This window comes from Parageobacillus galactosidasius (assembly GCF_002217735.1).
In the GTDB taxonomy this organism is placed as follows: domain Bacteria; phylum Bacillota; class Bacilli; order Bacillales; family Anoxybacillaceae; genus Parageobacillus_B; species Parageobacillus_B toebii.
In genome coordinates this window covers 576,275-691,617 of the sequence record NZ_NDYL01000002.1, presented here as the reverse complement: position 1 = coordinate 691,617, position 115,343 = coordinate 576,275, and the positions used below count along the sequence as shown (strand labels likewise).

109 protein-coding genes, 10 pseudogenes and 1 CRISPR repeat array (1 of these 120 cut by a window edge) are annotated in these 115,343 nt (G+C 43.8%); of the genes and pseudogenes, 84 read left to right on the top strand and 35 right to left on the bottom strand.

Going from position 1 to position 115,343, the window contains the following annotated elements; all coding sequences use genetic code 11:
- The first annotated feature begins 285 nt into the window (after positions 1-285).
- Entirely contained in the window at positions 286-1,635 is a 1,350-nt protein-coding gene (locus B9L23_RS12885; RefSeq protein WP_089097813.1) for an arsenic transporter, read from the top strand.
- A 122-nt stretch (positions 1,636-1,757) separates the two neighbouring features.
- On the opposite strand, the gene B9L23_RS12880 is transcribed toward B9L23_RS12885, so the two are convergent.
- The 3 genes and pseudogenes from B9L23_RS12880 to B9L23_RS12870 form a co-directional block, all read right to left on the bottom strand.
- The gene (locus B9L23_RS12880) at positions 1,758-2,423 is read right to left on the bottom strand and encodes a DUF2642 domain-containing protein (RefSeq protein WP_089097812.1); all 666 of its coding nucleotides are present in this window, start codon (positions 2,421-2,423) and stop codon (positions 1,758-1,760) included.
- A gap of 307 nt (positions 2,424-2,730) precedes the next feature.
- Entirely contained in the window at positions 2,731-4,023 is a 1,293-nt protein-coding gene (locus B9L23_RS12875; RefSeq protein WP_089097811.1) for a hypothetical protein, read from the bottom strand.
- A 120-nt stretch (positions 4,024-4,143) separates the two neighbouring features.
- A pseudogene (locus tag B9L23_RS12870) lies at positions 4,144-5,231 on the bottom strand (CotH kinase family protein).
- A 217-nt stretch (positions 5,232-5,448) separates the two neighbouring features.
- On the opposite strand from B9L23_RS12870, the gene B9L23_RS12865 reads away from it, so the two are divergent.
- The 4 genes from B9L23_RS12865 (at position 5,449) to B9L23_RS12850 (ending at position 8,831) form a co-directional block, all read left to right on the top strand.
- A complete protein-coding gene (locus B9L23_RS12865) occupies positions 5,449-5,736 on the top strand; it encodes a CotG/ExsB N-terminal domain-containing protein (protein ID WP_089097810.1) in 288 nt (95 codons plus the stop codon).
- A 281-nt stretch (positions 5,737-6,017) separates the two neighbouring features.
- Positions 6,018-7,190 carry an 8-amino-7-oxononanoate synthase gene (gene bioF / locus B9L23_RS12860; RefSeq protein WP_089097809.1) on the top strand — a complete coding sequence of 391 codons (1,173 nt, stop codon included), beginning with the start codon at positions 6,018-6,020 and terminating at the stop codon, positions 7,188-7,190.
- Between the two features lie 298 nt (positions 7,191-7,488).
- Positions 7,489-8,412 (top strand): glutaminase A, encoded by a 924-nt coding sequence (gene glsA / locus B9L23_RS12855; RefSeq protein WP_089097808.1) that lies wholly within the window; start codon positions 7,489-7,491, stop codon positions 8,410-8,412.
- A gap of 20 nt (positions 8,413-8,432) precedes the next feature.
- A complete protein-coding gene (locus B9L23_RS12850) occupies positions 8,433-8,831 on the top strand; it encodes a hypothetical protein (RefSeq protein ID WP_015864196.1) in 399 nt (132 codons plus the stop codon).
- A gap of 270 nt (positions 8,832-9,101) precedes the next feature.
- Here the strand turns inward: B9L23_RS12850 and B9L23_RS12845 are convergent, their stop codons facing one another.
- A complete protein-coding gene (locus B9L23_RS12845) occupies positions 9,102-9,434 on the bottom strand; it encodes a hypothetical protein (protein WP_089097807.1) in 333 nt (110 codons plus the stop codon).
- A gap of 381 nt (positions 9,435-9,815) precedes the next feature.
- Here B9L23_RS12845 and B9L23_RS20115 point away from each other — a divergent pair.
- Positions 9,816-9,968 (top strand): annotated as a pseudogene (locus B9L23_RS20115) (RNA-guided endonuclease TnpB family protein); the annotation flags it as partial.
- A gap of 166 nt (positions 9,969-10,134) precedes the next feature.
- Here B9L23_RS20115 and B9L23_RS12840 read toward each other — a convergent pair.
- From B9L23_RS12840 to B9L23_RS21845, 3 genes and pseudogenes are all read right to left on the bottom strand, one after another.
- Positions 10,135-10,467 (bottom strand): annotated as a pseudogene (locus B9L23_RS12840) (CBO0543 family protein); the annotation flags it as partial.
- Between the two features lie 146 nt (positions 10,468-10,613).
- Positions 10,614-11,033: a hypothetical protein gene (locus B9L23_RS12835; protein WP_081189394.1), complete on the bottom strand. Its 420-nt coding sequence runs from the start codon at positions 11,031-11,033 to the stop codon at positions 10,614-10,616.
- Positions 11,034-11,268: 235 nt separating this feature from the next.
- The gene (locus tag B9L23_RS21845) at positions 11,269-11,469 is read right to left on the bottom strand and encodes a YoqH family protein (protein ID WP_483874398.1); all 201 of its coding nucleotides are present in this window, start codon (positions 11,467-11,469) and stop codon (positions 11,269-11,271) included.
- 105 nt (positions 11,470-11,574) lie between these two features.
- Here B9L23_RS21845 and B9L23_RS12830 point away from each other — a divergent pair, with 105 nt between their 5' ends.
- On the top strand, positions 11,575-11,901 hold the full coding sequence (locus B9L23_RS12830; protein WP_015864194.1) for a nucleoside triphosphate pyrophosphohydrolase: 327 nt from the start codon (positions 11,575-11,577) through the stop codon (positions 11,899-11,901).
- Entirely contained in the window at positions 11,894-14,347 is a 2,454-nt protein-coding gene (locus B9L23_RS12825; protein ID WP_089097806.1) for a DEAD/DEAH box helicase family protein, read from the top strand. The genes B9L23_RS12830 and B9L23_RS12825 overlap by 8 nt, the downstream gene beginning before the upstream one ends.
- 213 nt (positions 14,348-14,560) lie before the next feature.
- Here B9L23_RS12825 and B9L23_RS12820 read toward each other — a convergent pair whose 3' ends face one another.
- On the bottom strand, positions 14,561-15,880 hold the full coding sequence (locus B9L23_RS12820; RefSeq protein ID WP_089097805.1) for a M20/M25/M40 family metallo-hydrolase: 1,320 nt from the start codon (positions 15,878-15,880) through the stop codon (positions 14,561-14,563).
- A gap of 87 nt (positions 15,881-15,967) precedes the next feature.
- Between B9L23_RS12820 and B9L23_RS12815 the strand changes: the two genes are divergently transcribed.
- The 4 genes from B9L23_RS12815 to B9L23_RS12795 all read left to right on the top strand — a co-directional run bounded on the left by B9L23_RS12815 (position 15,968) and on the right by B9L23_RS12795 (position 20,276).
- A complete protein-coding gene (locus B9L23_RS12815) occupies positions 15,968-17,335 on the top strand; it encodes a DUF4275 family protein (RefSeq protein ID WP_245842413.1) in 1,368 nt (455 codons plus the stop codon).
- A gap of 215 nt (positions 17,336-17,550) precedes the next feature.
- On the top strand, positions 17,551-18,405 hold the full coding sequence (locus B9L23_RS12805; protein ID WP_089097804.1) for a Cof-type HAD-IIB family hydrolase: 855 nt from the start codon (positions 17,551-17,553) through the stop codon (positions 18,403-18,405).
- A gap of 485 nt (positions 18,406-18,890) precedes the next feature.
- Positions 18,891-19,670 (top strand): type I 3-dehydroquinate dehydratase, encoded by a 780-nt coding sequence (aroD, locus tag B9L23_RS12800; protein WP_089097803.1) that lies wholly within the window; start codon positions 18,891-18,893, stop codon positions 19,668-19,670.
- Between the two features lie 57 nt (positions 19,671-19,727).
- Positions 19,728-20,276 carry a shikimate kinase gene (locus B9L23_RS12795; RefSeq protein ID WP_089098328.1) on the top strand — a complete coding sequence of 183 codons (549 nt, stop codon included), beginning with the start codon at positions 19,728-19,730 and terminating at the stop codon, positions 20,274-20,276.
- A 148-nt stretch (positions 20,277-20,424) separates the two neighbouring features.
- Here B9L23_RS12795 and B9L23_RS12790 read toward each other — a convergent pair whose 3' ends face one another.
- Positions 20,425-20,805, bottom strand: a complete 381-nt coding sequence (locus tag B9L23_RS12790; RefSeq protein ID WP_089097802.1) for a transcriptional regulator — start codon at positions 20,803-20,805, stop codon at positions 20,425-20,427.
- Between the two features lie 467 nt (positions 20,806-21,272).
- On the opposite strand from B9L23_RS12790, the gene B9L23_RS12785 reads away from it, so the two are divergent.
- Complete coding sequence (locus B9L23_RS12785) at positions 21,273-21,695, top strand: GtrA family protein (protein ID WP_089097801.1); 423 nt, start codon at positions 21,273-21,275, stop codon at positions 21,693-21,695.
- 420 nt (positions 21,696-22,115) lie between these two features.
- Entirely contained in the window at positions 22,116-22,400 is a 285-nt protein-coding gene (locus B9L23_RS12780) for a DUF3784 domain-containing protein (RefSeq protein ID WP_089097800.1), read from the top strand.
- Between the two features lie 36 nt (positions 22,401-22,436).
- Here the strand turns inward: B9L23_RS12780 and B9L23_RS12775 are convergent, their stop codons facing one another.
- From B9L23_RS12775 to B9L23_RS12765, 3 genes are all read right to left on the bottom strand, one after another.
- Entirely contained in the window at positions 22,437-23,678 is a 1,242-nt protein-coding gene (locus B9L23_RS12775) for a glutamate-5-semialdehyde dehydrogenase (RefSeq protein ID WP_089097799.1), read from the bottom strand.
- Positions 23,675-24,799 (bottom strand): glutamate 5-kinase, encoded by a 1,125-nt coding sequence (gene proB / locus B9L23_RS12770; protein WP_062756253.1) that lies wholly within the window; start codon positions 24,797-24,799, stop codon positions 23,675-23,677. The genes B9L23_RS12775 and proB overlap by 4 nt, the downstream gene beginning before the upstream one ends.
- 330 nt (positions 24,800-25,129) lie before the next feature.
- The gene (locus tag B9L23_RS12765) at positions 25,130-25,684 is read right to left on the bottom strand and encodes a VanZ family protein (RefSeq protein ID WP_081189384.1); all 555 of its coding nucleotides are present in this window, start codon (positions 25,682-25,684) and stop codon (positions 25,130-25,132) included.
- 453 nt (positions 25,685-26,137) lie between these two features.
- On the opposite strand from B9L23_RS12765, the gene ilvD reads away from it, so the two are divergent.
- The 3 genes from ilvD to B9L23_RS12750 all read left to right on the top strand — a co-directional run bounded on the left by ilvD (position 26,138) and on the right by B9L23_RS12750 (position 30,708).
- Positions 26,138-27,814, top strand: a complete 1,677-nt coding sequence (gene ilvD / locus B9L23_RS12760; RefSeq protein ID WP_062756255.1) for a dihydroxy-acid dehydratase — start codon at positions 26,138-26,140, stop codon at positions 27,812-27,814.
- A gap of 126 nt (positions 27,815-27,940) precedes the next feature.
- Positions 27,941-29,134: a methionine gamma-lyase gene (gene megL / locus B9L23_RS12755; protein WP_089097798.1), complete on the top strand. Its 1,194-nt coding sequence runs from the start codon at positions 27,941-27,943 to the stop codon at positions 29,132-29,134.
- A gap of 368 nt (positions 29,135-29,502) precedes the next feature.
- Positions 29,503-30,708, top strand: coding sequence for a thiolase family protein (locus B9L23_RS12750; RefSeq protein WP_089097797.1), 1,206 nt, complete (start codon positions 29,503-29,505; stop codon positions 30,706-30,708).
- Between the two features lie 232 nt (positions 30,709-30,940).
- Here the strand turns inward: B9L23_RS12750 and B9L23_RS12745 are convergent, their stop codons facing one another.
- Positions 30,941-31,249 carry a hypothetical protein gene (locus B9L23_RS12745; RefSeq protein WP_245842412.1) on the bottom strand — a complete coding sequence of 103 codons (309 nt, stop codon included), beginning with the start codon at positions 31,247-31,249 and terminating at the stop codon, positions 30,941-30,943.
- Positions 31,250-31,435: 186 nt separating this feature from the next.
- Here B9L23_RS12745 and cas6 point away from each other — a divergent pair, with 186 nt between their 5' ends.
- From cas6 to B9L23_RS12685, 11 genes and pseudogenes are all read left to right on the top strand, one after another.
- Complete coding sequence (cas6, locus tag B9L23_RS12740) at positions 31,436-32,164, top strand: CRISPR-associated endoribonuclease Cas6 (protein WP_089097796.1); 729 nt, start codon at positions 31,436-31,438, stop codon at positions 32,162-32,164.
- The gene (locus B9L23_RS12735) at positions 32,161-33,966 is read left to right on the top strand and encodes a type I-B CRISPR-associated protein Cas8b1/Cst1 (protein ID WP_089097795.1); all 1,806 of its coding nucleotides are present in this window, start codon (positions 32,161-32,163) and stop codon (positions 33,964-33,966) included. The genes cas6 and B9L23_RS12735 overlap by 4 nt, the downstream gene beginning before the upstream one ends.
- Positions 33,963-34,850, top strand: a complete 888-nt coding sequence (gene cas7i, locus B9L23_RS12730) for a type I-B CRISPR-associated protein Cas7/Cst2/DevR (protein WP_089097794.1) — start codon at positions 33,963-33,965, stop codon at positions 34,848-34,850. Before B9L23_RS12735 ends, cas7i begins: the two co-directional genes overlap by 4 nt.
- A 2-nt stretch (positions 34,851-34,852) precedes the next feature.
- Complete coding sequence (cas5b, locus tag B9L23_RS12725) at positions 34,853-35,554, top strand: type I-B CRISPR-associated protein Cas5b (RefSeq protein ID WP_015864169.1); 702 nt, start codon at positions 34,853-34,855, stop codon at positions 35,552-35,554.
- A gap of 12 nt (positions 35,555-35,566) precedes the next feature.
- Positions 35,567-37,747, top strand: coding sequence for a CRISPR-associated helicase/endonuclease Cas3 (locus tag B9L23_RS12720; RefSeq protein WP_089097793.1), 2,181 nt, complete (start codon positions 35,567-35,569; stop codon positions 37,745-37,747).
- A gap of 13 nt (positions 37,748-37,760) precedes the next feature.
- The gene (gene cas4 / locus B9L23_RS12715) at positions 37,761-38,258 is read left to right on the top strand and encodes a CRISPR-associated protein Cas4 (RefSeq protein ID WP_089097792.1); all 498 of its coding nucleotides are present in this window, start codon (positions 37,761-37,763) and stop codon (positions 38,256-38,258) included.
- A complete protein-coding gene (gene cas1b / locus B9L23_RS12710; protein ID WP_089097791.1) occupies positions 38,258-39,241 on the top strand; it encodes a type I-B CRISPR-associated endonuclease Cas1b in 984 nt (327 codons plus the stop codon). Before cas4 ends, cas1b begins: the two co-directional genes overlap by 1 nt.
- Before the next feature lie 2 nt (positions 39,242-39,243).
- Positions 39,244-39,507 carry a CRISPR-associated endonuclease Cas2 gene (gene cas2 / locus B9L23_RS12705; RefSeq protein WP_089097790.1) on the top strand — a complete coding sequence of 88 codons (264 nt, stop codon included), beginning with the start codon at positions 39,244-39,246 and terminating at the stop codon, positions 39,505-39,507.
- 219 nt (positions 39,508-39,726) lie between these two features.
- Positions 39,727-41,052: direct repeats of the CRISPR family, unit length 29 nt; unit sequence GTTTTATCTGAACGTAGTGGGATATAAAG.
- 164 nt (positions 41,053-41,216) lie between these two features.
- Positions 41,217-41,330, top strand: a pseudogene (locus tag B9L23_RS21790) (DUF6431 domain-containing protein); the annotation flags it as partial.
- 695 nt (positions 41,331-42,025) lie between these two features.
- Entirely contained in the window at positions 42,026-43,297 is a 1,272-nt protein-coding gene (locus tag B9L23_RS12695; RefSeq protein WP_089097789.1) for an MDR family MFS transporter, read from the top strand.
- A 225-nt stretch (positions 43,298-43,522) separates the two neighbouring features.
- A complete protein-coding gene (locus B9L23_RS12685; RefSeq protein ID WP_089097788.1) occupies positions 43,523-44,287 on the top strand; it encodes a TcaA second domain-containing protein in 765 nt (254 codons plus the stop codon).
- Positions 44,288-44,322: 35 nt separating this feature from the next.
- Here B9L23_RS12685 and B9L23_RS12680 read toward each other — a convergent pair whose 3' ends face one another.
- Together B9L23_RS12680 and B9L23_RS21425 are read right to left on the bottom strand one after the other, a co-directional pair.
- Entirely contained in the window at positions 44,323-44,985 is a 663-nt protein-coding gene (locus B9L23_RS12680; protein WP_015864161.1) for an SIMPL domain-containing protein, read from the bottom strand.
- Positions 44,986-45,004: 19 nt separating this feature from the next.
- Entirely contained in the window at positions 45,005-45,139 is a 135-nt protein-coding gene (locus tag B9L23_RS21425; RefSeq protein ID WP_015864160.1) for a hypothetical protein, read from the bottom strand.
- Positions 45,140-45,361: 222 nt separating this feature from the next.
- On the opposite strand from B9L23_RS21425, the gene B9L23_RS12675 reads away from it, so the two are divergent.
- Both B9L23_RS12675 and B9L23_RS12670 read left to right on the top strand, forming a co-directional pair.
- Positions 45,362-45,994, top strand: a complete 633-nt coding sequence (locus B9L23_RS12675; RefSeq protein ID WP_015864159.1) for a 5-bromo-4-chloroindolyl phosphate hydrolysis family protein — start codon at positions 45,362-45,364, stop codon at positions 45,992-45,994.
- A 16-nt stretch (positions 45,995-46,010) separates the two neighbouring features.
- Entirely contained in the window at positions 46,011-47,201 is a 1,191-nt protein-coding gene (locus B9L23_RS12670) for a toxic anion resistance protein (RefSeq protein WP_089097787.1), read from the top strand.
- A gap of 29 nt (positions 47,202-47,230) precedes the next feature.
- Here B9L23_RS12670 and B9L23_RS12665 read toward each other — a convergent pair whose 3' ends face one another.
- Together B9L23_RS12665 and B9L23_RS21420 are read right to left on the bottom strand one after the other, a co-directional pair.
- Positions 47,231-47,692 carry a YndM family protein gene (locus B9L23_RS12665; protein WP_081188905.1) on the bottom strand — a complete coding sequence of 154 codons (462 nt, stop codon included), beginning with the start codon at positions 47,690-47,692 and terminating at the stop codon, positions 47,231-47,233.
- Between the two features lie 27 nt (positions 47,693-47,719).
- Positions 47,720-47,848, bottom strand: coding sequence for a hypothetical protein (locus B9L23_RS21420; RefSeq protein ID WP_255265206.1), 129 nt, complete (start codon positions 47,846-47,848; stop codon positions 47,720-47,722).
- A gap of 149 nt (positions 47,849-47,997) precedes the next feature.
- Here B9L23_RS21420 and B9L23_RS12660 point away from each other — a divergent pair, with 149 nt between their 5' ends.
- The 3 genes from B9L23_RS12660 (at position 47,998) to B9L23_RS12650 (ending at position 49,620) form a co-directional block, all read left to right on the top strand.
- Entirely contained in the window at positions 47,998-48,195 is a 198-nt protein-coding gene (locus B9L23_RS12660; RefSeq protein WP_081188904.1) for a YozQ family protein, read from the top strand.
- Between the two features lie 93 nt (positions 48,196-48,288).
- The gene (locus B9L23_RS12655) at positions 48,289-49,119 is read left to right on the top strand and encodes a DMT family transporter (protein WP_089097786.1); all 831 of its coding nucleotides are present in this window, start codon (positions 48,289-48,291) and stop codon (positions 49,117-49,119) included.
- 93 nt (positions 49,120-49,212) lie between these two features.
- The gene (locus B9L23_RS12650) at positions 49,213-49,620 is read left to right on the top strand and encodes a VWA-like domain-containing protein (protein WP_062755294.1); all 408 of its coding nucleotides are present in this window, start codon (positions 49,213-49,215) and stop codon (positions 49,618-49,620) included.
- 65 nt (positions 49,621-49,685) lie between these two features.
- On the opposite strand, the gene B9L23_RS12645 is transcribed toward B9L23_RS12650, so the two are convergent.
- Both B9L23_RS12645 and B9L23_RS12640 read right to left on the bottom strand, forming a co-directional pair.
- On the bottom strand, positions 49,686-50,180 hold the full coding sequence (locus tag B9L23_RS12645) for a PCYCGC domain-containing protein (protein WP_089098326.1): 495 nt from the start codon (positions 50,178-50,180) through the stop codon (positions 49,686-49,688).
- Between the two features lie 147 nt (positions 50,181-50,327).
- Positions 50,328-51,302, bottom strand: coding sequence for an ABC transporter substrate-binding protein (locus B9L23_RS12640; protein ID WP_089097785.1), 975 nt, complete (start codon positions 51,300-51,302; stop codon positions 50,328-50,330).
- Between the two features lie 182 nt (positions 51,303-51,484).
- Between B9L23_RS12640 and B9L23_RS12635 the strand changes: the two genes are divergently transcribed.
- The 11 genes from B9L23_RS12635 (at position 51,485) to B9L23_RS20760 (ending at position 60,298) form a co-directional block, all read left to right on the top strand.
- On the top strand, positions 51,485-52,486 hold the full coding sequence (locus B9L23_RS12635; RefSeq protein WP_062755181.1) for a FecCD family ABC transporter permease: 1,002 nt from the start codon (positions 51,485-51,487) through the stop codon (positions 52,484-52,486).
- The gene (locus B9L23_RS12630; protein ID WP_089097784.1) at positions 52,483-53,529 is read left to right on the top strand and encodes a FecCD family ABC transporter permease; all 1,047 of its coding nucleotides are present in this window, start codon (positions 52,483-52,485) and stop codon (positions 53,527-53,529) included. The genes B9L23_RS12635 and B9L23_RS12630 overlap by 4 nt, the downstream gene beginning before the upstream one ends.
- A gap of 18 nt (positions 53,530-53,547) precedes the next feature.
- Positions 53,548-54,363: an ABC transporter ATP-binding protein gene (locus B9L23_RS12625; protein WP_089097783.1), complete on the top strand. Its 816-nt coding sequence runs from the start codon at positions 53,548-53,550 to the stop codon at positions 54,361-54,363.
- Positions 54,360-55,106 (top strand): IucA/IucC family C-terminal-domain containing protein, encoded by a 747-nt coding sequence (locus B9L23_RS12620; protein ID WP_015864148.1) that lies wholly within the window; start codon positions 54,360-54,362, stop codon positions 55,104-55,106. Before B9L23_RS12625 ends, B9L23_RS12620 begins: the two co-directional genes overlap by 4 nt.
- A gap of 152 nt (positions 55,107-55,258) precedes the next feature.
- On the top strand, positions 55,259-57,289 hold the full coding sequence (locus B9L23_RS12615; RefSeq protein WP_089097782.1) for an EAL domain-containing protein: 2,031 nt from the start codon (positions 55,259-55,261) through the stop codon (positions 57,287-57,289).
- Positions 57,290-57,382: 93 nt separating this feature from the next.
- A complete protein-coding gene (gene cdaS, locus B9L23_RS12610) occupies positions 57,383-57,994 on the top strand; it encodes a sporulation-specific diadenylate cyclase CdaS (RefSeq protein ID WP_089097781.1) in 612 nt (203 codons plus the stop codon).
- A gap of 14 nt (positions 57,995-58,008) precedes the next feature.
- The gene (locus tag B9L23_RS12605; protein ID WP_089097780.1) at positions 58,009-58,314 is read left to right on the top strand and encodes a DUF5634 family protein; all 306 of its coding nucleotides are present in this window, start codon (positions 58,009-58,011) and stop codon (positions 58,312-58,314) included.
- A gap of 120 nt (positions 58,315-58,434) precedes the next feature.
- Complete coding sequence (locus B9L23_RS12600; protein WP_089097779.1) at positions 58,435-58,890, top strand: GNAT family N-acetyltransferase; 456 nt, start codon at positions 58,435-58,437, stop codon at positions 58,888-58,890.
- Position 58,891: 1 nt separating this feature from the next.
- Positions 58,892-59,014: a hypothetical protein gene (locus tag B9L23_RS20105; RefSeq protein WP_375781771.1), complete on the top strand. Its 123-nt coding sequence runs from the start codon at positions 58,892-58,894 to the stop codon at positions 59,012-59,014.
- A 179-nt stretch (positions 59,015-59,193) separates the two neighbouring features.
- Positions 59,194-59,817 (top strand): histidine phosphatase family protein, encoded by a 624-nt coding sequence (locus B9L23_RS12595; protein ID WP_089097778.1) that lies wholly within the window; start codon positions 59,194-59,196, stop codon positions 59,815-59,817.
- A 169-nt stretch (positions 59,818-59,986) separates the two neighbouring features.
- Positions 59,987-60,298, top strand: a complete 312-nt coding sequence (locus B9L23_RS20760) for a hypothetical protein (protein WP_211278814.1) — start codon at positions 59,987-59,989, stop codon at positions 60,296-60,298.
- Between the two features lie 162 nt (positions 60,299-60,460).
- Here B9L23_RS20760 and B9L23_RS12585 read toward each other — a convergent pair whose 3' ends face one another.
- From B9L23_RS12585 to B9L23_RS12575, 3 genes are read right to left on the bottom strand one after another with little or no spacing between them, the layout of a single operon-like run.
- Positions 60,461-61,816 (bottom strand): ferrous iron transporter B, encoded by a 1,356-nt coding sequence (locus tag B9L23_RS12585; RefSeq protein ID WP_169712588.1) that lies wholly within the window; start codon positions 61,814-61,816, stop codon positions 60,461-60,463.
- 7 nt (positions 61,817-61,823) lie between these two features.
- Positions 61,824-62,558 carry a FeoB small GTPase domain-containing protein gene (locus tag B9L23_RS12580; protein ID WP_062677948.1) on the bottom strand — a complete coding sequence of 245 codons (735 nt, stop codon included), beginning with the start codon at positions 62,556-62,558 and terminating at the stop codon, positions 61,824-61,826.
- On the bottom strand, positions 62,545-62,805 hold the full coding sequence (locus B9L23_RS12575; protein WP_062677947.1) for a FeoA family protein: 261 nt from the start codon (positions 62,803-62,805) through the stop codon (positions 62,545-62,547). The genes B9L23_RS12580 and B9L23_RS12575 overlap by 14 nt, the downstream gene beginning before the upstream one ends.
- A 268-nt stretch (positions 62,806-63,073) precedes the next feature.
- Here B9L23_RS12575 and B9L23_RS12570 point away from each other — a divergent pair, with 268 nt between their 5' ends.
- From B9L23_RS12570 to B9L23_RS12525, 10 genes are all read left to right on the top strand, one after another.
- Positions 63,074-65,074, top strand: coding sequence for an acetoacetate--CoA ligase (locus tag B9L23_RS12570; RefSeq protein WP_089098325.1), 2,001 nt, complete (start codon positions 63,074-63,076; stop codon positions 65,072-65,074).
- A gap of 189 nt (positions 65,075-65,263) precedes the next feature.
- Complete coding sequence (locus tag B9L23_RS12565) at positions 65,264-66,235, top strand: iron-hydroxamate ABC transporter substrate-binding protein (protein ID WP_089097776.1); 972 nt, start codon at positions 65,264-65,266, stop codon at positions 66,233-66,235.
- A 27-nt stretch (positions 66,236-66,262) separates the two neighbouring features.
- Positions 66,263-67,291, top strand: coding sequence for a FecCD family ABC transporter permease (locus tag B9L23_RS12560; RefSeq protein ID WP_041269689.1), 1,029 nt, complete (start codon positions 66,263-66,265; stop codon positions 67,289-67,291).
- Entirely contained in the window at positions 67,288-68,283 is a 996-nt protein-coding gene (locus tag B9L23_RS12555) for a FecCD family ABC transporter permease (protein WP_081188895.1), read from the top strand. Before B9L23_RS12560 ends, B9L23_RS12555 begins: the two co-directional genes overlap by 4 nt.
- Positions 68,284-68,395: 112 nt before the next feature.
- Positions 68,396-69,370 (top strand): ABC transporter ATP-binding protein, encoded by a 975-nt coding sequence (locus B9L23_RS12550; RefSeq protein ID WP_089097775.1) that lies wholly within the window; start codon positions 68,396-68,398, stop codon positions 69,368-69,370.
- Positions 69,367-70,140 carry an ABC transporter permease gene (locus B9L23_RS12545; protein ID WP_089097774.1) on the top strand — a complete coding sequence of 258 codons (774 nt, stop codon included), beginning with the start codon at positions 69,367-69,369 and terminating at the stop codon, positions 70,138-70,140. The genes B9L23_RS12550 and B9L23_RS12545 overlap by 4 nt, the downstream gene beginning before the upstream one ends.
- A 2-nt stretch (positions 70,141-70,142) precedes the next feature.
- Positions 70,143-70,931, top strand: coding sequence for an ABC transporter permease (locus B9L23_RS12540; RefSeq protein WP_015864129.1), 789 nt, complete (start codon positions 70,143-70,145; stop codon positions 70,929-70,931).
- Between the two features lie 370 nt (positions 70,932-71,301).
- Positions 71,302-73,137: a monovalent cation:proton antiporter family protein gene (locus B9L23_RS12535; protein WP_062755252.1), complete on the top strand. Its 1,836-nt coding sequence runs from the start codon at positions 71,302-71,304 to the stop codon at positions 73,135-73,137.
- 282 nt (positions 73,138-73,419) lie between these two features.
- On the top strand, positions 73,420-73,830 hold the full coding sequence (locus B9L23_RS12530; protein WP_089097773.1) for an NUDIX hydrolase: 411 nt from the start codon (positions 73,420-73,422) through the stop codon (positions 73,828-73,830).
- 194 nt (positions 73,831-74,024) lie between these two features.
- Positions 74,025-74,393 carry a Na-translocating system protein MpsC family protein gene (locus B9L23_RS12525; protein ID WP_015864126.1) on the top strand — a complete coding sequence of 123 codons (369 nt, stop codon included), beginning with the start codon at positions 74,025-74,027 and terminating at the stop codon, positions 74,391-74,393.
- 62 nt (positions 74,394-74,455) lie between these two features.
- On the opposite strand, the gene B9L23_RS12520 is transcribed toward B9L23_RS12525, so the two are convergent.
- Positions 74,456-74,869, bottom strand: coding sequence for a hypothetical protein (locus B9L23_RS12520; RefSeq protein ID WP_089097772.1), 414 nt, complete (start codon positions 74,867-74,869; stop codon positions 74,456-74,458).
- Positions 74,870-75,010: 141 nt separating this feature from the next.
- Between B9L23_RS12520 and B9L23_RS12515 the strand changes: the two genes are divergently transcribed.
- Positions 75,011-75,685 (top strand): SOS response-associated peptidase, encoded by a 675-nt coding sequence (locus tag B9L23_RS12515; RefSeq protein ID WP_089097771.1) that lies wholly within the window; start codon positions 75,011-75,013, stop codon positions 75,683-75,685.
- Complete coding sequence (locus B9L23_RS12510) at positions 75,682-76,077, top strand: thiol-disulfide oxidoreductase DCC family protein (RefSeq protein WP_089097770.1); 396 nt, start codon at positions 75,682-75,684, stop codon at positions 76,075-76,077. Before B9L23_RS12515 ends, B9L23_RS12510 begins: the two co-directional genes overlap by 4 nt.
- Positions 76,078-76,897: 820 nt before the next feature.
- Here B9L23_RS12510 and B9L23_RS12505 read toward each other — a convergent pair.
- Positions 76,898-78,079 carry an MFS transporter gene (locus B9L23_RS12505; RefSeq protein ID WP_089097769.1) on the bottom strand — a complete coding sequence of 394 codons (1,182 nt, stop codon included), beginning with the start codon at positions 78,077-78,079 and terminating at the stop codon, positions 76,898-76,900.
- Positions 78,080-78,334: 255 nt separating this feature from the next.
- Between B9L23_RS12505 and B9L23_RS12500 the strand changes: the two genes are divergently transcribed.
- Both B9L23_RS12500 and B9L23_RS12495 read left to right on the top strand, forming a co-directional pair.
- On the top strand, positions 78,335-79,861 hold the full coding sequence (locus B9L23_RS12500; protein WP_089098324.1) for an NAD(P)H-hydrate dehydratase: 1,527 nt from the start codon (positions 78,335-78,337) through the stop codon (positions 79,859-79,861).
- Positions 79,862-79,873: 12 nt separating this feature from the next.
- The gene (locus tag B9L23_RS12495) at positions 79,874-80,113 is read left to right on the top strand and encodes a hypothetical protein (RefSeq protein WP_245842411.1); all 240 of its coding nucleotides are present in this window, start codon (positions 79,874-79,876) and stop codon (positions 80,111-80,113) included.
- A 37-nt stretch (positions 80,114-80,150) separates the two neighbouring features.
- Here B9L23_RS12495 and pdxR read toward each other — a convergent pair whose 3' ends face one another.
- A complete protein-coding gene (pdxR, locus tag B9L23_RS12490; RefSeq protein ID WP_089097768.1) occupies positions 80,151-81,545 on the bottom strand; it encodes a MocR-like pyridoxine biosynthesis transcription factor PdxR in 1,395 nt (464 codons plus the stop codon).
- A gap of 104 nt (positions 81,546-81,649) precedes the next feature.
- Between pdxR and B9L23_RS12485 the strand changes: the two genes are divergently transcribed.
- The 5 genes and pseudogenes from B9L23_RS12485 (at position 81,650) to pxpA (ending at position 84,888) form a co-directional block, all read left to right on the top strand.
- Positions 81,650-82,198, top strand: coding sequence for a pyridoxamine 5'-phosphate oxidase family protein (locus B9L23_RS12485; protein WP_089097767.1), 549 nt, complete (start codon positions 81,650-81,652; stop codon positions 82,196-82,198).
- 88 nt (positions 82,199-82,286) lie between these two features.
- A complete protein-coding gene (locus tag B9L23_RS20520; RefSeq protein WP_041269687.1) occupies positions 82,287-82,511 on the top strand; it encodes a hypothetical protein in 225 nt (74 codons plus the stop codon).
- Positions 82,483-83,182: pseudogene (gene pxpB / locus B9L23_RS12475) on the top strand (5-oxoprolinase subunit PxpB). Before B9L23_RS20520 ends, pxpB begins: the two are co-directional and overlap by 29 nt.
- Positions 83,157-84,143 carry a 5-oxoprolinase subunit C family protein gene (locus B9L23_RS12470; RefSeq protein ID WP_089097765.1) on the top strand — a complete coding sequence of 329 codons (987 nt, stop codon included), beginning with the start codon at positions 83,157-83,159 and terminating at the stop codon, positions 84,141-84,143. Before pxpB ends, B9L23_RS12470 begins: the two are co-directional and overlap by 26 nt.
- Entirely contained in the window at positions 84,133-84,888 is a 756-nt protein-coding gene (gene pxpA, locus B9L23_RS12465; RefSeq protein ID WP_081188879.1) for a 5-oxoprolinase subunit PxpA, read from the top strand. Before B9L23_RS12470 ends, pxpA begins: the two co-directional genes overlap by 11 nt.
- A 169-nt stretch (positions 84,889-85,057) precedes the next feature.
- On the opposite strand, the gene B9L23_RS21555 is transcribed toward pxpA, so the two are convergent.
- The gene (locus tag B9L23_RS21555) at positions 85,058-85,315 is read right to left on the bottom strand and encodes a LysE/ArgO family amino acid transporter (RefSeq protein WP_211278813.1); all 258 of its coding nucleotides are present in this window, start codon (positions 85,313-85,315) and stop codon (positions 85,058-85,060) included.
- Between the two features lie 70 nt (positions 85,316-85,385).
- On the opposite strand from B9L23_RS21555, the pseudogene B9L23_RS12455 reads away from it, so the two are divergent.
- Positions 85,386-86,265, top strand: a pseudogene (locus tag B9L23_RS12455) (IS982 family transposase).
- A 167-nt stretch (positions 86,266-86,432) separates the two neighbouring features.
- Here the strand turns inward: B9L23_RS12455 and B9L23_RS12450 are convergent.
- From B9L23_RS12450 to gabT, 3 genes are read right to left on the bottom strand one after another with little or no spacing between them, the layout of a single operon-like run.
- Positions 86,433-87,839 (bottom strand): APC family permease, encoded by a 1,407-nt coding sequence (locus B9L23_RS12450; RefSeq protein WP_089097764.1) that lies wholly within the window; start codon positions 87,837-87,839, stop codon positions 86,433-86,435.
- A gap of 60 nt (positions 87,840-87,899) precedes the next feature.
- Positions 87,900-89,363, bottom strand: a complete 1,464-nt coding sequence (locus B9L23_RS12445) for an aldehyde dehydrogenase family protein (protein WP_089097763.1) — start codon at positions 89,361-89,363, stop codon at positions 87,900-87,902.
- Positions 89,360-90,697: a 4-aminobutyrate--2-oxoglutarate transaminase gene (gene gabT / locus B9L23_RS12440; RefSeq protein WP_187252176.1), complete on the bottom strand. Its 1,338-nt coding sequence runs from the start codon at positions 90,695-90,697 to the stop codon at positions 89,360-89,362. Before gabT ends, B9L23_RS12445 begins: the two co-directional genes overlap by 4 nt.
- Before the next feature lie 482 nt (positions 90,698-91,179).
- Here gabT and B9L23_RS12435 point away from each other — a divergent pair, with 482 nt between their 5' ends.
- On the top strand, positions 91,180-92,355 hold the full coding sequence (locus B9L23_RS12435) for a CaiB/BaiF CoA transferase family protein (RefSeq protein ID WP_089097762.1): 1,176 nt from the start codon (positions 91,180-91,182) through the stop codon (positions 92,353-92,355).
- A 3-nt stretch (positions 92,356-92,358) separates the two neighbouring features.
- The gene (locus B9L23_RS12430; protein ID WP_187252159.1) at positions 92,359-93,564 is read left to right on the top strand and encodes an acyl-CoA dehydrogenase family protein; all 1,206 of its coding nucleotides are present in this window, start codon (positions 92,359-92,361) and stop codon (positions 93,562-93,564) included.
- Between the two features lie 124 nt (positions 93,565-93,688).
- Here B9L23_RS12430 and B9L23_RS12425 read toward each other — a convergent pair whose 3' ends face one another.
- The 3 genes from B9L23_RS12425 to B9L23_RS12415 all read right to left on the bottom strand — a co-directional run bounded on the left by B9L23_RS12425 (position 93,689) and on the right by B9L23_RS12415 (position 96,220).
- Entirely contained in the window at positions 93,689-94,015 is a 327-nt protein-coding gene (locus tag B9L23_RS12425) for a DUF3870 domain-containing protein (protein WP_089097761.1), read from the bottom strand.
- Positions 94,016-94,266: 251 nt separating this feature from the next.
- Complete coding sequence (glsA, locus tag B9L23_RS12420; protein ID WP_089097760.1) at positions 94,267-95,190, bottom strand: glutaminase A; 924 nt, start codon at positions 95,188-95,190, stop codon at positions 94,267-94,269.
- A gap of 172 nt (positions 95,191-95,362) precedes the next feature.
- The gene (locus B9L23_RS12415) at positions 95,363-96,220 is read right to left on the bottom strand and encodes a Cof-type HAD-IIB family hydrolase (protein ID WP_089097759.1); all 858 of its coding nucleotides are present in this window, start codon (positions 96,218-96,220) and stop codon (positions 95,363-95,365) included.
- Between the two features lie 539 nt (positions 96,221-96,759).
- On the opposite strand from B9L23_RS12415, the pseudogene B9L23_RS12410 reads away from it, so the two are divergent.
- Positions 96,760-96,984, top strand: a pseudogene (locus tag B9L23_RS12410) (Sir2 family NAD-dependent protein deacetylase); the annotation flags it as partial.
- Positions 96,985-97,116: 132 nt separating this feature from the next.
- Here the strand turns inward: B9L23_RS12410 and B9L23_RS12405 are convergent.
- Positions 97,117-98,253, bottom strand: coding sequence for an IS110-like element ISGka2 family transposase (locus B9L23_RS12405; protein WP_089097758.1), 1,137 nt, complete (start codon positions 98,251-98,253; stop codon positions 97,117-97,119).
- A 270-nt stretch (positions 98,254-98,523) separates the two neighbouring features.
- Between B9L23_RS12405 and B9L23_RS12400 the strand changes: the two are divergent.
- Positions 98,524-99,078, top strand: a pseudogene (locus B9L23_RS12400) (NAD-dependent protein deacylase); the annotation flags it as partial.
- A gap of 78 nt (positions 99,079-99,156) precedes the next feature.
- Positions 99,157-99,480, top strand: a complete 324-nt coding sequence (locus tag B9L23_RS12395) for a hypothetical protein (protein ID WP_089097757.1) — start codon at positions 99,157-99,159, stop codon at positions 99,478-99,480.
- Positions 99,481-99,703: 223 nt separating this feature from the next.
- Here the strand turns inward: B9L23_RS12395 and B9L23_RS12390 are convergent, their stop codons facing one another.
- Complete coding sequence (locus B9L23_RS12390; RefSeq protein ID WP_089097756.1) at positions 99,704-100,099, bottom strand: cytosolic protein; 396 nt, start codon at positions 100,097-100,099, stop codon at positions 99,704-99,706.
- Positions 100,100-100,738: 639 nt separating this feature from the next.
- On the opposite strand from B9L23_RS12390, the gene B9L23_RS12385 reads away from it, so the two are divergent.
- Positions 100,739-101,611 (top strand): RNA-guided endonuclease TnpB family protein, encoded by an 873-nt coding sequence (locus tag B9L23_RS12385; protein WP_245842410.1) that lies wholly within the window; start codon positions 100,739-100,741, stop codon positions 101,609-101,611.
- Complete coding sequence (locus B9L23_RS21415; protein ID WP_281255492.1) at positions 101,518-101,787, top strand: zinc ribbon domain-containing protein; 270 nt, start codon at positions 101,518-101,520, stop codon at positions 101,785-101,787. Before B9L23_RS12385 ends, B9L23_RS21415 begins: the two co-directional genes overlap by 94 nt.
- Before the next feature lie 692 nt (positions 101,788-102,479).
- On the opposite strand, the pseudogene B9L23_RS12380 reads toward B9L23_RS21415, so the two are convergent.
- Positions 102,480-103,552, bottom strand: a pseudogene (locus B9L23_RS12380) (ISLre2 family transposase).
- A 202-nt stretch (positions 103,553-103,754) separates the two neighbouring features.
- Between B9L23_RS12380 and B9L23_RS12375 the strand changes: the two are divergent.
- The 13 genes and pseudogenes from B9L23_RS12375 to B9L23_RS12310 all read left to right on the top strand — a co-directional run.
- A pseudogene (locus tag B9L23_RS12375) lies at positions 103,755-104,572 on the top strand (IS982 family transposase).
- A 73-nt stretch (positions 104,573-104,645) separates the two neighbouring features.
- Positions 104,646-105,500: a GNAT family N-acetyltransferase gene (locus tag B9L23_RS12370; protein ID WP_089097755.1), complete on the top strand. Its 855-nt coding sequence runs from the start codon at positions 104,646-104,648 to the stop codon at positions 105,498-105,500.
- Positions 105,497-106,171: an HAD-IA family hydrolase gene (locus B9L23_RS12365; RefSeq protein WP_089097754.1), complete on the top strand. Its 675-nt coding sequence runs from the start codon at positions 105,497-105,499 to the stop codon at positions 106,169-106,171. Before B9L23_RS12370 ends, B9L23_RS12365 begins: the two co-directional genes overlap by 4 nt.
- A gap of 269 nt (positions 106,172-106,440) precedes the next feature.
- On the top strand, positions 106,441-107,946 hold the full coding sequence (locus B9L23_RS12355; protein WP_081188915.1) for a 4-hydroxyphenylacetate 3-hydroxylase family protein: 1,506 nt from the start codon (positions 106,441-106,443) through the stop codon (positions 107,944-107,946).
- 20 nt (positions 107,947-107,966) lie between these two features.
- The gene (locus tag B9L23_RS12350; protein WP_081188875.1) at positions 107,967-108,452 is read left to right on the top strand and encodes a flavin reductase family protein; all 486 of its coding nucleotides are present in this window, start codon (positions 107,967-107,969) and stop codon (positions 108,450-108,452) included.
- Positions 108,453-108,469: 17 nt separating this feature from the next.
- Positions 108,470-109,330, top strand: a complete 861-nt coding sequence (locus tag B9L23_RS12345) for an FAD synthetase family protein (RefSeq protein ID WP_089097752.1) — start codon at positions 108,470-108,472, stop codon at positions 109,328-109,330.
- Between the two features lie 29 nt (positions 109,331-109,359).
- A complete protein-coding gene (locus B9L23_RS12340) occupies positions 109,360-109,782 on the top strand; it encodes a GlcG/HbpS family heme-binding protein (RefSeq protein WP_089097751.1) in 423 nt (140 codons plus the stop codon).
- Positions 109,783-109,842: 60 nt separating this feature from the next.
- Positions 109,843-110,757 (top strand): catechol 2,3-dioxygenase, encoded by a 915-nt coding sequence (locus B9L23_RS12335; protein WP_081188873.1) that lies wholly within the window; start codon positions 109,843-109,845, stop codon positions 110,755-110,757.
- A gap of 168 nt (positions 110,758-110,925) precedes the next feature.
- Positions 110,926-111,774, top strand: coding sequence for an alpha/beta fold hydrolase (locus tag B9L23_RS12330; RefSeq protein WP_223812243.1), 849 nt, complete (start codon positions 110,926-110,928; stop codon positions 111,772-111,774).
- 135 nt (positions 111,775-111,909) lie between these two features.
- A complete protein-coding gene (locus tag B9L23_RS12325) occupies positions 111,910-112,683 on the top strand; it encodes a 2-keto-4-pentenoate hydratase (protein WP_089097750.1) in 774 nt (257 codons plus the stop codon).
- Positions 112,684-112,759: 76 nt separating this feature from the next.
- Positions 112,760-113,635: an acetaldehyde dehydrogenase (acetylating) gene (locus tag B9L23_RS12320; protein ID WP_089097749.1), complete on the top strand. Its 876-nt coding sequence runs from the start codon at positions 112,760-112,762 to the stop codon at positions 113,633-113,635.
- A 23-nt stretch (positions 113,636-113,658) separates the two neighbouring features.
- Positions 113,659-114,687: a 4-hydroxy-2-oxovalerate aldolase gene (dmpG, locus tag B9L23_RS12315; RefSeq protein ID WP_081188869.1), complete on the top strand. Its 1,029-nt coding sequence runs from the start codon at positions 113,659-113,661 to the stop codon at positions 114,685-114,687.
- Positions 114,688-114,699: 12 nt separating this feature from the next.
- Positions 114,700-115,343 carry the 5' portion of a 2-keto-4-pentenoate hydratase gene (locus B9L23_RS12310; protein ID WP_081188868.1) on the top strand. The gene runs 163 nt beyond the window's last position, so the window shows 644 of its 807 coding nt (coding positions 1-644); its start codon is at positions 114,700-114,702; its stop codon lies beyond the right edge, outside the window.

Genomic DNA, 115,343 nt, shown 5'->3' with positions numbered 1-115,343 from the left:
TCGTGCTGGCACGTATACATGAAGTACAAATGAATAATAGAGACACATGAGGTGAGGAGATAAAAAGCGGTAGAAGAGGAAAGGGATGATTGAATGAAACTTGTATAATTCGCCTGTGTGCAGGGGATGAGGTCATTGCCTTATTCTTGTCTGCAAGTTGCGTTTCGAATAAGCAAAGAGCAGATGGATAGGTGGTGTGATTTTCATACAATCAGGTTTCGGTTCTAAACTTTTTTCAAGTGGAGGATTACAGAAATACTATTAAACAAAAGGGATTGTTAATGAATGGATAGTATAATGACATGGATCACTGTATTTGCTTTTTTCTTTGCCTTACTGCTGATATATTGGAGGCCAAAAGGATTGAACGAAGCCATTCCAGCTGCCATTGGAGCTGTTATTGTCATATTTTGCGGAACAGTAACCATGGAGAATTTGCTGGATATTAGTTCAAAGGTGAGCGGCGCAGCGTTGACGATTATTTCTACCCTTATTATGGCGTTAGTACTTGAAAGCGTTGGTGTTTTTCATTGGGTTGCTGCTCACATTTCTGAAAGAGCGAAAGGATCTGGAATCCGGCTTTTTTGTTATACAAACTTGCTTTGTTTCTTAATGACCATTTTCTTTAATAATGATGGAAGCATTCTCATTACCACTCCGATTTTGCTATTAATCGTGAATCAATTTAAGCTAAAAAAATATCAGAAGTTGCCTTATTTGATCAGCGGCGCGTTAATTGCAACAGCGTCTAGTGCTCCGATAGGTGTAAGCAACATCGTCAATTTAATTGCTTTAAAAATCATCAATATGGATTTGTATATGCACACAGCGATGATGTTTGTACCTTCCATGATCGGATTGCTTTTTTTGTTCGGGATGCTGCTCGCCGTCTTCTATAAAGATATTCCTAAAGTTTTACCTTCAGTTACCATTTCCGTACTTTATGATCGTTTTGCCCATCCTTTAAAAACTACTTCTGTTTGGAAGTCAAACAAAATCAATGCTAGGCAAATAAAATGGATTCTCGTCTTTGTGTTCCTAGTAAGAATCAGCATATTTATTGCTTCTTATTTAGGAATCCCGGAAGTAGCAGTAGCGATTGCCGGTTCGGTCATTTTGCTCGGATGGAGATGGTATTATGCTAAAACCAAGCCATACGATGTATTGTTGAAAGCGCCTTGGCATATTCTCGTTTTCGCTACTGGTATGTATGTTGTTATCTATGGGTTAAACAATATTGGTTTCTCCGATTACCTCATTCACCAGCTATCTCCTTATATTGGGAACGATGTATTTCCATCGATTTTTATAATGGGGTCAACCGTATCGATATTGTCCAATGTGTTCAATAACCACCCTGCCTTAATGATTGGAACGATGGCACTTACAATGATCAATGCCGATCCAATCATATTAAAATCAGCTTATCTGGCTAGTATTATCGGAAGCGATATCGGTTCTTTGCTATTACCGATTGGGACATTAGCTACGCTGTTGTGGATGCATATTCTTAAGAAACATCATGAAAAGATTTCATGGTCTGCTTACATGAAAATTACGTTTGTTGTCATTCCGCCGACAGTCGTGTTTACCTTATTTGTTCTGTACTATTGGATGCTGCTGTTTTTTATCTAGCAAATAAGGAAATCAGTTTCTTTTCATCGTTCGTACGCATGCCATTCATGCTTGCATAAAAATAACTTCCCTCCTGTACATGAAGGGTTTAGCGTTACAGAGAGGGAAGTTTATTTTATTATTCAAGGAAGATGAATCGTCTTTACGTGCATTATTTTCCAAAATATCGATTTCCCATCAGCTGTTACAAGTTCAATAATGTCGTTTTGTACTTGCTTAAGCAATCCGATTTTCATTGGATGATCGCCTAAATCAAATACGATCAACTTTCCTTCAAATTTTTTTAATTGTTCTTCTAACGACCTTTGTAGTGGAATGTTGGTTGGTTTCACTGGCAGCACTTCATTGCCTAGTGTGTATGGAGTAATGTTTGTCTGATACGGGGTTAGCCATTTCAGATGGTTTAGAGAAATAAACATTGTCTTATACAATGGTGAGTAGAAAACGAAGTAATCATTTAAAACAGCTGTAACATAGCCATGGATCGATTTATTTCCTGTCACATAAATTTCGACAAAGCGCCCTTTTGCGTTGTTTAATGTTTTCCGATAGGAAATCATATCATCTTCATCAAAAGGTAATTCAGGGGTCGAATCCGATAATTCCGTATCTGGGTTTGCTGATAATCGGATGTTGTGAATGTGCAAATGAGGAATATATAAATATTCTTTCCCGTTATAAATCACAATAATATCTAATCCTATATCGACAAGTATGCCTTGCAACATTGCTTTTCCAGATAATTCTAATTCTACCTGCTTTCCGATTAAAGAGTGTAGGTGATTCATTTTCTCCCTCCTTCCCAAGCAGAATAGAAACAAGTAGATGCACAAATAATTTTTGCACTTGTGCATCCACTAGAAAGATGATCTTCGTTCCAACAATCGAAGAATGGCTGGCAATCAGCATTACAACAGCAATATTTATACATGTTGCATGGACAATGAAGAAAATGGTCATATAACTATTTCCAACGTCTTAATAAATATATAGGAGCAAAATGGTGGAAAAGCGATTCAAAAGGAGCTGATGGTAAGGAATGATGATTGTTATTCATGAACATCGCCAGTTTTAAAGTAGGGAATAGGAAACGCTTTACTTTTTCGGATCCCAAATATAATCAATCGTTTTAACGATTGTTTCCTTAACGATTTTTTCTTGTGGAGAGCTTCTTTGGCTTGTATGATGGTCTCTGTTCGATGTTCTGTTATCTTCTAGAATGACTGTTTCCTGCGAAGAGCTTTTTTGACTTGTATGCTGTTCTCTGTCCGATGTTTTGTTATCTTCTATTTTGTTTGTCATAACCCAATCTTTGTTGTTCTCATTCTCAGTAGTTTCATTATTTTGTTGTTGCTGATTTTGTTGCTGCTGTTGTTGTTTGAGAAAGCCTTTTGTACCAATACTGATGCTTTTAATGTGATAAGGGTAAATCCGAATGACTTCATCATTGTTCACTAACGTATAATGTTCTCCTTCTTCTTGCACAAGAATTCCTTCTGCCGCTTCAGGACCGCCGCGGTTAATAGAGACCCATTTATAAGCAAAATAATCAAATAACTCAAGGAAATTTTGTGCATGGATGTCATCAAAATTGAAGTCAGCAAAAATAGCGGAATTGCTGAGAGGAGTGCTTTGATCGATATTTTGATCGATATTTTGGCTTCTATTTTGCACGCTTATACTTTTGATGTGAGTTGTATTATAAAATACAATGCCATCGTCTTCCGTTAAGAGCCCTATATAATCACCAGCAACAAGGAGCACTATTCCTTTTTTAGATTCAGGACCACCTTGATTCACCTTGACCATGCTGCCAGTCAAATTTTTCAATAATTCCGTGAAATTGTTCGCTGACACCAATTCTGGATGATTATCAAAATCGATCGACCATTCAATAGAGTTCGCTTTTGAATTTTCACTGACGTTTTGGGCAAGTTTTAAGTTAGATTCAACAGAGTTAGCTGTTGAATTTTTATCAATGCTTTGAACATGTTTTAAGTTAGCGATTAAATTTTCACTAATGCTTTGGACATGTCTTAAGTTGCTATAAATATTTTCACTGATGCTTTGGACGATGTTTTGGACATGTTTTAAGTTAGATTCAACAGAGTTAGCTTTTAAATTTTCACTAATGCTTTGGACATGTCTTAAGTTATAGTAAATAATTGCGTTGTCCTTTTTTGCGTTGTTGTTATTGTTTGCGTTGTTATTTTGTTTATTGTCGTTTGATTGCTCTGGCATTAGTGCAACATAATCGGATTGAACATCTAAAAGCCTACCTTCGCAAGATTCTGGTCCCCCTCTGTATACTTTTACTCTTTTACCCACTAACGATTTTAGATAAGCATTTGACTCCACTGATTGACTATCTTTTTGCTGCCTAATCATTTATTTGTTCCTCCTTGTTATTTATCCATAATGGTTATTCGTAATGCATATATACGTATCCTATAATTCAAAAGTTATCCATCAATCGCCCAACATGAAAAAATTCCACTTCAGCCTATCTTATAATAGGGTGGATAGCTGGCTTTTTAAATAAGTGTTTCGTTTTTCGAGAAAATCGCAAATCCACTCGGGTTCACCATCAAACTGTTCAATACGGTCTTTTATATACGGATCATCGACGACATGCGGCCGCAATTGCTGATAAAGTTGCTCCGCTTTTGGCCTCATAAACTCTACAGTGAATTCGTGATCCAATGTATGTTTCATGATGTCATAATACATTTTTCGGAAGCGCTTTATATCTAATAATCGAGCGGTTAACGTATTAAATCCTTCGATACGTACGTAATCATAATCCATTTGTTTGCCGTTAATATCCCGTCCCCAAGTAGCGTCAAAATCCCACGGAATGATTTCGAATAAACCGGAATCTGGATTGCGATATAGCGCGTAATTGTGAACGAAGCCATCGAAATTTTGCGTGCAAACAACTCCTGCAAGCCAGCGCAAATATTTATTGACGTCCAAAAGCTTTGACATGACAGATTCGTACTCATATTTTGGCGTTGTGTTTAATTTGAAAATGAATTCCTCCAGATATCGGTGATCCTCTCGAGTCCCCAGTTTCCTTTCATAGCCCGCATCCAAAGACGTTTTAGGGGCCTTATCAAACGAACCAATCAGCGAAAAATTAGCGTCATCATCAATCGCGTAAAAAATAGGTCCTACCGGCAATTGACGTTTTTTTAAGAAAAATTCATCCACCGATTCTAATTGAAGATAAATTCCCTCATGCTTTCCATTGATCGATAAAAGAACGTGTCGGGAAGAAGGAGAAAGGACGCCAAGTGCCGAGAAAAAATCGAGGGAAAGTTTATTTCTCATGAGAGAAGGGTCTTTATATTCCGCATTCAAGTGAAGTTCATGAACTCCATGAAAGAAGTAAGGTTTATAAAACGAGATAAAATAGGATTTTTTCTTAAATTTGCGAATGTGTGAGCCTCGATAGCTTATATCGATATGAAATTTTTTTTTTGAAACGTAAATGTGGCAGGAACAGGGTCATCGTTCCAGATGTCGCGGCGCAGCTCCTGTAAATCATTAGGATGGATATAAATCGCATACAGAGGCAGCTGACTAGTTGACATCTATCATTTCCTCCTTTCTGATCATGTTCAATAAATCCTATGTGAATGGTAAGGCGCTTGTTACTCTAGGGCATTTATCTATTTTTGTAAAAAGCAAGACAAGTGTCTAAGTCATATATAGCCGCACAACGTACATTGTTTATAGGCAAAGATAGATGACCGCCAATTATCCATATTCTATCTTTCCAAAAACGAACATATATTGGGAGGTTAAAAAATGAGCGTTTATACGCATGATGACATTCAAAATGCCGTTGAAGAACTTGAGAAGGATGGTCTAGGAGACTTTTTATATCAAGAGCCGACAGGTCGTAAACACCGTTCCCGCCGCACAAGCGGTTGGCGCCGCACGAGTGGATGGCGTCGCACAAGCGGCTCCCGTCGTACGAGTGGTTCGCATCGTACGAGTGGTTCCCGCCGTACGAGTTGCTTCCGCCCTCGCAGAAAACGAAGATACTGGTGTGACAGCAATATGCATACATTATGGTTAGAATTAGATGATTGACATGTTATAAAATTCCATATTTTCCCATATTACAAAAATAGGCGATGATAACAAAGACGTCGCCTATTTTTACTCTCTTTTAAAAGGATTTGTAATAGCTTATATGACGAATTTTTTATTAATAAAACATTGTTCTAAATAAACAGATTAAAAAAGAAAATGATTCACTAAGATACGTTGATTTTCCATGGCAAAAATATTTCGAAGTATTGTGTAGATTCAAGGCATATAGTTATAATGTAAACACAAAAATTATTTTGGTTAACAATTGGGGGATGAGGATGAAAAAGCACATTCAGTCAGAGCTTCAACGATTAGAAGAAAAGACGCAAAGACGCATGTTGAAGAATGTATCTTCTTCGGATGGCACATGGATCGTCATGAACGGAAAGAAGATGTTAAATTTAGCGTCGAATAATTATTTAGGACTAGCGAGCGACGAACGATTGATTGAAGCGGGATATCAAGCAATGCGTACATACGGTGCGGGAGCTACTGCTTCGCGACTTATTTCCGGCAATTATGAACTATATACGAGAGCCGAAGAAGCGTTAAAAAACTGGAAAAAGGCAGAAGCAGCGCTCATTTTCAATAGCGGATATACGGCCAATCTCGGAATCATTGCGGCTCTGATTGGCCGCGATGATATTGTGTTTAGCGATTGGCTCAATCATGCGAGCATTATTGATGGAATCAGATTAAGCGGGGCGGAACGATATCGTTATTATCATAACGACCTCGATCATTTAGAGTCATTGTTGAAACAAGCATCTCCGCATAAACGAAAGTTGATTGTCACCGACTCGATTTTCAGCATGGATGGGGATATGGCGCAGTTAGAAGGTTTAGTGACATTGAAGAAACGTTACAACGCCATCTTAATGGTTGATGAAGCGCATAGCAGCGGCATTTATGGAGAAAGAGGTGAAGGTCTTGTTCACCATCTTCATTTGCAAGATCAGGTTGACATCCAAATGGGCACCTTCAGCAAAGCGTTAGGCAGCTTTGGCGCTTATGTTGTGGGAGAGCAATGGCTGATTGATTATTTCATTAATACGTCGCGCAGCTTTATTTTTACGACCGCTTTGCCTCCAGCTGTTCTTGGTGCAATTGAAAAATCGATTGAGATTGTTCAAAAAGAACATGCAAGAAGGCAAACGTTGCAAGATCACAGCCATTATTTCCGCACTGAACTCCAAAAGTTAGGATTTGACATTGGAAAAAGCACGACGCACATTGTTCCGATCATCATCGGATCAAATAAGCAAACGGTTCAAATGAGCGAGCGGCTTCAGGAACACGGAATCGCCGCGGTAGCGATCCGGCCGCCAACCGTTCCCGAAGGCACATCCCGCATCCGCTTCTCTCTTTCTTCCTCTTTGACGAAGGAAGAATTAGATTGGGCGCTCGAACGGATTGCAAAAGTAGGAAGAGAAATTGGGGTGATAACTTAAGATGATTGTGCGGATTATTCCTCCAACTTTTGACTGATATGATGGTCATACGAATCGTCTATAAAAGTTACACCCGCGCTCCGATGCCGCATGTTGTTTGAGTTTCTATAATCAACAATAAATAAGGCAAAGGAGCGTGAGAAGATGTTGCTTATCAATGATGTCATTCATAAAATGATTTATGATTTGGAAAAGAGCTCAGATATACTAAACTACAATCAAAAAAGCCGCTGAAAGTCCAGCGGTTTTTTTACATATCGGCCATCTAGCTGGCCATACTAACAATAGGTGATGGCAAATGTACACAAAAGCGGAGTTGGAACAGTTTGTTGAACAAGCAAAACAGTATGCGCGTTATGGAAAAGTCGCCGATTACATTCCCGCTCTTGGCAAAGCGGATCCAAACGATTTGTCTATCGCTATTTACTTGCCCGACGGCAATGTCATCGATGCGGGGGATACGACTCATAAAGTGACGCTCCAAAGCATTTCGAAAATTATTGCCCTCGCCCTTGTCCTAATGGACCGTGGGGAACAAGAAGTGTTTCGGAAAGTAGGCATGGAGCCGACGGGAGATCCATTTAATTCAATTGCCAAACTGGAGGAAGTGCAGCCGGCAAAGCCGCTCAATCCAATGATCAACGCCGGGGCGCTTGCGGTGACGCATATGATTGCTGGTGCTTCCGTCGCGGAGCGGTTCGAGCGGCTTTTGCAGTTTGTCAGGAAACTGGCGGGAAATCCGACGATTACATATTCGCAAGAAGTGGCCCAGTCCGAATTTGAAACGGCGTTTTTAAACCGCTCGCTCTGCTATTTTCTCAAGCAGCATGGTATCATCAATGAAGATGTCGAAGAGCTAATGGATCTTTACACAAAACAATGCGCGATTGAAATGACGTGCATCGACTTGGCGCGAATTGGTCTTGTCTTTGCGATGGACGGATGCGACCCGTTCACTGATGAACAGATGATGCCGCTTGATGTCGCTCGCATTTGCAAAACATTTATGGTCACGTGCGGCGTGTACAACGCATCAGGTGAATTTGCCATCAAAATCGGCATTCCCGCAAAAAGCGGCGTTTCGGGCGGCATCCTCGCCGCTGTCCCAGGCCGGTTTGGCATCGGCATTTTCGGTCCTGCATTAGACGACAAAGGCAACAGCATCACCGGCATGAAACTGTTAGAACTGATTTCAAAAACGTATTCGTTAAGCATTTTCTAAAAACAAGGGGGAAACAAATCATGAAAACATTTACGGTTCAATTTCACCGCGAAGATGAAGTAGAAGCGATGAAAGTGCAAAAACTAAACCAACAAGACTTTGACAAAGCAACCGAAGGCGGAACAAGGCATTTATTTGATTTGGATACAAATATCGGCTTTTTCGTCTTTTTTGATGCCGAAGACGCGAATGGAGACGTATCGTATCTCGTTTTGCAATATGAAGAAGACAATGAAGACCCAAGTGCGTGCTACGGATTTGAGCTGAAAGATTTTTACGAATTCGTCGCACTTTACTTAAATGATCTAGAATTTGGAGATGAGGAAGAAGTCGACGAAGAAGAACAATACGGTCCAATTCACCATTTGGCACATCTTCTTTATCATATTGTGGAAGAAGGAAATTCAATCGAAGTGTAACGAAACGATCCTGGATCACGTGCGATCCAGGATTTATATTGCCCGCTTTTTGCACTTTTCGACACTGCCTCTCACCAGCCCCGCTTATGCCTGTCGATGATCCAATTATTTAGCGCTTCGTTGGCAAAAGTTTTTATCGAAGGCGATTGATTTCCTAAAAAAGCTGCTTTTCAAAGAGGAATTGCCAAACATGTGGTGGGCATAGGGTGAAAAAGGAAGGTGGCGAGGAGGTCTCCGTCCCTCTTTGCCATCTTATTATTGCAACTGACGTCATATCGCTTGCTTCTCATATTTTTCGACATTGCCTTTCAATAGTTTCAACTCCTGCCCATCGATGCTTAAATCAATCAGCACCCCATTGAAAACATCTTCATTTGTCTTTTTATCATTCGACTGCAAATATCGTACGCGATACCACTTTTGTCCGTATTGAAAATACATATACCTCCCTTTTGCAAAGTCAAACCAAAACTTAACCCGTTCTCCGTTCACTGTTTTCCAGACGTAGCCCCATGCCCTTTTTTGAGGGAAATTTGTCATTTTTGGTCGGCCTGAATTGATGACTTTGTAGAATAGCTTGTTTTTCACATCGTACAGTATCATGATCTGCTGCCTCCTTTTATCATCTATTACTACATATATAGAAGCAGCGGCAGAAAATTAGACTTCTTTTTTAGAAAGTAGCGGCATGTATGCAGTTCCTATCAGACATGATCTCATGCACATTATCCTGTTGATTGCTCCCTTTTGTTGATCAACTCCATAATCATGCGCACGAAAAACGATAGGATAAAGATGGTTATAAACGAATACATCCATGTCCATGTATGATAGTTAATTAAATCTGTATATTTTTCACGAGAACATCCGCTGGAAGCCCACTGCTTTAGCTGTGGGAGGAAGGCGGGGTTTATATTTTCAATATATATTGAATTTTTCGTTCAATATAAGTACACTGGATTTAGAAAGGTAGGTGAATCAAGAATGCTCTGCACTCTCAAGATTAAATTAATGCCAACTCTTGAACAGTTTCATGCGCTGCTGGAAACAATGAAACGGTTTAACCAAGCATGCAACTATATTAGCGAGATTGCTTTTCGCTCCAGAACCTTTTCCAAAACGAAAATCCAGCGGCTTTGACAGACCGTCAAGGGATCAGTTTTGTTGTCGAGCTTGTGGGTACGCTGCCCCTGCCGACAACGTGGCTGCGGAAAACATCCGCAGGGCTGCTGTCAACCAGCCGAACGCGGCAGCCAATTAGGCTAGCTGCAAGCCCACGGCTTTAGCCGTTGGGTAGTTGACAAAGAACCTCAATGATCGTTAAAGCAGCGGTATATAATGTGCATTGCACGATAATGCCCAGAAGGCGGGAATGATAAGAGGTTTGGTAAAAATACACACACATGATCGGATACAGAAAGTATTCAAAAAGAAGGCTCGTTTTGAAATATTGGCCCAAAAACCTTACAGGGTATTCAATTAAGCGTGCTTCTGCAACAATAACGCCAAAAAATGAGGAAAAATAGGCTTTCAATAAGAACACTAAAAGCGTGTCTTTGATTAGCGGTTTTCTCAGACTAAAACAAAATAAGATAATGCCAATAACCAGCAATGCCCACAAAAGGATTCTGTCCATGGATTCATCCATCTCCTATGATTGATTTGCATATCGTTTAGTATGGCCAAGAGAAAAATGGAATATTTCTGAATACATGAAAATGCCGCTTAAGCACTGATTTGGTTGTTTCACTAACTCGTGGCTCAAATAGACAAAAGATGCGCTTATTGATCTCTAAATACGATCATGCCGCAAATCATCGGAATGATCATTAACATTGCGACGGTTAGAGTAGGTATCGGCAGCCGGTTTGCGAATATTGCACCCATCACTCCCAGAAAACCGCCTATAATAAAAGGAATGGCGGTTTTTGTCTTGTCCGCATTTGGTTTTGCGTGATACCATGCGTCCCATACGCAATAAACATAAAATCCAGGGTAAAATAACATGTAGTCAAAATGGGTCACCTCGACAGCCTGTTGATGTAATCCGTTAAAATCAAGGTGAATGGCTTCGTTTATATGTCCGAATGCATTATCAAAGTGTTCTACAATGATAAAGAAGACACCCTTTATGAATTGACCATTATATATTTGCCCGAATCCAGGCATCAGAATTGAAAATAAAGCAGCAATGTTTCTCATCGTATCCCCTTTCATTTTCTGGCAGTGGAAATCATCATCGTTTATTACTTATATTTCCTTATGAGCGAGTTCAGTATGTATATGATGTTTTGGTTTGGATGCGAATTTTTTCATTCATGGATACCGCATTGATAAAAGTGCTCAACCAAACACGCTGATGGGCCATAAAAACAATTATGAACGATTCATCCCGGTTTTTCGGCAGAATATTTAGTTGCATGGACGAATGCCACGATTAAGATAATGGGTCTTGCGTTTTGGTCTTGGAGGGGGAAAGGAGAATTTGAATGGCGGCATTGTCTAGATTGGCGGTGATGTCATCCAATTTCCCAGCCCATGTGAGATTATCTTGTTTGGGAGTTGGATAAAGAAGAAGTCGCCAACTAATAACATTGATCGTAAAGACAAATCCTTTAAATCGATTATCGTTTTCCAAAGACGATGATTCATTTTTCGATAGAGGGCAGAAAAATGCACATTTCAAACAAGGGAAAAATCTTGTAGAATATGTAAAGAGAAAATAAAAATAGGAGAGGGTATCATGCCAGTATACAACAAACTTGTCCGTGATAAGATTCCACAAATTATTGAACAAACGGGAAAGACATTTACAACGAGAATATTGGAAGATGACGAATATCGCAAAGAGCTGCGAAAAAAAGCATTTGAAGAATTAGAAGAATATATGAATGCGAGTGATAATGAAACAGCGCTGGAAGAATTGGCGGATGTGCTGGAAATTATTCATGCTCTTGCCGAATGCCACGGATCGTCGATCGAACGCGTTGAACAAATTCGAGCGGAAAAAGCAGAGAAGCGGGGAGGATTTAAAGAAAAAATCTTTTTAGTCGAGGTACACGATGAGTAAGGTCGAATTAATTCAACGCAATCTTATCGAAAAGATACAGGAACATATCGAAACATCGTCAACCATATACATACTAACCTCGTTCGTGATGAAATCGGGTGTCCGCCTGCTGAAAGAAACATTGAAAAAAGCGGCGGAACGAGGGGCGGATATTAAAATTTGCGCTGGCGATTATCTCTTTGTCACCCAGCCGGAAGCGCTTCGTGAGCTGATCTCTATTCATCCGGACATCGAGGTACGATTATGGCGAAGCAGGGGAGTATCTTTTCACCCAAAAGCATATTTATTTGAAAATACAACAAGCGGCTATTTTATTGTCGGTTCCTCCAACTTGTCGAAATCGGCGTTGACAGAAGGGATCGAATGGAATATCGGGTTGGACAAAAGCATCGATGAAAACGTATTTGTAGAGGCAATGGAAGAGTTTTTGAAGCTGTTTTACGCTGATGAAACAGTACAAGTGAACGAAGAGACGTTAAAGGACTATGAAAAGCAGTATCATGACTATCACCAACGGCATCCGAATCTCGTGCGAACGTGGGCGGAAGCGGAAGAAGTCGAATTAATGCTTCCATTGGATAAAGTAGAGACGGAAATCAATGAACGTGATCATGACGTAATTTACGATCCAGCAACGGTTACATACGAAACGATTCGACCGCGCTTTGCCCAAGTGGAAGCGCTCGAACGGCTGGAAGCGACTTATGAAGAAGGCTACGACAAGGCGATGGTCGTCATGGCGACAGGGCTTGGGAAAACGTATTTGGCAGCGTTTTTTGCCCGCCGTTTTCAAAAAGTACTGTTTATTGCGCATCGTGAAGAAATTCTTCGGCAGGCAAAACGTTCGTTTCAAAGGGTTATCCCGAATAAAACATTTGGCATTTATGACAGAAATAAGAAAGATAAGGATGCCGACATTATTTTTGCCTCCATTTTTACGCTAAGCATGAAAAAACATTTAAAAGCCTTTTCCAAAGATGCGTTCGATTTAATTATCATCGATGAATTTCATCACGCCGCGGCGCGCTCTTACCAGCGGGTGCTTGACTATTTCGAGCCAAAATTTCTGCTTGGCATTACCGCAACTCCAGATCGAAATGATAACAAAGATGTATATGCGATTTGTGACGGAAATGTTGCCTACAAAATTGATTTTATTGAAGCGGTTCAACGCGGATGGCTTGCCCCATTCCGTTATTACGGGGTCTACGATGATACGGATTATTCCAAGATCAAATGGCTCGGCAACCGCTATGATGAGGCAGAACTGCTTCAAGTGCAGCTAAGGGAAGAAATGGCAGACAAGATTTTAAAGGCATGGGAGAAATATAAGAAAACAAGAACGCTTGTATTTTGTTCATCGATCAAGCAAGCCGACTTTTTATCGGAATATTTTCGGAAACGAAACTATCGAACGGTCAGCCTTCACTCTAAACAGACAGACACTCCGCGTGGTAAGGCAATTGCAATGCTGGAGCAAGGAGAATTAGACGCCATTTTCACGGTGGACTTATTTAATGAAGGCGTCGATATTCCATCGGTGGATACGTTGCTGTTTGTCCGGCCGACGGAGTCGCTTACCGTGTTTACCCAGCAAGTGGGCCGCGGACTTCGGCTGTATGACGGAAAGGATTATTGCGTCATTATCGATTTAATCGGAAACTATCGCAATGCAGACGTGAAATTAGCGTTGTTTGATACGGAACGTGGGGAAGGTAAAAAGAAAAAAGCGACACTGATTCCAACTGTTCCGACAAATTGTTCGATTCATCTTGATGTACGGGCAATTAATCTATTAGAGGAAATGCAGAAAAAACGCCAGCCGCGTCGTGAGAAACTATTATTTGACTATCAACAACTAAAACAGGAACTCGGTTATCGTCCGACATACTTGCAGCTTCACCTCTATGGAAGAAGTGAAGCGGCTGAATATAAATCGGAATTCAAGTCGTATTTTGGGTTTCTTTATTGGGCTGAGGAACTGTCAGAACGAGAGAAAGAGGTTTTCAAAAAATATGAATCATGGCTGGTTGAGGTAGAACGCACTCCGATGTCGAAAAGCTACAAAATGGTTGTTTTACAGGCGATGCTTCAACGGGGTTCATCACGATGGCATTTGCCAATTACGCCCCAAGAGGCAGCACCATTTTTCCATCGCTATCTAACCGAGAAAGAATACCGGAAGCGCATTGATTTTTCGGACAAGGAAACAAAACGGCTATGGGTTTACGATGAAGAAAAAGTAAGCAAACTTATCGCTAGAATGCCGATGACGAAATGGAGCGGGAGTTCCAACGGCCTTCTTTCCTTTGACAACAATGTGTTTTCTTTAACATTTTCCATCGATCCGGAAGACGAAGAGATTTTATACCAATGGACGAAAGAGATTTGCGAGTATCGGTTGCATGTATATTTTGAAAGGAAAGACAATAAAAAAATAGAATAGTTTTATATTTTGCATGCTGTCTTTTAGGATGGAGTCGCTTTTTTCATTATACATTGGCAAGACAAGAGCATAACAATTTCAGGCAAATTGGAGCTAACGAAATATTAGGAGATGATTCGCCAAGAGTGTCAAAAAGCGGATGCGTAGCGACAGAAACAAAAAATACATAAAAGTAGAGTGGTTATTTTGCTCCACTCTACTTTCTATTTTCTCCTAACCCTTACACGTTGCGAAGAGTTCTTTTGTGATCATGTTGTTTTCAAATACCGTTTCAAGCAACATCACCGTTTCAAGCGTTGCTTTATAGTCGAGCGTTTCGAGTTCAGTATGTTCGTGCTCGTAGCCGACGGATAAGTTGACAGATGGAATGCCGAATTCGGCGAAGACTTTGGCGTCACTGAGGCCGCCTGGGGCCATTTTCCAATCTGGCATGCCGGCGAGTGCTCCTGCTGTTTCAAAAATACGGCCGTAATTATCGTCGCAAAATGGCATGATGCCAGCGTAAGAAGTGACGATATCGCGCATTCCGCGTCGGTCAACGACAATTGCGGCGTCGACGTCTTGTAAAAATGTTGGGTCGATATGGCGCGAGCCGAGGCAGCCGATTTCTTCTTCGACGGTAAAGGCGATTTTAAGCGTTCCCTTGAAGCGGGAATGGCGAATGAAATCAAGTATTTCTAAGATGACCGCGATTCCCGCGCGGTCATCGGCGCCTAAGATGCCGTGCGAGCTGTTTAATACCGTTCCGTTTTCGATAATCGTGCGTTTCGTCGAAAACGGGCGAACTGTATCCATATGGGCGGAAAGCAAAATCGTTGGACCGTTTCCGCAGTAGACAGCAGCAAGCAAGTTTCCGTAATCGTCGATTTCGCGCCAATCTGTTTTTTGTTGGAGCTTTCGATAGAGCATTTGCCGAATCATCGCTTCTCCGCCGCTTTTTCCGTTTATGGAAAGAAGGGAGTATAGGCGATGTTTGAATGTTTCTAAGCGATACGTCATCAGCAGCTCTGGATTTCGCCAGACATTGTATAACCGTTCAGCCATCGTCAGAAGGTCATCGATGTGTCCGCGCTGATAAAATAATGTTACTTTTCTTTTTTCCGCTCTAATTCGAACGTGTGGCGGAGTGCAAGCCCGGATGATGGCGAGCTGCTGGGCGGATAAGTCTTCGAGAAAATAAATCGTTGCCGGGCGAACTCCCTCTCCGTCGCAGCTGTAAACGGTGTAAATATGCATCATGTTCAGCCAGCGGACGATGCCGCGGACGTATGGATCGATTTGAATGAGAGGAAGTTCGTTTTTCGTCGGGTCGACCAGCGTTTCTCTTCCTGGAATGTCATCGTTGTAAAAAACAATTTGCTTGGCGGTTTGTTGGAGAGCTTCCATCCAGTCCGTTTCGGAAATGGTGTCAAGGTGCTGGTGCCGTTGGATAAGCGCTGCGAATGTTTGCGCAAGCCATTGTGATGTAATTCCTGTTTCCATATCCTCCGGATGAAATCCGTGACGAATCATCAATTTTGTCCATTTTTCCATATTATCCATCTCCTTTTCAAATTCGTTACAACACAACTATACAAATCGGTCTGTGACACCCTGTCACAAAGGAGGGAGAGTACGGAGATGGAAGAATACGAGTTTTTTCCGCATCAAGAAGAGCGCCGCTTGCTTGCGGAGTGGAAAAAAGAAAAAGATCGAAAACGGCGGGAAGAAATCGAAAACGAGTTGATTCATCTGTATGTTCGTTTTGGCGAGTATTTTAAAATGTCGAGCAACCCCGATCCGAAGCAGGCGAAAATGTATTTGCAAAAAGCGTTAAAGCGAAAGCCAAACCATCCAATTGCGAATTATCGGTTGGCACATATTTACTATAATGAAGGAAGATATGCCGAAGCGGCGTATCACTTTAATCAGGCGCTTTCGGGATCGATGGATGAATCTCTCAATGACACGCAGGAGATGTTAAGCCATATGTTTCTTGTCAATTGCGGCATTTTTCTCGCGGCGAACGCATTAAAGCAGATAGAAAAAATGGAAGCAAGGCCATATGATGAAGAAACGGTCGATCGCTATCGCCAGGCGATTTTTCTCCATCGCATTGAAGATTTTCATCGCGCGCTTTATCGTATCATTACACCAGAAAGCGACGAAATTGTAACGGAGGAAACCTATTTTTCCGAGCAGGAGCTACTTTCGCCACATGAGGTGATGCTTTGCATCAGCGAACAAGACGGCTTTGTCGTTCGTTTCGCAGGCGAGTTTGTAAAACTAGAATACCAGTCGTTTTATGTGCTTGCGACGATTCTTCATAGCGAACGGCCAATGACTGGGGAAGATATCCGAAAAACGTTGTTTCAAACGTTTTTCGGCAGAGACGTTACGGATGCTGCGATTCGAAAGATATTTGAGCGACTGCGCGCACGCATTCCGTTTTGGGATGATATCATTGAAACGACCAGAATGGGAAACAAAGTGGGGCGGAGCCGCAAACAAGGCGTTTCGTATCGGATTTTTTGCCGCGCGAGCGATATGTTTCCTTGGGATTGGATGAATATACGAAAAATATTAGAAAATAGAGGTATCGTTGTGGAAGAGTTAATAGGGGAAGGAGAAGCCTTTCGCAAGCGTTGGGAAAAGACGTTTACGGATGCCATTAGTCCACAGGAAAAACAGTCGATTTATTTTGAGCAGTTTTTGTGGCATGTATTCAGCTACGAAAAACTGCCTTGTCTTGAAGGAAAAGCGGCGATGCAAGCGTTTCATGAGGAGAATCGGTTCGTCTGTTATTTGTTTTATCAAGAAAGAGAAGAAGCGTATATGCTTGTAAACGCTGAAAATTTGCGGGCGGAAGATTTGCGGCGGGAGCACGATGTGTATGTCGTCGATCCGCAGTTTACATGGACGTACGTGCAGACGCATGAAGAGTGGTGCGGGCCGTATTTTTATCGAAAATATAGCCAAGAAGGCTTCCGCTTCAACGATCTCTTGTAGCTTTGCTTCCAATTGCTTGTTCATTTCCGCATCCAGTGCGTTAATAATTTCTTTTACAATTGTATTTGTTCTATTTTGTCATAAATAAATGATAGAATGAAAAGAAGGAAAATTTTGTGATGATATGGAGGAAAATAGTTTAACCTTATCAATTAAATGATCACGATGGAGTAGTGATTTATAACACGCATAATGAAAGAAAGAGGGATGCAATAGTGTTAATCGCATTAGATATGGATGGAACGCTGCTCAATTCGCAAGGACGGGTGAGTGAAAGAAATAAAGAGGCCATTGCAAAAGCGCAAAAGCATGGCCATATCGTGGCGATCGTAACAGGCAGGGCGTATAAAGACGCGCGCGCGCCGCTTCGGGATGCTGGGCTTGTTTGCCCGATTATGAGTTTAAACGGCGCGGTGATGACATTAGAAGATGGGACGGTGCTTGGCGATGTGCCGCTTGACAAGGAAAAGTTGATTCCAGCACTCGAATGGGTGCGCGCGCAGCCGGATTTATATTGCGAAATTTATACGGGCGATGCCGTCTATGTCGGACTCCATAACCGCGCCCATCTTGAGGCGATGGCCGAGCAGGCAAGCGATATCGCTCCCGAATTAAAGCGCATCGTAGAAAAGCAGTTCCAGCAGGCGCGCGTGACGTATGTCGATGACATCCGCGCCATCTGGGAAGATCGGCAAACCGTATTTTACAAGGTTCTCATTTTTTCTCTCAATCAAGAACGTTTACAAGAAGCGGCTGCCCAGTTTGACGGCATTTCCGGCATTACTGTCACCTCGTCGCATCCAAACAACATTGAGATTAACCATGAACAAGCGACGAAAGGGGAGGCGCTTGTAAAACTGGCCGCTCATTACGGCATTGATCTGAAAGATACGGTTGTTTTCGGTGACAGCCATAACGATTTATCGATGTTCGCCGTCGCCGGCTGCTGCGTAGCGATGGAAAATGCCGCACCGGAATTAAAAGAAGTCAGCGACATAGTCACTGCGTCACATGAGGAAGATGGCGTGGCGATCGTGTTGGAAGAACTGATCGACAAACGAAAACAGTGACGGTGGGCATCATGCTCTTCCCACCGTCTCATTCCGTATTAATGGACTCCGTTAAGAAAAATCAAAGTTTTTCAATGCGGCAAGCAGAATTTTTTGCAGCAAATGCATGTGAACAGCCAGCTCTCTATCAACAGAGGGCTGGCTGTACTGTTTTATGGAACCATCGCGAATATTGGCTGGAAGGATTTTCAGACTGCCTCATTTTGTTGTACTATTATGAATAAAGGCAATTGTTGCGGTTTTTGATTTATACGTCTGTTGTTCTGCTCTATGTTGTGCCGCAGTTTATGTCTGAAAGTGTCATTCGTTATAGCGCCGGGATTGGCGATGGCTGTGCCTATTTTCATATTAACGGTGAAGTTAAGGCATGTTTGACTGTTTTAGGTCCTACGAACCGATTCACTTCTGAAGCAATAGAGAAATAGCCAAAGAAGGGGCTAAGGCCATTTCAGAAAAGTTAGGATATCGAGAATAGGGGGATAATCATGAATATATCACAAAAAATTGTATCCGTAAGGGGCACGCAAATTGGCGGAGAACAGCCATGCATTTGTACTCCTATAGTAGGAGCGAGTATGGAACAAATTTTGTCGGAGACGGAAGAAGTATGTCGAAAGAGGCCTGATATTATTGAGTGGCGCGCCGACTTTTTTAAAGATATTTACGATCCGCAAAAAGTGCTCGAAACAGCGCTAGCCATTCGAAAAATTGCAGGGGAAATTCCCATTCTTTTTACGATTCGTTCGGAAAAGGAAGGCGGGAATCCTGTTCCGTTAACAGAAACAGAAAAAATCCGATTATTTATAGAAATGTGCAAAAGCCGATTAGTGGATATGATTGATTACGAGCTGCTTTATGAAAAGGAATTGGTATCGCTTCGCCAAGTATCAAAGGAATATGGCATTCGCATGATTATGTCCTATCATAATTTCAGCTCAACTCCCCCAAAAGAAGAACTTGTCCAAAAAATGCTGCAGGCGGAATCATATGGGGCTGATATTGCCAAAGTCGCTGTTATGCCTGCTTCTCCGCAAGACTTGCTTGTTTTATTCCAGGCGACCCAAGAGGCACGAAGCCAGTTAAGCATTCCCCTTATCACCATGTCAATGGGAGGATTAGGGGTCATTACTCGCTTGGCTGGATGGATGTTTGGTTCGGCAGTTACTTTTGCTGTTGGTCAAAATAGTTCGGCACCAGGCCAAATCCCAATTGAGGATTTGAAAGAAGTCCTTCATATTGTGCAAAAGCATATGTTTCACGGCTAATGGATATGGAAGGAGTAAATAATTTTTATGATTTGTTGTAAAGAAAGGGCGGCAGATATGGGTACATATTGCAACATTCCGCTTCGGGAAAGAAATATCGTGTTAATCGGCTTTATGGGAGTAGGAAAAACAACGATTGGCCAGCTTGTGGCGAAAAAGCTGTACCGGGACTTTATTGATGTAGATCAGGAAATCGAGAAACGGCATCAAATGTCGATTCCGGCCATTTTTGAACAAATGGGAGAAGACTATTTTCGAAAAGTGGAGAGGGAACTGATCATTGATCTTTGCACGAACACCCGCTTAAAAATTATTTCCCTCGGGGGAGGCGCGTATTTGCAGGAGGAAGTAAGAAAGGCTTGTTTATCCCACGGCATTGTCGTTTTCCTCGATTTGTCATGGGAAAACTGGAAAGAACGTCTTCCGTCCATTGTCCATGACCGTCCTTTGTTGAAAAATAAGACGCTCGAGGAAATCAAGGAATTATTTGAACAGCGGAAACAAGCTTATTCTCAGCATCATTATCGCGTGGCGACAGATGGGCTTGATCCGGAAACGGTAGCAACTCGCGTAATGAAATTGATTCGCGAGCGGGATACGGAATGATCAGGAAAAACACCCTTTGTTTTGTACAAGGGTGTTTTCTGTTGGAATTTATGATACGTCTCTGAATCAAGGAATGTTCTTTTCAGGTGATTCGTTGCCGAAGGAAACACTTAAGGAGCAGCAGGAGGAAAATGAAGAGAGGAGACGGTCATTGTTGCCGATACAACTCGCGGATTTTCCGTTCATGCTGGAGCGTTTTGCTTGAGAGGAAATCGACCGTTTCCTGTGTTTCCGACAGTTCGATGCGCAGGCTGTCTACTTTTGTTTCTAAACGGTTGAATCGCTCGTTCATTTTTTCTTCAAGATTTTCTACCATCTGTCTCATTTCTGTTCTGAGTTGATTTCCCATTTTCTGCATTTTTGCTTCTAATCCATTTTCCATTTTTTGCATTTTTGTTTCCAACCTATTTTCCAGTTCTTCCATTTTTGTTTCCAAACGGTTTTCCATTTCTTGCATTTTTGTGTGCATATGGTTGGAATGAAGCTCCAATGCTTTCAAAATTTCTTTTAGCATTGTTTCCTGTTCCATTTCTCTCACCTCCCTTACTTATCTCATTATAAAAGAAGAAAGAAAAGAAGGAAAGGAAAATCTACGATGCTTACGAGAATAAAAGATTGTCGAATGAGTCCATCACTTTCATTTGAGAAAGTTTATACTCAATTTTCATCGTACTTTTATATTGATGATGTGGGAAAAAGAAACACTAGAAAAAGAAGAGAAAATGCCCGAGAAAAGGCGGCGGCTTGTTATTGTTTTTTGGATTAATGTTCTTCCATTTTTATCGTATTGACATGCTTTCTTCCTCAAGTGATGTGATATTATAATTAAAGATATTTCCTTATTCCACGGTAGCGAAATAGCCGCCGCATCTGATGGTTATACTGTTTTGTAGCTTATGCCTTAGGATTGTTGGAGATATATCGGTTGCTTATACGAGGAAGTGAAGCAACGTTCGTTATATATCGTGAAAGACGTGTGGGGAGTCGGAAATAAGCATGAAAATGCATCGTTTTGCGTGGAACAGCCGCAAAAATATTCAAACATTATGGCGTTTTTGCCTTGTTGGCGCCGGAAATACATTTGTGGACTTTATTGTCTTTTTTCTTCTTGCCTCGTTTGGCGTTTCCGCGCTGTTGGCGCAAGTATGCTCTTATACCGTCGGTGTGGTCAACAGCTATGTATGGAACAGGATGTGGACGTTTCGGGTAAAACGAAAAGCAAGCATCGGAGAGTTTTTGCGTTTTATCGTGGTGAATGTGCTGTCGCTTGCGGTGACGCTTCTTCTCCTCTTTCTCTGCCGGGACATTGGGCACTGGCCGCTGTTTGCCGGAAAACTCGCAGCGACGTTGGGAGGGATTGCCGTCAATTTTGCCGGCAGCCGCTTCTGGGTGTTTGCCTCGAAACCGTCCCATTCCTAACATGGGTGTACGACAAACTTTGGATTGGTTAGAGCCTGATATTCCGAATCGGATGTGCAAAACGGTACCATATAGAACAATAGTCTTAATTTTCCATAAAAATAATGATACAATAATAAATAACTGTAGATGAGCATTTTTCATTACAATAATTTCCATGGTTAGAGAGACAAACAGGGTACCCCTTACGCGATACGGAGCTGTTTTTTGATCACATCAATGGGAATATCTTGCTTTGCAGCGTCATAAACTATTCATGAGACATGAACCTCCTTGTGGATAGTTGGTGGTACATCTATTCTAACCAAGGAATCGGGTTCATGTCTCCTTTTTTGTTTAGTTGTCAATTTATGTCAGTGAATTTGCTCATCTACAGTAAATAATAAGAAATAGGATAAACGGATGGGAGCAGGTGACTAAGTGATTTACTCTTTCGAACTGCTGTTTTTAGCAGTCGTTTCGTTTTTGCTGGCGTATTTTATCGGGGCGAAAAAATATACGTGGCTGCTGTCCGGATATAATCAGCGGCGCATTCGTGATCAAGAAAAATTGGCGAGAATCGTAGGGAAATATAATATGGTCGTTGGCATTGCCGCAGCGGCTGGAAGCATGATTGACCATCCTGATATGATCGTGATTTTTCCGATTGCCGTTATTGGCCATGTGGCGCTTGCGGCTTATGCGAACGTCAAAATGGTAGAGTAAAAGCCGAATCCGACAAGCTGGATTCGGCTTTTTCCTTTAGGAGCGAATTTGCCCCGTGCCGTATACGAGCGATTTCGTCGTGGTGATCGCGCGCAATCCCATCGGACCGCGGGCGTGCAGTTTTTGCGTGCTAATGCCGATTTCCGCCCCGTAGCCAAACTGTTCGCCGTCGGTAAAGCGGGTCGAGGCGTTATGATAAAGCACGGCGGCGTCAATCGCTTGGAAAAAGAAGCGGACGTTGTCGTTTTGTTCGGAAATAATTGCCTCGGAATGTTTCGTGCCATAGCGGTTAATATGGTCGGCTGCTTCTTTGACGTTCTGCACGAGTTTAACCGCTAAAATCGGCGCCAAATATTCGGTGCTCCAGTCTGCTTCGGCAGCTTGCTGGATAAAGGAATACGATGAAGCAAGCTGCGAATCGCCGCGCAGCTCTACTCCGCGCGCGTGCAATGTTTCGACGAGTTCGCTGATATACGGCCAGTTTTGATGGATTAATACCGTTTCCACCGCATTGCAGACGGATGGGCGCTGCAATTTCGCGTTTAAGACGATATCGATTGCCATTTGCTTTTGCGCCGATTCATCGATGAAAATATGGCAGTTGCCAACGCCAGTCTCCAGCACTGGAACGGTGGCGTTTTCGATGACGGAGCGAATCAGTCCTGCTCCGCCGCGTGGAATTAATACATCTAAGTAGCCGTTTAAACGAAACATTTGCTGGGCCGCTTCCCGGCTCGTGTCTTCGAGAAGCTGGATGGCATCGGCAGGGATGGCGGAATCGCGAAGCGCCTCCTTCATGACATGGACGAGCGCTTTGTTTGAATGAAGCGCCGATGAGCTGCCGCGCAATAAGACGGCGTTTCCTGTTTTTAGGCAAAGGCTTGCGGCATCGACGGTGACGTTCGGGCGCGCTTCGTACACCATTCCGATGACACCGAGAGGCACGCGAATTGTTTGAATGCGAAGCCCATTCGGCCGCGTCCATTCTTCGACGATTTCGCCGATTGGGTCAGGAAGATCTGCAACTTGACGGACGCCGTCGACAATTTGCTCGATTCGTTCGTTTGTTAGCTGCAACCGGTCGATTAAAGCAGGAGAAAGACCTTGTTCTTTTCCAAGCGCAACGTCTTTTTCGTTTTCTTGCAAAATCCATTCTTTTTGTTTGATCAGCGCTTCGGCGATGCGCGTTAATGCTTCGTTTTTTTCTTCTGTTGACAGAAGGGCTAACGTTTTCGCTGCTTGTTGAAGCTGTTCTGCTTTTATAAGCAATTCGTTCATTTTACGACACTCTCCTTTCGTAATGATACCCAGTTGTCGCGGTGGATTACTTCTGGTCGATGGTTAATCGAATATTTTCTCGCTTCATTGCTAGAAAGGCCTTTGATTTGTTCTAAGTCGCTAGCGGAGTAATATACTTGACCGCGGCCGATGACGGCTCCTTTTCGGTTGACGACCTCGACGACATCCATGGCGGAAAAATTTCCATATACCGCGGTAACGCCAGCGGGAAGCAGACTTTTTCCACGCTGCAACAGGGCGGTTTCGGCGCCTTCGTCAATTTCGATTTTTCCGGCGACCGGTGCATGGTATGCAATCCATTGCTTGCGCATTTGCATATGTCCATGAAACGGCGCGCCGATATATGTCCCGTCTCCTTTTCCTTCCAAAATGTCACAAAGTTTTTCTTTTCCCGCACCCGTTCCGACAAAGACGCTTACTCCAAACGAGAGCGCTTTTTGCGCGGCGAGAAGCTTTGATTTCATCCCGCCTGTTCCAACCGCGGAGCCGCTGCCGCCCGCCGCTTCAATCATTTCATCGGTAATATTCGGAAGAAACGCGTATTTTTTCGCTTTCGGATTTGTTTTCGGATTATCATCATATAATCCGTTAATATCCGTTAAAATAATGAGCGCATCCGCGTGCAAAAAGCCGCTGACAAGCGCGGAAAGCATATCGTTGTCGCCAAACGTCAATTCCTCGACGGACACGGAGTCGTTTTCATTGATGATCGGCAAAACTCCGCATGCCAGCAATGTGGTGATTGTGGAAAATAAATTATGAAACCGTTCACGGCTGTAAAAGTCTTCTCTTGTTAATAAAATTTGTCCTGTCGTAATGCCGAACTGTTTGAATGCGGAAATATAGCCTTGCATGAGCAGCCCTTGCCCGACCGCCGCCGCTGCTTGTTTTCCCGCGGTGGTAGTAGGCCTAGACGGATAGCCGAGCGGTCCGAATCCAGCGGCGACCGCACCCGATGTGATTAAAATGACCTCGTGGCCTAATTGTTTGATATAGGCGATCGCTTCGACATGATCGAAAAGTTTTTCATGGCAAAGAGCGCCTTTGGTATCCGTTAATGAGCTGCTTCCGATTTTCACGACGACTCGCTGCTTTTTCACGCGCATCCTCCTTTCTATTTGCCAATAAAAAACGCTTTTTCCCTTCCTTGCAAAAGGACGGAAAAAGCGTTCCGCGGTACCACCTTTTTTGGCGCAACATGCGCCCACCTCTTGCCCGTAACGAGGGCGGACGGCTTATGTTTGCATAAGCGGCCTTTCTAGGGCAGGTTCAATCGACTTCCCGTGAGGAACCTTCCAGCCTACGGGTTCCACTCTCTTGCACGTTCCATCGATTTACTAGTCCCGTACCGTTTTCCGTATCAACGATTTGTTAGAAATTATCCATACAAATCAGAAAATTGTCAAGGGGTTTTTCTTCGACAACGATGATTAACTAGAGTAATTGCTTTGCTTAGCGCGAGATGTCTTAACCATCAGCCGGTCTAATAGACGGAACAATAATACTCCGATTGCTGTTCCGAATGTGTTTAAAAGAATGTCATCGACATCAAAAGCCCGAAACGGAATGAAAAACAATTGGACGATTTCGATGCATAAGGAAAGAAGAAATCCGACGATAACGATTGTTTTCGGACGAAGGATAGAAGAATAACAAGAAGCAAAAAAACCAAATGGTATAAACAACGTGATATTGCCGCCAATGTTTCGCAAGGGAACGAGCCAGTAAAAATGGTGAAGCGACTGCCGGATGCTCGCAAGTGGAATGAGATTGATGCCGGCATACATTTCCTCTTGTAAGTGCGGGTATATATAAAACGGAAATGGGAAAATCGTCACACTATATATAAATGCAAGGGAAAAAGCGAATAATCCATGGATGGTTTCGTGTTTGACAGAAAAGGTTCGCTTCCGTATGTACACAATACCGCGAAATAATGTCCAAATGACGACAAAACCAATCAATGGCACCTTAAAATCAAACATCATAAACTCTCCTTTTTTTAGAATTGTAACTGTAGTTGAGCAATTTTAATTACAATAATTACCATGTAAAAGAGACAAACAGGGTACCCCTTATGCCACGTGGAGCTGTTTTTTCACGGTATCAATGGGAATATTTTGTTTCGCTGCACGGTAAATATTCATGAGACATGAACCTCCTTGTGAATAGTTTTGGTGACACATCTATTCTAATCAAGGAATCGGGTTCATGTCTCTTTTTTTGTTTGGTTGTAAATTTATGTTAGCGAATTTGCTCATCTACAGATTGTAATATATAACCACGTACGAATTCAAGCAGTTTCCAATTTTGACAAAGTGATAGATTTAAAGGGATAATCGCCGTTATCGAAATAAATATAATTGTCATTTTATTTTAAAAAATGGTACAATACTAAAAACATCGAGACTACAAAACTACTAACGGAGGGATTTAGATTGAGAAAGCTTCGCAGCGATATGATTAAAAAAGGATTTGACCGGGCGCCGCACCGCAGTTTGCTGCGCGCGGCAGGCGTAAAGGAAGAAGATTTTGACAAGCCGTTTATCGCCGTGGTGAACTCGTATATTGACATTATTCCGGGACACGTGCATTTGCAGGAGTTCGGGAAAATTGTCAAAGAAGCGATTCGCGAAGCGGGCGGAGTCCCGTTTGAAATGAATACAATCGGCGTCGACGATGGGATTGCGATGGGGCATATCGGCATGCGCTATTCGCTTCCAAGCCGCGAAATTATCGCGGATTCGATCGAAACGGTGATTTCCGCACATTGGTTTGATGGAATGGTATGCATTCCAAACTGTGATAAAATTACGCCGGGCATGATGATGGCGGCGATGCGGCTAAACATTCCGACGATTTTTGTCAGCGGCGGACCGATGAAGGCTGGCGTGACGAGCGACGGGCGAAAAATTTCGCTTTCTTCCGTATTTGAAGGGGTCGGCGCCTATCAAGCAGGGAAAATTGATGAACAAGGATTGCAGGAATTAGAAAAATACGGCTGTCCGACATGCGGCTCCTGTTCGGGAATGTTTACAGCCAACTCGATGAACTGTTTGGCGGAAGCATTAGGGCTTGCGCTGCCAGGCAACGGCACGATTTTAGCGGTCGATCCGGCACGGAAAGAATTGGTTCGCCAATCGGCGAAACAATTAATGTATTTGATCGAGCATGACATTAAACCGCGCGATATTGTCACAGAAAAAGCGATCGACAACGCGTTTGCGCTTGATATGGCGCTTGGCGGCTCGACAAATACCGTATTACATACGCTTGCAATTGCAAACGAGGCAGGGATCGACTACTCACTCGAACGAATTAATGAAATCGCCGCGCGCGTTCCGCATCTTGCCAAACTGGCGCCGGCTTCCGATGTGCATATTGAAGACTTGCACGAAGCGGGCGGCGTATCGGCCGTATTAAATGAATTAGCGAAAAAAGAAGGAACGCTGCATCTCGATACGTTGACCGTAACCGGAAAAACGCTTGGGGAAAACATCGCCGGCTGTGAAGTCAAAGACTATAATGTCATCCGCCCAATTGATAACCCGTATTCCGAAACAGGCGGACTTGCCGTATTGTTTGGAAATCTCGCTCCAGATGGCGCGATCATTAAAACAGGAGGCGTGCAAGCCGGCATTACGCGCCATGAAGGGCCAGCGATCGTATTTGATTCGCAAGAAGAGGCGCTCGAAGGCATTGCGAGCGGGAAAGTAAAACCAGGCCATGTTGTCGTCATCCGCTATGAAGGACCAAAAGGAGGACCAGGAATGCCGGAAATGCTCGCGCCAACTTCGCAAATCGTCGGCATGGGGCTTGGAACAAAAGTCGCGCTTATCACCGACGGACGTTTCTCAGGGGCATCCCGCGGTTTATCGGTTGGACACGTTTCCCCAGAAGCGGCGGAAGGCGGTCCGATTGCCTTTATTGAAGACGGAGACATTATTGAAATCGATATTACGAACAGAACGATTAACGCAAAGCTTTCTGACGAAGAATGGGAAAAACGGAAAGCGAACTGGAAAGGGTTTGAACCGAAAGTAAAAACCGGCTACCTCGCACGCTACTCGAAGCTCGTTACTTCCGCGAGCACGGGCGGGATTATGAAAATTTAACAGCCTATCAAAAAACCTGTTCGCCGGTCCCATGACCAGAGCGAACAGGTTTTATTTTTGCAAAAAATCTATATGAAAACGATTACAGTTTAGGTAAAGGTGTATATGATAGAAATATAGGGGGGAATGAACAATATGAATAAACGAATGGAAACGATCATCATTCATCACGGATATGACGCGAAACAGCATCTTGGCAGTTTGGCGGCGCCGATTTTTCAAACATCGACGTTTACGTTTGACACGGCAGAACAAGGAGAAGCGCGGTTTGCTGGGCAAGAAGACGGCTATATTTATTCGCGCCTCGCCAATCCGACGGTGCGGATGCTGGAAGAAAAAATGGCGTGTTTGGAAGGTGGAGAAGCGGCGCTCGCGTTTAGTTCCGGGATGGCGGCCGTATCCGCAGTGTTGCTTGCATTAACGAAAGCCAATGACCATATTATATGTTCACAAGGAGTATACGGCTGTACGTTTGGTTTGCTGCAGCTGTTGAAAAAGAAATATCACGTTTCCCACGATTTTTGCGCGATGGAAACGGAAGAGGAGATCCGCCGCCTTATCCGTCCGGAAACGGTTTGCATTTATGTGGAAACACCGATTAATCCAACGATGAAACTCATCGATTTGCAAATGGTTGTAAACGTGGCGAAAGAATATGGAATTACCGTTGTGGTGGACAATACGTTTTGTTCGCCATATTTGCAGCGGCCGCTTGAGTTTGGCTGCGATGTCGTCGTTCATAGTGCCACGAAATATATCGGCGGCCATGGCGATGTCATTGCCGGCATCGCGGTCGGGAAAAAAGAATTGATGGAGGAAATCGCGAAAACAACGCAAAAAGATATCGGCGGCGTTCTTTCCCCGTTTGACGCTTGGCTATTGCTAAGAGGATTAAAAACACTTCCGGTGCGGATGGACCGGCATTGCGATAATGCAGAGAAAATTGTGGAACGGTTAAAAACACATCCCCTCGTTGAACGCGTTTGCTATCCTGCTGATCCAGACAATCGCGATTATCCGATTTATCAAAAACAAATGAAACGCGGTGGCGGCTTGATTTCGTTTGAAATTAAAGGCACAAAACGAGACGCCCAGCGCTTTCTCAATCATCTTCAGCTCATTCAAATCGCTGTCAGCCTTGGCGATACGGAAACGTTAATTCAACATCCGGCAACGATGACCCATTCTGTGGTGCCGGAAGAGGAAAGAATAAAGATGGGAATCAGCGGCCAACTCATCCGTTTGTCCGTTGGTTTAGAGGCGTGGGAAGATATTTGGGATGATTTAGAACAGGCGCTTTCTTCATTAGGCGTTATATAAAAACGGCGCGGCAAATTTTCATTGTTTGCGCGCTTTTTTTTGAGATTCTCTAAAGTGATAGTTTAAATTTTGGAATATTTAGTATATTATAAAATTAATATAATGAAAGTGTTTTTATGCAGGTGTGCAAAGGAAGTTAGATCATGGAAGTACTCTTATCCCGGAGTGCTTATTTTTGTTTGTCCAACATAAAACATAGTAAGGAGGTCAAGTTTCATAACATTATTGTAGTAGTTTAGAAACGGTGAAAAGGAAATTATGTGCGTCATCGCAGTAGTTGAATGAGAAACAGCATTCGTCGATGCAGATCAAGCATCACGACTCGGAAGGGAGATTTCACCAATAAAAATGGGAAGGGGAATTTATGAATGAGAGAAGTCGTTATTGTTGATGCGGTGCGGACGCCGATTGGAAAATATAAAGGGGCGTTAAAAGACGTCCGACCCGATGATCTAGGGGCAACCGTCATCCGTGCGCTTGTGGAACGCAATCCAAATCTTCCAGTCCATGAAATTGAAGAAGTTGTTCTTGGCAATGCCAATCAAGCTGGGGAAGACAATCGAAATGTCGCACGGATGTCCGCCTTGCTAGCTGGATTGCCAGTTGAAGTGGCAGGAACGACAGTCAATCGTCTTTGCGGCTCAGGACTTGATGCCGTCAACTACGCTGCACGCACGATTATGACAAGAGAAGCAGACATTGTAATCGCAGGCGGAACGGAAAGCATGACGCGCGCGCCGTTTGTGATGGCAAAACCGAGCGCGGACTTTCCACGCGGCAATATAGAAATGTTCGATACAACGATCGGCTGGCGTTTTATTAACCCGAAGATGGAGGAAATGTACGGAACCGACAGCATGCCGCAGACAGCGGAAAATGTCGCAAAACGGTTCGGCATTTCTCGCGAAGCGCAAGATGAATTTGCTTATGAAAGTCAAATGAAAGCGAAAAAAGCGATCGAATCGAATCGCTTTGCAGACGAATTAGTTCCTGTCGTATATGTTGACCGGAAAGGAAACGAAGTTGTTGTAGATAAAGACGAACATCCTCGTCCAGATACGACGTTAGAGAAGCTGGCCAAACTGCCTCCGCTATTTGAAAATGGAACCGTCACAGCAGGAAACGCTTCAGGAGTCAACGATGGAGCGTCCGCGCTGTTATTAATGAGCGCGGAAAAAGCAAAAGAGCTTGGAATGAAGCCGCTCGCAAAGTATGTAACGTCAGCGGTTGCGGGGGTAGAACCTGCGGTGATGGGAATCGGCCCGATTTACGCGACGAGGAAGGCACTTGCGCGCGCGAAATTAACAATCAATGATATTGGCTTAGTGGAATTGAATGAAGCGTTTGCCTCACAGTCGCTGGAATGCATCAAACAGCTGGAACTTGACCGCGCGAAAGTAAACGTCAACGGCGGAGCGATCGCCCTTGGGCATCCGCTTGGGGCAAGCGGCGCCCGCATTTTAACGACACTCGTTTACGAAATGAAAAAACGCGGGGTGAAATACGGCCTTGCGACAATGTGTGTCGGTGTAGGACAAGGAATCGCGACGATTGTTGAAAATCCGGAAGTCTAAGAAGGACTAATGGCGAACAGCACTGCGGTAACAAGCAGTGCTTTTGTTTTGGTTGATGCGTTACCAATGAAAAATTTGATGAATGGTTCCCGTCGTTTTGCATTCTCCGTTAGCGTATTGGACGGATGGAAACTTAGATGAAAAAAGTGACCAAAAAAGAGTTATATTTCGGTGGAGGGATAAAAGAAACGGGGTTGACATAAGAAGATGTTATGTCAGCCCCGAAACAGCCTTATGCTGAGATTGTTTCTATTTGGAAAATATCTTGATGCTTTGTTTGAAGTGTCTTTTTCAATTCGGCGAGGGAAGGAGATTTGTTTTCAAATGTATATACATCAAGGCAGACAAGGGAATATTCATTGCCAGGATCAAAAACAACAGTAATAACCTCTTCCGTTCCGCAGTCAAATTGTTGAAACACATCCGCGCTGCACTGATGGATATCTAACATGTTGTATTTCTCACGAACAACGTAATATCCTTCCTTTAACTGCCCTGCAAACAAGTTTTCCGTACCAACTAACTCATGAACGATCATCATTGCACGCTCCCTAGAATATGAAATATTACCTAATCACACTATTTACTATACTACAAAATTAAAGCAAATATAATGAGTTTAAGACAATGTTCGAAAAATTGTCATGAAGATTTGACAATATACAACAAAATTTTCTAAATTTATAGTCTAAAATGAGGGGGAGGGTAGTAAAAAAGGAGGTGTCTTATGAGAATTTCTTGTTCCTTTGAAACTGATAAAATTCCTATTCATTATCGAATGGCAATGGTGTCCATTATCAAAGAAGCATTACGAACATCTGATGAAGAATATTATCATCGTCTGTATCAGAGGGGGCAACGGACAAAGCCTTTTGTATTTTCTACATATTTAAAAAACTTTCACATCATAAATCATGAAATCGAATTAGATGGCATTACGTTAACTGTCAGTTCCCCTGACCATGAGTTTTTATTGCATTTATACAATGGCTTGCAAAAAAACCAGGCTTTTTCTTATAAAGATTATCATTTTGTGAAAAAGAAAATTGCGGTTGTCAAAGAGAAGCAAGTGACGAGTCCGTCTGTTGTTTTTCGTACTCTTTCACCAATACTCATCGAGGATGAAAAAGGAAATCCGATTGCTCCTGATGATGCAAGCTATGAAGGGCATGTCAACTACGTAGCGGACATGATTTTATCGCAATATCGCGGCAAAGGGCTATATGCTCCTCTCTCTATTAAGCCTATATATTTTAAAAAAGTTGTAGTAAAGGAATCCAATCATGAGTTTGCCGCCACACACGGGAATGATGAATATTTATATTTCACCGCTTATCATGGGTTATTTGCGATCACAGGGCATCCAGGAGATTTACAGCTATTGTACCAGCTTGGATTGTCCAAACGGCGAAATCAAGGATTCGGGCAATTAGAAATCGAGGAGGTGAGGGGATGAAAGTACAACTCCGTATGGGAGAATGGATGATAACAATGGGGCTTGTCGGGCTTTATCGTGTATTTGAATATGGACTGAAAAACGAAATTATTGACCAGCAATACCGACGCAGCATTTCTATCCGACCGTGGGGATTGGAACTGGATGTAGACGTGCTGTCACAATTGCCAAAAGCCTATTTTTTATATTTAATGGATGAATACAGCGTGGCAAAGCGGGATAGCGAAAAATTGCAGCTTTATATGAAGCAGGCGGAAAAAGAGGCACAGTTTTCATATGCGTTATCAGCCATCAAAAAAACGATAACAGATACAGGAAAAAAAGTGCTCAAATATTTTTCGCATCCACCTCTAGCCAATGCTTTAGAAGCTTTAAAACAAGTAAAAAAGCCGGAAAATTTTGAACTGCTAGCGACATGTGCCCATACGTTCGAAACGGCACTGTATGAACCAAAAATTAACGAGAAACTGACCCTTAACTATTTTAAAGCGGCGATATTAAAGGCGTTTTTTGGACAAGTTTCTTTCCTGAACGTCTCGAAAAACAGCTTGGATTTACAAGGGCATATTCAAGAATTCCAAAAAGATTATATTGCACCTGCACAGTACGACTTACAATTTGAGCACATATTAGCGGATGCCAAATCTTCAGAGGAGATTATCGTGTTTTTAGACAAGCATAAAGATTATCAGCCATTTAAAGTATTGAAAAGAGCGTGGAAAAACAAAACATTAGAAGATATTCAAGATTATGTGAAGAATACCATAACCAAATGCTTGCTTTTGCACGACCGTCTCGCTTTTTACAACTTTGAAGAAATGGTATTTGCTCCAATCGGGGTAGCAAAAAACAATGCGTTTAATTTTAACTGGAATTTGGAAGATCATCAGCCTAAACCAATTTCTTCTTTGGCAAAACTAGTATTATTTTTTGCTCCAGCTGGTGCAGCTATTTATTTGAAAAAAGAAGGGGTTAATGAACAGGGGGAATATCGTACGTATGCGGGATTTGTCCAATCCGATGCTGCCTTTTCAGAAATATTACAGAAAAACAATCATTTCAAACAGTTAAAACAACAGAAAGAACCGTTTGATCGTATTGTTAGCAAACTAGTACAAGGCATCACAAAAGAAGCAGAGTACGTGGCAGATCACTTATTTTTTTTAGAGTTTTCCTCTGACTACGATAGTAAAAAAACACATTTGCATTACTACCACTTGCCGATGTATTTAGCATACTATTTTAAAAACTGTAAGGGGAAACTCGATTATATTCAACCTTATGAATATCGCGAGCATTTTGTCCAGTATGTGCTTCGTGGGGAAGACCCTGCCATTGTTATTTATTCATACTTGCGTTATTGCATCGAAAAAGGCAATTCGCACATCGGTCCTTATATCACAGTTCGTGAGCGGAATCGAATCCTGCAATTGAAAAAAGGAGTGAAAGATATGTCAAGTACGGATAAACGCGTATATGCGGTATTTCGAAGCGGGCAGGAAATTCGCAAAGCGCTCGAACAAGCAGCCGCATCAAAGACATCGGAACAATATTCCGCTAGTTCGAATAAAAAGGTGAATGCGATTGCGTACCGTCTATTAAATGCGGCAAAAGCAGGAAATCAAAAAAGTTTTATGGATACATTGTTCCGGCTGCACATGTCAGCGGAAAAGCCGATATCTCCTATTTTCTTGAATGCATTGCATGAACGTGACTTGGACTTTGCAACAGTAGCCAATGCCTTTATTGCTGGATTGTTATCTAGTGGATTACAAGAAGAACAGGAGGATGTCGTATCATGACAAAATCATTAACGATGACAGTAGTATTTCAAGCGGGTTCATTAAACTATGGAGAAGGAATTGCCAATATTTCTGAATTAAAAAAATTTCACCGCGGCAATGGAGAAGTGTATACATATGCGTCACGGCAAAGCTTGCGCTACGATATTGTTCGTTTAGGAAATGAGCTATTCGACTGGAATTTAAATACGGTCGATAAGGCAAGCGGGGTAGTGCAGTTTAAAAAAGACGTAACAATCAAAGACTCCGTAGAAATGGATTTATTCGGCTATTTAAAAACAGATAAAAATTCACAAAAACGCGCCGCTGTTGTTAGATTAAGCCATGCCATTTCACTTGAACCGTACAAAAGCGATCTCGAATTTTTGAATAATATGGGGCTAGCAAGCCGCATCGGGATGGATGCGAACATTGCCAACATTGAACAGCATCAAAGTTTTTACACTTATACATTAACAATTGATTTAAATCGCGTCGGTGTTGACGGCGACATTGAACTTTCCAATGCGGAAAAAGCAACACGCGTGCAACAGCTGCTTGATATTGTCAAAATATTAAACCGCAACATTCGTGGTCGTCGTGAAAATTTAGCGCCGTTGTTTATTATCGGTGGAGTTTATGATGTTGCGAATCCATTTTTCCTTGGGAAAATTCTTCTTTCCTCCTCTTCGCAAGGTTGGGAAATTCAATCCCAACCAATTGTAGAAACAATGGAGCAAACTTTTGCAGGACAAACTGTCGGTGAACAAACGCGCATCGGGTTCTTACGGGGCATTTTTGCGAATGAAGGGGAGTTTGCTGATTTGTTTGCCGATAAAGTCGGTTCGGTTGAACAGTTTTTCCAATACATTTCTGAACAAATTCAAGCATATTACGGTGTATAACGATGAAAGCATTGCGGATGAAATTGTTTCAAGAGACAGCTTGTTATAAAAAGCCGTTTGCTTCAAAAGTAGCAGAGACGTATCCATTACCCCCTTACTCAACAGTAAAAGGAATGCTGCATGCACTGGTTCGCGCTGATGAATTTATTCCGATGCGCCTCAGTATCCAAGGACAGTATGAAGCAAAGTTGTTAGACTATCAAAGATACTATTTCTTCAAGAAAAAAGAAATGGAAAGTTTTCCGCTGATTTTAGACGGGGTGCGAGATGTTGATTTTTCTTATGGTAAAAATGAAATAACAACGATGCCAATGTACACTCACCTTTTATATCGGGTGGAGCTGTTGATTCATGTCGAGGCGAAAGATGAAGTTCTGGAAAACATCATTCAGGCGATCGAAACCGGCAGCGGTCATTACAGTTTAGGGCGATGGGAAGATTTAGTCCGAATAGACGAATATAAGCTTGTTCATGTTCAAGAACTCGATGAGGAGAAGGAGCTGCGATACAACGCTTATATTCCGAAACATTTGTTGGATGAAGAAATTAGATATATTCCTTACGAGGTAAATTGGAAATATGAAATTGTCAATGGCATTCGCCAATGGGAAACGGTTCATGTCGGCTATGTGTTAAAAGGAACGACCGCACCGGAAGGAGCAATGGTGGATGAAGATGGAGAACTAGTGTTTTACCACGTGTAGGGGGAGAAGGCGATGACGTTTTATGCGAAATCGGAAACAAAAGAGACGATCCGTGAACACACGGATCGTCTCCTTGATAATTTGTGGTTATTAAAGAACAGTTATGGGCACAAATTTGTTCGCATGGATGAAAGAATGTGGGAATTGCTCCGGCTTGCGGTGGAATATCACGACGTTGGCAAAGCAAACACCGTATTTCAAAATAAAATACGCCGTGCGATTCGTGAGGAGATGCTTGAAACCGACTGCGATGCAGATGTGCCACATAACTATTTGTCTGTCGGATTGATTCCGTTTTCACGGCTTGATTTGACGAAAGAAGAAAGCCGCCTGCTCATTCATGCGGTCGGTTACCATCATGAGCGGGACAAGCCTCCTGATAAGGAGATGATTCGCCATATTCTTGAGACGGATATGAAGAATCAGCGAAACGCGATTTCCGAGCATATGAAATTGCCGCTTGCCGAGAAACTATCATTTCGATTTGTGGATCGCCTGTTAAAACGGTACACCATTCATGACGGCGATCAGTTTTGGAACTACGTATTGTTAAAAGGGCTTCTTCATCGTATAGACCATGCAGCATCCGCGCATCTTCCAGTAGAAATCGATATCGATCAGTCCATTGGTGCAAGTGTGCGCAACTATATGAATCAGCAAGGATTTCGCAAAAACGCTTTGCAGCAATTTACCGAAGCCAATCAAGACAAAAATGTCGTTGTTGTTGCACAAACGGGGATGGGAAAAACGGAAGCAGCTTTGTTATGGATTGGCGATGATAAAGCGTTTTTCACCTTGCCGCTTCGGGTAAGCATTAACGCCATTTATGAAAGAATTCGGGACAAAATGGGATACGATGCGGTCGGATTATTACATTCGACGAGTGTTCATTATTTGGCAGAAAAAGGAGAAGAAAACTGGGAAGCAATAAAACAACAATCCCAACAGCTGTCAACGAAGCTGCTGATGACAACGATTGATCAAATTCTGAAATTTCCGTTTTATTATCGCGGGTTTGAAAAAGAGTTAGCGACAATGGCGAACTCTAAAATCGTGATTGATGAAATTCAAGCATATGATCCGAAAATCGCTGCCATGCTTATTAAAGCATTGGAAATGATTCATAACGTCGGCGGTAATTTTATGATCATGACCGCTACGTTGCCAACATTATATCTCGATGAATTAAAGAAAAGAAACATCATTAATGAGGAACATAGCATATTTGGCGAATTTATCGATACAAGCAAACACCGTCATCGCATTCAACTGCACGCAAAAGAGATAACAGAAGGGTTGGAGGATATCGTCCGCAAGGCGCAAACATCCCAAGTGCTTGTCATTGTCAACACGGTACGCCGTGCTATCGAGTTGTATCAGAGCTTATCGGAACATGAACAAAATATCCCTATTTATTTGCTTCATTCACAATTTACCCAAGAGGATCGGCAGTTGTTGGAACGGAAAATAAAAGAATTTAATGATAAGAAAATAAACGGAATTTGGATTACGACACAACTTGTAGAAGCAAGTATTGATATTGACTTTGATTATTTATTTACCGAAATGTCTACCTTAGATAGTTTATTTCAGCGGCTAGGGCGCTGTTATCGTAAACGTATATTAGACGAGGAACGATGTAATGTGCATATTTTTACCGAAAACATTTCCGGTGTGCCGCGAGTATATAACGAACATCTCATAAATGAAAGCATAAAGCTATTGCAGCCGTACGACGGGCACATTCTGGATGAACGCACCAAAGTAGAAATGGTAAAGCAATTGTACGAGCGGAAACGGTTAATCGGAACAGCGTTTTTACAAGAATTTGAGGATGCCTTATATATGTTTGATAACCTAGATCCGTATGGAATGAACAAGAAAGAAGCACAAAGGAAATTGCGGGATATTCAAAATATTCAAGTCGTTCCTCGACGAATATATGATGGGATGATTGATTTGTTAGAAGCGTATGCCGCTTGCCGTGATGTGAAGGAGCGGCTTCGGCTGCGGATGGAAATAGAAAAGAAAACGGTAAGCGTTCAACGTTTTATTGCAGAAAAATACGTATCAGAGCGGCTGCCAAAACCGTTTGAACATATATACATCATTGATGTCGAATACGATTTCCAACGAGAAACATCGAAGGGAAAAGGAATTTTATTAGATACCCCGATGTCTACCTTTTACTAAAGGAGCTGGGTTTATGGTAAGTGGTGTGCAAATGCACTATTACAAAGTATGCAAACGAAAATTATGGCTATTTTCTAAAGGGATTGCGTTGGAAGAGGAGCATGACCGCGTAGTAGAAGGGAAAATTCTTCACGAACGCGCTTACCCACGTTTAGACGAACGGGAAATTTTAGTAGATAGCACATTTAAATTGGATGCGTTAGATGGAGAATATATTCGAGAAATCAAGATTTCAAGCAAAATGGCAGATGCTGACCGTTTTCAAATGTTGTATTACTTATATGAGTTAAAAAAGCGTGGAATCATCAAAAAGGGATTAATTAGCTACACAAAAGAGCGAAAAACGGAAGAAGTTATCTTAACGGAGAAGGATGAAAAAGAGATAGAAAAAGCAATTGGGGAAATATATCGGGTTTTACAACTGCATTCGCCTCCGCCGTTAAAGAAACTAACGTATTGTCCGAAATGCGCTTATTATGAATTTTGCTATGCGTTAGAAGGTGATGAATAATGCTGCGAGATCACTATATTTTTTCGAATGGGAGATTAAAACGAAAAGACAATACGATCTATTTTTTGGATGAAAACGAGACAAAAAGATCTCTTCCGGTTCATCAAGTGGATAACTTGTATGTATTTGGAGAAGTGGATTTAAATTCGTCATTATTGAATTTATTGAGCCAGCATAGCGTTCATTTGCACATTTTTAATTATTATGGCTTTTATGCAGGCACGTTTTGTCCGAGAAGCAAAAAGGTATCAGGCTTCACCGTTGTCCAGCAAAGCGCCCATTATCTCGATGCGGCCAAACGCTTGTATTTAGCGAAGATGTTTTTGCAAAGCGCGGTACATCATATGCTGCGAAATATTCGCCGGCATAAAGAGAAAACAGAAGAATATGTAAGACAAATAGAATTAGAGGCAGAAAAAATGGAAACAGCAATGACCATTCAAGAACTAATGGGAATAGAAGGGCGCATCCGCCAACATTACTATCAGTCGTTTAATGAGATATTGAAACAAGATTTTATTTTTGAAAAGCGTACAAAACAGCCGCCGCAAGACCCGCTCAATGCGCTGATCTCATTCGGCAATACGCTTTGCTATACAACGGTGTTATCGGAAATTTATAAAACTCCACTTGATCCCACCATTAGCTTTTTGCACGAACCATCGACAAAACGATTTTCTTTGAGCTTAGATTTAGCGGAAATTTTTAAGCCACTTATCGTCGATGCAGTGATTATTGCTTGCATTAACAACAGAATTATTACAAAAAAACATTTTGAATCTCTAGACGGAATGGTGTTTTTAAATGAAGAAGGGAAGAAGAAATTTATTCGTGAATGGGAAAACAAATTAGCAACTTCGGTCCAGCACCGCCAGCTAAAACGAAAAGTAAGCTATCGCTATTTCATGCGGTTGGAATGCTACAAGTTGATTAAGCATTTTATCGGGGATGAGCGATACAAACCATTGAAAGCGTGGTGGTAGAAATGTATGTCATTATTACATATGATGTAGGCGAAAAACGTGTGAATAAAGTGTGTAAGAAGTTAAAGGAATATTTAACGTGGACACAGAATAGTGTGTTTGAAGGCGAGATTTCGAAAAGCTTATTAATGAAATGTATGTATGAGCTAGAATTAATCATAAATAAAGAAGAAGATTCGATTTATCTTTATCAAGTGCCTAACCCCAAAAATATAAAGAAGCAGGTTTTTGGACAGGAACGGAATTTTGATGAACTATTCATTTAATAGCAAAGCCTGAAAGTGTAGAGTAGCTCTCAGGATGCAGTAAACCTCCGTTTTGATCTAATACTGGAAAATGCTTGATATATCAACAGAAATCACTTATTTTTTTTACTAGATCAAAAACACAACTGCCGCTTTACTGCAAAACCTAATGTACTGGTGTGATCAATGTTTGAAGAAAAACATTGATACATCAATATTTTGTCGTTGTTTGAAAATAGGGTTTTATCTGAACGTAGTGGGATATAAAGTCATCCCTTATGTTGGTTTCCATGATGAGGAATCCGGGTTTTATCTGAACGTAGTGGGATATAAAGTCGAGTATTTATCGCGAATCCGGTTAATTTCATCAAGTTTTATCTGAACGTAGTGGGATATAAAGTGTAAATCTTCCAGTGATTCATTAGCAATCGTGTTAGTTTTATCTGAACGTAGTGGGATATAAAGTTAATATTTTATGTAGGTTTGCAGGTGTCCGCTGCGTTTTATCTGAACGTAGTGGGATATAAAGATACCATCAACAATCTGTAGGATGAATCCATCTTCTGTTTTATCTGAACGTAGTGGGATATAAAGGTGCTTGCATTTCGTAAAAATCAAGCATTCGACCGGGTTTTATCTGAACGTAGTGGGATATAAAGCGTAGCTGGTATAACTTCACTTTCCGTTTACGTTGTTTTATCTGAACGTAGTGGGATATAAAGTGGGAAGATACAAAGCTAAAAACAAATGCTGATTGTTTTATCTGAACGTAGTGGGATATAAAGAAGGAATGCATCAACCACCTCGCTGGAGAAAATGGCGTTTTATCTGAACGTAGTGGGATATAAAGACACAGGTGCCTCTTCTTTGTAAACCTCGATCCGCGTTTTATCTGAACGTAGTGGGATATAAAGATTCAAGCTGTCGATGCCAGTGATCTGAAAGCGTTGTTTTATCTGAACGTAGTGGGATATAAAGAAAATCTAAATGTTCAATCATGACACCCTTCATTCGTTTTATCTGAACGTAGTGGGATATAAAGAAACCCAAAGCGACTCAATATACGCATCTTGAAGACGTTTTATCTGAACGTAGTGGGATATAAAGCCGCTTCGTCTTGGATCAATTTAAACCGGCGCTTTTCGTTTTATCTGAACGTAGTGGGATATAAATTTGAAGGACGGGCCGCGATAACGGTCACTTCTCCGTTTTATCTGAACGTAGTGGGATATAAATTCGGATTTTCAACTTGCATGGATTCTCCCCCTTTGTGCGTTTTATCTGAACGTAGTGGGATATAAATCGGGTTTGGTATCCGTTATGTCGTATTGCAGCGTTACGTTTTATCTGAACGTAGTGGGATATAAATATCAACAAGTAAAAGATTATTTAGCGAAAATGGCGCGTTTTATCTGAACGTAGTGGGATATAAATGAGTATGAAACGGAATTAATTAGCATGAAAGAAAGGTTTTATCTGAACGTAGTGGGATATAAATTCGAAATACCGCGATCAAGAAGAAAGTAAGCGAAGACGCGTTTTATCTGAACGTAGTGGGATATAAATCCAAAGATCAACTGTAAATTATCACTTTATTTCGGAACAAAAGAGCCATTTTTTTGCACATTCCTTCAGAAAGCCCTCTCCCCTTTTCTGAAAGAATGTGCTAAATTTTTTGTGAATTATTTCGGAAGAGAAAATCCATCGGTTCAGAGGAGGGGGAGGAGGACGTGATTCAATTTCATGACTTTGGCATTGACGTCCAAACGTATGCAGAGCGTGGAAAAGAAAACGACTTCCCTCTTCTGACACAGTGTCCGCATTGCCGGGCCAAGCGCCCGTTACAAGAGCGTGCAAACGTTCCGAAAGAATGTGCAAAATCCGGAACAATCCGCAAAAATTTTGCACATTATTTCCGAATCCGCCTGAAATAATTTGAAAAAGGGATTCTGAAATAATGTGCTAATTTACAGTGGGATATAAAGTTATAAAGCTCTCCAGCAAAAGAAACGTAACCACAATGTTTTATCTGAACGTAGTGGGATATAAAGAGCAAGAAACGACGGAAACACGAAAGACGTTTGAAAGTTTTATCTGAACGTAGTGGGATATAAAGCTGGAGAAAATATTGCAAAAGGCCAACGGACTCCGTTTTATCTGAACGTAGTGGGATATAAAGCATATACGAGAAAGAACAAGCCAAACAGGTTTTATTTGAACGTAGTGGGATAGGGATATAAAGATAAAATAGACATTTGTGGTGTATTTTTTTATTCGCTTTATTTGAACATAGTTTTTTTGTCTTTTTAGAGTATTATTTGAACGTAGGGGAAAGTAAAAATGAAATACATGCCATAACACGAATTGGTCATTTGTGATTTATCCAACATGAAGTAGAACTTTACTATTATTCAAAATAGAAAAAAATATGTTATATGAAAGGACGAAAGATAAGCATTAATGATATAATTGGCAGAAGATGTATCATCTGTTTTTCACTAGTTATCTTACAAGACAGAAAGAATGAGTGGGGGTCAACATGAGAATACGCGACTGGGATCGGAATTTAAAGATGCGCTTATTTGGCGAGGCGCTCGTCCATATCGCATTTTGGATGTTTTTTCCGTTTATGGCGATATATTTTACTGAGTCATTTGGAAAGGATAAAGCAGGATTATTATTGATTGTTTCGCAAATTTTTTCCGTGATCGCTAGTTTGATGGGCGGATATTGCGCGGATGTATTCGGACGCAAGCGGATGATGGTGTTGTCTGCCTATGGTCAAGGGGCAGCGTTTTTCTTTTTTGCGCTTGCTAGTTCTCCGTGGTTTACTTCGCCGTTCGTGGGGTATCTTTGCTTTACGATCGCCGGAATTTGCGGGGCGTTTTACTGGCCTGCAAGCCAGGCGATGGTTGCCGATGTGGTGCCAGAAGAACATCGCAGCAGCGTCTTTGCCGTGTTTTATATGTCCATCAATGTTGCTGTTGTGGTCGGACCGATTATTGGCGGGGTGTTTTATGAACATTATCTTTTTGAGTTATTGCTTGCTACGGCATTTTTGTTTCTGTTTCTCGCTGCGGTATTGACAAAATGGCTTCGTGAGACTGTGCCCGCGCGTGAAAACGGAGAGCTGGTGCACGGGAAATGGTATGAGTTTTTGTGGCAGCAAGTCCGTCAGTACAGCGTGATTGTGCGCGACCGAATATTTCTATTGTTTATCATTGCAGGTATTCTTGTCGCACAGACGGTTATGCAGCTGGATTTACTGATTCCTGTGTATACAAAAGATACGGTGGAGAGGCAAACGTTATTTTCCTTCGGTGATTGGTCGTTTACGCTTACTGGAGAGAAAGCATTTGGCCTTCTTATTTCCGAAAACGGCTTGCTTGTTGTGCTGTTTACCGTGTGGGTAACGAAATGGATGGAACGTTATCATGAACGGACGGCGTTTGTTGGGTCGTCCATTGTTTATGGAATTGCGATTTTTTTGTTTGGACAAACGACATCGATTTGGGGACTTATTTTGGTGATGGGATTGTTTACGTTTGGGGAGCTGATGACAGTAGGAATCCAGCAAACGTTTATTTCCAAGCTTGCTCCGGAGGAGATGCGCGGGCAGTATTTTGCGGCTGCGAGCTTGCGCTGGACGATCGGACGGGCGATTGCCCCGCTTTCGATCACGGCAACGATATGTCTCGGGTATGAATGGACGTTTTTCTTGTTAAGTATGCTTTCTTTCATAAGTGCGGCCTTATATATGATTATGTTTCAATTGCTTGAAAAACGGCAAACACACAAAGCATTAACATAATGTTCAAAACCAATGAAGGTGACAGGTGCAAGCGCCTTGTTTGTGCGCAACTAAAGAATGAAGGCTGGAAACCAACCGCATCGCCAAGTGCAAAACATTGGCATGCGGTTTTGTACACGTTTTATAATAATAAACACTAGGGCATACTGGTTGTTTCCGTAACATAGATTCCCTGATTCTGGCATAAAGATGAACTAGAAATAAAGACAGGAGAGGGGAAGCACAGTGAAACAACAGGTGTCTTTCGATGAAACGATAAGGGGGTCAAATCGTACAGAAACAAGAACCGAGGGAAGCGGCACAGCGATGTTAGCGCGCTATGAACAGAGAAAACAAGCGCGTCTTTTTATGCAAAAGCGGCGAAAAAAATATTATCGCCTCATTTGGCGCATCGCTCTCGCTGTCATGGCGGTATGGGGCATTGGAGGGATGATTTTAAAAGGATATGGAGCCCTCAAAAATACTGCGGAGAGAGAAGTGGCGATTATGCGGTTGGAACAAGCTTTAAAAGACGAAGATATCGCCGATTTGAAAAAGTATATCCGTATTCCTGATGAGTCGCTTTCCGTCAATGAAACGACGCTTCAGCCTTTATTCGCCTATTTAAAGGATCATCCGAACGCGTATGAAAAGTTAGAGAAGGACTTTGAGAAACAGCAGAAAATGAAGCACGTATATATAAAAGGGCTGACGTCAAAACCGCCTATTTTTACCATTAAAGTATATGGAGAACGCTACGTTTTTGAACCGACCTTGTACTTTTTTAACATTCGTTTGAATGAGCCGGATGATAAAATTATCATTAATGGCAAGGAAGTAAAAGGAAAACCGACAAAAGATCCATTGGTGAAAAAGGTCGGTCCGTATTTGCCTGGGACATATACGATTACTAGCGTAAAAAAGGACGGGGAAAAACGTGAAAAACAAACAAAAAAAGTTGCTTTATTTGGCGGTTCACGAGTACATGAAGTGGATTTGACGAGAGAATGATGGAGATCCTTCACGAAGTGGAAGGATCTTTTTGTCTAATATGGGAATACGGCCTGCACTGTAGCGGTGATGATAATATCTTGCGTCTGAATCGGCGTGACTGCTTTTGAGGCGGCTAGCGTTGCGATGGAGGAAGGAGTGCGCGGAATCGATGGAGCGACGCTTTCTTCTGTTACTTGGATCGGTATGTCGTGCAATGGAAGACCGAGAGTGCGGGCAATCACGATGGCTTTTTCTTTCGCGTTTTTTACGGCAAGAGAAAGTGCTTGCTGGTAGTACGGTTGTTCATTAGCGAGGCGGAATTGAATGTGGCGGGCAATGTTTGCGCCGTTTTGGACAGCGGTATCGTAAATGTTGCCGACGGATTTTGGATCTTTGACGGTAATGTCGAAAATATGCTCTACTTCATAGCCGATTAAAGCGGCATTTCCGTTAGAGTAATCATATTTCGGATAAATCGAAAAGGAAGCAGTATCGATATTTTCTTCCCTCACTCCAATTGCTTTCAGCGCGTGAATCATGGCATTCGCTCGTTTTGCGTTTTCTGCGAGCGCTTCGTGTACGTTTTTATGTTCTGTTCGTACTCCGAGTGTAATGATGACCGTATCGGGTTTCGTAATGATGGTCCCTTGTCCGGTGACCGTGATCGTTTTCACGGCTGGCTTGCTTCTTTGAATCGGCATATACCATTCTTGCATCATGATTCTCCTTTCATTTTTATGCTGCTTTATTATTATCCTCATAATCGTTGATGCTCCAATAGTAAACGCGCGGCAGCCCGATATAGCACCAATATTCTTTTAATAACGTGGCACCGACAAAATATACCATTTGCCAATCAATATGTTTCATGCGGCCCAGCTCCTTTGTATATGCTTTTTGTTACAGCATATTCGTCCGTTATGTTGTCCTATGCGCGAAGAGGTGATAGATCCATGACAGCGTCACAAATTTTCCATATGAACTCTAACGATTACCAGTTAGATAAATGAAACAAAATCGGCAATTGACACGTATGAAAGAAAATGGACATGCTATAATGAAAGTAAATAGATCAGGAGAAAGGGATGGACGATGAAACAGTTGCTTAGAACGTTATGGCGCTGGTTTGTTTCTTGGAATGTAGGTGTTATAGTGGCGGTAACAACGTTTTTTCTCACTGATTTTCGCTTTTTTCCTTCCTTTTTATCCGGAATGGGAGCAATGCTTGCTACATCGTTCGTGATGAAAAAGAGGGATGGAAAAATTACGCCGGGAGGGCTTTTAAAAGAAGAGAAAGTGTATATTCACTCACAGCTTCATGAGGCGCGGAAAAAATGGAAACAAATGCGCATCGCTCGTTTCCGCGTTCGCTCCCTTGTCATGTGGCAAAAAATTTCGCGAATATGTACGGCTGTCGATAAAATGATTCGCGCGGTGGAACAACATCCACATCAATTTCGTCTTGCCCAATCGTTTTTCTTAAACGAACTGCCAATGGCGGTGACGATGATCGAAAAATATGTTTATTTAATCAATCAGCCTGTACGCAATCAAGAGATGAAAGAGGCGTTATGGAAGACGGAACGGCTTCTTGATGAAGTAGCCGCTTCAGCGGAGCGGCGGTTATTGGAGATACTTTCGAATGATGTGTTTGATTTACAAGTAGAAACGAAACTGCTCGAGCAGTCGTTAGAGCAACAAAAGCTGCCAGAAACGATAAAGTGAAGAAAGGAGAACGACTATGAAACCGTCTGATCACATGCCGGCAAACGATCTTCGCGAGCAGTGGACAAGCTCGCTGGATTCGCTTTTGGAAAATCCGTTTTCCTTACCGAATGAACAAGAGGAGACGGATATTCATAAACAAACGCAGCCGACAAGACTGATCGATACGTTAAAGCCGGAACATCGCGACAAAGCACTGCAGCTTGCGAAACAAATCGATCCGCGCAACCAGCAAGCCATCATTCAATACGGGGTTGCGGCGCAGGCAGAGCTGTCGAAGTTTTCCCATACGATTTTACATCATGTGCAAACAAAAGATGCAGGGCCCGTTGGGGAAGTGATCAGTGATTTAATGACGAAAATTAAAGAAGTGAATCCGGATGACTTGCTTCCGGCGAAAAAAGGATTGTTTGCGCGGCTGTTTGGCTCTGTGTCAAAATCGCTGCAAGGCATGATCGCGAAGTATCAAAAAATTGGCGTGGAAATTGATAAAATCGCCGATCAGCTCGAAAAGCACCGTCAATTGCTGTTTCGCGACATTATGATGCTAGAAACATTGTACGAAAAAAATAAAGAATACTTTGATGCGCTTAACATTTATATCGCGGCGGCAGAGCATAAACTGGAAGAATTGCGGACGAAAGTGATTCCGGAAAAACGCGCCCAAGCAGAACGGGCAGGAAACCAAATGGAAATGCAAGAAGTGAATGATTTGTTGCAGTTTGCCGATCGGCTGGAAAAACGTATCCACGATTTAAAATTAAGCCGGCAAGTAACGATTCAAACCGCACCGCAAATCCGCATGATTCAGCATATGAACCAGACGCTGGTCGAGCGCATTCAATCCTCGATTTTAACCGCGATTCCGCTATGGAAAAACCAAGTTGTGATCGCACTGACGTTATTCCGCCAGCAAAAAGCGGTCGAGGCGCAAAAACAAGTAACGGAAACGACGAACAATTTGCTACTTCGCAATTCGGAAATGCTGAAAACAAACAGCATTGAAGTCGCGAAAGAAAATGAACGTGGGCTCATTGATATTGAAACGTTGAAAAAAACGCAGGAAAATTTAGTGACAACATTAGAAGAAACGTTAAAAATCCAGCAAGAAGGCCGTCTCAAACGGCAGCAAGTAGAACGAGAGCTCGTTACGATGGAAGAACAGCTGAAACAAACGTTGTTGTCATTAAAGCGAGACGAGCGATGAATAAAAAGCTGACCTCTTATCGAGTGAGGTCAGCTTTCTTGTTTGTCTTCCTCTTGGTCTGTTGCGCTTCGAACATCGAATTCTTCCGCAATTTCTGTTTGCAGCCCTCGCCGCATAGAATGTTCTTTTTTCTCATCTTGATGGCGAAGAACGATTCGATTCATATAGGCGTGAAACAATATTTCGCCTAGTGCGACAAGCAGTGCGGAAAAGAATGCGGCGTTTATAACAGCAGCACCGCCAGCATTGTAAAAAATGCCGATTCCGATCCATACGCCGACAAAAGCGAGGCCAAAATCGGCAATCACCGCTGATAAATTGCCAAAACGCGGAAGAATGTATAAATCGCCGAGCGCATAAGCCACAAGCGTCATCCATAAGCTGAACCATAACAGTTCTGCTGAGGAAACGCGTAAAAATAACGGGATCATCGCAAAAAAGACAGTGGCAAGCAACATGTATTTCCATGCAAGAGCGAGTAAATGTCTCATCGCTGAACGTCATCTTTTAGCAAACAATTATTCAGCCGGAAAATTTGGTCCTTCTAGTTTTTTATCCCCGTATCCGGATTGTTTCTCCATCTCTTTTTCCGGTTGGCGGTCTTTTTGTTGTTGTTCGATGCTCTTATTTTGTTTTTCTTGTTTCAAGTTGCGTTCATCCTCTCTTATCATTCTTTATCATTAGTTTGTCTTTTTAGTGTGAACGTATACATGTAAATAACCATAAACTCCCTCTTTTTATTTTTTCTGATTGTTCCACATTAATAATGAGTAGAATGAACAAGGAGGCATGAATAATGAAAAAACAAGAAAACATAAATATTGCGGGAAAACAATATGATCCGTCTGATTATGAACGTACTGATTCTTTATCTTCCACGTTGGCGACAACGCACGAACAAGTGAGCGATGTGTATATGGAAGGGACAGTCGATGGGGTCATTGAGGATGTAAATGGAAAAGATATTCCCCTTTCTGGACAAAATGAGCAGTAAGCAAAGGCGTCAAGGTGTGAAAATCCTTGACGTTATTTCATCTTCTCGATTTATAATAAAAGTTGTACATCGTCACCAGGGAGAGAGACAAAAGTGTGGTTGGCTGCTTCTGTATTCACCGCTGTTTGTTTCGGCATTAACAATACGTTGTTGAAGTGGAGCACGCGTCATTCGATGTCGAAACAACATATTCAGTTTTATTTTTATGTCGTTGCATTTTTTATCATGGCGTTGTATGGATGGATGACGAAATCGCTGCATCCTAGTGTGGCATCGATTATTCTCGGAGCGTTCATCGGGATTTGCAACGCAACGGGAAACATTCAAATGTCCAGGGCGTTTGAAAAAGGTCCAGCTAGCTTAACGGCACCGCTCATTGCGGTGAATGCGATTTTTCCTGTGCTGGCGGCTGGAATGGTATTTGGCGAACACATTCCACTCCTGCATTGGATTGGCGTTTTATGCATGTTATGTTCTGCTGCCATTATCCAATACACTCCGAAGGCGAAAGGAAATTATGAATACATACCTTGGCTGATCCATATCGGCATGGCGATTGTTTCGTTTGGAGCGGTTGGGGTTTTGATGAAGTGGTGTTCTGTTATCGGCATCGGTTCATTGGATTTGCTGACTGCTATGTATGGCGGTGGAGGGATGTATTTATTTTGGAACTGTCGCAACACAATGATACAAAAGCGGGAGTTGCGCCTTGGGACAGCGGTGGCGCTATTTAGCGTCATCGGATTTAGCTGTTACCTTTATGCGCTGAACCAAGGTGTTGCTTCTATCGTATTTCCGATTGTTAGTTTAAACTGTTTAGTCGTAGTAGTGCTTGGTTGTTACTTATTTAAGGAAAAATTGAAATCATACCAGCTTATTGGAATTATTACTGCGTTATTCGGATTGATTTTGACAAAATTGTAGGAGAAAGAGGAAAGAAAAACAGTTCGTACTCAGCTTCCTTCCCGTCCATACTAATACTGATTTTTAACATCATAATTAAGGAGGCTGATGATCGTGAAATGGCAAAGGGCGCTTCTTTCACTGCTGAAGGAACGAAAAGATCATTCCATTGCCTTGGCGATTGATACATCCAATCGTCCGTCACGCCCGATTTTAATTCAAAACATTGTTAAGCTGTTTGAAAAAGTAAGACCGGATACATTGTTAGTACAGGCCGATTTTAAAATTCGTGACGTGTCTCCTGTCGGAATGGCGGCTATTAAATATTTTAAACATGGAAAATCGTCATATACGGAAGTATTGGAATGGGCAAAAGAACAAAAAATCGATACGCTTTTTTACATTACCGATGTAACCGGATATTTTTACGAAGAATTGGAAGTGGATTACGAAGTGTTTTGGATTGTTCCCGATGATTATACGCCGCGTGTGCCGTTTGGCAAACCAATCCGTGTGGCGTAAGCGGACAGAAAGAGGCTGTCGCAAAAGGTCGTTAAACCGACCTTTTGGGGACAGCCTCTTTTGCATTACAGCGGTTTCGTTGGTGTCGGTTCCGCGTAGCCTTCTTTATATTTCTCGTCAATCATTTTCCGTATTTCTTTGATCGATTTGCCTTGGTCATATTCCGTAATCGCTTCTTTTGCGATTTCAAGGCATACACCACATTTTGTTCCGTGATCATCCCAAACGATGGAGCCATCTTTTTTCGTTTCATGAACGAAACAATCGTAGTTATTTTTATGACCCGCCACTTCTCCGCAGCCGCAGTAGCAAGGAATATGCTCGAGCAAGTCTTTATGCTTGGCGGCTTGCTGATACAAAACAGCCATGTCTTCTTCAAAATTGCTTAAAAAGGTTGGAAGATGGTCGATCGATTTTGTCGTTTCGCGGATATCCCCGGAATTGGTTGTATATGTCATGGAATGGTCATGCTTTGTTTCGCTTGCTTTGTCATCGGAGCAAGCGCCCATGATGATGCCAAATGAAAGCAGACACGCTGCCATAATGGCGGTGCGCTTCATGCCATCGTCATCCTTTCTATAATAAACTTGTACTTTCAATCTAACATAGTGCAGCGGAAGCGGCAACGTTTTTCTGCCGACAGCGCTGTTGATGGAGGCTGCTTGCACAAAAAGCTGCCCTGCGTACGCAGGGCAGCTTTATTGCATTCATTGTTGTTGCAAGAAATGTTTTTCGATGTCGTCGAGCATTAAATGGGCAGCGAGCACACCGCCTGCCGTGTTCCAAATCGTGTCGCTTACTTTGTACACTTTTCCTTGTTTTGCGACGTTTAAGCTTTTAAAGAGCGGATCGTTAATCCATTCTTTTTCTAGTTTGCTTGCTTCTCCGTCTCCTGTTTCATAGGTGAAGTAGAAGAGGATATCGCCGTCCATCGCCGGGATGCGTTCTTTCGTTACACCCATTTCGGCAAAGTCGTTGACATTTTGCGATTCCGGACGGGAAAATCCTAGCTGATCTAAAATGACACCGGAGAAGGAGTCTTTATGATAAATGCGGACATCTCCTGCCATAAAGCGAACGATGGATACTTTCATTTTCAATTTATCGCCTAATTTTGCTTTTAAGTCTTCAATACGCTTGTCATATTCAGCGATGACTTCTTTTCCTTTTTCTTCTTTATTCACAGCTTTGGCATAGAGCATAAAATTATCTTTCCAGTTGCCGCGAAGCGTTTCGGAAAAAACAGTCGGGGCAATGGCTTTTAGCTGTTCGTAAATTTTTTCATGGCGCAGTTTATTGCCGATAATTAAATCCGGTTTTAATGCCGCGATCGCTTCTAGGTTTGGTTCTGCTTCCGTTCCAAGCTCCTTGACGTCTTCCATTTTGTCTTTAATGTGATCGTACCATGGGTTGCCTGTCCATGATTTGACCGCGCCGACCGGTTTGACGCCTAACGCCAATAGCGCTTCGGTTCCTTCATTCGTTAAAATGACGACGCGCTCCGGTGTTCCTTTTATTTCTGTGGTGTCCATGGCGTGTTCAATGGTATAGGTTGTTTCTGTTTGTTTTTTATTGCTGTTCGTTTGTTTTGGATCTGCCTCCTCATTTTTGCCGCAGCCGCCGAGAATGGCAAGAAGAGAGAGAACGGCGGCAATGAGAAAAGAGAGTTTAGATTTGAACATTATGTATCCCCCTTTAATTTATTTGATAATGATTTTCATTTATACCGAAAATAATAAATGATGTCGATAATCATTGTCAATAAAAAATATGGGTGAAAATAAAATAAAAAACCATTGACGTTGAGAGTCATTATCAAATAGACTTATCGATAGAGATAGATAATATATAAGGGAGATTTACGATGTTAGCCACAAACCAGAAGAAATCGATTGGCTTGTTCCTCCTATGCTTGTTGTTGCTTGCAACCATTTGGATGAGCATCATTTACGGATATACCGATACAAGTTGGAAAAATGCGATAGAGGCATTTACAAACAATAACGGTTCGAATGCCCATATCATTATTGAAACGGTCCGTCTGCCGCGGGCGCTGATTGCTGCGGCGGTAGGAGCGAGTTTAGCAATGGCGGGAGCGCTCATGCAGGCGCTGACGAAAAATCCGCTTGCTTCTCCGGGAATTTTCGGCATTAATGCAGGTGCTGGCTTTTTTATCGTTCTATTTGTGACCTTTTTCCAAGTACATTCGCTGCAAGTATTTACATGGCTCGCTTTTAGCGGTGCCGCCCTGGCAGCGGCAATCGTGTTCATCATTAGCGCTGTTGGAAAAGATGGAGCAACCCCCTTGAAATTAACGCTTGCCGGCACGGCGGTCGCCGCCTTGTTTGCTTCATTAACACAAGGAATGTTAGCGGCGAATGAAAAGGCGCTTGAAGAAGTCTTATTTTGGTTGGCTGGTTCGGTAGCCGGACGGAAGCTGGAAATGTTAACAGCCGTTCTTCCATACTTTATCGTTGGCTGGATTGGTTCGCTGCTGTTTGCGCAAAAGGTGAACATTTTAATGATGGGAGATGATGTGGCGAAAGGTTTAGGACAGCGCACGAATGCGGTGAAAGCAGGAGCAGCGCTTCTTGTCGTGCTGCTTGCCGGAAGTTCGGTTGCTGTTGCCGGACCGATCGGGTTTATCGGCATCATCGTTCCTCATATTGCGCGTGCGCTAGTTGGCGTGGACCATCGCTGGGTATTGCCGTACTGTGCCTTGATCGGAGCGATTTTATTAATTGCGGCCGATATCGGGGCCCGCTATATTTTAATGCCGCGCGAAGTCCCGGTCGGAATAGTGACAGCGTTTCTCGGCGTTCCGTTTTTTGTTTATATTGCCCGTAGGGGGATTTTAGCGAAATGAAGAAGTATACATCGTTGCGAATTGGGAAGTCGATCTCGTTTTTAGTCGACAAAAAAGCGATAACTATTAGTTTGATACTATTAGCTGTTAATGTGGTTATATTTCTTGTCAGCATTGGAAGCGGCGAAATGTATATTTCCCCGTTGGAAATAGCGAAGACGTTGTTTGGAAATGGTTCGGATATGAACGAAGTCGTGATTTATACGTTTCGCTTGCCGCGGATTCTTGTCGCACTGTTGGCGGGAATGTTGCTTGCGGCGGCGGGAGCGATCTTGCAAGGGATGATTCGCAATCCGCTCGCCTCGCCAGACGTGCTCGGCATTACGGGCGGGGCCGCGGCAGCGGTCGTTGCGTTTTTGACGTTGTTTAGCGATGAAAACCATTCCTTGACTATTAGTATTCATTGGCTGCCGTTCGCCGCTTTTCTTGGTGCAACAATAACGGCGCTTCTTGTCTATGTCCTTTCATGGAAAAATGGAATGGCACCGCTAAGGCTTGTATTAATTGGGGTTGGAATATCGGCACTCATGCAGGCATGCACAACGTTATTGATGATTACCGGACCGATTTATCGGGCGAGTCAGGCGAACGTTTGGATTACCGGAAGCGTCTATGGCGCTTCGTGGAAACATGTTACACTGCTTGCACCATGGGCATTGATCTTATTAGCAATCAGTTTTTTATCAGTACGGAAGATGAACATTCAAGAATTAGGCGATGAATTGGCAATCGGCGCGGGAGTTTCCCTGCAAAAGCAGCGTTTTTTCCTTCTATTACTAAGCACTGCCTTAACTGGAGGAGCGGTCGCTTTCGCGGGAGGCATTGGCTTTGTCGGGTTGATGGCGCCGCATATGGCGAGAAGGCTTGTTGGTTCCTCATTTGGAGCGCTTCTTCCGGCCTCCGCGCTATTAGGAGCTATTTTCGTGATGGCCGCTGATCTTGCTGGGCGCATGTTGTTTGCGCCGATGGAAATTCCAGCCGGGGTGTTTACTGCGGCAGTTGGGGCGCCGTATTTTGTTTACTTATTATATAAAAGCCGATAATAAAAGGGGTGGAAGAACATGAACGCCTTACAAGCAAAGGAGCTAACGTTATCATATGGAAACACGATCATTATTGATGAATTAGATTTAATGATTCCAAAAGGAGAAATTACCGTATTTATCGGGGGAAATGGCTGCGGGAAATCGACGTTATTGCGCGCTTTGGCACGGCTTTTGAAACCGGCGGGCGGTGCGGTTTTGCTAGAAGGAAAGGAAATCGCGAAATTGCCGACAAAAGAGGTGGCGAAAAAGTTAGCGATTTTGCCGCAGTCGCCAACGGCTCCGGAAGGATTGACCGTGCTGCAGCTTGTTAAGCAAGGGAGATATCCGTACCAAACGTGGCTGAAACAATGGAGCGAAGAAGATGAAAAAGCGGTGCGGCGTGCGCTCGAAGCAACGAGGATGACAGAATTAGCGGAGCGTCCGGTCGATTCGCTTTCAGGGGGACAGCGGCAGCGGGCTTGGATTGCGATGACGCTGGCGCAGGATACGGACATTATTTTATTGGACGAACCGACGACGTATTTGGATATGATGCACCAAATTGAAATTCTTGATTTATTGTTTGAGTTAAACGAGAAGGAAAAGCGCACGATTGTCATGGTGCTTCACGACTTAAACTTGGCTTGCCGCTACGCTCACCATATTGTGGCGATTCGCGATAAAAAAATATATGCGCAAGGAAAACCGGAAGAAATCATTTCCTGTCAATTGGTGAAAGACGTATTTCAAATGGATTGTCAAGTGACATATGATCCGCTATTTGGAACTCCACTTTGCATTCCATATGGAAAAGGAAGATGCATTCTACAGAAAGAAGGCGTTTCATCATGATTCTTTCCGCGGAGGAAATAAAGGTATTAGAAACATATCGGATTTCAACCGTTCAAACCAATTCGCCGCTATCGATTCGCTTGGATCGTCTGTCTGAGGATAGCGTGCTCATCGATTATGTAGCAAAAGTGCGCGACAGGCTTGGCGCTGCCAATGACGCTGTCGCGGCATCGATGTTGATCAAACGATATAGCTTCCTTGTCGCGATGTCGCTTTATGCGATGTCCGTTTGGAATAAACGGCTTGTGCTGTCACCAGAGCGGATTTGGATGGAAACGGACGATCATGATGATAGGTGGCTGCCGACTTTTCGTTTTGAGGAGCCCAAGACAGAAATATGCACGGGCTGTCGTGATCAATGGCGGGAAGAGACGGTGAGACAGCTATTTGCGGTGCACCTTTTCCCGCTGATAGAAAAATTGCGGAAAATCACAAAAATATCTGCCCATATATTATGGGAGAATATCGCGATTTACATTTATTGGCTGTATGAAACGCTTATGAATGATGAAACCCTTGCCCATGTCCACGAACAGCTTTGCGATGATTTTCATTATCTCGTTCACGACGCAGATGGAGCGTTATTCGGCACTCCTCGACAAAATCCGTTAAAACGATTTTGGAAAGGAAACGCTCATCCGAGACAGCGGTCAACATGTTGCCTTTATTACCAAACAGATGGAGGAACACATTGTCAGACATGTCCTTGTATAGCTAGTCAGCGCTGTCAGGCGATCAGCTGATAACCTGATGAAGCAACATCGCAAAAGCGGTGTTGTTTCTTTTTTTTCAAGAAATTTTCGCGAATTTTGTTGATTTTTGTATATGTTTTCGTAAAAATGAAAGTATACAAGGCAGCTTTTCTTAAAAACTATCATTGAGAGGTAATTGCTTCATGACAGGTAAGTATGCTGCTTTTTTCCATCATTTTACCGAGGCAGTCGCGATTTTAAATACAGAAGGATATGTCATTTATACGAATCCTGCGTTTCAAGCACTGTTAGGTACAAATGGCAGCGGCGCGGTACGACACGCCCATTTTGAAACCATTGCTGAGATGGAAACCATCGTAGTAGAACCGTTATTGCAATCGGTTAGAAACGGGAAATCCATACATAATGTAGAATGGACGATTAAAAAAGCGGATGACCGTATCGTTCCAGTGAGTGCTGTTTTTTCGCCGATTGTAAATGAACAAGGAGAAATCGATTCGATTTTGTGCGTATGCCGCGATGTGACGAAGGAAAAGAAACTAGAACGAGCATTGGAAGAAAGCAAACAACATTTTCAACTCATCGCTGAACATTCTACGGATTATATTCTTATTTTTTCCAATAAACGTGAGCTATTATACATACCATCATCTCTTGAGAAAGTAGGCACGGCAATTCACCAATATTCGTATGAAGATATCTTACAATTTGTGCATCCTGATGATTTGCCGAACATTGTGAGGAAGTTTGATGAGCTATATCGTACATATGACACTCAAATCGCTGAATTTCGCAAGCGCGATAACGAAGGAAAATGGATATGGATGGAAGCGCAAGGGAAAGCGATTGTGAATGAACAAAATGAACTTGATTATGTGATTGTGACGGTGAAAAACATTGGCGAACGGAAAAAATACGAGGAAAAGTTACGGCAGCTTGCCTACTTTGATTCGTTAACAGGCATTGCGAACCGCAGCTATTTTGAGAGATACATAAAGCAGCTGATCGAAAGCCAAACCGATTTTGCGTTATGTTATTTGGATTTTGATAAATTTAAATGGATTAACGATCACTTTTCCCATCAAGCTGGCGACTATTTTTTGCAGGAAGCGGTAAGAAGGGTGCAAAGCGTGCTGCGCTCCGAAGATTTTTTTGCGCGCATTGGCGGAGATGAATTTGTGCTTTTGCTTCCGAACATAGCAAAAGAAGAAGTGACGAAACTCGCCGATGAGCTTGTTCAAACGTTCCATAAGCCGTTTTATTATGAAAAACAGCTTATTCAGTCTACGCTATCGATGGGAATTGCTTTTTTCCCAAAAGATAGCGACCGAATCGAGCAAGTCATGAAATACGCCGATCAAGCTCTATATAATGTGAAAAAAAGAGGAAAAAATGGTTATGAGTTTTATCGTCCGACGCAAAATCGGAAAGCGATCATTGAACAAGATTTGCCGTTTGCGATTTTGCGTGAGCAATTTTATTTATGCTACCAGCCGAAAATTAAGCTTGACAGCGGTGCAACGATGGGAGTGGAAACACTGTTGCGTTGGCGCCACCCATCGCTTGGAGAAATTCCACCGCTCGACTTTATTCCACTTGCCGAACAGAGCGGATTCATTTTTGAAATTACGTTATGGGTGCTTGAACATTCGTGCCGCCAAGTGAAAGAATGGCAGACGCAATTCCCTGGGCTGAAATTAGCTGTCAACTTATCGCCGTTTTTATTAAATCGAACGGAATTGGTTCAGCATATTGTCCATATTTTACGGGATACGCATTTTGCGCCAGAGCATTTAATTTTGGAAGTGACAGAAAGCGGCTTGATGGAAAACTTTGAAACGGGCAAGCATATTTTAACTCAGTTAAAAAATATCGGCGTGCAAGTAGCCATTGATGATTTCGGCACAGGATTTTCTTCGTTGGCGTACATTCGGAATCTGCCGGTGTCTTTATTAAAAATTGACCGCAGCTTTATTCAAGGAATTGCGGAGAACTCGAAAGATGCAACGATTGTCGATACGATTATTCATTTAGCGAAAAGCTTGGATATTCAAGTATTGGCGGAAGGCGTCGAGACGTATCATCAAGTAGCGCTTCTCCAACAGATGGATTGCGACTTTGCCCAAGGGTTTTACTTTAGCAAGTCGTTAGAAGCCGAGAAGTTGCAAAAATGGCTAGAAGAGTATATGGTATTTGATTCTCATCCCTTCTAATGAATACATTAGAAGGGATTTCCTATTATTTCCGTCCGTTTTTCATTATAAATGTCGCACACTAATAGTAACAAACGGCGATGGGGGAGTTCCATGATTCAAGAGTTTTTACCGCTTAATCAACCGATGAAAGAGCAAATAATTCGTTCACTGCGCGACATTACGGAGGAGGCGGAAGCACTCCGCCAATCGTTAATGATGGATGAGTGCTGTATATTGTCGCGTTTAGAAACATTGCAAAAGCATATCTTGGATGTACAAACAGCGGCCGCTTCTTTTTATTTGCATTCTTATTTAGCGGAATATACGCCGCATTATGACGATTTGTCCCTTGCGGCAAAACATTTGGCGGAACGCCGTCATGGTGCTCTCATCGTTATTGAGCGAAAGGATTCGCTGGATCATTTATTGCATCATGGTGTTCCTATTGGGGCAAAGGTTTCACATACGTTGTTAGAAACGATTTTTTATCCAGGCAATCCGCTTCATGATGGGGGAGCGTTAATCCGTTATGACGAAATTGTATCGGCAGGCAATATTTTGCCGCTTGCCGAGCATGTGACACCGAAGCGGAAATTAGGTACCCGCCATCGCGCCGCAATTGGGTTAACAGAGCGAAGTGATGCGCTTGTAATCGTCGTCTCCGAAGAAACCGGCGCCATCTCGTTTGCTATTAACGGACGATTATACGTACTCCGTCGATGAGAGGAGGGAGAAAGATGGAATTTGCGCCAAGAAGCGTGATTATCCATGAGTTTATTGACACGCTGCAGCCGTTGATGGATGTTTATCATTTGGACCAAGTCGGCATTTTCGAAGAAGAAGGCGCAGGAAACAAGTATTACATCGGCTATACGATCAACAAAGATGATAAAATGATTGTCCTTCATATGCCATTTGTCAAAAATGAACGCGGTGAGCTGGCATTGGAAAAACAAGAATGGACGATACGGAAAGATGGGCGGGAACAAAAAGGATATCAATTTCTGCAAGAAGCGATGGACGAAATTACTGATAGACGATAACGAAGACGATTGATGCCCTCAGGCAAGATCGTCTTTTTTCGTGAAGCAAAAAGGAAAACAAAGCGATCATCGAGAAGTAAAAATGGATGGCGCATGATGAAATAGAAAGGAAAGGAAGGCATGATTCAGGAAATAAACATAGAGGCAGACGAATGGGCGGAAGCGGTGCTGCGCCTTCAATTGCGTTCTTACGCTGTCGAGGCGCGGCTGATCGGATTTCCCGACCTTCCGCCATTGCAAGATACAGTCGCAACGTTGCAGCAGTGCGGTGAACGGTTTTATGGATATATGAAGCAAAAACAGCTGGCAGGAGCGATTTCCTATGAGCGGGCAGAAAAGACCGTGCACATTTGCCGCTTGATGGTGGATCCCGGCTTTTTCCGGCAAGGGATCGCCAGCTCCTTGATTGAGTTTGTCTGTCATCAAGAACGGAATGCGAACGAAATCATCGTTATGACAGGAAGCGCGAATATACCTGCGCTTCGTCTATATGAACGTCACGGTTTCCGCGAAGTCGAACAAATGAGGATGCCAGAAGGGATATGGATGACCAAACTCGTAAAGTGGCTGAACTGATATGAGGAAAATCATCGCGCTTGGAGGCGGCAGATTTTCTATGAAGCTGGAAAATCCGCTGTTAGATTGGTATATTTGGAGACAAGCAAAAAAGAAAATCCAAAAATTTAGCTGCCAGCTCTAAAACCAATGCGAAAGCATACCGTGTGCGCAAAACGAACAAGGAGTAGAAGAAATATATCGAAATGGGAACGATGTATTTAGGAGAAGGAGAACTAGTATGAGTGAGTATTTGATAGTGAAAAAACAAAAACTGGAGCCGGCGGTGGAACAATAAGAGACAACAGGAATGGGGGAACGAGAATGGCAACGTTATATTTAACAAGACATGGAGAAACACGATGGAACGTTGAAAAGCGGATGCAAGGGTGGCAAGATTCGCCGCTTACGGAAAAGGGGCGGCAAGACGCAATGCGGCTTGGAAAACGGCTGGAAGCAGTCGATTTGACCGCGATTTACGCCAGCACAAGCGGACGAGCGCTCGAAACCGCCCAGCTGATTCGCGGCGAGCGGCTGATTCCGATTTATACCGAAGAACAGCTGCGGGAGATTCACCTTGGCGACTGGGAAGGAAAGACCCATGAGGAAATCAAAGAATTGGATCCTATTATGTTCGACCACTTTTGGAATCATCCGCATTTATACACACCACGGCGCGGCGAGCGGTTCATCGATGTCCAAAACCGAGCGTTTGCCGCCATTGAGCGAATCATCAAACGCCACCCTGAAGGAAACATTTTAATTGTTACGCATGGGGTGGTGTTAAAGACGGTTATCGCTCGTTTCAAAAACACGCCGTTAAAAGAGCTTTGGGCTCCTCCGTATATGTATGGAACCAGCGTTACGACCGTGCGGGTAAACGATGGGAAGTTTGAATTGATTACTGAAGGTGATGTGTCGCATTTGGAAGAAGTAAGGGAAGTATGATTGACCATATCCCGCTCCTTTGTTTTCGAAAAGGAGCGGGTGTATGGTTAAATGCAGCGAAAAGACATTTTTTATCCAGCAAAATGTAATTGGAAGCGTAGTTTCCTCAGGAATAAGCAATATATTTGTTTCCGAATTGGTTCATTTATTAGGCACGATGGAAGATTATATGGAAAAAATGATTCTTTCTCTTAAACAATTAATGGCTTCTTCAGCGTTTAAAATGACCGATTGGAAACAAAACGGCCTATTTTCTGTAATTAAATTGCTTTTGAATGGTAAATTTCGTTCATTGGCCTCGACGGCAAAGAAATATATTGAGGTCAGCAAAAAAGGTGGGCGTTTACTTGATCCAATCTGGACAGATTTAGCTGAAAATTTTGTTACGTTCAAACGTTTTCTGCATTTTCTATGCGATCACGACGTGTGGAAAATACATAATTCATCATCTAACCCACGAGTATTTACATATTTTATGTAGTTATTACGTCGGAAACTGATTGAATGGAAGCGATTATCGTATTTAACGGCGAGGGGAAATTTGACAGGACGATGGGTAAACTAACTTGATTAATAGAAAACCATAAAGTTACAATCACACACAAAAATCCCCGTTCCCTCTAAACAAGGAAACGGGGATTTTTCATACAAAGCCAAACCATTTGGCAAGTTGCGCGGTGAAAAACGTGACAGCAATAGCGATGCTTGTCGGAAGCGCAAAAGCGACAAACGTCCATTTTTTGCTTTTCGTTTCTTTGTAAATATTAACGAGCGTGGTGCCACACGGATAATGAAGCAAGGAAAACAGCATCATATTGAGCGCGGTCAGCCATGTCCAGCCGTGGTCGACGAAAATTTGTTTGAGTGAGTGCAGACCATCGACTTCCGTCAAGGAACCAGTCGATAAATACCCCATTAATAAAATCGGCAAGACGATTTCATTGGCGGGCAATCCTAAAATAAACGCCATTAAAATATAGCCATCAAGCCCAAGTGCTCGCGCGAATGGATCGAGCCAATCAGCGATATAGGCGAGGACGGTCGTATCCCCGATATGAATGTTTCCTAGTATCCATGTTAATACTCCAGCTGGAGCGGCAACCACAATGGCTCGCTTTAGCACATAAATGGATTTGTCTAATGTGGCGCGAACAATCGTATCCCATATTTTCGGGCGCCGATACGGCGGCAGTTCTAATGTGTAATGGGTCGGGATGCCGCGCAATGCCGTTTTTGACAGCACCCATGAAACCGTCAGCGTGACGACGATGCCAAACAGCACCATCGCGACGACGACACTAGCGGTGACGAATGTTTTCCATCCGCCAGTGTAGCCTGCCGCCATAAATAAGGAAGACAGCAAGATCAATGTCGGCCACCGTCCATTGCAAGGGACGAAGCTGTTCGTCAAAATCGCCAGCATTCGTTCACGCGGCGACTCGATGATGCGCGTTGACATAATAGCCGCGGCGTTGCATCCGAATCCCATCGCCATCGTGAGCGATTGTTTTCCGTGCGCTCCCGCTTTTTTAAACAAGCGATCCATATTGAAAGCGACACGCGGGAGATATCCATAGTTTTCTAGCAATGCAAAAATTGGAAAGAAAATCGCCATCGGCGGAAGCATCACGCTGACGACCCAAGCAGTGCCTCGATATAACCCTAACACAAGCAATCCGTGCAGCCAGTCAGGGGCGTGCAGCGCTTGAAAGAAAAGGGTAAGATATCCTTCAAGCCATCCGAAAAAGCTTGCCAGCATGCCAGATGGAATATTCGCGCCGGCAATCGTTATATAAATAACGACCGCAAGCATCGCAAGCATGATCGGAAATCCCCATAATTTTGAAGTAAAAATGCGGTCTAGCTTTTCCGTTTCGTATTGTTTTGCTTGATTCGTATAGGTAACCGTTTCATTGCAAATCGCTTGGGAGGTGCGAAAAATAGCCGATACGATTTGTTCGCGCGTATCCGCAGGCGCCAGTGCTCGCGCTTCATTCATCAGCTCTTCAAACGGACTTTGCGGTATCGTGGCATGCATATATAGACACCTCCTTTACGGATGGAAGCGGTTGTTGTTGGAGAGCCTGAAGCAAAGACATATCTCCGTCAAGCAATCGAAGCGCGACCCAGCGGGCAGGGTACGCATCGCCAATAACCTCTTTCACGCGTGGAATGAGCTTTTCGATGCATTGTTCAATTTCTGGACTGTACCGGACGGCAATCGGGTTTGTTTTGATTTTTCCGCGCACCATCGAATCGATTGTCTTTAATAACGTGTCGATTCCTTCTTTATTGCGCGCGGAAATCGGAACGACCGGCACTCCTAATGTTGCCGCTAGTTTCTCGGTATCGATGCGGATTCCTTTCTTTTTCGCTTCGTCCATTAGGTTCACACAGACGATGACGCTGCTTGTCATCTCCAACACTTGCAAAGCAAGATTTAAATTTCGTTCCAAAGCGGTAGCATCGAGTACCACTATCGTAACATCGGGTTTTTCAAAAATAATAAAATCTCGCGCCACTTCTTCATCCGCCGAATTCGAATAAAGCGAATAGGTTCCAGGCAAATCGATCATTTTATAGCGGTTGTTATTGTACGTAAAAAATCCTTCCGCATGAACGACCGTTTTTCCCGGCCAATTTCCGGTATGCTGTCGCAATCCGGTCAAAACGTTAAACAATGTGCTTTTTCCTGTGTTCGGATTTCCCGCAAGTGCGATTGTATATTCATTTGTGGACATCGCGTATCCTCTCCCCATAAATATGGTCACTTTCTTCTTTCCGCAATGCAATCGTTGTGTTGCTGACACGATATGCGGTTGGGTCTCCCAGTGGGCTTTTTTGCAGAACGCTTATTTCGCATCCTGGGACAAATCCTAAGTCAAGCAATCTTCGTTTCATTGTTCCATCTTGTATGTCAAGCTTCACAATACGGAAACGTTCTCCTTCTTCTGCCTCGGATAAACGTTGCAATTTTACTGAAGGCATAATAGTTTCCTCCTTATCAATAAATTGCGTTAAGGTTATAATTTTGCACCAAACCAAATTTTATTTTTTATTTTATTCCGCCTTCTTTGTTTTGTCAATCATTTTGTTTTTTGGTTTTACGACGAATTTTTTCATTATCTTCACACAGTTCGTTTTCTGCTTTTGTATTCTCAATAATAGTAAAAGATGATATTATATAAATAGTCTAAATTTTCAATCGAAAATAGGTGGGAGAGGGGTGAATTCTGCGTTTTTTGCGCAGATGAATATGAAAGCGATTACGGATGGGGCGGTATTATGGACGCCGACAGAGGAACATATTCAACGATCGAATATTAAGCGCTATATGAATTGGTTAAAGGAAAAAAAGGGTCTGTCATTTGAAACACATCGACAATTATGGAATTGGTCCGTTGAACAGCTAGAAGAATTTTGGGAATCGGTGTGGGAGTATTGCGAGGTGAAATCGGCGACTCCTTACCGTTGCGTTTTGGAAGAACGGAAAATGCCGGGAGCAAAATGGTTTCCAGGCGCGACATTGAACTACGCGGAGCATGTATTTCGAAACGAGCGATCCGACCGCCCGGCACTTCTTTTCCGTTCCGAGCGCGTGCCTTATCGTGAAGTGACTTGGCAAGAGCTGAAAGAAAAAACGGCGGCTGTCGCAAGCGCGCTCAAAAAAATCGGCGTCAAACCGGGAGACCGAGTGGTGGCATATATGCCAAACATTCCGGAAACAGTCATCGCCTTTTTAGCGTGCGCCAGCATTGGGGCGATTTGGTCGAGCTGTTCTCCGGATTTTGGCGCAAACAGCGTTATTGACCGATTCCGGCAAATTGAACCGGTTGTGCTTTTCGCGATTGACGGATGCCAATATAACGGGAAAGAGTTTGATAAACGTCCGGTTGTCGACGAATTACGGGAAAAATTGCCGTCGCTCAAAAAAACGATTTTGCTTCCATATTTGCGGGAAGACGTACAAGCACCGGATGATTCGGTTCTATTATGGGATGAGATCATTCGGGAAAAAGCGGAACTTTCTTATGAATATGTTCCGTTTGACCATCCGCTTTGGATTTTATATTCCTCCGGTACGACAGGATTGCCGAAACCAATTGTTCAAGGGCATGGCGGCATTTTGCTCGAACATTTAAAGTCGCTCATGATTGAAGAAAACCTTACAAAAGAAAGCACGTTTTTCTGGTTTACGACAACGGGATGGATGATGTGGAATTTTCTCATCGGCGGATTGTTAGTCGGAGCGTTGGTCGTGCTTTATGACGGGAGTCCGACGTATCCGGATGGAAACGTGTTATGGGAGCTGGCGGAAAAGGCGCGCATTACCCATTTCGGAACAAGCGCAGCGTTTATTAACGTTTGTATGAAGCTTGGCATTAAGCCAAAAGAATTGTACGATTTTTCCGATTTACAAGCCGTTCTTTCAACAGGTTCGCCGCTGACGACGGAAGGATTTGCTTGGGTATACGAAAACGTGAAAGACGATATTTGCCTAGTTTCGTGCAGCGGCGGGACGGACGTATGCACCGCTTTCGTTGCCGGTTCGCCAATCTTGCCGGTTCGTGCGGGGATCATCCAATGCCGTTCGTTAGGGGCTAATGTACAAGCATTTGATGAAAATGGAAATCGCTTAATTAATGAAGTGGGAGAGCTAGTCATTACCGACCCAATGCCATCGATGCCGCTGTTTTTCTGGAATGATCCAAATTACGAGCGATATTTGGACAGCTATTTCGATACGTATCCAGGAATTTGGAAGCACGGGGATTGGATTAAAATCGACGAAGAAGGCGGCTGTGTCATTTACGGGCGTTCTGATTCGACGATTAATCGCGCCGGCGTCCGCATGGGAACGAGTGAAATTTACCGCGCTGTCGAATCACTCGATGAAGTGCTCGAAAGTTTGATCATCGATTTGGAAATAATGGGAAGAAAATCGTTTATGCCGTTGTTTGTCGTGCTTCAGCCAGGAGCGTCATTAGATGAGGAGCTAAAGGAGAAAATCAAAAACGAAATTCGCCAAAAAGTATCGCCGCGCTTTGTCCCAGATGAAATTTACCAAGTCGAGCAAATTCCAAAAACGTTAAACGGAAAGAAAATGGAAATTCCAATTCGCAAGCTGCTGCTCGGATTCCCGCTCGAAAAAGCGGTCAATCCTGGATCGATGGCGAATCCGGAGGCGCTACAGTTTTTTATTGAATTATCAAAGCAGTTAGCAAACAGTAAACAGGATAGTTTATCTAATCATTAATCGTATTTCGCAAAGGGCTGAGCCAAAGAGTTTTGGACCAGCCCCTTCTGTTTGGTTGGAAAAGTAGTTTAAGAGTTCTGGATTGTGTAAATAGAATGCTAGTTCATGTTGTTGGTTGACAGTTATAACGAAAATGATTATCATTTTTATTGGTTGTGGTTTTCATTATCTTTAGAGGGGGACAACGAGATGTTGACGAGAAAAAGAAGTATCGTATTCATGCTGATCCTGGTTCTCGTTCTCGCAATGATGAGCGCTTGCGGGAATCAGAAAGACAATACAGCATCGGAAAAGGAACCCAAGACAGAAGAGAATGCAACGAAAACATTTACGATGGCGAACGGAAAAAAAGTCGAAATTCCCGCTCATCCAAAACGGGTGGTAATGCCATATGAATTTTTAGGAAACGCGCTGGCGCTTGGGGTGAAACCAATTGGCGTCACGCAGGCAGTTATGGAGAACCCGTACATAAAAGAACAAGCAAAAGGGATTGAAAACGTCGGCAATCCGATTTCCCTAGAAAAAGTTGTTGAATTAAATCCAGATTTAATTATTGTATATTTAGAAGACCAATACAAACAGCTATCGAAAATCGCTCCGACTGTTTTCATTCCTTTTGGCCATTATAAAAACATCCAAGAAGAAATGCGGGTATTTGGCGAGCTTTTTGGCAAGCAAAAGGAAGCGGAGCAATGGATTCAACAATTTGATAAGAAGGCGGCAGCTGCCCGTGAAAAAATTAAAGGCGTCATCGGCGAAAATGAGACCGTTGGCATTTATAAACTGCAAGGAAAAGATTTTTACGCCATCGGCGACAATTTTGGCCATGCTGGTCAAATTATTTATAACGCTTTGCAGCTGACACCGCCAGAAAAAATTAAACAAGAAGTGATTCAAGGTCCGCAATGGAAATTGATTTCGCTAGAGGCGTTGCCTGACTATGCCGCTGATCACATGTTTTGGACGGTATATAAAATGGACGGAACCGAACAGGCGGAAAAAGAGCTGAAAAACAGCGCGATTTGGAAAAACTTAAATGCGGTGAAAAACCATCATGTTTACGAAATGAAGATCGAAGACATTTGGTTTTCTGATGCCATTTCACTTGAACATCAGCTCGACCTTGTTGTCGATACATTGCTTTCTGCAAATCAAAAGTAGGGTGGAATGATGGTAAGGAGAGGAAAGATGGAAATAGAGAAACATATAAAACGATCATCGCGTTCGTGGGCGGCAATATTGGTGCTAGTCGTTGGACTAAGCGCCATTCTTTTTAGCATCGCCCTGTCCATTTCGGTCGGTGCGGCGGATATCCGTTTAACGACAGTATGGGACGCAGTTTTTCATTACGATTCGCGGCAAACCGCCCATGCAATTATCCGCGATTTGCGCCTTCCTCGTTCCCTTGCGGATGTGCTTGTCGGAGCTAGTTTTGCGGTGGCGGGCGCCATCATGCAAGGAATGACGAGAAATCCGCTTGCTGATGCGGGGTTGTTAGGATTGAATGCCGGTTCGACATTGATGGTAGCGATTTGTTTTGCGTTTTTTCCTGGACTTTCTTATCAATCACTCATCATATGGTCGTTTTTCGGAGCGGCGGCGGCAGCCGGGATGGTGTATGGAGTCAGTGCGCTCTCAAGAGGCGGCGTTACTCCGATTCGCCTCGTGTTGGCGGGCGCGGCGGTAAGCGCATTGTTTACCTCGCTTAGTGAAGGAATCGCCATTCATTTTCAGCTTAGTCAAGAATTGGCGTTTTGGTATGCCGGCGGTGTCGCCGGGGTGAAGTGGAGCCAGCTGAAGCTTTTGGCGCCGTGGATTGTTGCGGCCTTAGTCGCAGCATTATTATTGTCTCGGTCCATTACTATATTGAGTTTCGGGGAGGAAGTTGCGACCGGATTAGGTCAGAAAACAAAGATCGTCAAACTAATGGGAGCGATGATCGTGCTTGTGCTTGCCGGCGGCGCAGTGTCCGCAGTCGGCCCAATCGGGTTTGTCGGTCTTGTCGTTCCGCATCTGGCCCGCTTTTTTGTTGGCGTCGATTATCGTTTGGTTATTCCATGTTCCGCGGTGCTCGGCAGTTTGTTGATGCTTTGGGCGGACATCGGTGCTAGAATGATTCATCCGCCATATGAAACGCCGATTGGCGTGTTGTTCGCTTTAATTGGTGTGCCGTTTTTCCTTTATGTCTCCCGCAAGCGGAAGGGGGAATTTGCATGAAACGCCGCGCTATTGTTATTACTGCCCTTTTTTTTCTTTTGCTTTTGTTGGTTATCATCAGTCTGAATACCGGAGCAAGCAAAATGTCTCCATTAGAAGTGGCAAAAACGCTTGCTGGCATGGGGACAGCGAAGCAGGAGTTAATTTTATTTGAATTTCGTCTTCCCCGCATGTTGATTGCGATACTAGCAGGGGCTGGGCTGGCGTTGTCCGGATGCATTATACAGACGATATCGCGCAATCCGCTTGCCGACCCTGGTCTTTTAGGCATTTCGACCGGAGCGGGTGTAATGGTCGTATTATATCTTTCGTTGTTTCCAACGGGTACGGATGCCCCTGCATTATTTCTTCCTTTTCTTGCTTTTATTGGAGGTGCGTTGGCGGCGGCGCTTGTGTTTGGCTTGTCCTATGAAAAACAAGAAGGGCTGCTTCCCGGACGTCTCGTTTTAACAGGAGTGGCGGTCGCCGCTGGATTAAGTGCGCTCATGACGGTGCTGTCGCTTCGGCTCAGCAGGGAACTGTATCAATTTGCGGCAGTTTGGCTGACGGGAAGCATTTGGGGAGCGGCATGGGAATATGTATGGGCGCTTTTGCCGTGGATTCTCGTGTTGTTTGCCTTCGTTTATTACAAAGCGCGCGTGCTTGACGCGTTATCATTTGACGAAGCCACCGCAACAGGACTCGGCGTTTCAGTGGCAAAAGAACAAATTCAATTATTGGCGGCAGCTGTCGCATTAGCGGCCGCTTCCGTATCCATCAGCGGAGGCATCGGTTTTATCGGGTTAATTGCCCCACATTTGGCACGAAGATTAATCGGCGTACATCATGTCTATGTACTGCCGGCGTCCGCATTGCTTGGCGCTTGTTTGCTGCTGGGGGCGGATACGGTCGGACGAGCAATTTTGCAGCCATCGGAAATTCATGCAGGCATCGTTGTCGCCATCATTGGGGCGCCATATTTTTTATATGTATTGGCGCGTTCTGCACGTTAAAGGCAGGCTTCAAAACGAAGCCTGCTTTTTTGTTTGCGTATTTCTAATTGCTTAATATATATAAAAATAATGTAAGGACAAAACTTCTTGGCATCAGTTGGAGGAAAAAACGATGATTCACGTTAAGCATTTACATAAATCATTTCGCGTGCATGTCCGGCAAGCGGGCTGGCTGGAGTCGGTCCGCAGCTTGTGGAACCGCAAATATCGGATTGTAGAAGCGGTCAAAGATATTTCGTTTACGATTCAAAAAGGAGAGATTGTTGGGTTTCTAGGTCCGAATGGGGCGGGAAAGACGACGACGATGAAAATGCTCGCGGGACTCCTTCACCCTACATCGGGAGAAATTACGGTTGGCGGCTTTGTGCCATTTGAACAAAAAGCGGAATTTAAAAAGATGATGAGTTTAGTGATGGGGCAAAAAAGTCAGCTTATTTGGGATATCCCGCCGATGGAAACATTTTTGGTGAACAAAGCGATTTATGAGATTGACGATCGAACATTTCGGCAAACATTAGACGAATTAGTGGAATTGTTGGAGCTAGAGCCGCTGCTAGACAAACCGACGCGCAATTTGTCGCTCGGGCAACGGATGCGCTGTGAACTTGCGGCGGCGCTGCTGCATCGCCCGCAAGTATTGTTTTTAGACGAGCCGACCATTGGTCTTGATGTCCATACACAGGAAAAGGTGCGCCGTTTTATCGTTGATTACAATCGCGAGCATGAAACGACGATTTTGCTGACGTCGCATTATATGGGGGATGTGACGGCGCTGTGCGATCGCGTTATGATTATCAATTACGGAAAGCTGATTTATGATGGGGAGCTGACGGTGCTGACGGAGAAACTCGCTCCATACAAGCGGCTTGAAGTTCGCTTTGCCAAACTTCCTGACGTGCGCTGGGAAGATTACGGAGAGGTTGTGGAAATCGAAGACGGAAATGTGGCATTGCGGGTGGCGCGGGAAAAAGTGGCAGAAGTGTCGGCGCACTTTTTGCAGCATTTCCATGTGCATGATATTAACATTCAAGACCCGCCGATGGAAGAAGTAATTACGCGCGCGTTTCAGGAGGGATTGAATACATGATTCGTAAATACATTGCCCTTCTGCGCATGAAATATGTCGAAATGTTAGCCTATCGCCTCGCAACAATTGTTTGGATGACAGGAGCGATTGTCCAACCGCTCATTACGATGGTCGTCTGGATGAATATCGATCCGTCCCAATCGGACGCGTTCATTTTTTATTTTATGGCCGTTATTTTCGTAGAGCGCATGACGAGCGCGTGGGACGTTTGGGAACTCGACCATGAGATTCGCGATGGGACATTTTCCAACTATATTATTCGCCCGCTCCATCCGATTCATTGGGCCATTGCGGAAAACATCGTTTATAAAGTGTTGTTTCTCGTCATATTAGTGCCGATATGGACGGTGGCAGCGCTGTTTGTGCCCGCGCTTCGCTTTGACGTGACAGGCGGACAGGCGCTTCTGTTTTTGACGGCGGTGCTAGTTGGCGCGGCGCTTCGCTTTTTGCTCAGTTATGCTTGCGGCCTGCTTGGTTTTTGGATTACGAAAGTAACGGCAGTATATAGTTTGCTCGAAGTAATTTCTTTGTTTTTGTCAGGGCGGATTGCGCCATTGTCGATGCTGCCGCCGCTGTTGCAGCAATGGAGCGTCTTTTTGCCGTTTCGCTATATGATTGGCTTTCCGATTGACATTATTACAGGAGCGATAAATCAAAAAGAAATAATGACCGGTTTTTGGATTGCGTTCATTTGGGTTGTTTTGTTTATTATTGCCGTGCAATGGTTATGGAAAGCGGGATTAAAGAAAAATCAAGCGGTAGGTGGGTGAAAATGCGGAGATATGCGCGGATTTTTCGCGAATTTTTCCGAACGTGTTTCGTCGAAGAACTGGAATATCGAAGCGAGTTTCTCGGCAATTTGCTGTCCAGCTTTTTTGGAATAGGGATTGCGATTTTAACGGTAAATATCTTTTTTTACCAAACTGATCAATTAGCGGGCTGGACATATGCTGATGTGCTTGTCTTGCTCGGCGTCTTTAATACGCTCAGAGGGCTGATTGATTTTGCGCTTCGCCCGAATATGCCGCGCTTATTAGAACATGTCCGAAAAGGGACATTGGACTATATTTTGACAAAACCAGTCGACAGCATGTTTTATGTCAGCTTTCGTCATTTAGTGTTTTGGCGGCTGATTGATGTTTTGCTTGGTCTTGGAGTCATCGGCTACGGATTAGTAGAAAAGCATTATATTCCGTCACTAGTGGATGTGGCCGTTTTTATCATGACGATCGCTGCTTCATTTGTGTTAATTTATTCGTTATGGATGATGTTGATGACGACATCGTTTTGGGTCATCCGCATTGATGATTTATCGTTTATTTTTGATTCGTTTTTTGAAACAGCAAGATTTCCGATCGGCATGTACCGCGGCTGGGTGCGCATCGTGCTGACATATGTACTGCCTGCCGCAGTGATCACGAACATGCCTGCATTGTCGCTGTTAGGGAAGTGGAACATTGTTACCGCGCTGATATCCGTTGTGCTCGCTGGCGTCTTTTTATGGCTGTCGCGCCGTTTTTGGCGTTTTGCGCTTCGCTTTTATACGAGCGCGAGCAGTTAAGGAGGGAAGCCCTCCGTTTAGATTGACAGCAAGTAAAAAAGGGTTACAGACATTCGTCTGTAACCCTTTTTGTCAACAGTCTGAAAACAGAGCTGTTTATTATGGCTCTGTTTTATTTTTTATTGTTATCATCAAGTTATATTGCCGCGTATGGAAACATGTTTGACTAACAAGAATTGATTCTCATCCAAAAAAACGTGTTGAACTGCAATATAGAGGCGGTGTGATTGCACCATGGTATCGAAAAGTGATCGGTGCAATCGATGGGAACCAAGGCAAATCTACGACCTCAAGATTTTTTAGTTGCCAAATCCACCCGTATCGGATAATATCTAAAGTCTAAAGAAGAAGTTTTAGAAAGGGGAATTTCATGGCGGAACATTCATCCATCACTTCTTTATTAATTGTAGTAGTCGTCGCATTTTTGACGCCAATTTTATTGCATCGTTTACGGCTGCAGGCGATCCCGGTTGTTGTGGCGGAAATTATCGCAGGTATTATGATTGGTAAGACAGGGTTTGATATTGTAAAACCTGATATGTGGATTGAAACATTATCGACATTAGGATTTTTGTTTTTAATGTTTTTAAGCGGCTTGGAGATTGACTTTTCCGTGTTTGCGCGCAAACCGAAAGCGAGCAAGAAAGAGAAGGAGCCGAATCCATTTGTCGCCGCGTCGATCATCTTTATGGCGATATTCGTTTTATCGTATGGACTTTCTTATTTGTTTGTTTTAACCGGATTTATGGATAACGCGTTTTTAATGACATTGATTATTTCGACGATTTCTCTCGGCGTCGTTGTTCCAACGTTAAAAGATGCCAATTTAATGAAAACGACGATTGGGCAAACGATTTTGTTAGTCGCGGTCATTGCTGATTTGGTGACGATGATTTTGTTGGCCGTATTTGTATCCATGAATGAGCCAGAACATGGAAGTACATGGCTGATTCTTGGATTGTTTGCATTCGGTGTTCTCTTTTATTTTGTTGGTAAATATTTCAAAAAACGTTCATTTGTTGAAACAATGGCAAAAGGAACAGTACAAATCGGCACACGTGCGGTATTTACGCTCATCATTGTGCTCGTCGCTTTATCGGAAACGTTTGGAGCGGAAAATATTTTAGGAGCGTTTTTAGCAGGCGTGCTCGTTTCGCTATTATCGCCGAATAAAGATTTAGTGCATAAATTAGATTCATTTGGATATGGGTTTTTCATTCCTATCTTTTTCGTGATGGTTGGGGTGAATTTAGACTTACGCGCATTGTTGGCAGAGCCGAAAATTTTAACGCTTCTTCCACTTTTACTGCTTGCGCTCGTTGTTTCGAAACTGATACCTGTTTCAATTTTAAAAATTTGGTATGATACGAAAACAACAGTCGCGTCGGGATTTTTGCTTGTGTCTACGTTGTCGCTTGTCATCGCGGCAGCAACGATCGCAGAGCGTATTAACGTTATCGACGAGAATATGAAAGGCGCGCTGATTTTAGTGGCTGTTATATCCAGTATCGTTTCACCTATTGTCTTCAAAAAGCTGTATGCAAAGCCGGATGATAATGAGGAAAAAATAAACATTTCGTTTGTTGGCACCAACCAATTTACGCTGTCAGTCGCAAAGGTATTAAACAAACAGCGCTACGATGTAACGCTATATCATATTCGGCAAGAAAAAATAGAGCTGCCTGTTTCCGATCACGTTTTTCCGATTGTCGATATCGAAGACTATTCGCTAGAAACGCTTGAAAAACACGGAGCGTTTACGGCGGATATTTTAGTTGCGCTGACAGGAAACGAAGAGATTAACGCAAGTGTCGCATTAGCCGCGAAAGAACGTGGAATCGAGCGGGTGATTGCTTTGGCGGAAACACCGAAGCAGGTCGAACGGCTGAAAGCAGAAGGAATCGAAATCATGTCCGCCTTATTATCGACAACGGCGATGCTGCAAGCGTTCATCGAATCACCAAGAGTGGCGCGGATGTTTATAAACAAGGATGCGACATTGCATGAAATTACGATGAATAACAATGAATATGATGGAATCCCGCTTCGCCGCTTTCCGTTTATGGGAGATTGCATTATCGTACGGATCTTCCGTGAAAATGAATCGATTGTCCCACATGGGGATACAAAGCTGCATAAGGGAGATCGCCTAATTGTCACCGGATCCAATGAGTATGTTGCCGAGCTTAGGGAGCTGTTGGAATAGTAGCGCATCTGTTACGAGAGATCGACTGACAATGAGATATAGAAAATGAATACAATGTTCCTCGCTTAGCCAATATGGTGGAGCGGGGATTTATTTGCAGGTTGAATTTTTACTATTCTTAAAATATAATAAGGCGGGAAGAGGAATGGAACTACAGCTAGAACCGCGCAGACGGACGTGGAAATGGCGGCTTTCGGCACTGATAAAAAGTTTTGAATGTATCCGGTGAATATGCGGAGAAAGTATTGGCATTTTTGCAGCAATTGCGGAAGGAGAACGACAATGAAGCGAGTTGATGTGGTGTATGTGCTTCTATACGATGAAGTGGAACAAAAGGTATTAATGGTGTACAACAAACGAGGAACATGGTCGCTTCCTGGCGGGGGAGTGGAGAAAGGAGAAACGTTGCGGGAAGCGGCGATTCGCGAGGTAAAAGAGGAAACGGGATATGACGTGGATGTTCATGATATCATTGCCCTTAATGAAGCGTTTATGGACGGTAATCATGTCTTTTTTATTACGTTTCGTGGAACGATTGTTCATGCGCCTGTGGTAATAAGTAAGGATGAAAACATCATAGACGTTCAATGGGTGGACATCGAAACAGCAGAACAACGGATGCCGTATCATCCAAATGGGATTCGCGCTTTTCTCCGACCGACAAGCGGTGCACAATATACGATTCAACAGTAAGTAAAATAAGTTCAATAAAACTTTTTCTTGACATGAAAAATATATGGATGATTATAATAGTGAATAAATTATGCCGTTCATTGATAGATAGCCAAATTGCTAGAATGACAGTGCAGTTTGGTTATAGCCGATCGGGATGTTTCACTAAAAATAGTGGGCATGCCGTTTTTTTATGGAAAAGGGGGAACTAAGACATGCCAGTATCAAAAGGAGAAATGGAAGATCAAATTAGCCGCGCGCTTACGCAATGGGAAAAAGAATATTTAGGACGGGGGTCCGTTGCTGTTAAGACCGATATCGTTCGTAACATTATTCTCATTCAATTAAAAGGAATTTTAACGCCGGCGGAAAAAAACTTAGCAAGCACGAAGGATGGATTATTGTCAATCAAGCGCATTCGCGCGGATTTAATTGAATCGGGCAGCGACCAGCTAAAAAAAATGATTTCAGAAATTACCGGAAAAGACATCATTAGCATGCACACCGACATCAGCACCCGTACCGGGGAGCGAGTGATTGTTTTTTTATTAAACGAGAATTTAGAGGAAGAGCTGCGGAAATAATGAAGCCTAAGGTGAACCGAAGATGTTTTCGGACAGCGAAAAACATCTTCGGTTTATGTTTATTAAGGCGCGAACGGAAAAAACAGAAAAAAAACGAAAAACAGCGAAAAATAAGCAGCAGCAAGATAAACAATTGTAAAGAAGACAGCGAGAACGAAAGGAAGCCATCGCTTATTGGCAGGCATCGTCTTTATTTTCTGGATAACGCGGAACAATATAAGCAAAAGCAGTAAAAGGACGAATACGATATACCATGGTATGGCCCATTTCCCGAGAGGAATGGAGCCGTCAGCGTTGTACCATTCCATGCGGCTAAGACGGAAAAATCCTGTTTGATAGCGGATCCATAACGAACCAATGATAAAAGTAGCGATGAGAAGGGAAAAAGCGCCGCCGATCCGTCGTTTTTGCGCCGGCGTCGCCCCTTTTAGCAGCCAAAATACTCCGCCTAAGTAACCAAGTGCAATCAGTTCCATCTATGATTCTCCTTTGAAATAAAATACGGTGCGCAACGAGGCATGACGGGTTTTACGCATATAACCCCTTTTTGTATTATACTTCTATGTATATGGAACAAATTCCTTTTTTATCCGTTTACTAGATTGGAGGTGGTTTCCATGTGCGGACGTTTTTCGTTAACGGCTGATATCGCACAGTTGCAAGCATTGTTCGGTTTTGTTTATGCTGGAACGATCCCGCTCCGCTTCAACATTGCTCCAAGCCAACAGGTGCTAACCGTTGTGGAAGAGGATGGAATGCGAATTGGGAAGATGATGAAGTGGGGGCTCGTGCCGTCTTGGGCGAACGATCCGAAAATCGGCTGGAAGATGATCAACGCCAGGGCGGAAACCGTCGATGAAAAAGCGAGCTTTCGCCGTGCGCTCAGGCGGCGTCGCTGTTTGATTTTAGCGGACGGATTTTATGAATGGAAAAAAGAAGGAGAGAAAAAAATTCCATATCGCTTTACATTGCAAAACGAGCAGCCATTTGCGTTTGCAGGTTTGTGGGAAACATGGGACAAACATGGTGAAACGCTGTATACGTGTACGATTATTACAACAAAAGCGAACGAATTGGTAGGTACGATTCATGATCGCATGCCCGTGATTTTACCGCAAGAGTGGCATGACGCATGGCTAGACACGAAGTTAGAGGATACTGATTATATCAAATCACTATTGCAGCCGTATCCTGCCGAAGAGATGAAAATGTATGAAGTGTCAACGATCGTTAATTCTCCGAAAAACGATGTCGCTGATTGCATAAAGCCAGTAAATGGGGGAGAAACATGAATCCGATTGTATTGTTTGATGACATTTGCTCGCTGTGCAATGCAAGCGTGCAGTTTATTATCGTGCGTGATCCACATGCCGTATTTCGCTTTGCTTCTTTGCAAAGTGAAACAGGAGCGGCGCTGCGGGAAAAGTTTGGTGTTCCCGAGATGGACAGTCTCGTGTTGCTCGAAGATGGCCGCTATTATATGAAATCAAGTGCCGCTCTCCGCATTTGCCGGCGGCTTGCCGGCGTTTGGAAACTGTTTTATATATTTTGGCTTGTTCCGAAGCCGCTGCGCGATTATGTATATGATTTTGTCGCCAAGCATCGGTATGAATGGTTCGGAAAGCGCGATCATTGCCTGATGCCCACTCCCGACATCCGCGCGCGGTTTCTCGATGATGGTTGATGACAAGCGCGATTGTTGAATGACGCATTTGTAAGAGAATTAGCTTGGCACAAACAGACACAATAAAATAGGACTGCCCTCTCTCTTTTTTTGCAAAAAATGTTGACAATCGAGGGAAAATCCTCATATTATAAGAGCAAATAGTGTAAAATTACACTAAAAGGGAAATTTTATATAAAAGGGATGGTGGTTTTGAAGTACGGATGGTGGATTTGGGGGTTCAGCCTTCCTGTCTTTTTAGTGACGTATGTGTATTCATTCTTTCTTGCCAGCAAAATTGCCTATGAATCCCAGGCGGCTTGCCGGAAAAAGTTTATTTTTACTCCGAAAGATGTGGAATATTGCAGCGATATTTACCCCATCGATGTTTTTCTCATCTCGTTAAAGACATGCCCGCTTTCCTACCTTTGTATTGCATCAGGAATGTTCTTCATTCTGCATCCACTGTATCAGCTTTATAAAAAAAGCTTTCATATAAAACGGTATATTTGGCACTGTCATGGATCCCTGTCCCATTTCTCTTTCATTTTTTCGACTATAATCAATATATTTCGATGCGTTCGTCTGCATCTCCTGTGATTGTATTATGTGTCGCTATTATCATTGTAGGAGGCCTATCCACACAAGCGAACTGGAAAACGTTTTTCCTGATGAACGGAATCGCTGCGGTTTTGACATTGTGCCTTGCGTCGCTTGCGATCCCAAATGCGAAACAGCCGCTAATCTGAAAATCTATTTTCATCGCGTTTTAGGAAAGTCCTAATCAAGAAAAGAGAGAAGGAAATTGCGTCTCCTCTCTCTTATGTGGTAATCGTGGGAATTACTCGAGCTGCTTTTGAGCATAGCCAATAAGTGGAAAGCTTAATAGCAATAAAGCCACGATAAATGTGATGACGCCAAGCCAATGAAAATGGGTCCAAAAATAGCCGCCGGCTGTGCCAGCGAGGCTGGAGCCTAAATAATAGAATAAGAGATAAAGAGAAGAGGCTTGCGCTTTATTCACGTTTGCACGCTCGCCAATCCAGGCGCTCGCGATGGAATGGCAGCCGAAAAAGCCAAAGGTAAATAACGAAAGCCCGATGATGTTGACAACAATAGACGGAACGAGTGTAACGACCGCACCGAGCACGGTCAATGCCACCGAAATGCTTAACACCAGCGCATGGCCGTGTAAATCGGCTTTTCTTCCCATATAAACCGAACTGAAACTGCCAAATATGTATACGATAAAAAGGAACCCGAGAACGGACTGGCTGAACGAATATGGCGGTTCGCTCAATAAAAAGCCGATATAGTTATACAGCGTCACAAATCCGCCCATAAATAAAAAGCCAAGTGCAATGAGAGCCATTAGCGGTTTATTGCGCAAATGAACGGCATACGCCTGCAGTGCGGTTTTGCCATTGAGCGGTTTTTTTATTGAATGTCGAGGCGTTGGGAGAATGAAAGCAAAAATCATGCTTAATAGAAGAGAAATTGCTCCAATGGAAAATAGCGCCGTCCGCCACGAAAACAAATCGGTCAGCACGCCTGTTACAATACGTCCAGCCATACCGCCGATGCTCGTTCCACTAATATAGAGACCCATCACTTTTCCAATCCCAGCCGGATGAAATTCCTCAGCGACGTAAGCCATGGCCAGTGACGGGATGCCCGCGGCCGTCATGCCAAGAAACGTGCGTGCAAGGACAAGGGAAAGAAAATTAGGGCTAAACGCCATGGCCATCGCTAATATCGATGTCAACAGCATGGACATCATCATCACATTCTTTTTGCCGATGCGGTCGGATAAACTGGCCGCTATGAGCATCATTACCGCCAACGTTCTGGTAGACGCGGAAACCGTTAAGCTGGCGGACGCCGCAGAAACATGAAACTCTTTTGAGAAAATCGGCAACAGCGGCTGCGTCGTGTATAAAATCGCAAAGGTGACAAATCCCCCGAAAAATAGTGCCAAACTTGCTTTTATGTATTCGGCGCTGCCTTTTTGGATGTACGTCAATGTTCTCGCCTCTTTTGTTTCGTGTATTGCTATATTTTTACTATAACTCTTTTATATAATATAAGGAAGATATTCTGAAATGCCAAAGAGATAGAGGATTTAAAATTGCGAAAACAAACACGCCGCAATCAGACGGTATGTTTGCATCATTGTTGCGGTTTTCTTTCCGGCATCTATGAAAACATTTTTACAGGTGTTTTTCTCTTTCATGGAGAACAAGTTAATAAATACATATTTATAGATGAGGTGAGCATGATGCATATCGTTACAGCCGCAGAAATGTATGAAATCGACCGTAATACAATTGAACAGATCGGCATCAGCGCCGATTCTTTAATGGAAAACGCCGGGCAGGCGCTGTTTCATGTGCTGCGCGAACGCATTCCGCATTCGGCGCTTGTGGCGGTGCTAGCGGGAACAGGCAACAACGGCGGTGACGGATTTGTTGTTGCAAGAATGTTGAAAAGCTGCGGATATGACGTGGATTTATGGCTTATTCCGCCGAAAGAAAAGATCAAAGGTGCAGCAAAGACAGCGCTAACTACTTATGAGCGTTCGGGATATGACATCAAAGAATATATCGGAAATGAACAATACTTTGCCGAACAGGTTCGTCATTATGATGTAATCATTGATGCGCTTCTTGGGATCGGCATTCAGGGGGCCGTCCGTTCTCCGTACAAAGAGATTATCGAACTTGTCAATCGTTCTAACGCAATCGTCTATGCCGTTGATATTCCGAGTGGAACTCCAGCGGACGGAGGAGAGGTCGAAACTGCCGTTCGCGCTGATGTCACGATTACGATTCAATGTCCAAAACTAGGGGCGTATACGTTCCCTACAGCAGACTATTACGGCGAACTGCTCCTTGTCGATATCGGCATTCCACCGATTGCCGTGAAGCGGAATGCTGCTCCTCGCTTCGTCTGGAAAGAGGACGATGTCATACGGACATTGCCAAAACGAAACCGGTCGTCCCATAAAGGAACGCATGGAAAGTTGTTGGTTGTTGGCGGTTCTCGCTCGATGACAGGTGCGATTACGTTAACGGCAAAAGCCGCACTGCGAAGCGGTGCGGGATTATTGACAATGGCGGTGCCGGATGACATTTATTCCGTTGTCGCCAATCGCGTTCCGGAAGCGATGTACTATCCGTGCCCGGCGCGAGACGGAGCGTTTTCCGGCGCCATGGATGTATCGGCGCTCGATATCGACGCGATCGCGATTGGCCCGGGGCTTGGCCGTACGGACGGCATTCGCGACCTTGTTTCCTCCATCGTGCAGCAGGAAGTGCCGATTGTTATCGATGCCGACGCCCTCTTTTTCTGGAACGAGTACGCCGCGCTAATTCGTGAACGAAAAGCGGCAACAGTGGTCACCCCGCACCCTGGGGAAATGGCGCGCATGCTTGATCTGTCTATCAATGAAGTCGAAAGCGATCGGTTTGGCGTTTCAAAACGGCTGGCAACCGAGTACGGCATCTACGTCGTGTTGAAAGGGCCTTATACGATTGTCACAGCACCAGACGGTTCGCAATATGTCAATACAACTGGTAATCCTGCCATGGCGAAAGGCGGAAGCGGCGACGTGCTGACAGGAATGATTGCCGCGTTTCTCCTGCAGCATCATTCTGCGCAAGAAGCCATTAGCAACGCCGTCTGGGTTCATGGAAAAGCCGCCGATATGCTTGTAGAACGCGGCCATTCACAATGGGACGTGCTTGCTGGCGATTTGATTGAAGCAATTCCAGCGGTGCTTTCGTATGTGCAGGAAAAACAATAGGGGGGGATATGATTGAAGAATTGGAAATGGTGGCTGGACATTGCAATGGTTGGAATCGGCGCTTTTTTGCTTTGGAAAAGCGTGGACCTTGGTGAAGCATACGCCAATCATTGGCTTCGCAAAAGCAGGGGACATGCAGACACGGATACTTATCATATTATCTTATCCGAAGCGATTCGTATGTATCGATGGGCGGGCGCGATTTTATTCGCTATCGGCATATGGTTTCTGCGTAAAGAAGCGATGCGCTAGAGTATAGAAGCGCATCGTTTTTCTTTTTGGGAGTAGTTCAAATCTCCCATACTCGTTTTAGTTCGCTAATTCCGGTACGGATGTCCGCCTCGTTCATTCCTCCAAAGCCTAGCAAAAGATAAGAAGGCGGCGTTCCGCGGTTTCCAAACCAATATTTCGCTGCCGAATAGACGAGAATGCCCGCTTGTTCTGCTTTTTGCACAAGTTCGATGGTGTCCTTGCCTTTTATTTTTACAAGAAGATGAAGCCCCGCTTTGTCGCCGATGATCGTTGCTTGATCACCGAAGTATTCGCGAATCGCTTCGATAAGCGCCTGCCGCTTTTTTGCGTAGATGGTGCGCATGCGGCGGACATGGCGTTCAAAATGGCCTTCACGCATAAAGTGAGCGAGCGCTTTTTGGACGACCGTAGCGACGGTCTGATGGTAATTGGAGCAGCGTTCATGAAACCGCTCTAGCAAATGTTGCGGTAGCACCATATAACTCGTACGGATGGCAGGGGTGAACACTTTTGAAAACGTGCCGATATAAACGACGCGGTCTTCTGTATCGAGCGCTTTTAACGCAGGGATCGGTTTACTCCCGTAGCGGAATTCGCTGTCATAATCGTCTTCGATAATAAATCCGTTTGCTTGCTGCGCCCATTTCAGGAGCTTTTGCCGCTTGCCGATCGGCAGCACCATCCCAAGCGGCAATTGATGCGAAGGGGTGACATAAACGACTTTCGCGTTGGTTGTTTGCAGCTGGTCGATATTCAGACCATCTTCTTCCAGTTCAATTGGGATGACGGAAAAATGGTGGTTTTGAAACATGGTGCGAATGACATTATAACAAGGGTTTTCTAAAGCGACCGCATCGTGCCGAAGGTCAAACAGCTGGCATAAGACGCCAATCAGTTGCGGCGTGCCAGAGCCGATAATAATTTGTTCGGCCGAACAGCGAATGCCGCGCGCGTGATACAAGTAGCGTTGGATTTCTTTGCGCAAGCCGATATCTCCTTGGCGGTCGCCATACCATAATAATTCGCTTCGCTCCGCATCGATCGCCGCGAGAAGACATTTTCGCCATGTTTTCATCGGAAAATGGTCAAGGTCAATATGACCGTAGCGAAAATTGTAGCGAATTGGCGTGCTTTTCGGAGCCTCCGGCAGAACATCGATTTGGGAAACCTGCGGTGCGAGAGGTTCTTCTAGTTCTTGCACAATAAATCCTACGCGAGGTTTGCTTTCGATATATCCTTCGGCAAGAAGCTGCTGGTAGGCGGTTTCGACGGTATTTTTGCTGATGCCTAAGTGTTGGGAAAGCGCGCGAATCGATGGGAGCTTGCTTCCTTTTTGGAGATGACCGTTTGTGATTTCCTCTTTTATGTACATATACAGCTGCATGTAAAGCGGTGTGCCGTTTGTTGGATCGAGAATGGGCTGCAATTCCACTGCGTTTTCCTCCTCTGACCCTTCTTTTTTATTTAATTCTGTCCCTGTTCATAAGGTCAGTTTTTTTCTATGATTCCATTATAAACTAGGAAGGGGGAAAATAGATGAGAAGGGATATGTTGGAATGCAAAGATGAACAAAAAATCAACCGGTTTTTGCAGGAAGCGTTGACCGGATTTTTAGGTTTGGCAGACGGTGGTGATCCATATGTCGTACCGCTTAATTTCGTATGGTGGAACGGCTGCATCTACGTGCATGGAGCGGAAGAAGGGAGAAAAATCGATATAATCCGGCGCAATCCGCGCGTTTGTTTTACCGTCAGCGAGCATATCGGGACAATGGTGCATCCAGTGCCAGCCAAAACAAGCACTGCTTATATGAGTGTTATGTTGTTTGGCAAAGCCGAGATTGTTTCCGATTTAGACGAAGCGACGCAAGCGCTCGACCAGTTGCTTGGCAAATATGTGCCGGGCTATTTTGACCGACCGCTTTCCGAGAAGCATGTATCATCATACCGCTCATCGGCAGGAAGCGCGACTGTTGTCATCAAAATCGTTCCTGACCTTATTACTGCGAAAGAAAAACCGTTAGAGAAAGAGCGTCAGTTTTATAAAGGACGAACTGTGCGGGATGATATCGGCAGGGTTTTTTGATTACAAATAGATAGAAAATTTCGTTTATTGTTATTATAATGAATATACGTTTCATTTAAAACAAGGGGAAGCATGATAAATAAAATAGTTGCCTTCAGCGGGATATGATCGAACAAGAACGAAAGCGGCAATATACGGTCAGCTAGTCGGCCGCAATGGCGGTGCCGATTTTCAATGTAGTGGCGGGATTCAGTACGCTGGTTCGGGAGCATCGGTTTTCACCGGAAGCGGCCGAAAAGCGAAAGCAGGCCGCCCAGCATTGTTTTTTCAAGGAAGGGATGGCAATGGATTATACGATGTTTCCATTAAGTGAATATGCGGTGACGATTCGTTTTTCGACGAAAGTAGATGAAGCGGTGAATGACTACGTTCATCGTGTCGCCATTTTTTTGGAACAACAGAACAAAGACGGGATTTTTGATATTGTCCCAACGTTTTCATCGGTGACGGTGTATTACGATCCGCTTGTCGTTGGAAGCTGTGAGGAAGTATGCGAGTGGCTGCGAACAGAGCTTGAGCGGGTTGAACAGGTGAAAGCGCCGCCATCACGAACCGTTGTCATTCCCGTCTGTTACGGTGGAGAGTTTGGCCCTGATTTAGAAGAAGTCGCCCGTTTTCACGGGATGACGGAAGACGAGGTCATTGCCATTCATACGCAAGGGCGTTATCGCGTGTATATGATTGGTTTCGCTCCAGGTTTTGCCTATTTGGGCGGACTGTCGCCTAAAATCGCGACACCGCGCCGCGCTACCCCAAGAACGCTTGTGCCAGCCGGATCGGTCGGCATCGCCGGCAGCCAGACAGGGATTTATCCGCTGGCGACTCCGGGCGGATGGCAAATTATCGGAAGAACGCCGCTCGCTTTATTCCGGCCGTATGATCCGGAACCAAGCTTGCTTCGTGCGGGAGATATCGTACAATTTCGTCCAATTACCGAAACAGTATAGGATGTGGGAGAATGAGCACGATTCAAGTAATACATAGCGGATTTTTCACAACCGTGCAGGACGGAGGACGCTTCGGATATCAAAAAGCCGGTGTATCCGTTGGAGGAGTGATGGATTCGTTTGCGAGCCGGATTGCGAATTTGCTTGTCGAAAATGACGCGAATGAGGCGACATTAGAAATTACGATGAACGGCCCGACGCTTCGCTTTGAAACGGATGCGCTCGTTGCGATTTGCGGCGGCGCGTTTCGCTGTGCATTAAACGGCAAACCAATATCGATGTGGAAGCCGTTTGTCATCCGATGCGGTGATGTGTTATCGATCGGGGCGTGTCAAAACGGCTATCGTGCATATATCGCGTTTGCGGGCGGGCTTAACATTCCGATTGTGATGAACAGCCGTTCTACCCATGTACAAGCGCACATCGGCGGTTTTCATGGAAGAGCGCTGCAGCCGGGGGATGTATTGTCCCTGCGATCCAAGACGATAACGATTCCAAAAAATCCTATTCGTTGGGGGATTGCGTTTTCTGCGAGAAATTACATAAAAGGGAAAAGAAAAATGATACGTGTCGTGAAAGGCCCGGAATATAACATGTTTACCGAGCAAAGCCTAGAGCGATTTTTTTCTTCCGCGTATGAAGTGACGACGCAATCAGACCGCATGGGCTATCGCTTGCAAGGGCAAGCTCTTGAGTGCAAGACGAATCAAGAAATGATTTCGGAAGCGGTCACGTTTGGAACGGTGCAAGTGCCTGCTTCCGGCCAGCCGATTGTATTGATGGCCGATTGCCAGCCGACAGGAGGGTATCCGCGCATCGCTCAAGTAATTAGCGTAGACCTTCCGATTTTAGCGCAGGCGCGCCCAGGCGATCATATTCAATTTCAAAAAGTATCGTGGCAAGAAGCACAGAGGTTATATATCGAACGAGAGCAAGAAATAAAAAAATGGAAAATGATCATTCGTCAAAAATGGAGGGAAATCGGCTATGCGCGTTGATTTGAATTGCGATTTTGGCGAAAGCTTTGGAATATATCGCCTCGGCGAGGAAAAAGAGATTTTGCAGTATGTCACATCGGTCAATGTCGCTTGCGGCTTTCATGCCGGAGATCCGCTTGTGATGCGGAAAACGGTGCAGATGGCATTAGAGCAAAAAGTCGCGATCGGCGCGCATCCGGGGTTTCCGGACTTGCTTGGATTCGGCCGGCGCAACATGGCGGTAACTCCAGAAGAAGTGTATGCGTATGTTGTTTATCAAATTGGGGCGCTCGCTGCGTTTGTGAAAGCGGAAGGAGGGAAGATGGCACACGTCAAGCCGCACGGCGCCCTTTATAACATGGCGGCGAAAGACACGGCGCTGGCCGAGGCGATCGCCAAAGCGGTGTACGATGTCGATCCAACCTTAATTCTGTACGGACTTGCCGGAAGCGAGCTGATTCGCGCCGGAAAGAAAATCGGCTTGCGGACGGCAAGTGAGGTATTTGCCGATCGAACGTACCAACAAGATGGTTCATTGACACCAAGAAGCGACCCGCGCGCGTTGATTGTCGATGAACAGGAAGCGGTTCTTCAGGTGCTTGCCATGGTGAAAGAAAAACGCGTCCGCTCTTTGCAAGGCATCGACGTTCCCATTGAAGCGGAGACGATTTGCATTCACGGGGACGGAAAAAAAGCGGTGCTGTTTGCGAAGCGGTTATATGAGGCGCTGCAGAAGGAAGGCGTGGATGTTTGTTCTATAAAATGACATTTTTTAGCGTAAATCTTTTATGAATTGCATTGTTCAATAATTCCACAGCGAGATACACCGCCACCGCCCATATAATGAGAGCGGAAAGTTGATTGATGCGTTTCATCAGCGTTCCTTTTTGATCAATCTGGCCAATCGTTTTTCCGGCAATGGCAAGAAAGAAAAACTACAGCCAGGAAACAGAAATGCAGGCACCGGTAAAAGTAACTTTTTCGGCCCCGTCATAATTCAATGAATTGGTGCCAATCATCCCGATGGTGTCCAATATCGCGTGAGGATTTAGCAATGAAACAGAAAGGGCAAACAGTATTTGTTTTTTCGGCGGCATCGACCCTTGATCGTTCGCAGAAGACGGCTGGCTCTTCCAAACCTCCATCCCATATATAATAGAAACCCGTGGTGCTAGATAAACTTGATCAAGCATAAAAATAGCCCTTGTCTGGCGGATCTCCTTAAAATGAAAGTGCGACCTACCATTCGAAAGGAGAATCCCCATGCAAGAGCACTTTCATTTTACTACAGATCGGGCCAAGATTCAAAAGCAATATGCCGCCATTTTCTTTTTTGTCTCCGCTCAACTGTCATTGATTCAGACGCATCTTCAACGCCGCAACCGCCATTTGGTAAAGCAAGAAGATGACGTGATCATAGCGATTCACATTTTGGGGAAGCTGCTTGGCTTTTCTTCCGAACGGGCATGGCATCGCTTTGTCACCGGAAATTTGTTCACAAACGGGCAGTTTCTCGAACGTTCCCGATACAATCGCCGTTGCCGGGCGCTGCGCTGGGCGATGAAATGGATCCGCCATGAACTGGCGAAACGCGGCCAACATCATGCCTATGCTGTGGTCGATAGCTTGCCGTTAGAGTTGTGCCATGCTGCGAGAATGCATCGTGTCAAACGGTTTCAAGGGATCGCCGACATCGGGTATTGCGCTTCAAAAAAGCAATGGTACTACGGGTTGAAACTGCACCTTCAAGTGACCGATCAAGGTTTTGCCAATGGGATATGTGGTGACGGAAGCATCCTGCCACGATCGAATCGCAGCCGAAAGCGTGATGACCCAAATTCCTCATCCCTATAACCTCGGGGACAAAGGGTTCATTAGCCGTGACTTGCAAAAAAGGCTGTACGAAGAATACCAAATGGCGCTTTGGACTCCGTCTCGAAAAAACCAGAAACATCGCCCGTCCGAGGCATGGGAGAAGTGGATCCAACAAAAACGCAAAGTGATCGAGACGGTGTTCTCGGTTCTGGTTGACCAATATCGGATCACAGAGATTCGAGCGAATTCCATGATCGGATTTGAAGTAGCGCTCGACGGCATATTGTTAGCCTATTCGCTGGTCACACTAGGGCTAGTTGAGTTCTAACGCTCAACTAGCACCACGGGTATTCATAAATAAAAGCAACAAAAAAGGGATTCCTTCATCAGAAATCCCTCTTTTTTACATAAAATTGCACTCTTCTTTTAGTCTTCATTTCCAACTAGATGAATGCTTGAAAAGACTGTCGCAATGGTGACCAGGTATTTCATCCATTATAATTCTTCTGCTTCTTGAACTTCTGCCGTCCACTGTCCACTCTTTTTCATTCTATTGATTCTTATAAGAAAAACAATACCGATCACCCACCAACCGAGAAAAATAGCCCATTCGTAAGGCCAGACAAGCTGTGAAGGCATTCCCGGCATATAAAGAAGAATAAAACCGATTGTAAAAGCAAGAGCGATCCAGCCGACAATTGGAAGTCGTCCCGCTTGAAACGGCCGAGGCATATCAGGTTCTTTTTTCCGTAAGACAATAAAGGCCCAAGCAACCATAAAATATGCAATTGTTATTGTTAACCCACCTGCATCGACAAGCCAGACAAGCATTGGTCTTCCAAGAAACGGGGCAAATGTTGATAAAATTCCAATAAACCAGATTGAATTAGATGGTGTTTTATATTTCGGGTGAATGTAAGCAAACCAACGAGGGAGAACGTTTTCTTTTGCCATCGCATAAAGGATGCGGCTACCACCGATGATAAAGGCATTCCAACTAGTTAAAATCCCAGCAAGCCCCCCGATGATGAGCACCTTCGCAAAGAAAGGATTTCCAAAAGCAGCAGACATTGCATCGGCAGTTGGCAGTGAAGAATTCGCTATTTCATTTAAAGGAAGCACATAGGAGACACCAAAAATGACAGCCACATAAAACAAAACGGCAAGCACAACGGATAAAATAAGGATTCTTCCAATCGATTTAAACGGAATATTCATCTCATCAGCCGCCTGAGGAACGACATCAAAACCGACAAACATAAACGGAGTCATCAGCATCACAGAAAATAATCCAGCCCAACCATCTTTAAAAAATGGCTTTAGAAGCATGGTTTCTCCGTTTGCTAACGAGCCTCCTAAAAGCAACATTCCGACAAGAAAAATAGCGATCGTTAACAACGTCTGAAAGAAAGCAGCTTCTTTAATCCCCCTATGGTTAATGGCTGTAATGAACAATGATCCAACGACTCCGATCAAAACCCAAGATGCATACACATCCCATCCAGCAACTGTCCAAAGATAACCGAATTTAAAGTTTGGAAATAAATATTCAATAACCGTTGGTAACGCCACAGCCTCAAAAGCAACCACGGAAATGTATCCTAGAGCAATACCCCATGCCGCAATGAATGCAGCTTTCGGGCCAAGCGCTCTAAGAACAAAATAAAGACCACCACCGGCTTTCGGAATTGCAGAAGACAGCTCAGCATATGTTAATCCTACGAATGTGACAAGCACTCCGCCAATGAGAAAAGCAATAATCGCTCCGATCGAACCTGCACTTATAATCCATTCTCCTGATAAAACGACCCAGCCCCATCCAATCATAGCACCAAAAGCAAGAAACAACACATCAATTCTTGTCAATACTCGGTTAAACTGTTGGTCTGTTTTTTTCTCCATCTATTCCTCTCCCTTCATTTAATTTTTTATATGTGTTTTCCGAACTTCCCTTAGAAATCTTTATCCTTTGAACGGCTGGGGACGAATGGCAACCGTTTTATACGTTGTAAAAAACTCTACTGCAGCCTGTCCCTGCTCCCGTGTCCCTGAACTGGATTGTTTCATGCCGCCAAATGGGGCTTGCGGTTCAGCACCGCCCGTTTCTCCATTCACTTGAACCATGCCAGCTTCAATTCGATCGACGAAATAAAGAGCTTTGGACAGGTCGTTTGTAAACAGGGATGCGCTCAGTCCATAAATTGTATCGTTTGCCATGGAAATCGCTTCATCCAAGGAAGCGGTTTCAATAATAGACAAAACGGGTCCAAAAATTTCTTCTCTTGCGATGATGGCCGTGTTTGACACATGATCAAACACCGTTGGTTCAATATACCAACCATTTAGGTGCGGGCATGCTTTCCCTCCTGTGATCAGTCGGCCTTCCTGTTTCCCGATTTCGATATAACGAAGAATGGTCTCATATTGATTTTTGGAAACAACTGGTCCCATCGTGACATTCGGATCCATCCCATCTCCAACGCGAATGCGCTGAACTTCTTGAACGACCTTTTCTCTGAATGCTGATATCACTTCTTTTTCCACGAAAACGCGGCTTGTAGCTGTGCAGCGTTGACCGGTCTGCTTCATAGCCCCTTCCACGACAAGACGTGCAGCGAAATCCAGATCCGCATCTTTTAAAACAATAGCGGGATTTTTTCCGCCTAGTTCAAGCTGATATTTCGCCCCGCGCGCTGCAGCCTTTTTCGCAATTTCGCATCCAATCGCATTCGACCCCGTAAACGTGATAGCATCTACTTTCTCGTGCTGCACAAGGGCATCGCCAATTCGGCTTCCTCGACCGATGACGAGATTAACGGTTCCAGGCGGAAATTGGGCTTCTTCGAAAATTTCGACTATGCGAGCGCCCGTTGCACTTGCTTCAAGCGCCGGTTTAAAAACGACCGTATTCCCGTATGCAAGAGCTGGAGCCATTTTCCAAACTGGAATGGCCAATGGAAAATTCCAAGGAGCAATGACAGCTACTACGCCGACAGGCACCCGTTTGCTAAAAAATAGATTAGATGGATCGGAAGAAGGGAGCACTTCTCCCAATTTCCGAAATCCTTCTCCCGCATAATAACGGAGAATCGAAGCACTCCTCTGCACTTCCGCTTTCGTTTCTGCTAAACGTTTGCCCATTTCTTTCGTCGCAATCTCCGCCAGTTCATCCGCATATTTCTCAAACAGATCAGCCGCTCTTTGAAGACATGCGGCTCTCTCAGGTCCAGACGTGAGCGCCCATTTTTGTTTGGCGGCTGCTGCAGCTTCGACAGCGAGATTCACTTCTTTCTCCGAAGAGTTTTGAACAACGGCAACCAGTTCATCGTAATTGGCCGGGTTAAAAAGTTGGATCGGTTCATCCGCTGCTGAAAGCCACCGTCCACCGATAAAATTCTTTGCCTCTCTCACGATCGTCTGCTTCATCGTGACACTCCCCTTTTTTGTACTTCCTCGAAAAGCTCCTCAAGAATCGAAAATCCTCGATCAAGCTGTTCATCTGTCATGACAAGCGGCGGTAAGAAACGAAGAACATTGCTGTAAATGCCGGCGCTGAGGAAAATCGCGCCTCGCTTCCAAGCATTTGCCACGATGTATGCCGTTTCTTCTTTGGCAGGTATTTTTTCGTTGCGATCTTGAACGAGTTCGACCGCACACATCGGCCCAAGACCGCGAACATCGCCAATGATTTCATATTTTTCCTGCATCGCTTTCAAACGAGCTTTCATCTTCTCGCCAAGTTCTTGGCTTTTTTCCACTAGATTTTCTTCTTGAATCACCTCAAGAACCGCAAGAGCTGCCGCGCAGCCGAGAGGGCTTCCGGAAAAAGTGCCGCCAAGCTGCCCGACTTCAGGTGCATCCATCATCTCAGCTTTTCCAATGACTGCACTGATCGGAACTCCTGCTCCCATTGACTTCGACATCGTCACCAGATCGGCCGCCACTCCGAAATGCTCCATCGCAAACATCTTTCCTGTACGGGCAAAACCAGTCTGAATTTCATCTGCAATCATGACAATCCCATACTCATCACAAATATCGCGAATTGCCTTCATAAAACGACGTGATGGAACGATAAATCCCCCTTCTCCTTGCACAGGTTCAACAATGATCGCAGCAACATCTTCAGGAGCTACTTCAGCGATAAAGAAATGACGAAGCCTCTTAATCAATTGGTCATCGACCTCATCAGCAGTCATGCCATCTGAACGGTAATAATAAGGAAAAGGAAGTTTATAAACTTCAGGCGCAAACGGTCCGAATCCTTTTTTGTACGGCATCACTTTGCTCGTCAGTGACATCGTAAGCAGCGTACGTCCGTGATAGCCGCCGGTAAAGGAAAGAACTGCTTGGCGTTCCGTATATTTGCGTGCGATTTTAACAGCGTTTTCCACAGCTTCTGCGCCGCTGTTTAAAAAGATTGCTTTTTTTGGAAAATCCCCTGGCACAAGGGAGTTCAGTTTCTCAGCGAGTTCGACATATGATTCATATGCGGTCACATGAAAGCATGGATGAATAAATGACTCTGCTTGCCGCTTTACGGCCTCCACCACTTTTGGGTGACAATGACCAACGTTCTGAACGCCGATCCCACCGGCAAAATCAATGTACTCCTTTCCATCAACATCGGTAATGATGGCTCCTTTTGCTTCCTTAATAAAAATCCCTGTCACGTGATACGGAGCTCTCGAAACCGCCTTCAATCTTCTTTCCATCCATTTTTCAGATTGTGATGCAGAATACGTATGTGACATTGACATAAAAACTCCCTCCTTAAAAATGATTAAAATAGAAAAAGGCCAGCTTAATCATCGAAAATAATGATTAAACTGGCCGGTATCTATTGTGCCTCTCGCCTGCAGGGCGAGTAGAATAGATTCCACAGTTTTTCTATATATGCTATTTTCAGTTGCTTCTATTGTAAACGAGATATACGGTTATTGTCAAATTATTTTTAATATTTTAATTTTACAAAAAATATTTACAATAGAACAGCCTTCCCTTATAATAAAAAGCAAAAGTAACCGTCTCTTCAGTCGGTTTTAACAGCCGACAATATGCGAGCGGTCGATTGAAACAAAAACTTCATAATTGTTTTTTCTTAAAGAACTGTTTCGATCCGACAGCCGTTTCTTTGCCGAAGCGCTCTCTCGGATCGTTAAGCCGGTTCCTTTCCTAATCGTTAAGCTGTCAAGGAAGGAATCGGCTTTTTTATTTGCTTGCTGAAACAGGAGGTGAATGCATGACAGGAGCACTGGACGGAATTCGCATTCTCGACATGACTCGAGTTCTCGCCGGTCCTTACTCGACGATGATTCTTGGCGATCTTGGAGCAGACGTTATTAAAGTCGAAGCGCCTGGCGGATCGGATGACACCCGTTTTTGGGGACCGCCATTTCAAAACGGTGTCAGCGCCTATTACATCTCGGCCAATCGAAACAAACGAAGCATCACTGTCAACTTAAAGACAGAAGAAGGAAAGGAAGTGATCCGCCGTCTTGCCAAAACAGTAGACGTCGTCATTCACAATTTCAAAACGGGGACGATGGAAAAGCTTGGTCTTGATTATAACGCTCTTTCTTCACTCAATCCGCAACTCATCTACTGCTCCATTACCGGATTTGGTGAAACGGGCCCTTATCGTCATCTACCGGGCTATGACTACATCATTCAAGCGATGAGCGGATGGATGAGCATTACAGGCACAGAATCTTCCGGACCGCTGAAAGTGGGGGTCGCCATCACGGATGTATTTACCGGCCTATACGCTGCCATTGCTGTACAGGCTGCCTTACTCGCCAGGGAGAAAACAGGCCGCGGACAAAAAATTGACCTTTCCTTGTTCGACTCAGCGATCAGCACACTCGTAAACGTAGCTTCAAACTACTTAATGTCAGGAGAGGTTCCAAAGCGTCTCGGAAACGACCATCCAAACATCGTCCCGTACTCTACGTATGAAGCAAGCGACGGCTTGCTTGTCATAGCTGTAGGCAATGATCGACAGTTTCAGTCGCTTTGCGAGCTTCTTTCCGATCCAACGATTGGAAAAGATCCGCGCTTTCAAACGAATCCTGGCCGTGTTGCCTACCGTGATGAACTGAACCAGCGCCTAAATGAAGAAATCAAAAAGAGGACAAAGGCGGAATGGCAACAGCTTCTTGCAGAGAAGGGCGTCCCATGCGGACCAGTCAACACGCTTGATCAGCTTTTTCAAGATCCTCAAACGCTTGCAAGAGAAATGGTTGTAACCATGGAGCACCCAAAAGTCGGAACATTGAAACTTGTTGGGAGTCCGCTGAAAATGTCAGATACGAAAGTTTCTTATCGGATCCCGCCTCCTCTTGCCGGGGAACACAACGATGAAATTCTAAAAGAAATTGGCTTGATTTCAACATTTACTAATGAAATGGAGGAATAACGAATGATGAATTTCGATTTTACGCCAGAACAAGAAATGCTCCGAAGCACCGTCCGAAAATTTGTGGACAAAGAAATTATGCCTTACATTAAAGAATGGGATGAACGCGGTTATTTTGACCCGAATATTATGAAACGGCTAGCTGAATTAAATCTCATGGGAGTTTGCATTCCTGAAGAGTACGGCGGTGCCGGCATGGATTATAACTCCCTTGCGATCGTCTGCGAAGAACTCGAAAGAGGAGATACTGCCTTTCGCACGGCCGTTTCCGTCCATATCGGATTGAACAGCCTAACTCTGTTGCAATGGGGAACGGAGGAACAAAAACAAAAATATCTCGTTCCGCAAGCGAAAGGAGAAAAAATTGGCGCATTCGGTTTGACTGAACCCGGCGCCGGATCTGACGTTGCCGCCATTTCCACAACTGCGGTTCGCGATGGAGATTACTATATTTTGAACGGACAGAAAACGTGGATTTCTCTCTGTGATATCGCTGACCATTTTATCGTTTTTGCCTATACAGACAAATCCAAAAAGCACCACGGCATTTCTGCCTTCATCGTTGAACGGACGATGCCGGGATTCTCTTCGAAAGCAATTAAAGGAAAGCTTGGCATTCGCGCTGGAAACACTGGGGAATTGTTCTTTGACAACGTCCGTGTACCAAAGGAAAACCTTCTTGGGCACGAAGGTGAAGGATTTAAAATTGCCATGTCCGCTCTTGATAATGGCCGCTTTACCGTAGCGGCAGGAGCCGTTGGCTTAATTATGGCCTGCCTAGAAGCAAGCGTAAAATACTGCCATGAACGGAAGACATTTGGCAAAGAAATCGGCCGCCACCAACTCGTCCAGCAAATGATTGCCAATATGGAAGCTGGGCTTCAGATAAGCCGACTTCTGGTCTACAAAGCAGGCTATCTGAAAAATCAAGGGAAACGAAACACCCGGGAAACATCGCTGGCTAAGTGGATTGCATGCGATTTCGCCAACAAAGCAGCTGATGACGCAGTACAAATTCACGGGGCATACGGTTACTCAAACGAATATCCGGTTGAACGCTATCTCCGCAACTCAAAAGCACCGGTCATCTACGAAGGAACTCGAGAAATTCATACGATTATGCAAGCAGAGTATGTCCTTGGCTACCGTAAAGATAAACCGCTGCGAAAAATGCTTCCAGCGTGGAACCCTGAATCAGTCAAGTTTTAAATTTCCAACATAATCCAATCCCCGAACAGAAACGCAATCGGATCAATCCATTTGTCCGTTCCAAGCGTTTCATGTTCGGGGAATATTTTCATTAAAAAAAAACGGAAAAATCCGTTTCGCCGAATTACTTCTCCATATGCGCTTTTTCTTCAATTTGGCGATACTGTTTATATAAATCTTTCAGCGCAGCCGCTAGAGCTTGATTCGCCTTTCCAAGGTATCCGTTATTCAACTGGGCAAGCGGCTCCTCAATGCCATCTTTTAAAGAGTGCCCCTTCAAAAGACGTGCAACATAATCTCGTCCATGTTCTGTGGCGAGCGTACAAGAAGCATCAATAATGACCCCATATTTTTTATCAATCTCAGCTGTAATGGTAAGCGTATCAAACACACTTTTTGCTGCCATTCCTCCAGGCAATCTGGCATGTCCAGCAATAAACTGTGTGTTCATTCACCTTCATCCCCCTTATGCAGTGAATATACCGAAAATTTTTAATTATCTAACATAAACTTATACGAAAAAGAATCGTACACGTTATTTATTCTAAAAGTATTATAAAGCATTTTTTATAAGAATTTTTCAAAATCATCCGACAAATTTCGATATGGATCAAATGAATTTACGATGCGAATAAAATCAGCGAACATAAAAATAGCCCATGCATTGAAACCTCTTCGCATTTTCATGGATGAAAGCTGTGCCTAAAATATGCTTAACGAATACGTTTTTGATAACAGCTCTAATAGTTTCATGCCGGTAATGCTGTTTCCCCTCTCATCTAATGACGGTCCAAAGATGCCGATGCCAAATCGGCCTGGGACAGCCGCGAGAATTCCGCCTGAAACGCCGCTTTTGGCTGGAATGCCAATTTTAATCGCAAACTCTCCTGAAGCGTTATACATGCCGCATGTCACCATAAATGTTTTGCAAATCCGTGCGATGTGAGGCGGCATGATTGGATCTTTTTTGATCGGATCGAATCCGTCCATCGCAAAAACAAGCCCGATTCTCGCTAAATCGATACAGTTCATTTCGATGGCGCATTGTTGCGTATATAAATCCATTAACGGTTCAACATTCTCATCAATGATGCCGTGCTGTTTTAAAAAATAACATAGAGAACGGTTCAAAAACGCCGTTTCAAATTCCGATTGCGCCACTTCTTTTGAATACGTAATCGCTGAATCTCCCGCCAAACGATGCACAAACGTCAACAAACGATGAAACCGTTCGTCTACATCAGCTCCATCAATCATATGCGTAACCGCTAATGCACCCGCGTTAATCATCGGATTGAGCGGTTTAGGCGGTTGCTTTTCTTCTAATTTAGCAATGGAATTAAACGGATCTCCCGTTGGCTCCATTCCAACTTTTTTAAATACCTCTTCCTCCCCGCGATTCATTAACACAAACGCGAGCGCAATAATTTTCGAAATGCTCTGCAGCGTTGCTTTTTCTTGCGTATCTCCCGCACAAACAACCGTTCCATCAGGGGCATAAATCGCGATCGATAAATCATTTGGATCCGCCTTGCGAAGGGCCGGAATATAATCAGCCACCTTCCCGTATTTCGCATATGGTTTGGCTTGTTCTACAAATTGTTGCAATTGCGTCTCATTATACATTGTTCATCACCGTTTTTATTATGACCAGCCAAACCTTCGATATGTATAACGATCCCAAATAAAAAATCATAAGGAGCTGTCCAAATGAATGGATCAGCTCCTGTCTATTTCATCGTTTATTCCGATTTTATTTCCACTTAACCTGCCATGCATATTGATCCAAAAACGAAATCTAGCTTAGCGATCCCTTTTTTGCAAGGTTCTCTAAAACAAGTGCCACTCCATCCTCATCATTCACCGCTGTCACGAAGTCGCTACGCTCTTTGACCTCATCCGAAGCATTTCCCATCGCCACACGATAACCGGCAACCGCAAACATCGAAAGGTCATTGTGACTGTCTCCCATCACCACGGTGTCTTTCAGATCAATCCCGTAATAGGAGGCTAGTTTGGCGAGCGCACGCCCTTTCGTCGCCTGTTCATGGTTCACTTCAATATTATTGGGATGGGATGAAGTGACCGTTACATCCGAAATCTCCGCAAACTTCGATGAAGCCGATTTTAATAGATCTTTATTCAACGAAAAAATAAGCACTTTATAAAAAGGCACATCCTCTTGCAGCCATACTTCTTGAATATCGTTCACATACGTCACACGCGCCTGTTGAAACTGTTTTTTCACAATCCGCTTTAAATCGGGATATTCTTCACTCATTCGATCCGCGAGCGCCTCTAAATGTTCGCGATTATGTAAGCCAACATAAACGGCTTCGTTTGTATAAATTTCACAATATAAATCTGGCTGTTTTCGAACCCACTCAAGCACAGGGATGAGCTTTTGTTTTTCTAGAGGAATATCGCCGATGATCGTCCCATCCGCAAGCGTGATCACCGCACCGTTCAGGCTCATAATCGGACAAACAATCCCCGCTTCTTTCAATGGCGCATACGCGTCTTTATACGCTCTCCCTGTCGCAATGGCGACGACATGCCCAGCCGTTTGCGCTTGAATAATCGCTTCTTTGTTTCTTGGGCTGATTTGTCCATTCGAATTCAGCAACGTTCCATCCATGTCTAATGCAATGAGCATCGGTTAACCCCTCGTTTCTTTGTGGGATTTGGGTTTAAAATCGCCATCTTGATCGCTGACAAGAAAAACCTTCCATCATTATAATACAAAACTAGGATTTTGAGGGTGGAATAACATAAAAAGGCGATCTCCGCGCTATATATGATAGGCTTAATTTTCCGACATGAACAAGCTTTTCTGCCATTTCCCCGAACGAAAACGCCATCAGACAAATAAATTTGTCTACCATGCGTTTTACGTTCGGGATCGGCATGCTTCTAGCATGCCAGGCGGCAAGATTTTTCTTGCCGCCTATGGCAGAAAAGCGGTCTTCTATTCATGATGAGATATGTTGGAAACTCAACTTGAATCTATATAATGAACGTTAATAAAGGAAATGTCACTTCATTTGAGATCAAAAACTATATTCTTTTGCTTTGTAAGACTTGATCGCAGTTTTTATACTAAAAATGAGAAAAACAAACCGCTTAAAAATCGATCACTCGGAATATCCATAATCGAAAATTGAGGTAATAATAAAAAAAGGAAGGAGCATATTTATGGAAAAAATAAAAGAACTTGCTCAGCTCATTCAAAATGCGAAAAACATTACCATTTTCACCGGAGCAGGAATGAGTACTGAATCGGGAATTCCGGATTTCAGAAGCAAAAATGGGATTTATTCGCAAGAAGAAAACGTAGAGCATTATCTATCAGAATACTACTTTCATAAAAACCCGAAAGATTTTTGGGCAAAATTTAAACGAATTTTTTCCGTGAAAATCCCCACCACTTGGTGAGTGCGGTATACGCTCCTGATCCGTGCGGGTATACTGAAAATGGCCAAAAAAGGCAATAGGAAAGCAGAGGTGCCCGATTTTAGGCATCTCGTATAACCTGTCTGCCTTTTGGCTAGACTAAATAAGTTGTGGTTGGCGGAACGGCTCTTTGCGGGAGATCATGCAAAAGATGATCACCAACATCCGCCGAGCAATGGCGATGAGGGCTTTTTTCTTCCCGCACCGGGCCGCCAACGACCAAAACTTTCGGGACAAGGGATGCGTCTTGGATCGAGCTGCTGACCATGCCGCCTCGCATAACGCCGATCGGAGATGGGGATTGCCTTTTGTCGTGCGCGTGCTCTTTCGCTTTCCGGCGCTTTCATGGTTGCCGGGGGACAATCCAGTCCATGAAGCCGCCCGTTCCGGCGTTTCAAAGACGCTCATGTCGGTTCCCATCTCGGCTATGATGACGGCGGCGGTTTGTTTTTTCACTCCGGGCATGGTCATCAGCAATTCGACTTCCTCGCGATACGGCTCGAGCAGGCGGTCGATGTGCTGGTCGACTTCTTCGATTAACTGCTCCAATTCCTCAACGTGTTTCCACAAGAGGCGAAGGAGACGGAGCTCGTGTTCGGCCAAGGTGCCGAGCAGCGAATCGTACACCGCTTGCTTTTTCTTTTTGAGCCTTCCGCGCAGGCATTGATCCAACTCGTCCTTGTCCACGTATCCCTTCTCAAGCAGCCGGGCGAGGATGTCTTTTCCGGAAACGCCGAAGAGATCGGAGAGGACCGAGCCGAGTTTGACATTGGAAGACTCGAGCACTTTTTGAATCCGGTTTTTCTCCGAAGTCAGCTGTCCGACCCACTTTTTGCGGAGGCGGGTAAAATCCCGCAATTCGCGAATATCCGCTGGGGGGACGAAACTTTTTTCAACGAGTCCATGGCGGAGCAGCTTGGCGATCCACTCGGCGTCAGAGACATCGGTTTTTCTTCCCGGGACATTTTTGATCCGCTGCGGATTGGCCAGTGTCAAGTCGACATAGCCTTCGAGGAAGGCGAAGACCGGTTTCCAATACACGCCGGTGGATTCCATGGCGACATGGGTAACGCCATGTTCTTCGAGCCACTCAAGCAGGTCGCCAAGTCCCTTCGAGAATGTGGAGAAGGTTTGAATGTCCTTTTGAATGTGTCCATCTTCTTCCCATAGCGCGCAGGCGACGATGGTTTCGGCATGAACATCCAATCCTGCGCAGCGAGGATAGATGACATCCATGATGAAAATCCTCCTTTTCGATGATCGAGTGCGCAAACAGCGAATCCACGGGAGAAATGCGGCAGTTTTCCGTTCGTCGTCACCTTTCCTCCGCATCGGGAAAGGGCGGACAATGGGTGGTGCACCCAGTGGATTCGAACGCTTTTCTGTACAGGGTCCAAGCCACCATTAAGTATAACGTCCTATTGAGCTGTTTGCGCCTACTCTTCATTATGGGAAGAAAAGGGGGATTTTCATGCCCGGGTGGAGAGCAAAAATTGCTCATGGAACTTTTCTTTGAAATTAATGGGGAATTTTGAACCAAACAAAGGGCATCTATTTTTGAAAGAATTAGAAGATATGGGGAAAAACGTAACGATTTTAACGCAGAATATTGATGGATTACACCATAAAGCAGGAAACTCGAACATTATTGAATTGCACGGAACTCTTCAAACCGCTACATGCCCAAAATGCAAAACAAAATACGATTTAACATTTATTAACGCACACGATCTTCCAAGATGCCATAAAACAAACAAAAAGGGAGAAATTTGCAATTTTATTCTGAAACCGGATGTGGTGCTGTTTGGCGGTATGGTTCAACGTTTCGACGAAGCGTTAAATAAAGCTTTCAACAGCGATCTTTTTATTGCAATGGGAACAAGTCTGGAAGTATCTCCTGTTAACCAAATTCCTGTTTATTTATCTTATGAAGCTCCGAAAGTCAAAAAAGCCATTATTAATAAAACCCCAACCAAAATGGATCATTTATTCGATCTTGTGATTCATGAAGGAATAGGAGCTACCGTCACAAAAATCAATCAATACTTTCATAAAAAGTAAACAAGCAGTAGATTCATCTTTTCTAATTTTGCCGCTTCCTTTATAATGAGTATAATGAGCCATAAGGGAGGTGACAAAATGGAACAAAACACAATAGTGAAAGAAATTTTAAAAGCATTGGATCTTCATGCAACCCAACTTCGCGCACAAATGGTTGAAATCGAAACAAAGATGCAAGAGATGAATAATCGATTGGAAGCAAAGCTACAAGAGATGAATGATCGATTGGAAGCAAGAATCGACCGGCTAGAGAATGAGATGAACGAACGATTCAACCGACTAGAAACAAAAGTAGACAACTTGCGCACCGAACTAACAGAAACGCAAGAAACGGTCGACTTTCTTTCAAGCAAAACCATTCAGCATGAGCGAAAAATCCGCGAGCTATACCGGCAGCAGTAAGCCACTTTTCATCCCCTCATCAGCTGCCTTTTCGTTTCTCTTTCCCCAGCGATGAAAATCACCCACAAAATAGGCAAGCCACCATTCATACATAGGCTTGCCTTCTTTCCATCTATATCATCTCTCCATCGTGTTTGAAATTCTTCACCTTTTGGCTATTCGTATTGAAATTGCTGTAACATCATGGATCCTGGATCAAAGGGAATTGATCCAGGATATTTGATCACACTTCTACTGTTTTTCCTTCCTCGACAATGTGATACATGAGATGAGTCAGGTGGTGAATAGGTCCATATTCCTCTTCTTCTTCATTGATTTCATCACTAAATTCTAAATCGTTTAAATATAACGCAGCGAATTCGTAAAAATCTTTTAATTCAAAGGAATAGCAAGCGATTGGGTCTTCGTTGTCCTCTTCATATTGAAGCATAAGATACGATTCAGTCCCATTCGCATCTTCCGCATCAAAAAACACAAAATAACCCATATCCGTGTCCAAATCAAACAAATGTCTTGTTCCACCTTCTGTTGCCTTATGGTAATCGTCCGCATTTAACTTCTGAACCGTGATGCCTTCCATCTGATCTTCGCTATGAAAATTCACTGTAAACGATTTCATCACAACACCTCCAAGTTATGTCTACTTCTATAATGACCGTATATGGGAAAACTTAAACGGAAAAATTTTGTTTGCGATCATCCTCATCGCTTTCGTTATGTAAGACTTTCCAACAAACTTACTTAACCGGTAACCATTTTAGTTCCTGAAGAACGACAGAAAGAAGGAGCGCAATAATGAACGAAATCATCCATATTTTTGGCTGAACTTTTACCGACGATATATTCAACCATTGGAAAATAAATTTGCTTCCTGTAAAAAATGCTGCAATGATTAGAGCAATAACAAGCGATTGAGACATTGGTGAATGAATATATAAATCAACATAATATTCAATTGTTCTACCAAACAATAATGTAAATAGTAGAAAGCTGAAAAATTTAACATGTTCACCGAGCCACCTCTAAGCGAAGTATAGGTGGGAGATGAATCGGTAATTTTTTCTTCCAAAAATCGAACATATGTGCTATAATGTTTTTATCACAAATTTGATGAAAGAAGGAATCTCTATGCTCCGCGGACAAAAAGTGTCCTTTCGTGCATCGAAAACGGATCTCAAGCGGCTCTATGCCTGCAATCGCGAGTCAGCTCTTGTTTGGAATGAGTGCCTCCGATTAGCGAAGGAATCCTTTCTTCAGTATGGCCGATGGATCTCGAAAAGCGAACTGCAAAAGCAAACAAAAGGAAAGTTCCATCTTCACAGCCAGTCCATTCAAGCGGTATGCCACAAATATCTCTTCGCTCGACAATCCGCTCAAAAAGCCATCTAACAAGGACTTCGCCAGGCTCGTTATCCCTACAGGAAAAAGAAGCACTTCAACACAAAATGGGCGAAAGACGGTTTCAAATTGTATGAAAATGGAAAAAATCGAACTGTCGATGGGCATCCATAACAGGAAGAGAGAAAAGCCTATCATCGTCTATGCCTCGAATTTGCCTCAAGGAACGATCAAAGAAATCGAATGTTGTTACGATAACGGTTGGTATTTAGCCGTCACGTATGAAGATGGCCAGGAAGCGAAAGCCTATCAACCGGGTCATATGGTCGGTGTGGATCTAGGCGAAATTCATACGATGGGGGCGTTTTGTGAAAACGGCCAAGCCCTTCTCATCACCGGAAGAAAAGTGCGCTCTCTTCATCGGCTGCGGAATAAAAAACTCGCCGAGATTCAGCGCCGTCCATCCAAGTGTCAAAAAGGTTCCCGTCAATGGAAGAAGTACGAGCGGGCGAAACGGTATGTCTTATCGAAATCAGAGCGGCAGCTGCGGGATGCGCTTCATAAAACAACGAAGCAGTTTGTCGACTGGTGCCTCGCTCAATCTGGATCGGATGTATACATTGGAAAAGTCGAGGGAGTCCAGCGAAACACCAGAAAGAAAAAGCGAGCCAACCGGAAACAAGTGCAAAAGATCTCGAATTGGTCGTTCGGGAAAGTCAAGCAATATCTTGCGTACAAATTGGCGCAGCACGGCATTCGCCTGAAGGAAGTAGAGGAAACGTATACAAGATAGACTCACCTGTCTGCCAGAAGAGAAGAAAAGTGTCCACCCGAATCTTTGCTTGTTCCTGTGGATACGAAGAACATCGGGATGTTCATGGGGCCCGAAACATCTTAAGCAAGGCGGTGCATCAAAAAATCATTCCTTGGAAGGTACCGACGAAGCTGACGTATCTACGGATTGCGTAAGCAAGAAGTAGTAGATGGGTTGTTCCGCCCCATCGGTGGAAAGCCGATGTTGCTTACTCATCGATCGAAAAGGCTTCCGATGAGTTCATCGAGCAGGAGAAGACAGCCTTCTTCTGCGTTGAAGCTTCTTCGATGGAGTTGGTAAGAAACTCCCGCCTCTCAACAACGTGTAGGTGGGAGAGGTTCATTTGTATCGATGATGTTTTGCTTATGCGTCCGTTTGACCCGATATAAAATAAGCATTTCTGAATATAGGATGTATTCTAGAGCTGAGTCACTTTACTACCTAACTTCTAATAGATCCATTGAATGGCTGAACGGATAAGGACTCCCTTGAGAGCCCCTATCCCCTAGAGCACTTTATATTCTTTAATTAATAAATACCCGTGGTGCTAGATAAAAATCAGACAAGCATAAAAATAGCCCTTGCATGAGGATCTCCTTAAAATGAAAGTGCGACCAAACATTTAAAAGGAGAATTCACATGCAAGAGCACTTTCATTTTACAACAGATCGAGCCAAACTTCAAAAACAATATGTATCGATGAGTCAGTCAAGACTTTGTGGGAACTTTTTTGATTCCTGAAAACAGATGTAAGTCATAGGTTAGCGAACCATTTTTTTGAATTTCATCCGTAAGCGCTTTCGGACTCTCATCCCTTGCCATGACAGACCGATATGTATACCTTTTTTTACCATCCCTTGAGTTCAGACAGGGCATGATAGATCGGAGTCCCGGACGATTGCTGTAAATATGGCACGTTATTCCGCGTTACCTCCGGAAGAAGACGGCGGACGCGTTGTTTCGCCTTGTTCACGATCATCTGTTTGGTAGATGCCGTTTCCTCCGCCGGATGCGCGCTGTTCAGTTCCACAAGCAACCCCTCTTCATCCTGCTTCGCCAGCTTTTGCCGAATCGCCTGCCACCGTGGATGGCCCGAGAGGCATTGGCGCAACTCACGCGCCACGTGGAATCGATCCAATTGGAAGCAGACCCGTCCCTTGAAATACTCCCGGCATGCGGTAATCCATGGAGCGCCGTCCCCGTTATGACAAGAAGATCCCGACACGGATCATAGGCATATTCATTCATCAAAAATTCCTCGAAGCCTTCCCACACCTCCCTCTTGCCCTCATGGACGTAATGGCGCTGATTAACAAATTCGATCCGTGAGCCGTTGCGCTTCCACCCTTCGTGAACGGTTAGGATCTTGTCTTCCTTGGCCCGTTTTCCCTTCCCTTGGCGAGAAACAAACAGTCCATCGGCCTCCACAAACAGCACCCGTCCATATCGCTGGTCCACCGGGCAGTACAGCGGAGCTTCAGCTTCGAGCACCAACTGGCGGATCGCCTCATGGCTCATCACCGGATACCCGACCATCTGGGCAAGCGTACGAGCCGCTTTGCGATAGGAAGAGCACTCCACCGCCAATCCCACCGCCGTTTCTTCTAGACAAGGGCTGATTGACTGCGATCCATCAAACGCTAAAAAGGAGTCAAGCAAAAACGTGTAACGGTTTTGTTCTCGATCCAAATAGTAGTTCCGCTCAAAGGTGACTTCGCCAAACAGGGTTTGAATCGTGGTGCGTCGTTTGTCTTTCAAGTGGTACCGGCGCTTGTCCCGGGTTTCCGCCAATTGTCGGTCGATGTCCTCCAACAGAGCCGTAAACAGCTCGGCGAAGGCGTTTTGCAAGGCTCGAAACAAATCAAGTTCGATCTCTTTCCATGTCAACGAATTTGTGGTAAGATGTTGTTGAATCTTCATGGACTCTCTCCTCCTGTTTGGGTGTTTTGGTCAATCATTATCATAACAGGGAGAGAGTCCTTTTTTCATGTTTCCTGCTTGGGATCCTACCGCGCTTCGCTTGGTGGCCCCGATGAGGGGGATTGCGAACCTACGTTCCCAACCCCCTCATCGGGGAACTTCTAAGAATTTTTCCCACAAACATTTTACTCACACTGTATCGATTTTGTGTTTTGTATCCGCTCAACTATCGAGTATCCAGATTCATCTTCAACGTCGAAATCTTCATTTGTTGAAACAGAAGGACGAGGTCATCATCACCGTCCATGTCCTCGGAAAATTGTTGGGCTTCACTTCCGAACGGCTTGGCATCGGTTTGTGATCGGGAATTTGTTCCCCAAGGCCTTGTTCCCTGAACGTTCTCGGTACAACCGTCGCTGCCGGGCGCTTGGCTTTGCGATCAAGTGGATGCGGCACCAGCTGGCCAAGCGCGGGCAACACCATGCGTATACGGTCGTGGACAGCTTGCCGATCGAGCTGTGTCATTCAGCCCGAATGTATCGCGTCAAACGGTTTCGTGGAATCGCCGATATTGGCTATTGTGCTTCCAAAAAGATCGCTTTCTATGGGTTGAAGCTTCATCTGCAGGTCACCGACCAGGGGCTTCCGATGAGATATGTCGTCACCGAAGCGTCTTGTCACGCCCGAGTGGCCGCTGAAACCGTCATGACGCAAATTCCACATCCGTATAACCTAGGCGACAAAGGGTATATCAGTCAAAAGCTACAAAAGAAGCCGTACGAAGAGCACCGATTCGCTTTTTGGACGCCTGTTCGAAAAAATCAGCGAATTCGCCAATCGGACGCATGGAAACAGTGGATGAAACGAAAACGCAAAGTGGTTGAAACCGTGTTTTCGATTTTAGTCGATCCGTATCGGATCACCGAGATTCGAGCTAACTCGGTTTCCGGATTTGAAACGGCATTGGATGGTATTTTACTGGCTTACTCGCTTGTTGTTCTTGGGCTAGTTGAGCGTTAAGACTCAACTAGCACCACGGGTTATAACAATAGTTTTGAAAATTCAAATAGATACATAGAGGGAGGGGAAAGCGATGCTTGAATTGCGGCGATATAGCGATTTCTCACTGTTCAAACGGGATGTCTTGCCGTTTCTTGAGCAACATGAAGGGGAAAACAACTTGCCATTAGGTGTAATCATGAATATGAAGCCGGAACAGAAGCCGTTGTATATGGGAACAGTGAACAAAGATGGTAAGCTGGCGCTTGTCCTGTTGCAAACGCATCCGCGCCAGCTTATTTTGTCAAAATCGTTGCCATTTGCGACCGAAGAAATAGAGGAAATCGCGAAAAAGCTGTACGAAAGCTATCCGAATATACCGGGGATAATCGGCGAAAAATGGCTGGCGACGGCGCTCGCGGAAAAGATCGCCAAGCTTCAGCACCGCCGTGTCCATATTCAGATGAAACAGCGGATTTATGCACTGAAAAAAGTGAAAAGGCCTGCCTCCAAACGAGGCGTGCTGCGTCCGGCGCAAATGAGCGATATGGAAATGCTGTGCCAATGGTTTATCCGGTTTTGTGAGGATGTTAAACTCCCGACATCCGCAGAGGAAGCGGCGCAGGCGGTGCAAGGAGCGATCGCCAATCAGCAACTATACGTATGGATGATCGATGAGGAGCCGGTTTCGATGGCGCGCTGGGCCCGTCCAACGAAAACGAATGTAACGATCGGCTGGGTATATACGCCGCTGGAAAAACGAAAAAATGGATACGCTTCTGATTGTGTGGCGGCACTGACGCAGCAGCTATTAGATTCGGGATATAAAACCGCTTCTCTTTATACCGATTTAGACAACCCGACTTCGAATAAAATTTATATGGAAATCGGCTATGAGCCGGTGATGGATTCGATGCTGCTGCTGTTTGTGAAGGAGGAAACAACATGAGGGAAATTCCATTTGCCATTGTTTTCGATATGGACGGCACGCTGTTTCAAACGGAAACCGTCCTTGTTCCTGCCCTGCATAAGACGTTTGATCGGTTGCGCCGCGAAGGGCTGTGGCAGGGGGACACGCCAGTCGAGGAATATTTGCGGATTCTTGGCGTCCCAGTTTCAGAAGTATGGCGCCAATTGATGCCGGAAGCAAGCGAATCGGTGCGCGACCGAGCAGCCGCATGGTTTTTGGATGATATCATTGATGAAATCGAGCAAGGAAACGGGCGGTTATACCCAGACGTGCTCACGACGCTTTCGGCCCTTGCCGATCAAGGAATTCCGCTTTTTGTCGCAAGCAACGGGCGTCAGCGCTATCTCGCCGCGATTCGGACCGCCTTTTTGCTCGAGCGCTATTTTATCGATTTTTACAGCCTCGATCGGTTTTCTCTGATGTCGAAGTCTGCGTTAGTCAAACAGCTGTTGAATGATTACGGGATTGAAAAAGCGGTGATGGTCGGAGACCGGCGTTCCGATATTCAAGCGGCGAAGGATAATGGGATTTGGTCGATTGGATGCCGGTTTGGATTTGCCAACGATGAAGAGCTGCGCGGGGCGGATGTGATTATACATCAGTTTTCAGAGATTGGTTCGGTATGGGTGGAAATGGTGAACAAAGCATAGAAGTTCAAAACGATGCGTTGAACAAAAATATATATGATGAAGGGAAGACTGTCTCGCACTCAAATAGCCAGCTTTTTGATGTCTACCTAGCGCTGGCGTTTGACAAAGAGACAGTCTTTTTTTGTTATCGTTTTCAACAACATTTGTTTATTTTTGCAGAATTTTTAGACAAATATTGTCGTTGTCTGAAAATTCTAACTAAGTATATCATATAAGCGTAGTGAAAATAGTAGTTAATTTAATTTTCATTTAGGAAGGTGATGGAAGATATGATGAATGGAAAGGAGTATTTGGAAAGTTTAAGGGATCATCGGGTTGTTTATTTAAATGGAGAAAAGATTGATGATGTAACAAAACACCCTGCCTATGAAAATGCAGCTCGTTCGATTGCTAGAATGTACGATGCTCTTCATGATGAACAGATGGGAAAAATTTTAACGACCACTACTGAAGAAGGTTATCGAACTCACAAATTTTTCAAAGAGCCTAAAAATGCTCAAGATCTTTTAGAAGCAAGAGATGCGATTGCACAATGGGCCAAGCTGAGCTATGGCTTTATGGGGCGCACTCCTGATTATAAAGCCTCTTTCACAGCGCATTTGAAAGCGTTTGCTGATTATTACGAAGGTTTTGAGGACAACGCGCGAAATTGGTACAAAAAAACGACAAAAGAAATTCCGTTTATTAACCATACGATTATTAATCCGCAAGTCGACCGCTCCAAGCCTCTTCATGAAAATAAAGATGTATATGTCCGCGCTGTAAAAGAGAGGGATGACGGCATCGTTGTAAGCGGTGCCAAAATGGTGGGAACGGCAGCAGCGCTAACTCATTACAACTTCGTTTCCAACTATGGAGCCCAAGATTTAGGAGACGGTGATCAAAGCCATGCACTCATCTTCTTTGTACCGATGAATGCGCCTGGTGTAAAAATGATCAGCCGCCAATCGTATGAACAAATTGCAAAAACGTTAGGTTCTCCATTTGATTATCCGCTTTCCAGCCGTTTTGATGAAAACGATGCAGTAATTGTATTAGACAATGTATTTATTCCTTGGGAAAACGTTTTTGCTTATAAAAATGTAAAAGTAGTAAATGGATTTTTTGTTGAAACGGGATTCGTTAACCGCTTTACATTCCAGGGGTGTACGCGTTTTGCCGTCAAGCTTGACTTTATGGTTGGCTTATTAATGAAAGCGACGGAGGCAGCAGGTACGAAACAATTTCGGGGTGTTCAGGCGAACATCGGCGAGGTCGTAGCCTTCCGCAATATGTTCTGGGCGCTTTCTACAGCAATGGCAGCAAATTGTGAAATGAGAAATGATGTCGCGCTTCCGAATCTTCAGTACGGTGCTGCTTACCGGGTGCTCGCTCCGATGGTATGGCCGCGCGTCAAACAAATTTTTGAACAAGTCGTAGCGGGGGGACTCATTCAATTGCCTTCAAGCGCCAACGACTTCTTAAATCCGGAATTGCGTCCGTATTTGGATCGTTATTACCGCGGTTCAGGCATTGGTGCAGAAGAACGGGTGAAATTGATGAAAATGATTTGGGATGCGATCGGAACGGAATTTGGCGGACGTCATGAACTTTATGAAATCAACTATGCGGGCAACCATGAAAACATCCGTCTAGAGACGTTAAAAATTGCCGATGTAACTGGAGATTCCGAACGATTTAAAGCGTTTGTCGATTCCGCTTTGGATGATTATGACCTTCATGGTTGGGTCAATGATACCTGGGTGTCTCCGCAAAAAGAACTTATTCAGAAATAACAGCAAAGGAGGTGGTAAACATGGACGATCGCTTATTTCGTAATGCAATGGGGAAATTTGCAACAGGGGTTACGGTAATTACGACGGAGCTTAATGGGGCTGTCCATGGAATGACAGCAAACGCCTTTATGTCCGTTTCCTTAAATCCGAAACTTGTGTTGGTTTCCATTGGAGAAAAAGCGAAAATGCTGGAAAAAATTCAACAATCGAAAAAATATGCAGTTAACATTTTGTCACAGGATCAAAAAGTGCTTTCGATGAATTTTGCCGGACAGCTGGAAAAACCAGTAGATGTGCAATTCGAAGAGCTGGGGGGACTGCCGGTCATTAAAGATGCTCTTGCACAAATTTCCTGCCAAGTTGTTAACGAAGTTCAAGCAGGCGATCATACCCTTTTCATTGGGGAAGTGACAGATATAAAAATTACAGAGCAAGATCCGCTTCTGTTTTTTAGCGGAAAATATCATCAGCTTGCCCAAAACGAAAAAGTGGAAACGTCGAGCTAAAAAGAGGAGGCATTCTATTGAAAACGATCACCATTGATCATAAAAATGATCTGCATCTTATTGCCTCTTGCCCTGCCGTAGCTGCACTAGGGTTTTTTGACGGCGTTCATCTCGGACATCAAAAAGTTATTCAGACCGCGAAAAAATTGGCGGACAAAAAGGGGTTAAAAACAGCGGTAATTAGCTTTTTTCCGCATCCAAAAGAAATTATCGGCAAAACGGGAGAACGTGTCCATTATTTGCTCCCGCCTGCCGAAAAAGCGAAAAAGTTTTCTCGCTTAGGGGTTGACTACTTTTATTTAATACGATTTACACCTGAATTTGCAAGACTTGAACCGAAAGAATTTGTCTGGAAATATTTAGTTCCTCTGCAAATCAAACATGCAGTAGCTGGATATGACTTTACGTACGGTCGAAAAGGAAAAGGAAGTTTAGACACGATGGAAGAAGACAGCGGATACTCTATCACTGTCACTAAAGTAGAAAATGTGGAACGAAATGATGAAAAAATTAGTTCCACGCTTATTAGAAACAAGATTCAATTAGGATTGATGGAAGAACTTCCTGACTACTTGGGAGAATTTTACGAAACAAAAGGAAAAATGATACGTACAGATGGAAAAGACGAGTTGATTTTGGATCGGTACTATATGATTCCGCCAAAAGGATGCTACGATGTGGCGATTGGTAATGGAAAAGAATGGTTCGACGGACGCGTGCTTGTAACAGAGCAGAAAAAAATCTATTGGCTTGGTCCACCCATCCCTTCTGTATGGAATATTTTTCGAGTGAAAGTGAAATGGATTTCTAGAAACATCCATTTCATCCCAGAAATAGAAGAAAAGCAAACAAAAAATTTAGTATCCGTGCATGGATAGCGATGTTGATATAGAAGGAGGGAGCAACGTTGGCATTCCTGAAGCAAAAAAGCATCAGCAGTGACTTAGCGCAAAAAATGATTGATAAAGCAGTACAAAAGGCTACGGAACTTGGAATTAAAGTGAACATCGCCATTGTGGACCAAGGAGGAAACTTGAAAGCTTTTTGCCGTATGGACGGGGCTCCTCTTTTAAGCATACAAATTGCGCAAAATAAAGCTTATACGGCAGCAGCTTTCGGGATTCCGACCCATCAATGGTATGACATGATCAAAGATGAGCCGAGTTTGCGCCTTGGGATTGTCCATACAGAAAAGCTTGTCATTTTCGGAGGCGGTTACCCGATTTATGACGGAAAAGATTTAGCCGGAGGAATTGGAGTCAGCGGCGGTTCAGAAGAAGAAGACCGGATTTGTTGCGAAGCAGCGTTATCTTTATTGGAAACGGTTTAATGGAAAGCGTTGGTTATTGTGTTCTTTTCATAAAAATGTTGAAAGAAAGGGAGGATTGAAATGGGCGCAATTTTAAGATTAGGTCGATTGGAACTTCGTGTGCTAGATTTGGAGGAATCTGTTAAATATTATACAGATGTCATTGGACTTGAAGTGACAGGACGCGAGGAAAATCGAGTATATTTAAAAGCTTGGGACGAATACGACCATCACAGCATCATTTTACAAAAAGCCGATACGGCTGGAATGGATCATATGGCATTTAAGGTAAAAGATATTTACGAGTTGGAAAAATTAGAATATAAAATTGAACAATTTGGATGCACAATTTCTCGGATTTCCAAAGGTGCTAGATTAGCAGAAGGAGAAGCGATTCGTTTCCAGATTCCTACAGGTCATTACATGGAATTATATACTGACATCGAACAAGTGGGGACAAAGACAGGAACTCTCAACCCTCATCCATGGCCGGATGGGTTAAAAGGAATTGCTCCACATCGCTTGGATCACGCTCTTTTAACGGGCGATGATTTGAAAACGGCAACACGTTTCTTTACGGAAGTGCTCGGTTTTAAACAAACGGAGAGAATCATTACTGTAGATGGGGAAGATTTAGTAGGCAGCTTTTTGTCAGTGACTAATAAAGCCCATGACGTTGCTTTCGTGAAAGGACCGGATGGCAAATTCCACCACGCAGGATTTTATGTAGATAACTGGTATGAAGTATTAAAAGCAGCGGATATTTTAACAAAAAATGATGTTCAAGTCGAAATTACACCGACCCGACATGGAATCACACGCGGTCAAACCGTTTACTTCTTTGACCCATCTGGAAATAGAAACGAGGCATTCGCAAGCGGTTATATGAGCTATGCTGACTTCCCGACCATTACATGGACGGAAGATAAGATTGGCGCAGGCATCTTCTATCACCGAAGAGAACTGGTTGAATCATTCTCTAAAGCATTAACGTAAAAAAAAGAAGATGTGATGCGATAAAGGGGCTTGTGTCCACTGGCCCCTTTTTGAACTAACAATGCTCAGGAAGGAATGGGAATGGTCATCGCTATCACTGAATGATAACAGTGCGGTTTCAAAAATTCGCTGTCAGCGTTCGATAGGAGGTAGTTTGGTTTGCAGGAAGTGACGAGTACCCGTATCAAAACCGGAGCCTATGAGACATATTTTTATCGTGCCGGTATCGGGAGCAGTGAAGCGATTCTTTTTATCCATGGATCCGGCCCGGGAGCAACCGCTTGGTCCAATTGGCAATATGCGCTCCCTTTTTTCAGCGAAAAAGAGTTTGATTGTATAGCGCCAGACTTAATCGGTTTCGGAATGTCGGAACATCCGTCTTCACCTCCGAAAGGCATACGGTCTTGGATGAGGCTATGGGTAGACCAAATAAAACTTCTTCTTGATTCATTGGAGATCAAACGCACCCATTTGGTAGGAAATTCTTTAGGCGGGGCTATTGCTCTTCACTTATTGGCCGAGGCACCTGAACGAATTGACCGCGTTGTGTTGATGGGCCCGGCTGGTGCTCCGTTTCGATTGACTCGAGAGCTTGACCGCATTTGGGGATTTTATGAGGATCCTTCTAAAGAGGCAATGGCGCAAATGATTCGCTGGTTTGCTTATGATGAAAGTTTTATCGAAGACCAGCTTGACAACATTAGCAAAATGCGCTTTGAGGCTGCGATGAATCCTGCGGTGCGGCGTTCATATGAAGCAATGTTTCCTCCACCTCGCCAGCAGATTGTGGATGATCTCGTTCTGCCAAGCGCCACGCTGCGCCGCATTCAACAACAAGTTTTACTCGTTCACGGTCTGAATGATCCGATCGTCCCTGTCGAAACAAGTTATTATCTTGCCCAACATCTTCCGCGGGTGAAAATGATGATTTACGGACAGTGCAGCCATTGGACGCAAGTAGAGCACAGAGATAGCTTTCATTCTTTGCTTTTAAGCTTTTTCAAGGATAAAATTTAAGAATATTTTTATATTTATGTAAAAATTAGGAGTTACGATTCATTCTTTGGCTGTACCGCTTGTGCTTACAATGCTAAGTTGCATCGCGAATAAGCCAAGTACAAGGCGACAGTTTCGTTTTTGAGGAGGGAAATGATGAACATTACAGAAATCGCCGCTTTATTATTGGAAGCGGAAAAGAAGAAAAAACCTATTGACCCGCTTACCAATGTTTTTCCTCATTTGACGGCAGATGAGGCTTATCAAATCCAATTGAAGCAAGTGGAATATAAGTTGGAAAACGGACGAACCATCGTTGGCAAGAAAATCGGTTTGACGAGCAAGGCAATGCAAAATTTGCTTCAAGTATCGGAACCGGATTATGGCCATCTTCTTGACGATATGATTGTGTTGGATGGAGAAAATGTTTTTCTTGATGAGTTCATCCAGCCAAAAGTAGAATTTGAGATCGCCTTCATTTTAAAGAAAGATTTAAAGGGTCCCAATGTCACGATGATGGATGTGATCCATGCGACGGAATATGTGGCCCCAGCCATTGAAATTATCGACAGTAGAATCAGAGATTGGAAGATTCGTTTTGAAGATACGGTTGCCGATAACGGTTCTTCTGCCAGAGCCATTATCGGGGGAAAACCGATGCCGATCGAAAACGTCGATCTTTCTCATATCGGTATGGCTGCTTATCGAAATGGTCAATTGATCAATACCGCTGCCGGAGCGGCTGTCATGGGAAATCCGATCCATGCCGTCATCTGGCTCGCCAATGCTCTTAGCCGTTATCATATTTCTTTACATAAAGGGGAAATCATTTTATCAGGAGCATTGACCGCCGCTGTGCCTGTATCTCGCGGGGATGCATTTACCGTAAAATTTGCTCATATGGGTGAAGTATCTGTTTCCTTCATATAAAAATTCGCTGCACATAGCGGGAATGCCGCTTGCAAGTTGGAAAATAAAAACACGTTACATGGGAAGGGGAATGAGCATGAAATTAAAAGCAGGGATTATTGGATCCGGCAATATCGGCACGGACTTAATGTACAAAATAGAAAGAAGCAAATATTTGGAAATGAGTGTTATGATCGGGATTGATCCTCATTCGGACGGATTAAAAAGAGCAAAAGATCGGGGAGTTACGGTGATTGATAACGGAATAGAGGGGTTTTTAAAAAATCCTGACTTGGCGGATATTCTTTTTGATGCAACGACAGCGAAAGCTCACTATAAACATCATGAAGTATTAACAAAATTAAATAAAAAAATTGTTGATTTAACCCCTGCCGCCATCGGTCCTTTTGTCGTGCCGCCGGTCAACTTAAAAGAGGAACTGGATGCTCCTGATGTTAATATGGTCACTTGCGGCGGTCAGGCAACGATTCCAATTGTTCACGCTATTCATCGGGTTGTACCAGTGGAATATGCGGAAATCGTAGCAACGGTTGCGAGCAAGAGCGCTGGTCCAGGTACAAGAGCAAACATCGATGAATTCACCCGGACGACGGCGAGAGCCATTGAAAAAGTGGGAGGAGCCAAGAAAGGAAAGGCGATTATCATTTTAAATCCTGCTGAACCGCCGATTATTATGAGAAACACGATTCATGCGCTTGTGGAAGAAACGGGAAAAGAAGAAGAAATCGTTCGTTCCATCGAATCGATGATCAAGGAAGTTCAAACGTATGTGCCTGGTTACCGTTTGCGGAGCGAACCGATGTTTGACGGAAAAAGAATATCGGTATTTCTCGAAGTAGAAGGAGCAGGTGATTATTTTCCTCCGTATTCTGGAAATCTCGATATTATGACCGCGTCTGCAGTAAAAGTAGGAGAAGAATTGGCAAAAATGAAAAATTCGGTAGTTTCATAGTCGAAACGAAAGGAGAGGGGATTATGGCAACACCATCCAAAATTCATTTAGTCGATGTAACATTGCGGGATGGAAGTCATGCGATGAAACATGCTTTCACCATTGAACAAGTAAAAGAAGTGGCAAAAGGATTAGACAAAGCAGGAATTGAATATTTTGAAGTCTCCCATGGCGATGGATTAGGCGGCTCTTCGTTGCAATATGGTTTTTCCAAAGTGAATGAGATGGAACTGATTGCAGCGGCTGCTGAAGTCTGCAAAAACGCTAAAGTTTCCGTTCTTCTTCTTCCAGGAATCGGTGTAAAGGAAGATTTAGAAGAAGCAGTAAAAGCGGGAGCGAAAATGGTGCGGGTGGCAACCCATGTAACGGAAGCGGACGTTGCGAAACAGCACATTGAGCTTGGAAGAAAGCTCGGATTAAAAACAGTAGGATTTTTAATGATGGCACATATGGCTCCAGTGGAAAAGCTGGTCGAACAAGCAAAATTGTTTGAAAGTTACGGAGCGGAAATTGTGTATGTGACAGATTCGGCCGGCGCATTGCTTCCACATGAAGTGAAGGAACGAGTGTCCGCATTAAGGGAGGCGTTATCATGCGAGATCGGCTTCCATGGCCATAACAACCTATCTCTAGCGATGGCGAACTCTATTGCCGCGGTGGAAGCAGGAGCCACTTATATTGACGGCAGCCTGCGCTGTTTAGGGGCAGGAAGCGGCAATACACAAACAGAAGTGATGGTTGCTGTGTTTGAACGTCTCGGATATGAAACAGGTGTAAAGTTATATCCGATTATGGATGTCGCCAATGAAGTGGTGGCCAAATTTATGCCACGGCCTCAAGAAATCACTGGTTCAAGCCTGATTATGGGATATTCGGGGGTTTATTCCAGCTTTCTTCTTCACACACAAGATGCAGCCAAGAAATTCGGCGTTGATGAACGGGATATTTTAGTAGAACTAGGCAAGAGAAAAGCCGTCGGGGGACAAGAAGATTTCATTTACGATATCGCCGCCCAGCTGGCAAAGAAAAAAACCGTAGAAACCATTAGTTAAGGAGGTGATTGGATGTTAAAGACGGAAATTCTCGATTCCATCGTCGATGAATTATTCCTTGCCGAAAAGCACGGGAAGGCGATTCCTAAACTGGTGGATCGCTATCCCGAATTGGATGTCCATCTTGCTTACGAAGTACAAAACCGATTGATTGAACGAAAATGCCGGGACGAAGGGACGAAAATTGTTGGTTGGAAATTAGGATTGACAAGTAAAGCCAAACAGGAAATGATGGGGGTCCACGAGCCGACTTATGGAGTTTTGTTGGAGAATATGCAGCTGAAAAGCGATGGCTCCATTTCTTTGAAAACATTAATACACCCAAAAATTGAACCAGAGATTGCCTTTATTTTTAAAGAAGAACTAAAAGGACCGGGCGTCACCGTGGCGGAAGTTTTGCAAAAGACGGCCTACATCGCACCGGCTCTTGAAATTATTGACAGCCGTTATCAAAATTTTTCTTTCACTTTGGCGGATGTCATTGCCGATAATTCTTCTTCTTCCCGCTTCATTTTAGGAGAACGTTTTACGAAATATGATGGGGAAGATTTAAGTTTAATTGGTATGGTTTTTAAAAAGAATGGGGCTATTGTTTCTACGAGTGCCGGTGCAAGCGTGATGGGACATCCGGTAAGGGCCATTGCCTGGATGGTGAA

What these genes read in the sequence shown, in the direction of transcription:
- B9L23_RS12885 (WP_089097813.1), top strand. Translation starts at nt 286, where the DNA reads ATGGATAGTATAATGACATGGATCACTGTATTTGCTTTTTTCTTTGCC.
- B9L23_RS12880 (WP_089097812.1), bottom strand. Translation starts at nt 2,423, where the DNA reads ATGAATCACCTACACTCTTTAATCGGAAAGCAGGTAGAATTAGAATTA.
- B9L23_RS12875 (WP_089097811.1), bottom strand. Translation starts at nt 4,023, where the DNA reads ATGATTAGGCAGCAAAAAGATAGTCAATCAGTGGAGTCAAATGCTTAT.
- B9L23_RS12865 (WP_089097810.1), top strand. Translation starts at nt 5,449, where the DNA reads ATGAGCGTTTATACGCATGATGACATTCAAAATGCCGTTGAAGAACTT.
- bioF (WP_089097809.1), top strand. Translation starts at nt 6,018, where the DNA reads ATGAAAAAGCACATTCAGTCAGAGCTTCAACGATTAGAAGAAAAGACG.
- glsA (WP_089097808.1), top strand. Translation starts at nt 7,489, where the DNA reads ATGTACACAAAAGCGGAGTTGGAACAGTTTGTTGAACAAGCAAAACAG.
- B9L23_RS12850 (WP_015864196.1), top strand. Translation starts at nt 8,433, where the DNA reads ATGAAAACATTTACGGTTCAATTTCACCGCGAAGATGAAGTAGAAGCG.
- B9L23_RS12845 (WP_089097807.1), bottom strand. Translation starts at nt 9,434, where the DNA reads ATGATACTGTACGATGTGAAAAACAAGCTATTCTACAAAGTCATCAAT.
- B9L23_RS12835 (WP_081189394.1), bottom strand. Translation starts at nt 11,033, where the DNA reads ATGAGAAACATTGCTGCTTTATTTTCAATTCTGATGCCTGGATTCGGG.
- B9L23_RS12830 (WP_015864194.1), top strand. Translation starts at nt 11,575, where the DNA reads ATGCCAGTATACAACAAACTTGTCCGTGATAAGATTCCACAAATTATT.
- B9L23_RS12825 (WP_089097806.1), top strand. Translation starts at nt 11,894, where the DNA reads ATGAGTAAGGTCGAATTAATTCAACGCAATCTTATCGAAAAGATACAG.
- B9L23_RS12820 (WP_089097805.1), bottom strand. Translation starts at nt 15,880, where the DNA reads ATGGAAAAATGGACAAAATTGATGATTCGTCACGGATTTCATCCGGAG.
- B9L23_RS12815 (WP_245842413.1), top strand. Translation starts at nt 15,968, where the DNA reads ATGGAAGAATACGAGTTTTTTCCGCATCAAGAAGAGCGCCGCTTGCTT.
- aroD (WP_089097803.1), top strand. Translation starts at nt 18,891, where the DNA reads ATGAATATATCACAAAAAATTGTATCCGTAAGGGGCACGCAAATTGGC.
- B9L23_RS12795 (WP_089098328.1), top strand. Translation starts at nt 19,728, where the DNA reads ATGGGTACATATTGCAACATTCCGCTTCGGGAAAGAAATATCGTGTTA.
- B9L23_RS12790 (WP_089097802.1), bottom strand. Translation starts at nt 20,805, where the DNA reads ATGGAACAGGAAACAATGCTAAAAGAAATTTTGAAAGCATTGGAGCTT.
- B9L23_RS12785 (WP_089097801.1), top strand. Translation starts at nt 21,273, where the DNA reads ATGAAAATGCATCGTTTTGCGTGGAACAGCCGCAAAAATATTCAAACA.
- B9L23_RS12775 (WP_089097799.1), bottom strand. Translation starts at nt 23,678, where the DNA reads ATGAACGAATTGCTTATAAAAGCAGAACAGCTTCAACAAGCAGCGAAA.
- B9L23_RS12765 (WP_081189384.1), bottom strand. Translation starts at nt 25,684, where the DNA reads ATGTTTGATTTTAAGGTGCCATTGATTGGTTTTGTCGTCATTTGGACA.
- megL (WP_089097798.1), top strand. Translation starts at nt 27,941, where the DNA reads ATGAACAATATGAATAAACGAATGGAAACGATCATCATTCATCACGGA.
- B9L23_RS12750 (WP_089097797.1), top strand. Translation starts at nt 29,503, where the DNA reads ATGAGAGAAGTCGTTATTGTTGATGCGGTGCGGACGCCGATTGGAAAA.
- B9L23_RS12745 (WP_245842412.1), bottom strand. Translation starts at nt 31,249, where the DNA reads ATGATGATCGTTCATGAGTTAGTTGGTACGGAAAACTTGTTTGCAGGG.
- cas6 (WP_089097796.1), top strand. Translation starts at nt 31,436, where the DNA reads ATGAGAATTTCTTGTTCCTTTGAAACTGATAAAATTCCTATTCATTAT.
- B9L23_RS12735 (WP_089097795.1), top strand. Translation starts at nt 32,161, where the DNA reads ATGAAAGTACAACTCCGTATGGGAGAATGGATGATAACAATGGGGCTT.
- cas7i (WP_089097794.1), top strand. Translation starts at nt 33,963, where the DNA reads ATGACAAAATCATTAACGATGACAGTAGTATTTCAAGCGGGTTCATTA.
- cas5b (WP_015864169.1), top strand. Translation starts at nt 34,853, where the DNA reads ATGAAAGCATTGCGGATGAAATTGTTTCAAGAGACAGCTTGTTATAAA.
- B9L23_RS12720 (WP_089097793.1), top strand. Translation starts at nt 35,567, where the DNA reads ATGACGTTTTATGCGAAATCGGAAACAAAAGAGACGATCCGTGAACAC.
- cas4 (WP_089097792.1), top strand. Translation starts at nt 37,761, where the DNA reads ATGGTAAGTGGTGTGCAAATGCACTATTACAAAGTATGCAAACGAAAA.
- cas1b (WP_089097791.1), top strand. Translation starts at nt 38,258, where the DNA reads ATGCTGCGAGATCACTATATTTTTTCGAATGGGAGATTAAAACGAAAA.
- cas2 (WP_089097790.1), top strand. Translation starts at nt 39,244, where the DNA reads ATGTATGTCATTATTACATATGATGTAGGCGAAAAACGTGTGAATAAA.
- B9L23_RS12695 (WP_089097789.1), top strand. Translation starts at nt 42,026, where the DNA reads ATGAGAATACGCGACTGGGATCGGAATTTAAAGATGCGCTTATTTGGC.
- B9L23_RS12680 (WP_015864161.1), bottom strand. Translation starts at nt 44,985, where the DNA reads ATGCAAGAATGGTATATGCCGATTCAAAGAAGCAAGCCAGCCGTGAAA.
- B9L23_RS21425 (WP_015864160.1), bottom strand. Translation starts at nt 45,139, where the DNA reads ATGAAACATATTGATTGGCAAATGGTATATTTTGTCGGTGCCACGTTA.
- B9L23_RS12675 (WP_015864159.1), top strand. Translation starts at nt 45,362, where the DNA reads ATGAAACAGTTGCTTAGAACGTTATGGCGCTGGTTTGTTTCTTGGAAT.
- B9L23_RS12670 (WP_089097787.1), top strand. Translation starts at nt 46,011, where the DNA reads ATGAAACCGTCTGATCACATGCCGGCAAACGATCTTCGCGAGCAGTGG.
- B9L23_RS12665 (WP_081188905.1), bottom strand. Translation starts at nt 47,692, where the DNA reads ATGAGACATTTACTCGCTCTTGCATGGAAATACATGTTGCTTGCCACT.
- B9L23_RS12660 (WP_081188904.1), top strand. Translation starts at nt 47,998, where the DNA reads ATGAAAAAACAAGAAAACATAAATATTGCGGGAAAACAATATGATCCG.
- B9L23_RS12645 (WP_089098326.1), bottom strand. Translation starts at nt 50,180, where the DNA reads ATGAAGCGCACCGCCATTATGGCAGCGTGTCTGCTTTCATTTGGCATC.
- B9L23_RS12640 (WP_089097785.1), bottom strand. Translation starts at nt 51,302, where the DNA reads ATGTTCAAATCTAAACTCTCTTTTCTCATTGCCGCCGTTCTCTCTCTT.
- B9L23_RS12635 (WP_062755181.1), top strand. Translation starts at nt 51,485, where the DNA reads ATGTTAGCCACAAACCAGAAGAAATCGATTGGCTTGTTCCTCCTATGC.
- B9L23_RS12630 (WP_089097784.1), top strand. Translation starts at nt 52,483, where the DNA reads ATGAAGAAGTATACATCGTTGCGAATTGGGAAGTCGATCTCGTTTTTA.
- B9L23_RS12625 (WP_089097783.1), top strand. Translation starts at nt 53,548, where the DNA reads ATGAACGCCTTACAAGCAAAGGAGCTAACGTTATCATATGGAAACACG.
- B9L23_RS12620 (WP_015864148.1), top strand. Translation starts at nt 54,360, where the DNA reads ATGATTCTTTCCGCGGAGGAAATAAAGGTATTAGAAACATATCGGATT.
- B9L23_RS12615 (WP_089097782.1), top strand. Translation starts at nt 55,259, where the DNA reads ATGACAGGTAAGTATGCTGCTTTTTTCCATCATTTTACCGAGGCAGTC.
- cdaS (WP_089097781.1), top strand. Translation starts at nt 57,383, where the DNA reads ATGATTCAAGAGTTTTTACCGCTTAATCAACCGATGAAAGAGCAAATA.
- B9L23_RS12605 (WP_089097780.1), top strand. Translation starts at nt 58,009, where the DNA reads ATGGAATTTGCGCCAAGAAGCGTGATTATCCATGAGTTTATTGACACG.
- B9L23_RS12600 (WP_089097779.1), top strand. Translation starts at nt 58,435, where the DNA reads ATGATTCAGGAAATAAACATAGAGGCAGACGAATGGGCGGAAGCGGTG.
- B9L23_RS20105 (WP_375781771.1), top strand. Translation starts at nt 58,892, where the DNA reads ATGAGGAAAATCATCGCGCTTGGAGGCGGCAGATTTTCTATGAAGCTG.
- B9L23_RS12595 (WP_089097778.1), top strand. Translation starts at nt 59,194, where the DNA reads ATGGCAACGTTATATTTAACAAGACATGGAGAAACACGATGGAACGTT.
- B9L23_RS20760 (WP_211278814.1), top strand. Translation starts at nt 59,987, where the DNA reads ATGGAAAAAATGATTCTTTCTCTTAAACAATTAATGGCTTCTTCAGCG.
- B9L23_RS12585 (WP_169712588.1), bottom strand. Translation starts at nt 61,816, where the DNA reads ATGAATGAAGCGCGAGCACTGGCGCCTGCGGATACGCGCGAACAAATC.
- B9L23_RS12580 (WP_062677948.1), bottom strand. Translation starts at nt 62,558, where the DNA reads ATGTCCACAAATGAATATACAATCGCACTTGCGGGAAATCCGAACACA.
- B9L23_RS12575 (WP_062677947.1), bottom strand. Translation starts at nt 62,805, where the DNA reads ATGCCTTCAGTAAAATTGCAACGTTTATCCGAGGCAGAAGAAGGAGAA.
- B9L23_RS12570 (WP_089098325.1), top strand. Translation starts at nt 63,074, where the DNA reads ATGAAAGCGATTACGGATGGGGCGGTATTATGGACGCCGACAGAGGAA.
- B9L23_RS12565 (WP_089097776.1), top strand. Translation starts at nt 65,264, where the DNA reads ATGTTGACGAGAAAAAGAAGTATCGTATTCATGCTGATCCTGGTTCTC.
- B9L23_RS12560 (WP_041269689.1), top strand. Translation starts at nt 66,263, where the DNA reads ATGGAAATAGAGAAACATATAAAACGATCATCGCGTTCGTGGGCGGCA.
- B9L23_RS12555 (WP_081188895.1), top strand. Translation starts at nt 67,288, where the DNA reads ATGAAACGCCGCGCTATTGTTATTACTGCCCTTTTTTTTCTTTTGCTT.
- B9L23_RS12550 (WP_089097775.1), top strand. Translation starts at nt 68,396, where the DNA reads ATGATTCACGTTAAGCATTTACATAAATCATTTCGCGTGCATGTCCGG.
- B9L23_RS12545 (WP_089097774.1), top strand. Translation starts at nt 69,367, where the DNA reads ATGATTCGTAAATACATTGCCCTTCTGCGCATGAAATATGTCGAAATG.
- B9L23_RS12540 (WP_015864129.1), top strand. Translation starts at nt 70,143, where the DNA reads ATGCGGAGATATGCGCGGATTTTTCGCGAATTTTTCCGAACGTGTTTC.
- B9L23_RS12535 (WP_062755252.1), top strand. Translation starts at nt 71,302, where the DNA reads ATGGCGGAACATTCATCCATCACTTCTTTATTAATTGTAGTAGTCGTC.
- B9L23_RS12530 (WP_089097773.1), top strand. Translation starts at nt 73,420, where the DNA reads ATGAAGCGAGTTGATGTGGTGTATGTGCTTCTATACGATGAAGTGGAA.
- B9L23_RS12525 (WP_015864126.1), top strand. Translation starts at nt 74,025, where the DNA reads ATGCCAGTATCAAAAGGAGAAATGGAAGATCAAATTAGCCGCGCGCTT.
- B9L23_RS12520 (WP_089097772.1), bottom strand. Translation starts at nt 74,869, where the DNA reads ATGGAACTGATTGCACTTGGTTACTTAGGCGGAGTATTTTGGCTGCTA.
- B9L23_RS12515 (WP_089097771.1), top strand. Translation starts at nt 75,011, where the DNA reads ATGTGCGGACGTTTTTCGTTAACGGCTGATATCGCACAGTTGCAAGCA.
- B9L23_RS12510 (WP_089097770.1), top strand. Translation starts at nt 75,682, where the DNA reads ATGAATCCGATTGTATTGTTTGATGACATTTGCTCGCTGTGCAATGCA.
- B9L23_RS12500 (WP_089098324.1), top strand. Translation starts at nt 78,335, where the DNA reads ATGCATATCGTTACAGCCGCAGAAATGTATGAAATCGACCGTAATACA.
- B9L23_RS12485 (WP_089097767.1), top strand. Translation starts at nt 81,650, where the DNA reads ATGAGAAGGGATATGTTGGAATGCAAAGATGAACAAAAAATCAACCGG.
- B9L23_RS12470 (WP_089097765.1), top strand. Translation starts at nt 83,157, where the DNA reads ATGAGCACGATTCAAGTAATACATAGCGGATTTTTCACAACCGTGCAG.
- pxpA (WP_081188879.1), top strand. Translation starts at nt 84,133, where the DNA reads ATGCGCGTTGATTTGAATTGCGATTTTGGCGAAAGCTTTGGAATATAT.
- B9L23_RS21555 (WP_211278813.1), bottom strand. Translation starts at nt 85,315, where the DNA reads ATGCTTGATCAAGTTTATCTAGCACCACGGGTTTCTATTATATATGGG.
- B9L23_RS12450 (WP_089097764.1), bottom strand. Translation starts at nt 87,839, where the DNA reads ATGGAGAAAAAAACAGACCAACAGTTTAACCGAGTATTGACAAGAATT.
- B9L23_RS12445 (WP_089097763.1), bottom strand. Translation starts at nt 89,363, where the DNA reads ATGAAGCAGACGATCGTGAGAGAGGCAAAGAATTTTATCGGTGGACGG.
- gabT (WP_187252176.1), bottom strand. Translation starts at nt 90,697, where the DNA reads ATGTCAATGTCACATACGTATTCTGCATCACAATCTGAAAAATGGATG.
- B9L23_RS12435 (WP_089097762.1), top strand. Translation starts at nt 91,180, where the DNA reads ATGACAGGAGCACTGGACGGAATTCGCATTCTCGACATGACTCGAGTT.
- B9L23_RS12430 (WP_187252159.1), top strand. Translation starts at nt 92,359, where the DNA reads ATGATGAATTTCGATTTTACGCCAGAACAAGAAATGCTCCGAAGCACC.
- B9L23_RS12425 (WP_089097761.1), bottom strand. Translation starts at nt 94,015, where the DNA reads ATGAACACACAGTTTATTGCTGGACATGCCAGATTGCCTGGAGGAATG.
- glsA (WP_089097760.1), bottom strand. Translation starts at nt 95,190, where the DNA reads ATGTATAATGAGACGCAATTGCAACAATTTGTAGAACAAGCCAAACCA.
- B9L23_RS12415 (WP_089097759.1), bottom strand. Translation starts at nt 96,220, where the DNA reads ATGCTCATTGCATTAGACATGGATGGAACGTTGCTGAATTCGAATGGA.
- B9L23_RS12405 (WP_089097758.1), bottom strand. Translation starts at nt 98,253, where the DNA reads ATGGATGTCATCTATCCTCGCTGCGCAGGATTGGATGTTCATGCCGAA.
- B9L23_RS12395 (WP_089097757.1), top strand. Translation starts at nt 99,157, where the DNA reads ATGGAACAAAACACAATAGTGAAAGAAATTTTAAAAGCATTGGATCTT.
- B9L23_RS12390 (WP_089097756.1), bottom strand. Translation starts at nt 100,099, where the DNA reads ATGAAATCGTTTACAGTGAATTTTCATAGCGAAGATCAGATGGAAGGC.
- B9L23_RS12385 (WP_245842410.1), top strand. Translation starts at nt 100,739, where the DNA reads ATGGCCGATGGATCTCGAAAAGCGAACTGCAAAAGCAAACAAAAGGAA.
- B9L23_RS12370 (WP_089097755.1), top strand. Translation starts at nt 104,646, where the DNA reads ATGCTTGAATTGCGGCGATATAGCGATTTCTCACTGTTCAAACGGGAT.
- B9L23_RS12365 (WP_089097754.1), top strand. Translation starts at nt 105,497, where the DNA reads ATGAGGGAAATTCCATTTGCCATTGTTTTCGATATGGACGGCACGCTG.
- B9L23_RS12355 (WP_081188915.1), top strand. Translation starts at nt 106,441, where the DNA reads ATGATGAATGGAAAGGAGTATTTGGAAAGTTTAAGGGATCATCGGGTT.
- B9L23_RS12350 (WP_081188875.1), top strand. Translation starts at nt 107,967, where the DNA reads ATGGACGATCGCTTATTTCGTAATGCAATGGGGAAATTTGCAACAGGG.
- B9L23_RS12335 (WP_081188873.1), top strand. Translation starts at nt 109,843, where the DNA reads ATGGGCGCAATTTTAAGATTAGGTCGATTGGAACTTCGTGTGCTAGAT.
- B9L23_RS12325 (WP_089097750.1), top strand. Translation starts at nt 111,910, where the DNA reads ATGAACATTACAGAAATCGCCGCTTTATTATTGGAAGCGGAAAAGAAG.
- B9L23_RS12320 (WP_089097749.1), top strand. Translation starts at nt 112,760, where the DNA reads ATGAAATTAAAAGCAGGGATTATTGGATCCGGCAATATCGGCACGGAC.
- dmpG (WP_081188869.1), top strand. Translation starts at nt 113,659, where the DNA reads ATGGCAACACCATCCAAAATTCATTTAGTCGATGTAACATTGCGGGAT.